99 protein-coding genes, 1 tRNA gene, 1 other RNA gene and 5 pseudogenes (2 of these 106 cut by a window edge) are annotated in these 115,343 nt (G+C 43.8%); 71 read left to right on the forward strand and 35 right to left on the reverse strand.

Annotated elements, in window-relative coordinates:
* The 4 genes from A4V03_RS03055 to A4V03_RS03070 form a co-directional block, all read right to left on the reverse strand.
* On the reverse strand, nt 1-5 hold the beginning of the coding sequence (locus A4V03_RS03055) for a FecR family protein (protein WP_065537914.1). It extends 1,156 nt beyond the left edge of the window; only the first 5 of its 1,161 coding nucleotides appear in the window; it begins with the start codon at nt 3-5; the stop codon falls past the left edge of the window.
* 67 nt (nt 6-72) lie between these two features.
* Nucleotides 73-627: an RNA polymerase sigma factor gene (locus tag A4V03_RS03060; protein WP_065537915.1), complete on the reverse strand. Its 555-nt coding sequence runs from the start codon at nt 625-627 to the stop codon at nt 73-75.
* A gap of 35 nt (nt 628-662) precedes the next feature.
* Nucleotides 663-1,364, reverse strand: coding sequence for a Crp/Fnr family transcriptional regulator (locus A4V03_RS03065; protein WP_024986308.1), 702 nt, complete (start codon nt 1,362-1,364; stop codon nt 663-665).
* A 116-nt stretch (nt 1,365-1,480) separates the two neighbouring features.
* Entirely contained in the window at nt 1,481-3,670 is a 2,190-nt protein-coding gene (locus tag A4V03_RS03070) for a glutamine synthetase III family protein (RefSeq protein ID WP_065537916.1), read from the reverse strand.
* A gap of 865 nt (nt 3,671-4,535) precedes the next feature.
* On the opposite strand from A4V03_RS03070, the gene A4V03_RS03075 reads away from it, so the two are divergent.
* Complete coding sequence (locus A4V03_RS03075; protein WP_201442226.1) at nt 4,536-6,647, forward strand: DUF5686 family protein; 2,112 nt, start codon at nt 4,536-4,538, stop codon at nt 6,645-6,647.
* Nucleotides 6,648-6,852: 205 nt separating this feature from the next.
* Nucleotides 6,853-7,983, forward strand: a complete 1,131-nt coding sequence (locus A4V03_RS03080) for a reverse transcriptase family protein (RefSeq protein WP_065537918.1) — start codon at nt 6,853-6,855, stop codon at nt 7,981-7,983.
* 36 nt (nt 7,984-8,019) lie between these two features.
* Here A4V03_RS03080 and A4V03_RS03085 read toward each other — a convergent pair whose 3' ends face one another.
* Nucleotides 8,020-14,052: a DUF3320 domain-containing protein gene (locus A4V03_RS03085; protein ID WP_065537919.1), complete on the reverse strand. Its 6,033-nt coding sequence runs from the start codon at nt 14,050-14,052 to the stop codon at nt 8,020-8,022.
* A 96-nt stretch (nt 14,053-14,148) separates the two neighbouring features.
* On the opposite strand from A4V03_RS03085, the gene rpsA reads away from it, so the two are divergent.
* The 6 genes from rpsA (at nt 14,149) to A4V03_RS03115 (ending at nt 20,249) form a co-directional block, all read left to right on the forward strand.
* Nucleotides 14,149-15,948 carry a 30S ribosomal protein S1 gene (gene rpsA, locus A4V03_RS03090; protein WP_065537920.1) on the forward strand — a complete coding sequence of 600 codons (1,800 nt, stop codon included), beginning with the start codon at nt 14,149-14,151 and terminating at the stop codon, nt 15,946-15,948.
* A 332-nt stretch (nt 15,949-16,280) separates the two neighbouring features.
* A complete protein-coding gene (locus A4V03_RS03095; RefSeq protein ID WP_065537921.1) occupies nt 16,281-17,219 on the forward strand; it encodes a ribonuclease Z in 939 nt (312 codons plus the stop codon).
* Nucleotides 17,209-18,753, forward strand: a complete 1,545-nt coding sequence (locus A4V03_RS03100) for a L,D-transpeptidase family protein (protein ID WP_236588675.1) — start codon at nt 17,209-17,211, stop codon at nt 18,751-18,753. The genes A4V03_RS03095 and A4V03_RS03100 overlap by 11 nt, the downstream gene beginning before the upstream one ends.
* A gap of 24 nt (nt 18,754-18,777) precedes the next feature.
* The gene (locus A4V03_RS03105; protein ID WP_065537923.1) at nt 18,778-19,329 is read left to right on the forward strand and encodes an RNA polymerase sigma factor; all 552 of its coding nucleotides are present in this window, start codon (nt 18,778-18,780) and stop codon (nt 19,327-19,329) included.
* 47 nt (nt 19,330-19,376) lie between these two features.
* Nucleotides 19,377-19,754, forward strand: a complete 378-nt coding sequence (locus A4V03_RS03110) for a hypothetical protein (protein ID WP_065537924.1) — start codon at nt 19,377-19,379, stop codon at nt 19,752-19,754.
* Between the two features lie 27 nt (nt 19,755-19,781).
* Nucleotides 19,782-20,249 carry a hypothetical protein gene (locus A4V03_RS03115; protein WP_065537925.1) on the forward strand — a complete coding sequence of 156 codons (468 nt, stop codon included), beginning with the start codon at nt 19,782-19,784 and terminating at the stop codon, nt 20,247-20,249.
* Nucleotides 20,250-20,354: 105 nt separating this feature from the next.
* Here A4V03_RS03115 and mazG read toward each other — a convergent pair whose 3' ends face one another.
* Nucleotides 20,355-21,143 carry a nucleoside triphosphate pyrophosphohydrolase gene (gene mazG, locus A4V03_RS03120; RefSeq protein ID WP_065537926.1) on the reverse strand — a complete coding sequence of 263 codons (789 nt, stop codon included), beginning with the start codon at nt 21,141-21,143 and terminating at the stop codon, nt 20,355-20,357.
* Nucleotides 21,144-21,171: 28 nt separating this feature from the next.
* On the reverse strand, nt 21,172-22,224 hold the full coding sequence (locus A4V03_RS03125) for a DUF3810 domain-containing protein (RefSeq protein ID WP_065537927.1): 1,053 nt from the start codon (nt 22,222-22,224) through the stop codon (nt 21,172-21,174).
* A gap of 140 nt (nt 22,225-22,364) precedes the next feature.
* On the opposite strand from A4V03_RS03125, the gene A4V03_RS03130 reads away from it, so the two are divergent.
* Both A4V03_RS03130 and A4V03_RS03135 read left to right on the forward strand, forming a co-directional pair.
* Nucleotides 22,365-23,003 carry a hypothetical protein gene (locus tag A4V03_RS03130; RefSeq protein ID WP_065537928.1) on the forward strand — a complete coding sequence of 213 codons (639 nt, stop codon included), beginning with the start codon at nt 22,365-22,367 and terminating at the stop codon, nt 23,001-23,003.
* 64 nt (nt 23,004-23,067) lie between these two features.
* Nucleotides 23,068-25,704, forward strand: coding sequence for a valine--tRNA ligase (locus A4V03_RS03135; protein ID WP_065537929.1), 2,637 nt, complete (start codon nt 23,068-23,070; stop codon nt 25,702-25,704).
* A gap of 94 nt (nt 25,705-25,798) precedes the next feature.
* Here A4V03_RS03135 and A4V03_RS03140 read toward each other — a convergent pair whose 3' ends face one another.
* The 5 genes from A4V03_RS03140 to lnb form a co-directional block, all read right to left on the reverse strand.
* Nucleotides 25,799-26,245 (reverse strand): hypothetical protein, encoded by a 447-nt coding sequence (locus A4V03_RS03140; protein ID WP_065537930.1) that lies wholly within the window; start codon nt 26,243-26,245, stop codon nt 25,799-25,801.
* 61 nt (nt 26,246-26,306) lie between these two features.
* Entirely contained in the window at nt 26,307-27,413 is a 1,107-nt protein-coding gene (locus A4V03_RS03145; protein WP_065537931.1) for a DUF6340 family protein, read from the reverse strand.
* Nucleotides 27,414-27,647: 234 nt separating this feature from the next.
* Nucleotides 27,648-30,965 (reverse strand): preprotein translocase subunit SecA, encoded by a 3,318-nt coding sequence (gene secA, locus A4V03_RS03150; RefSeq protein ID WP_065537932.1) that lies wholly within the window; start codon nt 30,963-30,965, stop codon nt 27,648-27,650.
* Nucleotides 30,966-31,162: 197 nt separating this feature from the next.
* Nucleotides 31,163-32,737, reverse strand: coding sequence for an alkaline phosphatase family protein (locus tag A4V03_RS03155; RefSeq protein ID WP_065537933.1), 1,575 nt, complete (start codon nt 32,735-32,737; stop codon nt 31,163-31,165).
* Nucleotides 32,737-33,924, reverse strand: coding sequence for a lipoprotein N-acyltransferase Lnb (gene lnb, locus A4V03_RS03160; protein ID WP_065537934.1), 1,188 nt, complete (start codon nt 33,922-33,924; stop codon nt 32,737-32,739). Before lnb ends, A4V03_RS03155 begins: the two co-directional genes overlap by 1 nt.
* A 593-nt stretch (nt 33,925-34,517) precedes the next feature.
* Here lnb and A4V03_RS03165 point away from each other — a divergent pair.
* The 15 genes from A4V03_RS03165 to A4V03_RS03235 all read left to right on the forward strand — a co-directional run bounded on the left by A4V03_RS03165 (nt 34,518) and on the right by A4V03_RS03235 (nt 50,604).
* The gene (locus A4V03_RS03165; protein WP_084081106.1) at nt 34,518-35,249 is read left to right on the forward strand and encodes a type III pantothenate kinase; all 732 of its coding nucleotides are present in this window, start codon (nt 34,518-34,520) and stop codon (nt 35,247-35,249) included.
* Nucleotides 35,236-36,513 carry an OmpP1/FadL family transporter gene (locus A4V03_RS03170; RefSeq protein WP_065537936.1) on the forward strand — a complete coding sequence of 426 codons (1,278 nt, stop codon included), beginning with the start codon at nt 35,236-35,238 and terminating at the stop codon, nt 36,511-36,513. Before A4V03_RS03165 ends, A4V03_RS03170 begins: the two co-directional genes overlap by 14 nt.
* Nucleotides 36,514-36,578: 65 nt before the next feature.
* Nucleotides 36,579-37,904: a hypothetical protein gene (locus A4V03_RS03175; protein WP_065537937.1), complete on the forward strand. Its 1,326-nt coding sequence runs from the start codon at nt 36,579-36,581 to the stop codon at nt 37,902-37,904.
* 43 nt (nt 37,905-37,947) lie between these two features.
* Entirely contained in the window at nt 37,948-38,565 is a 618-nt protein-coding gene (gene lptC / locus A4V03_RS03180) for an LPS export ABC transporter periplasmic protein LptC (protein ID WP_065537938.1), read from the forward strand.
* 53 nt (nt 38,566-38,618) lie between these two features.
* Nucleotides 38,619-39,875 (forward strand): hemolysin family protein, encoded by a 1,257-nt coding sequence (locus A4V03_RS03185; RefSeq protein ID WP_065537939.1) that lies wholly within the window; start codon nt 38,619-38,621, stop codon nt 39,873-39,875.
* A 119-nt stretch (nt 39,876-39,994) separates the two neighbouring features.
* Nucleotides 39,995-42,136 carry a peptidylprolyl isomerase gene (locus tag A4V03_RS03190; protein WP_065537940.1) on the forward strand — a complete coding sequence of 714 codons (2,142 nt, stop codon included), beginning with the start codon at nt 39,995-39,997 and terminating at the stop codon, nt 42,134-42,136.
* 250 nt (nt 42,137-42,386) lie between these two features.
* On the forward strand, nt 42,387-43,421 hold the full coding sequence (gene rlmN, locus A4V03_RS03195) for a 23S rRNA (adenine(2503)-C(2))-methyltransferase RlmN (RefSeq protein ID WP_065537941.1): 1,035 nt from the start codon (nt 42,387-42,389) through the stop codon (nt 43,419-43,421).
* An 18-nt stretch (nt 43,422-43,439) separates the two neighbouring features.
* The gene (locus tag A4V03_RS03200) at nt 43,440-44,483 is read left to right on the forward strand and encodes a DUF4837 family protein (protein ID WP_065537942.1); all 1,044 of its coding nucleotides are present in this window, start codon (nt 43,440-43,442) and stop codon (nt 44,481-44,483) included.
* Nucleotides 44,484-44,487: 4 nt separating this feature from the next.
* Complete coding sequence (gene pdxA / locus A4V03_RS03205) at nt 44,488-45,582, forward strand: 4-hydroxythreonine-4-phosphate dehydrogenase PdxA (RefSeq protein ID WP_065537943.1); 1,095 nt, start codon at nt 44,488-44,490, stop codon at nt 45,580-45,582.
* A 9-nt stretch (nt 45,583-45,591) separates the two neighbouring features.
* Entirely contained in the window at nt 45,592-46,833 is a 1,242-nt protein-coding gene (locus A4V03_RS03210; RefSeq protein WP_065537944.1) for a sigma-54 interaction domain-containing protein, read from the forward strand.
* Nucleotides 46,820-47,347, forward strand: a complete 528-nt coding sequence (gene lptE / locus A4V03_RS03215; protein WP_065537945.1) for an LPS assembly lipoprotein LptE — start codon at nt 46,820-46,822, stop codon at nt 47,345-47,347. The genes A4V03_RS03210 and lptE overlap by 14 nt, the downstream gene beginning before the upstream one ends.
* 5 nt (nt 47,348-47,352) lie before the next feature.
* Entirely contained in the window at nt 47,353-48,126 is a 774-nt protein-coding gene (locus A4V03_RS03220; RefSeq protein ID WP_065537946.1) for a hypothetical protein, read from the forward strand.
* A gap of 6 nt (nt 48,127-48,132) precedes the next feature.
* Entirely contained in the window at nt 48,133-48,480 is a 348-nt protein-coding gene (secG, locus tag A4V03_RS03225) for a preprotein translocase subunit SecG (RefSeq protein WP_065537947.1), read from the forward strand.
* Nucleotides 48,481-48,611: 131 nt separating this feature from the next.
* Nucleotides 48,612-50,228, forward strand: coding sequence for an MFS transporter (locus A4V03_RS03230; RefSeq protein WP_065537948.1), 1,617 nt, complete (start codon nt 48,612-48,614; stop codon nt 50,226-50,228).
* Nucleotides 50,229-50,253: 25 nt separating this feature from the next.
* The gene (locus tag A4V03_RS03235; protein WP_065537949.1) at nt 50,254-50,604 is read left to right on the forward strand and encodes a PqqD family protein; all 351 of its coding nucleotides are present in this window, start codon (nt 50,254-50,256) and stop codon (nt 50,602-50,604) included.
* Nucleotides 50,605-50,618: 14 nt separating this feature from the next.
* Here the strand turns inward: A4V03_RS03235 and A4V03_RS03240 are convergent, their stop codons facing one another.
* The 3 genes from A4V03_RS03240 to A4V03_RS03250 form a co-directional block, all read right to left on the reverse strand.
* Entirely contained in the window at nt 50,619-50,903 is a 285-nt protein-coding gene (locus A4V03_RS03240; RefSeq protein WP_065537950.1) for a hypothetical protein, read from the reverse strand.
* A gap of 36 nt (nt 50,904-50,939) precedes the next feature.
* Entirely contained in the window at nt 50,940-52,007 is a 1,068-nt protein-coding gene (locus A4V03_RS03245; RefSeq protein WP_065537951.1) for a DUF4831 family protein, read from the reverse strand.
* Between the two features lie 73 nt (nt 52,008-52,080).
* Nucleotides 52,081-53,592, reverse strand: a complete 1,512-nt coding sequence (locus A4V03_RS03250; RefSeq protein ID WP_065537952.1) for a bifunctional ADP-dependent NAD(P)H-hydrate dehydratase/NAD(P)H-hydrate epimerase — start codon at nt 53,590-53,592, stop codon at nt 52,081-52,083.
* Nucleotides 53,593-54,333: 741 nt separating this feature from the next.
* Here A4V03_RS03250 and hpt point away from each other — a divergent pair.
* The 7 genes and pseudogenes from hpt to ssrA all read left to right on the forward strand — a co-directional run bounded on the left by hpt (nt 54,334) and on the right by ssrA (nt 59,476).
* The gene (hpt, locus tag A4V03_RS03255) at nt 54,334-54,870 is read left to right on the forward strand and encodes a hypoxanthine phosphoribosyltransferase (protein ID WP_024986256.1); all 537 of its coding nucleotides are present in this window, start codon (nt 54,334-54,336) and stop codon (nt 54,868-54,870) included.
* Nucleotides 54,871-54,929: 59 nt separating this feature from the next.
* A complete protein-coding gene (locus tag A4V03_RS03260; protein ID WP_065537953.1) occupies nt 54,930-55,499 on the forward strand; it encodes an adenylate kinase in 570 nt (189 codons plus the stop codon).
* A gap of 88 nt (nt 55,500-55,587) precedes the next feature.
* A complete protein-coding gene (gene obgE / locus A4V03_RS03265) occupies nt 55,588-56,742 on the forward strand; it encodes a GTPase ObgE (protein WP_065537954.1) in 1,155 nt (384 codons plus the stop codon).
* Nucleotides 56,739-57,551, forward strand: a pseudogene (gene pgeF / locus A4V03_RS03270) (peptidoglycan editing factor PgeF). The gene obgE and the pseudogene pgeF overlap by 4 nt, the downstream one beginning before the upstream one ends.
* 50 nt (nt 57,552-57,601) lie before the next feature.
* Nucleotides 57,602-58,267, forward strand: a complete 666-nt coding sequence (locus A4V03_RS03275) for a B3/B4 domain-containing protein (RefSeq protein ID WP_065537955.1) — start codon at nt 57,602-57,604, stop codon at nt 58,265-58,267.
* Between the two features lie 28 nt (nt 58,268-58,295).
* A complete protein-coding gene (locus A4V03_RS03280) occupies nt 58,296-58,937 on the forward strand; it encodes a M23 family metallopeptidase (protein ID WP_065537956.1) in 642 nt (213 codons plus the stop codon).
* Nucleotides 58,938-59,079: 142 nt separating this feature from the next.
* Nucleotides 59,080-59,476, forward strand: a transfer-messenger RNA (tmRNA) gene (gene ssrA / locus A4V03_RS03285).
* A 21-nt stretch (nt 59,477-59,497) separates the two neighbouring features.
* On the opposite strand, the gene A4V03_RS03290 is transcribed toward ssrA, so the two are convergent.
* Both A4V03_RS03290 and A4V03_RS03295 read right to left on the reverse strand, forming a co-directional pair.
* Nucleotides 59,498-59,719: a hypothetical protein gene (locus A4V03_RS03290; protein ID WP_065537957.1), complete on the reverse strand. Its 222-nt coding sequence runs from the start codon at nt 59,717-59,719 to the stop codon at nt 59,498-59,500.
* A gap of 41 nt (nt 59,720-59,760) precedes the next feature.
* A pseudogene (locus A4V03_RS03295) lies at nt 59,761-60,087 on the reverse strand (DUF4419 domain-containing protein); the annotation flags it as partial.
* A gap of 216 nt (nt 60,088-60,303) precedes the next feature.
* On the opposite strand from A4V03_RS03295, the gene dinB reads away from it, so the two are divergent.
* From dinB to A4V03_RS03310, 3 genes are all read left to right on the forward strand, one after another.
* The gene (dinB, locus tag A4V03_RS03300) at nt 60,304-61,395 is read left to right on the forward strand and encodes a DNA polymerase IV (RefSeq protein ID WP_065537959.1); all 1,092 of its coding nucleotides are present in this window, start codon (nt 60,304-60,306) and stop codon (nt 61,393-61,395) included.
* Between the two features lie 139 nt (nt 61,396-61,534).
* Nucleotides 61,535-63,469, forward strand: coding sequence for a heparinase II/III domain-containing protein (locus A4V03_RS03305; protein WP_065540262.1), 1,935 nt, complete (start codon nt 61,535-61,537; stop codon nt 63,467-63,469).
* 59 nt (nt 63,470-63,528) lie between these two features.
* Nucleotides 63,529-64,230, forward strand: a complete 702-nt coding sequence (locus tag A4V03_RS03310; RefSeq protein ID WP_065537960.1) for a DUF4627 domain-containing protein — start codon at nt 63,529-63,531, stop codon at nt 64,228-64,230.
* Between the two features lie 159 nt (nt 64,231-64,389).
* Here the strand turns inward: A4V03_RS03310 and A4V03_RS03315 are convergent, their stop codons facing one another.
* Both A4V03_RS03315 and A4V03_RS20950 read right to left on the reverse strand, forming a co-directional pair.
* On the reverse strand, nt 64,390-65,568 hold the full coding sequence (locus A4V03_RS03315; protein WP_065537961.1) for a C1 family peptidase: 1,179 nt from the start codon (nt 65,566-65,568) through the stop codon (nt 64,390-64,392).
* A 93-nt stretch (nt 65,569-65,661) separates the two neighbouring features.
* Nucleotides 65,662-65,799: a hypothetical protein gene (locus tag A4V03_RS20950; RefSeq protein WP_167371336.1), complete on the reverse strand. Its 138-nt coding sequence runs from the start codon at nt 65,797-65,799 to the stop codon at nt 65,662-65,664.
* Nucleotides 65,800-66,125: 326 nt separating this feature from the next.
* Between A4V03_RS20950 and A4V03_RS03320 the strand changes: the two genes are divergently transcribed.
* Nucleotides 66,126-68,852 carry a transglutaminase-like domain-containing protein gene (locus A4V03_RS03320; protein ID WP_065540263.1) on the forward strand — a complete coding sequence of 909 codons (2,727 nt, stop codon included), beginning with the start codon at nt 66,126-66,128 and terminating at the stop codon, nt 68,850-68,852.
* Between the two features lie 102 nt (nt 68,853-68,954).
* Here A4V03_RS03320 and A4V03_RS03325 read toward each other — a convergent pair whose 3' ends face one another.
* The 4 genes from A4V03_RS03325 to A4V03_RS03340 form a co-directional block, all read right to left on the reverse strand.
* Nucleotides 68,955-69,710 carry a copper homeostasis protein CutC gene (locus A4V03_RS03325; protein ID WP_065537962.1) on the reverse strand — a complete coding sequence of 252 codons (756 nt, stop codon included), beginning with the start codon at nt 69,708-69,710 and terminating at the stop codon, nt 68,955-68,957.
* Nucleotides 69,711-69,777: 67 nt separating this feature from the next.
* Nucleotides 69,778-71,313, reverse strand: a complete 1,536-nt coding sequence (rny, locus tag A4V03_RS03330) for a ribonuclease Y (protein ID WP_065537963.1) — start codon at nt 71,311-71,313, stop codon at nt 69,778-69,780.
* Between the two features lie 124 nt (nt 71,314-71,437).
* On the reverse strand, nt 71,438-71,728 hold the full coding sequence (locus A4V03_RS03335) for a cell division protein ZapA (RefSeq protein WP_065537964.1): 291 nt from the start codon (nt 71,726-71,728) through the stop codon (nt 71,438-71,440).
* Nucleotides 71,729-71,739: 11 nt separating this feature from the next.
* Nucleotides 71,740-72,033, reverse strand: coding sequence for a hypothetical protein (locus A4V03_RS03340; protein ID WP_065537965.1), 294 nt, complete (start codon nt 72,031-72,033; stop codon nt 71,740-71,742).
* Between the two features lie 465 nt (nt 72,034-72,498).
* Here A4V03_RS03340 and A4V03_RS03350 point away from each other — a divergent pair, with 465 nt between their 5' ends.
* From A4V03_RS03350 to A4V03_RS03400, 11 genes are read left to right on the forward strand one after another with little or no spacing between them, the layout of a single operon-like run.
* Nucleotides 72,499-73,596, forward strand: coding sequence for an SMP-30/gluconolactonase/LRE family protein (locus A4V03_RS03350; protein WP_065537966.1), 1,098 nt, complete (start codon nt 72,499-72,501; stop codon nt 73,594-73,596).
* 1 nt (nt 73,597) lies between these two features.
* Complete coding sequence (locus A4V03_RS03355) at nt 73,598-73,969, forward strand: Lin0368 family putative glycerol transporter subunit (RefSeq protein ID WP_065537967.1); 372 nt, start codon at nt 73,598-73,600, stop codon at nt 73,967-73,969.
* Nucleotides 73,970-73,982: 13 nt separating this feature from the next.
* A complete protein-coding gene (locus A4V03_RS03360) occupies nt 73,983-74,462 on the forward strand; it encodes a Lin0368 family putative glycerol transporter subunit (RefSeq protein WP_065537968.1) in 480 nt (159 codons plus the stop codon).
* 31 nt (nt 74,463-74,493) lie between these two features.
* A complete protein-coding gene (gene xylB, locus A4V03_RS03365) occupies nt 74,494-76,020 on the forward strand; it encodes a xylulokinase (protein WP_065537969.1) in 1,527 nt (508 codons plus the stop codon).
* Nucleotides 76,021-76,034: 14 nt separating this feature from the next.
* Nucleotides 76,035-77,069, forward strand: a complete 1,035-nt coding sequence (locus A4V03_RS03370) for a zinc-dependent alcohol dehydrogenase (protein ID WP_065537970.1) — start codon at nt 76,035-76,037, stop codon at nt 77,067-77,069.
* A 42-nt stretch (nt 77,070-77,111) separates the two neighbouring features.
* Nucleotides 77,112-77,828, forward strand: coding sequence for a deoxyribose-phosphate aldolase (gene deoC, locus A4V03_RS03375; RefSeq protein WP_065537971.1), 717 nt, complete (start codon nt 77,112-77,114; stop codon nt 77,826-77,828).
* 45 nt (nt 77,829-77,873) lie between these two features.
* Entirely contained in the window at nt 77,874-80,387 is a 2,514-nt protein-coding gene (locus A4V03_RS03380) for an HzsA-related protein (RefSeq protein WP_089280696.1), read from the forward strand.
* A complete protein-coding gene (locus tag A4V03_RS03385; protein WP_065537972.1) occupies nt 80,384-82,186 on the forward strand; it encodes a c-type cytochrome in 1,803 nt (600 codons plus the stop codon). The genes A4V03_RS03380 and A4V03_RS03385 overlap by 4 nt, the downstream gene beginning before the upstream one ends.
* 58 nt (nt 82,187-82,244) lie before the next feature.
* Nucleotides 82,245-83,129 carry a beta-propeller domain-containing protein gene (locus A4V03_RS03390; protein WP_065537973.1) on the forward strand — a complete coding sequence of 295 codons (885 nt, stop codon included), beginning with the start codon at nt 82,245-82,247 and terminating at the stop codon, nt 83,127-83,129.
* Between the two features lie 41 nt (nt 83,130-83,170).
* Nucleotides 83,171-84,298, forward strand: a complete 1,128-nt coding sequence (locus A4V03_RS03395; protein WP_065537974.1) for a chorismate transformation enzyme, FkbO/Hyg5 family — start codon at nt 83,171-83,173, stop codon at nt 84,296-84,298.
* Between the two features lie 29 nt (nt 84,299-84,327).
* Nucleotides 84,328-86,808: a cytochrome c biogenesis protein CcsA gene (locus A4V03_RS03400; protein ID WP_065537975.1), complete on the forward strand. Its 2,481-nt coding sequence runs from the start codon at nt 84,328-84,330 to the stop codon at nt 86,806-86,808.
* 280 nt (nt 86,809-87,088) lie between these two features.
* Here A4V03_RS03400 and A4V03_RS03405 read toward each other — a convergent pair whose 3' ends face one another.
* Complete coding sequence (locus tag A4V03_RS03405) at nt 87,089-88,780, reverse strand: transposase (RefSeq protein ID WP_065537976.1); 1,692 nt, start codon at nt 88,778-88,780, stop codon at nt 87,089-87,091.
* A 345-nt stretch (nt 88,781-89,125) separates the two neighbouring features.
* Nucleotides 89,126-90,817: a transposase gene (locus tag A4V03_RS03410; protein WP_065537976.1), complete on the reverse strand. Its 1,692-nt coding sequence runs from the start codon at nt 90,815-90,817 to the stop codon at nt 89,126-89,128.
* A 716-nt stretch (nt 90,818-91,533) separates the two neighbouring features.
* On the opposite strand from A4V03_RS03410, the gene A4V03_RS03415 reads away from it, so the two are divergent.
* Nucleotides 91,534-92,100 (forward strand): 5'-methylthioadenosine/S-adenosylhomocysteine nucleosidase family protein, encoded by a 567-nt coding sequence (locus tag A4V03_RS03415; RefSeq protein WP_065537977.1) that lies wholly within the window; start codon nt 91,534-91,536, stop codon nt 92,098-92,100.
* Here the strand turns inward: A4V03_RS03415 and A4V03_RS03420 are convergent.
* A complete protein-coding gene (locus tag A4V03_RS03420) occupies nt 92,070-92,429 on the reverse strand; it encodes a YbaN family protein (RefSeq protein ID WP_065537978.1) in 360 nt (119 codons plus the stop codon). The two genes, A4V03_RS03415 and A4V03_RS03420, sit on opposite strands and share 31 nt — an antisense overlap.
* Nucleotides 92,430-92,558: 129 nt before the next feature.
* On the opposite strand from A4V03_RS03420, the gene A4V03_RS03425 reads away from it, so the two are divergent.
* From A4V03_RS03425 to A4V03_RS03445, 5 genes and pseudogenes are all read left to right on the forward strand, one after another.
* Nucleotides 92,559-92,909 (forward strand): 6-pyruvoyl trahydropterin synthase family protein, encoded by a 351-nt coding sequence (locus tag A4V03_RS03425; protein ID WP_065540265.1) that lies wholly within the window; start codon nt 92,559-92,561, stop codon nt 92,907-92,909.
* A gap of 27 nt (nt 92,910-92,936) precedes the next feature.
* Nucleotides 92,937-93,482: a 7-carboxy-7-deazaguanine synthase QueE gene (locus A4V03_RS03430; RefSeq protein WP_065537979.1), complete on the forward strand. Its 546-nt coding sequence runs from the start codon at nt 92,937-92,939 to the stop codon at nt 93,480-93,482.
* Nucleotides 93,483-93,533: 51 nt separating this feature from the next.
* Nucleotides 93,534-93,731 (forward strand): annotated as a pseudogene (locus tag A4V03_RS03435) (heterodisulfide reductase-related iron-sulfur binding cluster); the annotation flags it as partial.
* A gap of 61 nt (nt 93,732-93,792) precedes the next feature.
* Complete coding sequence (locus A4V03_RS03440; protein WP_065537981.1) at nt 93,793-95,568, forward strand: DUF4303 domain-containing protein; 1,776 nt, start codon at nt 93,793-93,795, stop codon at nt 95,566-95,568.
* A gap of 68 nt (nt 95,569-95,636) precedes the next feature.
* Nucleotides 95,637-96,509, forward strand: a complete 873-nt coding sequence (locus A4V03_RS03445; protein WP_065537982.1) for a pyridoxamine kinase — start codon at nt 95,637-95,639, stop codon at nt 96,507-96,509.
* 73 nt (nt 96,510-96,582) lie between these two features.
* Here the strand turns inward: A4V03_RS03445 and A4V03_RS03450 are convergent, their stop codons facing one another.
* Both A4V03_RS03450 and A4V03_RS03455 read right to left on the reverse strand, forming a co-directional pair.
* Nucleotides 96,583-97,863, reverse strand: a complete 1,281-nt coding sequence (locus A4V03_RS03450; RefSeq protein ID WP_065537983.1) for an energy transducer TonB family protein — start codon at nt 97,861-97,863, stop codon at nt 96,583-96,585.
* A complete protein-coding gene (locus A4V03_RS03455; protein WP_065537984.1) occupies nt 97,860-98,432 on the reverse strand; it encodes an RNA polymerase sigma factor in 573 nt (190 codons plus the stop codon). Before A4V03_RS03455 ends, A4V03_RS03450 begins: the two co-directional genes overlap by 4 nt.
* Before the next feature lie 150 nt (nt 98,433-98,582).
* Between A4V03_RS03455 and A4V03_RS03460 the strand changes: the two genes are divergently transcribed.
* Nucleotides 98,583-100,433 carry a vWA domain-containing protein gene (locus A4V03_RS03460; RefSeq protein ID WP_065537985.1) on the forward strand — a complete coding sequence of 617 codons (1,851 nt, stop codon included), beginning with the start codon at nt 98,583-98,585 and terminating at the stop codon, nt 100,431-100,433.
* A 339-nt stretch (nt 100,434-100,772) separates the two neighbouring features.
* On the opposite strand, the gene A4V03_RS03465 is transcribed toward A4V03_RS03460, so the two are convergent.
* The 5 genes from A4V03_RS03465 to A4V03_RS03490 all read right to left on the reverse strand — a co-directional run bounded on the left by A4V03_RS03465 (nt 100,773) and on the right by A4V03_RS03490 (nt 103,981).
* A tRNA-Trp gene (locus A4V03_RS03465) sits at nt 100,773-100,845 on the reverse strand.
* A gap of 65 nt (nt 100,846-100,910) precedes the next feature.
* Nucleotides 100,911-101,264, reverse strand: a complete 354-nt coding sequence (locus A4V03_RS03470; RefSeq protein WP_065537986.1) for an arsenate reductase family protein — start codon at nt 101,262-101,264, stop codon at nt 100,911-100,913.
* Nucleotides 101,265-101,332: 68 nt separating this feature from the next.
* Complete coding sequence (locus A4V03_RS03475; protein ID WP_065540266.1) at nt 101,333-101,911, reverse strand: uracil-DNA glycosylase family protein; 579 nt, start codon at nt 101,909-101,911, stop codon at nt 101,333-101,335.
* Between the two features lie 475 nt (nt 101,912-102,386).
* A complete protein-coding gene (locus tag A4V03_RS03480; protein ID WP_065537987.1) occupies nt 102,387-103,019 on the reverse strand; it encodes a hypothetical protein in 633 nt (210 codons plus the stop codon).
* Between the two features lie 314 nt (nt 103,020-103,333).
* On the reverse strand, nt 103,334-103,981 hold the full coding sequence (locus tag A4V03_RS03490; protein WP_065537989.1) for an AlbA family DNA-binding domain-containing protein: 648 nt from the start codon (nt 103,979-103,981) through the stop codon (nt 103,334-103,336).
* A 147-nt stretch (nt 103,982-104,128) separates the two neighbouring features.
* Between A4V03_RS03490 and A4V03_RS03495 the strand changes: the two genes are divergently transcribed.
* The 4 genes and pseudogenes from A4V03_RS03495 to A4V03_RS21250 all read left to right on the forward strand — a co-directional run.
* Nucleotides 104,129-104,305, forward strand: a complete 177-nt coding sequence (locus tag A4V03_RS03495) for a histone H1 (RefSeq protein ID WP_065537990.1) — start codon at nt 104,129-104,131, stop codon at nt 104,303-104,305.
* 123 nt (nt 104,306-104,428) lie between these two features.
* A complete protein-coding gene (locus A4V03_RS03500) occupies nt 104,429-105,691 on the forward strand; it encodes a putative DNA modification/repair radical SAM protein (protein ID WP_065537991.1) in 1,263 nt (420 codons plus the stop codon).
* A 33-nt stretch (nt 105,692-105,724) separates the two neighbouring features.
* Nucleotides 105,725-106,510 carry a TIGR03915 family putative DNA repair protein gene (locus A4V03_RS03505; RefSeq protein WP_065537992.1) on the forward strand — a complete coding sequence of 262 codons (786 nt, stop codon included), beginning with the start codon at nt 105,725-105,727 and terminating at the stop codon, nt 106,508-106,510.
* A gap of 4 nt (nt 106,511-106,514) precedes the next feature.
* Nucleotides 106,515-106,610 (forward strand): annotated as a pseudogene (locus tag A4V03_RS21250) (DUF2809 domain-containing protein); the annotation flags it as partial.
* 3 nt (nt 106,611-106,613) lie between these two features.
* Here A4V03_RS21250 and A4V03_RS03510 read toward each other — a convergent pair.
* Nucleotides 106,614-107,483: an ion transporter gene (locus A4V03_RS03510; protein ID WP_065537993.1), complete on the reverse strand. Its 870-nt coding sequence runs from the start codon at nt 107,481-107,483 to the stop codon at nt 106,614-106,616.
* A 15-nt stretch (nt 107,484-107,498) separates the two neighbouring features.
* Nucleotides 107,499-108,479 carry a lytic transglycosylase domain-containing protein gene (locus A4V03_RS03515; RefSeq protein ID WP_065537994.1) on the reverse strand — a complete coding sequence of 327 codons (981 nt, stop codon included), beginning with the start codon at nt 108,477-108,479 and terminating at the stop codon, nt 107,499-107,501.
* A gap of 132 nt (nt 108,480-108,611) precedes the next feature.
* On the opposite strand from A4V03_RS03515, the pseudogene A4V03_RS03520 reads away from it, so the two are divergent.
* The 13 genes and pseudogenes from A4V03_RS03520 to A4V03_RS03590 all read left to right on the forward strand — a co-directional run.
* A pseudogene (locus A4V03_RS03520) lies at nt 108,612-109,463 on the forward strand (DUF1731 domain-containing protein); the annotation flags it as partial.
* 55 nt (nt 109,464-109,518) lie between these two features.
* The gene (locus A4V03_RS03525) at nt 109,519-109,782 is read left to right on the forward strand and encodes a GNAT family N-acetyltransferase (protein WP_065537995.1); all 264 of its coding nucleotides are present in this window, start codon (nt 109,519-109,521) and stop codon (nt 109,780-109,782) included.
* 200 nt (nt 109,783-109,982) lie between these two features.
* Nucleotides 109,983-110,186, forward strand: coding sequence for a hypothetical protein (locus A4V03_RS03530; RefSeq protein WP_235827536.1), 204 nt, complete (start codon nt 109,983-109,985; stop codon nt 110,184-110,186).
* A 1,116-nt stretch (nt 110,187-111,302) separates the two neighbouring features.
* Nucleotides 111,303-111,518, forward strand: a complete 216-nt coding sequence (locus A4V03_RS03545) for a hypothetical protein (protein ID WP_065537997.1) — start codon at nt 111,303-111,305, stop codon at nt 111,516-111,518.
* Between the two features lie 11 nt (nt 111,519-111,529).
* On the forward strand, nt 111,530-111,751 hold the full coding sequence (locus A4V03_RS03550) for a hypothetical protein (RefSeq protein WP_008782570.1): 222 nt from the start codon (nt 111,530-111,532) through the stop codon (nt 111,749-111,751).
* Between the two features lie 12 nt (nt 111,752-111,763).
* Nucleotides 111,764-112,360: a hypothetical protein gene (locus A4V03_RS03555; protein WP_065537998.1), complete on the forward strand. Its 597-nt coding sequence runs from the start codon at nt 111,764-111,766 to the stop codon at nt 112,358-112,360.
* A 16-nt stretch (nt 112,361-112,376) separates the two neighbouring features.
* Entirely contained in the window at nt 112,377-112,787 is a 411-nt protein-coding gene (locus A4V03_RS03560; protein WP_065537999.1) for a PcfK-like family protein, read from the forward strand.
* A gap of 2 nt (nt 112,788-112,789) precedes the next feature.
* Complete coding sequence (locus A4V03_RS03565; protein WP_065538000.1) at nt 112,790-114,073, forward strand: PcfJ domain-containing protein; 1,284 nt, start codon at nt 112,790-112,792, stop codon at nt 114,071-114,073.
* Nucleotides 114,074-114,097: 24 nt separating this feature from the next.
* Complete coding sequence (locus tag A4V03_RS03570) at nt 114,098-114,355, forward strand: hypothetical protein (RefSeq protein ID WP_057098472.1); 258 nt, start codon at nt 114,098-114,100, stop codon at nt 114,353-114,355.
* A 20-nt stretch (nt 114,356-114,375) separates the two neighbouring features.
* Nucleotides 114,376-114,609: a DUF3873 domain-containing protein gene (locus A4V03_RS03575; protein ID WP_025069036.1), complete on the forward strand. Its 234-nt coding sequence runs from the start codon at nt 114,376-114,378 to the stop codon at nt 114,607-114,609.
* A complete protein-coding gene (locus tag A4V03_RS03580; protein ID WP_018667426.1) occupies nt 114,606-114,851 on the forward strand; it encodes a DUF6956 domain-containing protein in 246 nt (81 codons plus the stop codon). The genes A4V03_RS03575 and A4V03_RS03580 overlap by 4 nt, the downstream gene beginning before the upstream one ends.
* Before the next feature lie 53 nt (nt 114,852-114,904).
* Entirely contained in the window at nt 114,905-115,213 is a 309-nt protein-coding gene (locus tag A4V03_RS03585) for a hypothetical protein (RefSeq protein ID WP_018667425.1), read from the forward strand.
* 116 nt (nt 115,214-115,329) lie between these two features.
* A protein-coding gene (locus A4V03_RS03590; protein WP_018667424.1) for a DUF7688 family protein crosses the window boundary here: on the forward strand, nt 115,330-115,343 show its 5' end (the start). 208 nt of this gene lie beyond the right edge of the window; only the first 14 of its 222 coding nucleotides appear in the window; it begins with the start codon at nt 115,330-115,332; its stop codon lies beyond the right edge, outside the window.

Consider the following 115,343-nt stretch of genomic DNA (forward strand, 5'->3'; position numbering starts at 1 on the left):
TTCATCGTTTTTTCGATTTGTTATATGAGTAAAACAATCCAATCGAAAAAACGGGGTAATCAAAAAGTTACTTTATTTGCATAAAAATAGTAATAAGGTGTAATTTATGCCTTTGAGACTTTCGCGAAGTTTGCGGTAGGCGAATTTCTTTAACGTATGGACAGTGCCTTCTGAAATTTGCAATTTGTCAGCAATCTCATGGTTTTTTAACCCTTTCATGGAATATAAGATGATATTTCGCATTTGATTAGGCAATTCTTCTACCGCTTTGCGAACCATGTGGAATGTTTCCTGCTCGATAATGGCAGCTTCGAAGCCACTATCGAACTCTTCCTGTCCGGAAAAATTAGGAATATCTAATTGCTCATGTTTTAGGTGATTCAGACATTTATTTCGGGTGACGGTATAAAGGAAGCTTTTTACTTTCAAAATGTTGTCGAAATCTTCTTTCCGTTCCCAATAAGCTAACAATACATCTTGTGCGATGTCTTTGCAAACTTCTTTGTCTTCAATATAGTGAGATGCGAACACGCAAAGAATAGGATAGTAGTCATCAAATAGCTTTTTGAAAGCTTGTTTGTTACCACGTCTGATGTCTGCAATTATATTTTCTGTATGTATGTTCACTATTTAGGGGTGGAGCGACTGGTGCAGGAATTTTCTTATCCAATCTTACTTATTTTCTTTAGCTTTTCTTCTTCGATGATTTTGATCTTTCTTCCGTCGATTGTAATCAGGCGTTCCGTAGCAAACTGTGATAATGTGCGGATAGCATTCGAAGTAGTCATATTAGAGAGATTTGCTAAATCTTCGCGTGAAAGATAAATGCTCAAGGTAGATCCGTCTTCTTCCAAGCCGTAGCTTTCTTTCAGGAAGATGAGAGATTCGGCCAGGCGTCCGCGGATATGCTTTTGTGTCAGATTGACGGTGCGTTCGTCTGAGATGCCGAGATCAATAGACAGCTGGCGGATAAAAAACATGGCGAGGTCATTGTTTTGGGCAATTAAAGTTAAGATAGCATTCATGGGAATCAGGCAAACAACAGAGGGTTCGAAAGCTGCTGCGGCAGTTACAAAATCTTGTTTGGCAAAATAAGCACGATACGCAAAGTATTCGCGTGGTTTAATCATGCGGATAATCTGACTTCTACCTCCCACACCATCTTTGAAGATTTTTACTTTCCCACTGATAAGGCACATCAGATGAGAAGGTGTTTCTCCTTCGCAGTAGATGGTTTCATTTTTTTTGTAGGTCTGTATCGTATAGTTGTTCATCAGAAACTCCTTTTGTTCGTTATTTAAAGGAGCTAACATATCGGATAACGGCTCCGAAATATCGATGTCTGACATATTCATTTTTACCATGAGTGCTATAAAACTGTGTTATACAGCACAAAAGTAAAAAGAAAAAATGAGAAAATGAACGAATCTATAAAAAGATTGCACAAAAGTGGGAGCTTTCGTGCAATCTTGAAGACATTTTATTTGGTAAATAACAGTTCCCTGTATTTGGGTAACGGCCATATTTCGTCGTCCACTTCCATCTCCAGATGATCGATGTGGTCGCGGATTTGATCGAGGTATGGACGTACTTTTTCTTCGTATGCAAATGCTCTTTCCTTATAGTTCTCCAGATGGTTGGCAACTTTTCGTGCTTCGGTCATCTCGCGAACCAGTACTTTGATGGAAGTCACCCGGTGTGAAATCTCACGAATCAGTTCTTTGCGGTCGGCACTCAATACTTCGTATTCGTCAGCCGGGAATATTTCTTTCAGTCCGCGAAGATTTTCGAGCAACCGGTTCTGATAGGCAACGGCAGTCGGCACGATGTGGTTAATGGCGAGGTCGCCCAATACACGGCCTTCGATTTGCACCTTCATGGTATACTTTTCCAGTTCCACTTCCAGGCGGCTGTTCAACTCTGTCTCGTTGAAGATACGTTCACCGATAAGTACAGCTTTGGATTGGTTGTCAACGTAGTGCATCAGGGCTTCCGGTACGTGGCAGATGTTAGTCAGTCCGCGGCGTGCGGCTTCCTGTTTCCACTGTTCAGAATAACCGTCGCCTTCAAAGCGAATCGGTTCGGAGGCGATAATCGTTTCTTTCAGCAAGCGGAAGATGGCTTCGTCTTTGCCTACTCCTTCTTCCATCAGCTTTTCTACCGATGCGCGGAATTCGTTCAACTGGTTTGCCATGGCAGCATTGATTGCAATCATAGAAGCGGCACAGTTGGAAGAAGAACCGGCGGCACGGAATTCGAAACGGTTTCCGGTGAATGCGAAAGGAGAGGTGCGGTTACGGTCGGTAGTATCCAGCAGGATTTCGGGGATACGTCCGATACCTAACTTCAGGGTGGTTTTTGCTTCCGGTGTCATTTTCTCGTTACCTACCTGGCGGACAATTTCGTCGAGAGTGGACGAGAGTTGTGAGCCCAGGAAACAAGAAAGAATGGCGGGAGGAGCTTCGTTGGCTCCCAAACGGTAGCTGTTGCTGGCGCTCATGATGGAGGCACGCAGTAAATCCTGGTTTTTATAAACCATCATTAAGACGTTTACCAGGAAAGTAAGGAATAGCATATTTCCTTTCGGATTCTTTCCGGGCGCGAACAGGTTGATGCCGGTGTCGGTGCAGAGCGACCAGTTGTTGTGCTTGCCCGAACCGTTTACTCCGCTGTATGGTTTCTCGTGCAGGAGTACATTGAAGTGATGTTTCCTTGCGATACGTTTCATCAAATCCATGACAAGCTGGTTGTGGTCGTTCGCCAGGTTGCAGTTTTCGAAGATAGGGGCCAACTCAAATTGGTTGGGGGCTACTTCGTTATGACGGGTTTTGGCGGGAATCCCCAGTTTGTGACACTCAATTTCGAGTTCTTTCATAAATGCGGTGACACGTGGAGGGATGGAGCCGAAATAGTGGTCTTCCAATTGTTGGTCTTTGGCAGAAGAGTGTCCCATCAGTGTCCGTCCTGTCAGGCAGAGGTCGGGGCGTGCATTATATAAGGAAGAGTCGACTAGAAAATATTCCTGTTCCCATCCTAAATTGGTATATACGCGGGTGATGTTCTTGTCGAATAGTTGGCAGACTTCCGTTGCTGCTTTATCTACAGCGGCAAGTGCTTTCAATAAGGGAGTTTTGTAATCCAGCGCTTCACCCGTGTAAGAAATGAAGATAGTGGGGATACAAAGAGTAGTATCTACTACGAATGCCGGTGAAGAAACATCCCAGGCTGTATATCCTCGTGCTTCGAACGTGTTGCGGATACCGCCGTTAGGGAAAGAAGAGGCATCCGGCTCTTGCTGGATCAGCAGTTTTCCGGAGAAGCGTTCGATTACTCCGCCGTCTTCGCCGAATTCGATAAAACCGTCATGTTTCTCGGCTGTTCCGTCTGTCAGAGGCTGGAACCAGTGTGTGTAGTGAGTGACGTTGAGCGACTTGGCCCAACTTTTCATGCCGTTAGCAATCAAGTCTGCTATTTCGCGGCTGATAGGTGTCCCTTTTTCGATAGCATCGGTTACAGCTTTGTAGGCTTCTTTAGGAAGATACTCTTGCATCTTCTTGCGGTCGAACACGTGGCTACCATAATAATCAGAGAGTTTGTTGGAAGGAGCAGTTACTTCCAGAGGTTTCCGGTTGGAAAGCTCTTGTAAGGCATAAAAACGCATTTTTGACATAAATGGTCTAATTTTTATCGGTTGATGGCGCAAAATTATATGTTTTTTCTGAAAGTACTCCTATTTTGAAGGGGGTATTTTAAGAAATTGATGTATTTTTTTTGGAAGATACCCCCTCTGCTGATTCTCCAACTAACCCAGCTATCCCTTCATGTGTATTTTGGGATTTCCCCTCCGACTCCCCCGTTATTGGGGGAGAGTAACCTTCCAGAAGGAGGAGAAGCTATGCAGAGCACTTGCGAAACTTCAGTAACAAGAATAAAGAAACAACTAGTCAATCATTACCTGAGAAGTACAGGTTCTCTTTGTCCCATATATTGTGGGAAAGTATTCCCTGTTAATTGGGAAAAGATTCCCTATTAGTTGGGAATAAATTCCCATAATATGAGGGAATACTTTCCCACAATATGTGGGACAAAGAGAACTAGTTTATCTCTTTTTTACTTACTTTCATAAGAAAATATAGGCACTGACTAAATGAACTGAATGATCGGAGCGTGAGAGCAAACGTTTGCCCTCACTCTGCTATCATACTTGCCCTAACAGCGGAAAGCACCATGAATAAAGGGATTGAGAGGAAATATGAGGGCATGAGGGCAAAAATGAAAAAAAACTTTTATGGGAGAATTACAAAAGCTTCTCTAGTAGGGGCGGAATTCTCAACTGATGTATTCATGACTGAACCGTTCTTAGTTGAACGGTGAAATATAAATTTTAGTAGCTTAATCCCATTGCTTTTCGATATTCTTTTTTATATTTGCCTGCGTTAATGGAGGAGATACGATAATTGAGAGATAAAATATTGATAGGATGCATATTGTGTCTGTTCTCTTTTATTCCAAAGGGGGCAGCCAATAATTATATAATGAATCCTTATACTCGTCAGGAGATCTCCGTCGATTCCATCATTGAGCGTGTGATGACTTTTGCGCCTTTGTATGAAACAATAGTCAGTGACTATCGCGCGAACCTATATATAAAAGGTAGGATGGATATTCAGAAAAAGAATTTTATTCTCCGTTATGTGCCTTCTATGTTTCGTTTGCAAAAAGGAGTTCGCGAATATCTGCTTGAAACATACAGTGACCTCCATTATACGGCTCCCAATATTTATGACCAGAAAGTGAAAGCCTCCCAAGGAACAGTGAGGGGGAACAGGGGATTACCGGGTTTGCTCGAATACTTTAACGTAAATATCTACTCTTCTTCTTTGCTGAACGATGAACGCTTGTTGTCGCCGCTGGCTAAAAACGGACAGAAATATTATAAATACCGGATAGACAGCGTGATGGGAGATCCTAATAATCTGAATTATCGGGTCCGCTTTATTCCCCGTACCAAGAGCGATCAGTTGGTAGGTGGATATATGGTAGTTAGCAGCAATGTCTGGAGTGTGCGTGAGATTCGTTTTTCCGGAAGGTCGGAATTGATAACGTTTACCTGCCGGATAAAAATGGGAGATGTCGGCAAGAAAAACGAATTCTTGCCGGTACGTTATGACGTAGAGGCTCTTTTTAAATTTCTCGGAAATGAGGTGGATGGTAATTATACCGCGTCTTTAGACTATAAATCCATCGAGTTGAAAGAAATAAAGGTGCGTAAGAAAGAAAAGAGGAAATATAATCTTTCGGAATCTTTCTCCTTGCAGTGCGATACGAATGCCTATAAGACGGATGCCTCTACCTTTGCTATCTTGCGCCCGATTCCTTTGAATGAGAATGAGAAGAAACTATATTCCGACTATGCGCTTAGACGTGACACGGCTACCATACAAAAGCCATCCAAGAGTCAGACCTTTTGGGGAACAATCGGTGATTTGATGATGGAAGATTATAAATTCAATTTGTCTAATATCGGAAGCGTACGGTTCTCTCCCTTTATAAACCCGCTTTTATTCAGTTATAGCGGAAGTAACGGTTTGTCTTATCGGCAGGATTTCCGCTATAACCGTCTTTTCAGAGGGGATAAAGTGCTTCGTATTGTACCTAAGCTCGGATATAACTTTACACGTAAGGAGTTCTATTGGTCGTTGAATGCCGACTTTGAATACTGGCCGCAGAAACGGGGATTCTTCCGGTTGAATGTGGGGAATGGTAACCGCATTTATAGTAGTAAGGTGCTGGATGAACTGAAAGCTATGCCGGACAGCATCTTTGATTTCAATTTAATTCACCTTGATTATTTCAAGGACTTGTATTTTAATCTCCGCCATACAGTTGAGGTGGTTAACGGACTGGATGTCGGGCTGGGTTTCTCTGCCCATAGAAGAACCGCCGTAGAGCCTTCCCGTTTTGTGATAACCGGTGATTATCCGATGCCGCCTCCGGAATTTATGGATAAATTCAAGAACACTTATATCAGTTTCGCCCCCCGTATCCGAGTGGAATGGACGCCGGGACTCTATTATTATATGAATGGAAAGCGAAAGATTAACCTGCGTTCCATCTATCCAACCTTCTCGGTCGATTATGAACGGGGAATAAAAGGAGTATTTAAAAGTACGGGCGAATATGAAAGAATAGAGTTTGACCTTCAGCATCAAATCCGGATGGGATTGATGCGTAATATTTATTATCGTTTCGGATTCGGAGCATTCACTAACCAGGATGAGTTGTATTTTGTGGACTTTGCCAATTTCTCCCGTCATAATCTTCCCGTAGGCTGGAATGATGAAATTGGCGGAGTATTTCAGGTGCTTGACTCACGTTGGTATAACTCCTCCCGCCGTTATGTGCGGGGGCATTTCACCTACGAAGCTCCGTTCCTTATTCTCCGGCATCTGATGAAGTATACCCGTTATGTGCAAAATGAGCGTATATATGTCAGTGCGCTTTGTATGCCGCATCTTCAGCCTTATATGGAAGTCGGATATGGCATCGGTACGCATGTTTTCGATGTGGGAGTCTTTGTGAGCAGTGAGAACTGGAGGTTCGGAAAGATAGGGTGTAAGTTTACGTTTGAGTTGTTCAACCGATAGTTTTTCCCGTTCCAGTTGTTTTATCGAAAGATTATACATATCTTTGTGAAAGAGAGGATGAGGACCGAATTTAGCATCAAAGAGGTGTAGTCGCCTCGTAAGCACAGGTATTTTCCTAGAAAATAAATTCTAAGGTATAAATACCTAAATTTATTTTAGTAAATAACCCATCCTCTCTTCTCTTTATTTATATACATAATACAAAATGGACGGAATTCTAATAACAATACTTATTGTCACTGGTTTTCTGATTTACAAGATGATTTCCTCAAGCAGAAAACAAGAGGGGTATAAAAGATGGAAAGCGACAGACGGTCGTAAGGAAGAAAAGATTACTAAAGTAAAATGGGAGCATGGAGCCTGGCTTAGGCATGCTTGGGAAGCAATAATTCCAAGAGCACAGTATGATCAAAAGTATGATGAATCGGCTGTTGTCTGGTGTGCCAATCTGTTGGAAATGGAAGCGGGACAACTGAAGGAAATACTACAAAATGTTTCTGCGCATTACCGGGAGTTTTGGATGAGGAAAAGAAAAGGAGGGTATCGTATGATCTCTGCTCCTAACGAAAAATTACAGTCTATTCAAACTATTATTAATTTTCGTATATTATTACCTGTAACAATGATTCATCCGGCAGCGGTAGGTTTCCGGAGCGGTCATTCCGTAGTCGACAATGCCAATCCTCATTTAGGAAAGCGGTATGTGTTGAAAATGGATATCCATGATTTTTTCTTTTCTATACGGAGCCTGAGGGTGAAAAAGGTATTTGAGAAAATCGGCTATCCGGAAAATGTATCTAAAGTATTGGGGGCGTTATGTTGTTTGCACAGACACTTGCCGCAGGGAGCACCTACAAGTCCGTCGTTAAGTAATATCGTTAGTTATGAGATGGACAGAAAGTTGGCGGCATTGGCAGCGGAATACGGATTGACTTATACCCGGTATGCTGACGACCTGACTTTCTCTGGAGATGTATTTCCCAAAGAGCAGATTATTCCCCGTATTAAACAGATCATTCGTGATGAGAAATTCGAACCGAATCATAAAAAGACCCGTTTCATCAATGAGTATGGCAAAAAGATTATCACAGGCGTGTCCATTTCTTCCGGTGTAAAACTGACGATTCCCAAAGCCAGGAAGAGGGAAATCCGTAAGAATGTCTATTTCATCCTGACGAAAGGTTTGGCAGAACATCAGCGGCGGATTGGTTCAAGTGATCCTGTTTATCTGAAACGGCTGATTGGAGAGCTGTATTATTGGCGGTCAATAGAACCGGATAATAACTATGTATCCGATTCTATTGCTGCTCTGAAACGTTTGGAGAAAGGGTGTTAATTTAGTTTCGTCACCTGAATCTACCATTTAATCCGCTTAATCCGCAATCGTCACCCGTTCGTTTTCAATTTTGGCATAATTCCTTTTCACGGCTTCGCGAATACCTCTTTGCATGGCAGCGTCTATGTTCGATCCCATACGGACAAAGCCGAATTGTTGTGCACATGCTTTTATCAAATCTGTCGCAGGCAGGCTGATGGAGTCTGTCAACAGTTGTCGGATGGCATTGGCTATCTCTTCAGGAGCAATATCTGTCGCTTCCCGGTCGGAAACCGGACGATAAACAGAATAGGAGATACATTGCTCTCTGTTTTTCCAGCAGAAAACAATTCCTTCATGTTCGGTGCGATAGATATTCAGTGCATCTAATGCCGTCTCTATCTGTGTTTCTATCCGTGCGCCCAGACGACTGATTCCCCATTCAGACAGAATCTTCTTGCAAAGCAATGATTTGCTGACCGGAGCTTCGTTCTTTATAATTTTCCGTATTTGATACATGAGGACGGGATAGCTTTCGTTAAAGAAAAAAACTTCCGGCGAATAGTTGCCTGGAGTGATCTTTGCTGATTGGTACTTTTGCCGTATTCCGTCTTGTGCGGAAGCAGTTTGCTTTTCTGAGGTGGCAGGTGATGCTTTGAGTACAAATGAAATTTCATTGTTATCTCTCTCGGCAGTCGGTACTGCTTCTTCTATTGACTCTTCTTTTATAGGCTCTTCTTTTGTTATTTTTTCTTTGTCGGTCGACTCTTTGTTCACAGAATCTTTTTCTGCTGTTATTGGATCAGAGCCAATTCCGATGGTTGTCGTTGTTTTAGCATTAACCTTTGAACTCATTCTGCGTGCGATAGCCTCTTGGATGGCTGCTATTACTTCGTCCGGCTTTTCCCACCAGTCCATAGTCCATATCCGGTAAATATCCCAGCCGAGTGCTTTCAGTACATTGTTTTGTACAATTTCCCGATCGCGTGCGGTCTTGGTACGTTTGTAGTTTTTGCCATCGCAGATAATGCCTAATTGATAGTTGGATGGATGTTCGCTGTCAACGATACCTATATCTATTTTATAACCGGAACATCCGATATCTGTATGCACGGTGTATCCCAATGAACGCAGTTTATCGGCAATGATATTCTCGATGGAGGCTGCTGCTTCCGTTGATTGGGCTGTCACACTGCTGATTGTGTTTCTGGTTCCTTTCTCTGCATATTCGAGGAAACGTTTTAGTCCGGCTACTCCGATAGAGGAAGTCCGGTTCAAATCAATCATATCCGATCGTAAAGTGGAATAGATAATCATCTCATACCGGGCACGGGAAACGGCTACATTCAACCTTCTTTCACCGCCTATCCGGTTCAATGGACCGAAATTCATGCTGACACGTCCTTCCGCATCCGGACCGTAGCCCACAGAAAAGAGAATAACGTCGCGTTCATCTCCCTGCACATTCTCCAGGTTTTTGATAAACAACGGTTCGTTACATTCCAAAGCAAGGCTTTCCAGTTCGGGATGGAAGATAAAGAGGTCGGAAAGTAAGTCTTCTATTAAAGCTTGCTGAACGATGCTGAAAGTCACTACGCCGATACTTTTCTTTCTTAATTCCTCGCTTCTCAATCTTCTGGCTATTTCGTCTACCACCGCTTGAGCTTCCGCCCGGTTTTGGCGCGATTTGCCTTTATCATAATAACCGTTGATGTTGACTATCCTGACTTTCGATTCAATGTTGTCCGGAGAAGGGAAAGTCATCAGTTTGTTATCGTAATATTCGGAGTTGCTGAAAGCGATGAGGCTCTCGTGTTTGCTTCGATAGTGCCACAATAAATATTTGGAAGGGATAGACAAGGCGAGACAGTCATCAAGAATACTCTCCAAATCCTCCATTTCAATATTATCTTCATCAACGGTGCTGACCGAGAAGAAGCTGGTAGGAGGCATCTGTTTCGGGTCCCCCACGATAATCACGTTTTTGCCTCGGGCAATAGCGCCCACCGCTTCATAAGTAGGCATCTGTGACGCTTCATCAAAGACAATCAAATCGAATTTGTCGGCATCCGTATCAATGAATTGAGCGACGGAAAGCGGGCTCATCAGCATGCACGGACACATACGCGACAATAAAGTAGGAATCTGGTCGAACAGTTTGCGGATGGATGTACCGCGGGCGTTGTTGCGGATGTTCTTTTGAAGGATGCCCACTTCGGAACTTTGGATAGCTTCGCGAGTGAAAGACGGAATGTTGGAAGCCAGCCGCGCAAACAATTCTTTTTGGGTCGTTTCTTCGAATTTGGCGGATATTTGTTTGTATTTAGCAATCATATCGTTGAATATCTTGCCGTTGAATAATTCCAGCGTGGGTTCTTTGGCAATGATATACTGAATGGCTGTCTGGTAGAAACTCTTGCGGAAGATGTCTGTCAGTCGGTCGGTAGGGATATTCTTTTCCTTATATTCTGTCGCGACAAATCCGACTCCCAGTTTATTTAGAGTTTGGTATGCTTGTAACCACCGATACCAGTCTTTGAGTTTGTCGATGTTATCTTTCCAAGTTTGGGCTTTCGATAGCGCGATCGTTATCCAGTCGGTCGAAGAGGCATAAAGCTCTTCTGTTGATATACCCAACGTGCCGGACAATTTCTTTTCGATGACTGTAAGTGTATCCAGTAACTGATACAATTCATTGAGAGAGTGAGCGTGAATATCTCTGAATGTTTGAATTCCTTCTGCAAGTTGTACCGACAAATTCTGTTTGATTTGTGACACCTTGGCTATGTCCTTGGCATAATTCAGCAAATGCGAGTGAAGAGAAACCATGTCATTGATAATCTGCTCAATGGCAGTCCAGTCCTCATTCTTGCCGAATCGTCCGAACAAAGAGGGGAGTTGGCTGATGTATTTTTGAACAGCTTCCTCTTCTTCCTGATACCGGATAATCTGGTGGAGTAGCGGTTTGATCTCTTCTGTCTCAATCGTTTTTAAAGCATACATGTTGATGGTCTTTTTGATCTTTCGCTGTCCGAAATATCTGGGAAGAAACCATTGGTCGGATGCACGATTCCATTTGGCTAGCATCTGTTTTACATTAATGGACAGAATCTCTTTAGTAAATCCTGTCTCTATCTCTTTTCTTTGTTCATCACGTTTTTGTCCATGAACCAGCACTTCACGATATTCATTCAGCGTTTCATTCAATAATGGCAGAGTCAGCAATCCGGGAGTCAGTTCCGGAATATCGAGTATTTTTTGGATGATACTGGCGATCGTTTGGAAATCTTTGCGTGTAGGATGTATATCCGTATCTTTCAAAAGTACGGAAAATGCGTCCAACTTCTGCCGGATAGTATCCAATAAGTCGATGAAATCGGTAAGTAATTGGGAGGCTTCTTCTTTTCCGGCAGATGAATATTCGGAAATCGAGATGCCTGTTAATGGGTGCCGGTAAGGATGTCCGCACGCATTGGCGGTTCTGACTAGCGATTCGATAGCCTCTTCCCATTGCGCAAATGTATCTTTGTCTAATGTATCCAGATAAGGTTGTGGAATCTCAAAACAAGGTTCGACGTCCACAGACTGATAATGGATAATGGCATCGTATAGTGAAACTCCGAACGGGTATTCCTTATGTAGGGCTTCAATATACTGATTCAGTTCCGTCCGCAAATTCAGCAAACGTTCCGCTTCCTTTTTGAATTCTTCGGGAGGGGTCTGCCTGATAATTTCCGTTGTTTTTTTCAGTTGTGAGATAACGGTGGATTTCTTTGTTTTGTTGGAATGAATTTCCAAACAGAACGGAGCCAGACCGATAGCCGCTAGTCGGTTTTGAACAACGGAGAGGGCAGCCATCTTTTCCGCAACGAATAAGACACGTTTTCCTTTGTAAAGCGCGTTGGCGATGATATTGGTAATTGTTTGCGATTTACCCGTTCCCGGAGGGCCGTGCAGGATAAAAGTCTTATCGTGTACGGCTTCGTAGATAGCTTCCAATTGCGAAGAATCGGCGATGATAGGCAAAACGATATCCGTTGGCGACAGTTGTTTGTCCATATCCGTTGCGTCTATTTCTTCTGTTGCGGCTTCCCATTCTAGCTTTCCGTTGATGAGGCTTGAAACAATTTTGTTCTGAACCAGTTTGTCGGCATTGTTGTGAATGTCATTCCACATGATGAACTTATTGAAAGAGAAGATGCCTAGGATGGCTTGCTCTTCCACGTCCCATTTACGTTGGTTTTTGATGCTGTTGCGAATGATGGAATAGATCAGTTTGACGTTGACGCCTCTTTCATCGGTGGGCAATGGGGTTAATCCTGATATGGTAATTCCGAAGTTTTGGCGAAGCATTTCTAATAACGTAATATTCATCATTGTTTCCTCTTCCCGTGAACGGATCACATAGCCTTTAGCAGCCGATTTACGGATGATTTCAACCGGCATTAGCAGGATGGGAGCGTAGCGGGGACGTTCGCTGGAAGGAGTCTCGTACCATTTCAAAAGTCCGAGAGCCAGATAAAGAGTGTTGGCTCCGTTCTCTTCAATAGAGGTACGCGAGGAACGGTATAGGTGAGTCAGTGCTTTACCTAAATCGTTTTCGGGCAGATAAAAACGCAGTCTTTTCTGTGAAAGCTCCGAGTTGATGAAACCAACTACCGGATCAGACTCCGGTACGGAGGAATAAATGCCGAAATCTATCGCCGGGCTTTCCCAATCAGCCGGGCGGTGTAGGATGCGGAATTCTTCTCCGTCAGCCAATGCATCTTCCAGACAAGCCAGATTAGCTGGGATCAGTTGGAGCGTGTTTTTGGTAATCCGGATGTTCAGCAGGTTGTTGCGAAGGCTCAAGTCAAGCAGCCGCCTTTCCCACAACAATTGTTTGGTGATTACGGTTTGGGTTTCATTGCCCGATAAATCATACGGATTGATGCTTTGCGGAGTGGCATGAACGGCATTGTTCTGAATGTTGGTCTCTTTTTCGTCAATTTCCCATACCTGTCCGTGCAAAATACGTTGAGGGATGGGGCGTACACCCGAATATCTAGCTCTCTTGATGTCTATTGCAAGAAGGAAGTTATTCCTGTCCGTCAACTTTCCGTTTGCTTTCTTCACCGCATCGTCGAAATCGGACGAATGTCCCATGTTCATGCAGGTCGTTTCAACTAAAGTAATGTCGTAGATTCCTTCCGCTGTTCTTTTCGTTAATAGAGAAACATCATCAATCGTAGGATCCGGAAAGGTTTCCGGCACCAGCCAGGCTCCTGCGAAAGCGTGCCCTTGTGTGATGACGATTAAAGCATTCAGTCCGATTGCCTCCAGACAGGAAGCATAAAGCAAAGCCATATCCAGGCAGGTTCCCAATTTCTGTGCCATCACAGAATCGGCTAACCGGACACGCTGCCCATATTTTTCGAAACTGGCGGGAACGGTACTGTATATAATCTGTTGTTCCGCGATAGCCGTATAGATAGCAGCCATCTGTTTCCTCACCCTGTCCGGAGTGCGGCTTTGGTATTCATCGAGAGACGGATTGCCGGTCCATTGCCCCAGGATGGAAGCTGCTCTTTTGATAATCGGTACAACAGCCGTATGATTGGGAGTGGTGAAAGCAGCCAGCATTTCGGGCAATACATTGAGTCCGCCCCATTGGTCGTATGCCAGGATGTCGATAGGATATGTTTGGCAGAATATCGGTTCCGCTTCAGCAGTAATTTCAATTTTCAGGTTGCCGGATAAACGTTCGGTCAGTTGCGTGAAGTAGTTGGCGGACAAAGTGAGATTGAATGACGACAGACGGACCGAGCCGTTTGCCGGAATCTGTTCCACAGCTATCGGAGCGGCATTTCCGAAAGTCGGTTCTGTCGTGATTACTACCTGAATGTCCTTCAGTGGGGCAGATGTCGTGTTCTCAATAGAAAGCTGATGAATGACTGATGCTCCGTTTTGCTGTATCGCAAAATTAATAAGCGGTAAATAGTCGCATTGCACCTTGACTTTGTCCAATCTCTCGTCCATGGTAAAAACTGTATAAATTAAGAATTGCAATATTACAAAAAATACGGATATAAATCTCTTTTCTTCTGCCATTCTTTTGTCAATCAAGAAAATATTTCTACCTTTGCGCCCGATTTATAGATAATATAATGTCTTATTTAATTAAAGTATTAAACAATTTTATTATTAATGGAAAACTTAAAGAACGTAGCTCCTATTGAAGATTTCAACTGGGATGCTTATGAAAATGGCGAAACAGTAACCAACGTTAGCCACGATGAACTAGAAAAAGCTTACGACGGTACGCTTAACAAAGTAAACGACCGTGAGGTTGTTGACGGAACCGTAATCGCAATGAACAAGCGTGAAGTAGTTGTGAACATCGGTTACAAATCAGACGGTATCATCCCTTTGAATGAATTCCGTTACAATCCGGACCTGAAAGTAGGTGACACTGTAGAAGTATACATCGAAAACCAGGAAGACAAAAAAGGACAGCTCGTTCTGTCACACAGAAAAGCCCGCGCTACTCGTTCTTGGGATCGCGTTAACGCTGCTCTGGAAAATGAAGAAATTATCAAGGGTTACATTAAGTGCCGCACGAAGGGTGGTATGATCGTAGACGTATTCGGAATCGAAGCATTCTTGCCGGGTTCTCAAATCGACGTTAAACCGATCCGCGACTATGATGTATTCGTTGGCAAAACAATGGAATTCAAAGTGGTTAAAATCAACCAGGAATTCAAAAATGTTGTTGTATCTCACAAGGCTCTTATCGAAGCTGAACTGGAACAACAGAAGAAAGAAATCATCGGTAAACTCGAAAAAGGACAAGTTCTTGAAGGAACTGTTAAAAATATCACATCCTACGGTGTATTCATCGACCTTGGTGGCGTAGACGGTTTGATCCACATCACTGACCTTTCTTGGGGACGTGTTAGCGATCCGAAAGAAGTGGTTGAACTGGATCAGAAGCTCAACGTTGTTATCCTTGACTTCGATGACGAAAAGAAACGTATCGCTCTTGGCTTGAAACAACTGACTCCGCATCCATGGGATGCTCTTGATACTGACTTGAAGGTTGGTGACAAGGTGAAAGGTAAAGTGGTTGTTATGGCTGACTACGGTGCATTCATCGAAATCGCTGCCGGCGTAGAAGGTTTGATCCACGTTTCAGAAATGTCTTGGAGCCAACACCTGCGTTCTGCACAAGATTTCATGAAGGTAGGCGACGAAGTAGAAGCTGTTGTTCTTACACTTGACCGCGAAGAACGTAAGATGTCTTTGGGTATCAAACAACTGAAACAAGATCCATGGGAAACAATCGAAGAGAAGTATCCTGTAGGTTCTAAGCATACAGCAAAAGTACGTAACTTCACTAACTTCGGTGTATTCGTAGAAATCGAAGAAGGTGTAGACGGCTTGATCCACATCTCTGACCTTTCTTGGACTAAGAAAGTAAAACACCCGTCAGAATTTACTCAGATTGGTGCTGACATCGAAGTTCAGGTATTGGAAATCGACAAAGAAAACCGTCGTTTGAGCCTTGGACACAAACAACTCGAAGAAAATCCTTGGGATGTATTCGAAACTGTGTTCACTGTAGGTTCTGTACACGAAGGTACTATCATCGAAATGTTGGATAAGGGTGCTGTTGTAGCTCTTCCTTACGGTGTAGAAGGTTTTGCAACTCCGAAACACCTTGTAAAAGAAGACGGTTCACAAGCACAGTTGGATGAGAAACTTGAATTCAAAGTGATCGAGTTCAACAAAGACGCTAAGAGAATCATCTTGTCTCACAGCCGTATCTTCGAAGATGTAGCTAAAGCTGAAGAAAGAGCAGAAAAGAAAGCTGCTTCTGGCGCAAAGAAAGCATCTTCTAGTAAGAGAGAAGATTCTCCGATGATCCAAAACCAAGCTGCTTCAACTACGCTGGGCGACATTGACGCTCTGGCTGCATTGAAAGAACAGTTGGAAGGAAAGAAATAATCTGAACAGAATATTTTCTGATGAAGGCGCTCCTGGTTGGGGGCGCCTTTTTTTATTCACCACAGAGGACGCAGAGGACACAGAGGGTAGGGAGGACATAGAGAAGGTAAGAAGGGTAAGGAGGATATGGGGAATACAGAGGATGTGAAGGATTGATTTAACAAACTAACGATGGCGATATATTTATTTATATAAATCTACCCTCTTCTTCTCCTCCGCATCCTCTCCATATCCTCCTTACCCTCTGCATCCTCCGTATCCTTTGTGGTGAATAGAAAAAAAAGTTTCATCCTTTGCAAGATTGAATCTGAAATGCTTTATCTTTGCATACCATGGAAAAATTTGAGTTATATATATTGGGATGCGGTTCCGCTTTGCCTACCACGCGACATTTTGCGACCTCTCAAGTCGTAAACCTGCGTGAAAAATTATTTATGATTGATTGTGGCGAGGGAGCACAAATGCAGTTACGCCGTTCGCGACTGAAATTTTCCCGATTGAATCATATCTTCATCTCTCATCTACATGGTGACCATTGTTTCGGATTGTTGGGGCTGATCTCTACATTCGGATTATTAGGAAGAACAGCTGATTTGCATATTCATTCTCCACGAGGACTGGAAGAACTGTTTGCCCCGATGCTTGCTTTCTTTTGCAAGACTTTGACTTATAAGGTGCTCTTCCATGAATTCGAAACGAAAGAGCCGATGCTTGTCTACGATGACCGTTCGGTGACCGTAACTACGATTCCTTTGAAACACCGTATTCCTTGTTGCGGCTTCCTTTTTGAAGAAAAACAATGTCCCAATCATATTATCAGGGATATGGTAGACTTTTATAAAGTTCCTGTCTATGAGTTGAACCGTATCAAGAACGGAGCGGATTTTGTAACTCCCGAAGGAGAAGTAATACCCAATTTGCGTCTGACCCGCCCTTCGGCTCCAGCTCGTAAATATGCTTATTGCTCCGATACAATTTATCGCCCGTCGCTTGCCGAACAAATCAGCAATGTAGATTTGCTTTTCCATGAGGCTACCTTTGCGCAGACAGAGCAGGCACGTGCCAAGGAAACTTATCATACTACGGCTGCGCAAGCCGCACAACTTGCTTTGGACGCAAACGTGAAACAATTGGTGATCGGACACTTTTCAGCCCGTTACGAGGATGAATCTATTCTATTTGATGAAGCGTCCGCCATTTTCCCGCGAACTATTTTAGCGAAAGAGAATATGTGTATTGACATTGATGGAGGAACTGTATATGAGAAATAGACGCCTGCTTTGGGGAGCGGTAATCCTGTTCGTCGTTTGTTTGGCAGCTTGTAAGAAAGAGAAACCCCAATCTCTGATACCAGATTCGCTGGCTTTCCTGCAAGAGCTGTTCAACCCTGCTTATCAAATAGATGCCGACAGTATTCGTCTGATGATCCGTTCTTATTTGAATGAAAACCCCGTAACTCCTTGGGATTCGGCTTTGCTGGCTCATTATCGGGAAAAGGATGAATTTTTCTGGTTGAATGACTCGCTTGTGTCCGATAAACCTGCCACACAGGTGGCAGACTCTATGTTGTTCTGGTTGGGAGACATCTCCCGGCATGGTATTAACCCGAATCTTTATCCTGTCGATGGCATCCGTGAGAGATTGCAACAGATACGTTCTTTGAAGTTGCAGGAAGGAAAAACAATGAACCGTCTGTTGGCAGATGTGGAATATCAGTTGACAGCCGCATATCTTTCGTATGTGTGTCAGTTGAAGTTTGGTTTCTTGCCTTCGGGACGCAGATGGAATGATTCGATCAATCGTATTCCTTTAAAACATTGTGATGTTACTTTTGCAAATGCTGCTCTCGATTCATTGCGTGCAAATCCAATTGCTGCTTTTCACAGAGCACAACCTTCTTCTCCGCTTTATCGCAAGATGCAGGAAGAACTGGAACGTGTGAATGCTTGGGGGAAGACAGATACTACGGATTATTACCGCAACCGCCTATTGGTAAACATGGAACGCGCACGCTGGCAATATGCTTTGGAGAAAGGAAAGAAATATGTAGTAGCCAATGTAGCGGCATTTATGTTACAAGCTATCAATGAAGAGATGGATTCAATCTTGGAAATGCGTATCTGCGTGGGAAGCGTGAAGAATAAAACACCCTTGCTGTCGAGCAGAATCTACTATATGGAACTGAATCCATATTGGAATGTCCCTCAAAGTATTATCCGTAAAGAGATTATCCCTACCTATCGCAGAGATACGACCTATTTTACCCGCAACCGCATGAAGGTATATGATAATAAGACCGGTCTGCAAGTAGACCCTCATAGTATCAGGTGGGCTAAGTATGCAGGAAAAGGCGTACCTTATACAGTGAAGCAGGACAATAAAACGGGTAATTCGTTGGGACGCATCATCTTCCGTTTCCCTAATCCTCATTCCGTATATCTGCACGATACTCCTTCCCGGTGGGCTTTCACGTTGAAAAAACGTGCGGTGAGCCACGGTTGCGTCCGCCTTCAGAAAGCACTCGACTTTGCTTTCTTCCTGTTGAAAGAGCCGGATGAATTGTTGGAAGACCGTATTCGCATTGCAATGGATATCAAACCGGTGAGTGAAGAGGGGAAGAAGTTGTCTAACAGTGCGACCTACAGCGAACTGAAACATTATAGTTTAGAGAAATATATACCTTTATTTATAGATTATCAGACAGTTTATTTGTCTGCCGATAATAATTTAAGGTATTGTGAGGACATTTATAAATATGATTCGTCTTTACTAGAGGCAATGAACGACCTGAATTTGAAACCATAAATAAACATACAGATACAAGAGATTATGATTCCTTATAACGAACGCGAAGTTCTGAAACTCCTTCAAGAGGAGAGTACGCAGCGGAAAGGATTTGAAATGATTGTGGCGCAGTATAGCGAGCAATTGTATTGGCAAATCCGCCGGATGGTACTGTCGCATGAGGATGCGAACGATCTCCTGCAAAACACTTTTATCAAGGCATGGACAAATATCGATTATTTCCGTGCCGAGGCGAAGCTGTCTACCTGGCTCTATCGCATCGCGCTGAATGAATGTCTTACCTTTCTAAACAAACAACGTGCCATGACTACCGTAGCTATCAACGACCCGGAAGCAATGGTTGTGCAGAAACTGGAAAGTGACTCCTACTTTTCGGGAGACGAAATACAGTTGTGTTTGCAGAAAGCTCTATTGACTTTGCCGGAAAAACAGCGTATGGTGTTCAACCTGAAATATTATCAGGAAATGAAATACGAAGAGATGTCGGAAATCTTCGGCACAACGGTTGGTGCGCTCAAAGCGTCATATCATCATGCGGTGAAGAAAATAGAGAAGTTTTTAGAAGAAATAGATTAAACCTTTTAAATTGGACGTTGTCTAAGTAAAAGAGAGGAGAAAAACGTATGAAAGAAGAAGATATCTTATTGAAGAAGCTTGGTAAGGAAAATTCCTTCAAAGTGCCTGATGGTTACTTTGAAAACCTGACTTCGGAGGTAATAAATAAACTTCCTGAAAAAGAAAAAGTTGTTTTTGAGGAAGAATCTGTCAGCACATGGACAAGACTGAAACCATTGCTCTATCTCGCCGCTATGTTTGTAGGCGCGGCCCTGATTATCCGGGTAGCGTCGACAGAACACAAACCTGCTGCGGTCGATGAAGTGGCGGTGACGGAGGTAGATACTGAAGTTGTATCGGACGAAATGCTGGATGTGGCACTAGACCGTGCCATGCTGGATGATTATTCGTTATATGTTTATTTGAGTGACGCAAGTGTAGAATGATTTATTAAAATTGATTGAATACAGAAAATGAGAAAAGTAATCGCATTAGTCGTTTTGTTGTGTGGCTTTATGCCTGTTCTTTGGGCTGCTGACAGATGTGATCAGCATTTATCCCGGGAGGAGTTCAGGGCAAAACAAAAGGAATTCATTATCGAACAGGCTGGATTGAGTAACAAGGAGGCTGCTAAGTTTTTTCCCCTCTATTTTGAACTTCAGGATAAGAAGAAGAAGCTGAATGATGAATCGTGGGATTTGATGCGCAAAGGTAAAGATGATAAGACGACGGAAGCTCAATATGCCGAAATCAACGATAAGATAGCCGACAATCGTATTGCTGCCGACCAACTTGATAAGACTTATCTGGGTAAGTTCAAGAAGATTCTTTCAAGTAAGAAGATATTTCTCGTGCAGCGTGCAGAAATGCGCTTCCACCGAGAGATGATAAAAGGGATGAATCGTGGCAAGGATAAAGGAAACGATTCGAAGAAGAAATAAAGAAAAACAGAGCGTCTATTTATGAATCAGACGCTCTGTTTGATTTAATAAAGGCTCTACTCGCACAGAATAGAGCCTCCATTAAATCAATGTTACTCATAGGTCTTACAGTCCTTTTTTCTTTGCTTCATTCCAAATAGCATCCATCTCTTCGAGAGACATATCTTTCAGGCTTTTTCCTTCCTTGATAGTATGTTCCTCCAAATAATTGAAGCGACGGATAAACTTTTGATTGGTAAGTTCCAAAGCATTATCAGGATTGATCTTGTAGAGACGCGCTGCATTGATAAGACTAAACATGACGTCACCGAATTCAGCTTCCGCCTTGTCCTTATCCATATTGGCTACTTCATCCTGGAATTCTCCGATTTCTTCCTTCACTTTATCCCATACTTGTTCACGCTCTTCCCAGTCGAAGCCTACATTGCGGGCTTTGTCTTGAATACGATAAGCCTTGATGAGCGAGGGGAGGGCAGTAGGTACACCGCTCAAGACACTCTTATTGCCGTCTTTCTCCTTTAGCTTCAACTGTTCCCAATTCTCGGAAACTTGTCCTGCTGTCTCTGCTTTTACCTCTCCGAATACATGCGGGTGGCGGAAAATCAGTTTATCACACAGTTTGTCGCAAACATCTTTGATGTCAAAATCTCCTGTTTCCGAGCCTATCTTGGCATAGAAAGCAACGTGCAATAATACGTCGCCCAATTCCTTGCAGATTTCTTTCTTGTCATCCCTCATCAGGGCGTCGCAAAGTTCGTAAGTCTCTTCTATGGTGTTGGGACGCAGACTTTCATTGGTCTGTTTGCGGTCCCAGGGACATTTAACACGCAGTTCGTCGAGAATGTCCAGGAAGCGTCCGAAGGCTTCCATCTGTTCTTGTCTGGTATGTGACATAAATATATCTATTTTTTGTTCTTGATTTTTATTTCTTTTTCCACTCCTGATAGGAAATGAGCAGTCCCACAACTTCCGAATAGTTTTGTCGTCCGCTTTCTATCTTATTCCCTTTCAGATAAAGGTCATATATCCAATCCTGCACAGCACCGACCACAGGGCTATACTTGGCAGCCCAATACGCTTGATTATTCTTAGCCAATTCGATAATTTCCGGTCGGATGCGTTTAAACAGTCGGGTGTATTCTTCTTCCGGGAGTAATCTTTGCGCATTTCCCAATACATGTCCCAATATAGAGAAATATCCGGAAAAACGGATTCCCATCGCTTCTGAACGGGTGCAAACCTGATAAGCATAGAAATTAGCTTCCGCTTCACTGGTGATACCTAATAAATGGGCTAGTTCGTGAGCATAAGTGGTCGGATAATTAACGGGAAGCAAATCTCCGTTAAGTGTAAACTCGCAGAAGAAAGGCCCCATGCTACCCGTTACCCCTACCATCGAAATGAAGGGAGTGAATAACATTGTTTTCACCCTCGGATGCTCGTGTGGAGGGCGATGTACGCCCAGACTATCACTTAACTGATGATAGATTCGCACAGTTTCCTCTCGTATCAAATCTTGATTGATACTATTGACAGGAGTATACGAGCGGTTCAGTTGAGTAATATAATCATCTACGAATTCTTGGAAAATCTCGGGAGTATAGGCGGTATACGGGATTTCTGTTCGTTGATAGAAATTTTTCTGCGAGTAGTTCAGGCCCCATGCCAGATAGAACCATACATAAATCCATAATAAGTATTCTCCGTCGCGCAATAAGATTTTCTTCCAAGGCAACTTCTTGCGGAGACGGGCATAAAAGGGATAAACAATCACGCCTGTGATGCTAAGGAAAATAAATAAATCCCCTATGGCAAAAGGAAATAAACCGGAAAAAAACGACAGGACGTAGGAGATAAGGGGATAGATTGTTTGAGAATAGATCGTTGCCAGAGCAGGAATCCATTGCGTTAGCCACACCAGGATTAATAATGCTCCTAAGGCTAAATATCTTACATTTGGCTTATTTTTCATCATTTGTATAAAATCAGTCAACAAAAATATGCATTTAATAAACGTCGCGCGAAAAAATACCTCTATATTTGCAAAAAATCTGTTAACAGTGACTTTGTGTACCTGCGTAATCAGAGAAAGTTATTCAACATAAACCGGATAAGATGGCTACATCAGAAGAAATAGAAAAGTATTGCAGGAATTGCGTGTCACGTGATTTTGTGAACGGAAAAGGACTCGTTTGTAAACGTACCGGAGAACTTCCCGCTTTTGAAGAAGAATGTGATAGTTTTGAGCAAGATAAGGAACTGGAAAGATTAACGCCTCCCAAGCCGGAAGACTTTCCGGTATCCATGACAGAAGAGGAAATGCTTGCCGAAGAGAACCTGCCCAAAGGAGTATTGTGGGCAGTTGTCGCATGCATCGTTGGTGCGGTGGCATGGGGCTTGATCTCCGTTTCTACAGGTCGTCAGATAGGATTTATGCCCATTGCTATCGGATTCATGGTAGGTTTTGCGATGCAGCAGGGCAAGGGAATACGTCCCATTTTTGGAATTATCGGTGCGGCATTATCTCTGGTTAGTTGCATCTTAGGTGATTTCTTGTCTATTATCGGATATATCTCCCAAGATTATGAAATGGGTTATTTTCAAGTCCTGGCAGGTGTAGACTATGGAGAGATATTCTCTATTCTGTTGAAAAATGTAATGTCGATGACTGCCCTATTCTACGGATTCGCTCTTTATGAGGGATATAAATTCTCTTTCCGTGCACAGAAACACCCCGAGGGTGGTAAGATTTGAATTTAAATTATTAATTTTGCACCCGTTATTTTTAGAATATACATTATCATATACATAAAACAATATGGAATTAGCAAGTAAGTACAATCCCGCTGACGTGGAGGGAAAGTGGTACCAGTATTGGCTGGACCACAAATTATTCAGTTCAAAACCCGATGGCCGTGAACCTTACACCATCGTCATCCCGCCCCCGAACGTCACCGGTGTGTTACACATGGGACACATGCTTAATAATACCATCCAGGATATTTTAGTTCGTCGTGCCCGTATGGAAGGCAAGAATGCTTGCTGGGTGCCGGGAACTGACCATGCTTCTATTGCTACCGAAGCTAAAGTTGTAAACAAACTCGCTTCTCAAGGTATCAAGAAAACCGATCTGACTCGTGACGAATTCCTGAAACATGCTTGGGAATGGACAGACGAGCACGGTGGTATTATCCTGAAACAACTCCGTAAACTCGGCGCATCTTGCGACTGGGATCGTACTGCTTTCACTATGGATAAGAAACGTAGTGAAAGTGTAATCAAAGTATTTGTCGATCTGTTCGATAAAGGATTGATTTATCGTGGCGTCCGCATGGTAAACTGGGACCCGAAAGCCTTGACTGCCCTTTCTGACGAAGAGGTAATCTACAAGGAAGAACACGGAAAACTGTATTATCTCCGCTACAAAGTAGAAGGTGACGCGGAAGGTCGCTACGCGGTTGTTGCAACCACCCGTCCTGAAACAATTATGGGTGATACGGCTATGTGTATCAATCCGAACGACCCGAAGAACGCGTGGCTGAAAGGAAAGAAAGTAATCGTTCCGCTGGTAAACCGTGTCATTCCTGTGATTGAGGATGATTATGTAGACATCGAATTCGGTACGGGTTGTCTGAAAGTAACCCCGGCCCATGATGTAAACGACTATATGCTGGGTGAAAAATACAACTTGCCTAGTATCGATATCTTCAATGACAATGGTACATTGAGCGAAGCTGCCGGTATGTATATCGGTATGGATCGTTTCGATGTTCGTAAACAGATAGAGAAAGACCTTGAAGCTGCCGGATTGCTCGAAAAGACGGAAGCCTATACCAATAAGGTAGGATATTCGGAACGTACCAACGTGGTGATTGAGCCGAAACTCTCTATGCAGTGGTTCCTTAAGATGCAGCATTTGGCGGATATGGCATTGCCGCCTGTAATGAACGACGACCTGAAGTTCTATCCGGCAAAATATAAGAACACCTACCGTCACTGGATGGAGAACATCAAAGACTGGTGTATCAGCCGCCAGTTGTGGTGGGGACACCGTATTCCCGCTTACTTCCTGCCGGAAGGTGGTTATGTAGTAGCCGCTACTCCCGAAGAAGCATTGGCAAAAGCCAAAGAAAAGACAGGCAACGCAGCCCTGACAATCGAAGAACTCCGTCAGGATGAAGACTGTCTGGACACTTGGTTCTCTTCTTGGTTGTGGCCTATCTCTTTGTTCGATGGCATCAACAATCCGGGCAACGAAGAAATCAAATACTACTATCCGACAAGCGACCTTGTGACAGGACCGGACATTATCTTCTTCTGGGTAGCTCGTATGATTATGGCAGGCTACGAATACGAGGGACAGATGCCGTTTAAAAACGTATACTTTACAGGAATCGTTCGTGATAAACAGGGACGTAAGATGTCTAAATCGCTTGGTAACTCTCCCGATCCATTGGAACTGATCGAAAAGTATGGTGCCGACGGTGTGCGTATGGGTATGATGCTTTCGGCTCCTGCCGGCAACGACATTCTTTTCGATGATGCCCTTTGCGAGCAGGGACGTAACTTCTGCAATAAGATATGGAATGCTTTCCGTCTGATTAAAGGATGGACCAATGCCGGAGATACGATTGAAATTCCGGTCGAGGCTCATCTGGCTGTTCAATGGTTCGACCAAAGACTGGATGCAGCTGCGGTTGAAGTTGCCGATTTGTTCTCTAAATATCGTTTGAGCGAAGCATTGATGCTGGTTTACAAACTGTTTTGGGATGAGTTCTCTTCTTGGTTGCTGGAAATTGTGAAACCTGCTTATGGACAGCCCGTTAATGGCTTTATTTATAGTATGGTGCTTAGTTCTTTCGAACGTCTGCTTGAGTTGCTGCATCCTTTCATGCCGTTTATCACAGAAGAACTGTGGCAGCAACTGCGTGAGCGCGAACCGGGTGCAAGTTTGATGGTTACTCGAATGAAGGCGCCTCATGAAGTAAACGAGAACTTCCTGAAAGAATTTGAATTGGCTAAGGAAATTATCAGTAATGTTCGCAGCATTCGTTTGCAGAAGAATATTGCTTTGAAGGAACAACTCGAATTGCAGGTTGTGGGTAGTCATCCGGTAGAAAAAATGAATCCGGTGATTATCAAGATGTGTAATCTTTCTGCTGTAACAGTGGTGGAAAGCAAATCGGAAGGTGCTGCTTCTTTCATGATGGGAACAACAGAATTTGCTGTTCCATTGGGTAATATGATTGACGTGGAAGCGGAAATTGCCCGTATGGAAGCAGAACTGAAGCACAAAGAAGGATTCTTGCAAGGTGTAATGAAGAAACTTAGCAATGAAAAATTCGTCAATAATGCTCCGGCTGCTGTTATCGAACTAGAACGTAAGAAACAGGCCGATGCTGAAAGTATTATTAATTCTTTGAAAGAAAGCATTGCTGCTTTGAAGAAAGCGTAACTCCTTGATAGCTAAATTTCAATAATATAAGAGGATGCCCTTTTGGACATCCTCTTTTTTGCTATTCTCGTTATATCCCTCCAAATACCATATATTATTTTTCCAACAACTCTTTTAAGAACTCGTCCAATTCCTTATCCAACCCTTTCAGCAATTCATCGTTCACCAGGATTGTATCGTCGTCCACCAGTAACAATTCCGCTATAGTTTCTTTCTCTTCATCTATCAGAACGAAAGAATAAGGTTTCAGGATAGTCACTTTGTCGAAGTCTCCGGCATCTTTCATTCTGCAAAGGATATTTTGCAAGGAAGATTCTACATTTTCGAGAAGATCATCCCCCTCATACGTAGCCCATTCTTCGACCATGATGTTCGCCAGTTCTTCATCATCATCATTGTAAATAGTAAGTTGTCCCGATGTCTGGTCCGGTTGGAGATGTATATCGGTTACAACTGTTTGTTCACAGTTACATGTATATTTAGCGACTGCCTTTTGGATAGCCGATTCGATAATGGATAGTGATTGTTGGCTCAGTTTCATGGGTTCTTTGTTTTTATAAGTTCAAAGGTATAAAAAAAATAAGATTTGATACACAATTTCCTTAAAAATCATCATTAAATCGGCTCATCTGTAATTTTAACTTAGGTAATTGAACGTTTCTCTCCTTCAATTCGGCTAAATACAAGGACGTAAGATAATAATTCGGCACATCGTCAATGCTGGTTTGAGCGCTATCTGTGATATTCTTTTTATCAATCTTCTTGGCTAGTTGCTGTGCTTTTTCCGCCCATTCCTCCGCTTTGGCCAGACTATCTTTCATTTCATAATAAACAGCTATGTTGAGAGCTGCCCGCATCTTCTTCTTTTGGTTCTTGGTACCTTCGAAAGCCTGGTTCCAAAGTTCGTATGCGTCGTCCCATGAATTTTCGCGTACATAGATAGCAGCATCACGCATGGGAACCGAGCCTCCGGTATACAGATACCGTGTTCCTTTTTTCCACATGGGAACGAAATATTTCACCGGAACTGTCCCGGCAAATACCGCCGCTTCCTCCAGCATTTGTTTGTCGGGAATCATACGGCTGGCAGCTTCTATGGCAGTACCTCCAAACTCTTCCCAAAAGATGCTATCGTTAGGATGGAGCGTAGCCATCGGCCGGTTACGTTCGGGAAGATACACTTTCACTGTGGGATATACTTTTACGTCTACTGCTCCCTGAAAACAGTTGAACTCATTCAGAAAACGGACAGATTTAGTTGCTTTGAGTTGCAGATTTTCCAGTGCAATGATAAAATCCACTCCTAAATCAGAGGCTAATTGACGGACTTCCTCCTGGCTTAATGTACTTTCGCGCGCCAGTTTATCGTTTGCCCGTAAAGCAGAATCACAGATGACTACTTCTTCAAAGTAATTCTGATGTGCGATTTCTTCAGCCAGTGATTCGGTGGCAATCTTGGGATCTCCGTTGGCGTATGCCGTGGAACGGCTTACCAGCGGTGTACCTTCTTTGATTTTTTCAGTCGCTGCTATTAGTTTATTATTCGGGGCGTTGCTGATGTTATTCACGATAGCTACTTTCCGGAGTTGCGGAGGAAAGCTTAAGTTGGCAGGTTGCAGGTAATCAATGGAAATTTGTTCCAAACTCTGACAACTGCCCAGTGTCAGCAGGAAGATAGTGACGAAAGCCAGTGAATAAGATTTTGCCATAGTTTTGTTCTATTTAGTAATTTGAACAAAAGTACAATTTTGGAGGAATAAAAGAAAGTCTCAAACAGTTTTTAACCGTTTGAGACTTTCTTTTGTGTATTGAAACTTGAGATTATACCTTAATGTTAAAAATTAGATAAGGCTTTTGAGCGAAGCTGATTCAAAAATGAGCGCAAAGAAATAGAAATTCCTACTTACCCAACTTTTAACTCTCAACTCTCTCTTCTCAACTTCTTAAAGGTTTTTACCGTGACAGTTCTTATATTTCTTGCCGCTTCCGCATGGACAAGGATCGTTACGTCCTACAGTCTTTTCTGCACGGATGGGTTCACGTCTCTGCTGTTCACGAGTATCCTGGCTGGCAGCAGCCTGTTGGTTAGGATCACTCAAGTCCTGCTTGTTTTCGCGATACTTGCTCATATCCTGACGTTGTTCAGGAGCAGCCTGACGTACTTCCACACGACGGGCAGCCTGTTCGTCCGGAGCTTCCTGTACAGGAATTTGTCCGCGCATCAAGATAGATATAGTCTGGTTGTTGATCTTGTTCACCATGTTGTCGAACAAATTCACAGATTCCAGTTTGTAAATCAACAGCGGGTCTTTCTGTTCGTAGCTTGCGTTCTGTACGGAATGTTTCAGTTCGTCCAGTTCGCGGAGGTTTTCTTTCCATGCTTCGTCGATAACGTGGAGCAGGATTGATTTCTCGAACGATTTCACCACTTCTTTAGATTCCGATTCGTAAGCTGCTTTCAGGTTACAAGAGATATTATACATTCGTTTACCGTCTGTAATAGGAATCAGGATGTTTTCATACATGTGTCCCTGATTTTCATACACCTGTTTGATAACCGGATTAGCGATCTGTGCCAGACGTTCAGTTTTGCGTTTGAAGTTATCCATCGCAATGTTGAAAGTCTTTTCCGCCAACTTTTCTTTCTTCTCGTTACGGAATTCTTCTTCAGTGAACGGAGTTTCCATTGCCAATGTCTGAAGCAGTTCCATTTGGCAGCCTTCATAATCATTGTTTTCGATAGCATTGGCACAACGGTCCCAAATCATGTTCACGATATCCATACCGATACGTTCACCCATCAAAGCGTGGCGGCGTTTGGTGTAAACCACTGTACGCTGCTTGTTCATCACGTCGTCATATTCCAACAGACGTTTACGAATACCGAAGTTGTTTTCTTCCACCTTCTTCTGGGCACGTTCGATAGAATTGGAAATCATCTTATGCTCAATCATTTCGCCTTCCTGGAAACCGAGTTTGTCCATTACGCTAGCGATACGGTCGGATGAGAACAGACGCATCAAATCGTCTTCCAGTGACACAAAGAATACAGAAGAACCTGGGTCACCCTGGCGTCCTGCACGACCACGCAACTGACGGTCTACACGACGGGATTCGTGACGCTCCGTACCGATGATTGCCAAACCGCCCGCAGCCTTCACTTCCGGACTTAACTTGATGTCGGTACCACGACCAGCCATGTTGGTAGCAATGGTTACTGTTCCGCTTAAGCCGGCAGTAGCAACGATGTCTGCTTCTTTTTGATGCAACTTCGCATTCAATACCTTGTGCTCGATATGGCGCATGGCAAGCATCTTGCTCAGCATTTCGGAGATTTCTACCGAAGTAGTACCCACCAATACCGGACGTCCTGCCTGAACCAATTTTTCGATTTCCTCGATAACAGCTTTATACTTTTCGCGTTTCGTCTTGTAAACGCGGTCGTTCATATCCTTTCTTGCAATCGGACGGTTGGTCGGGATCACGACTACGTCCAATTTGTAGATGTCCCAAAGTTCGCCTGCTTCCGTTTCAGCAGTACCGGTCATACCGGACAGTTTGTGATACATACGGAAGTAGTTCTGCAAAGTAATTGTTGCGAAGGTCTGCGTAGCAGCTTCCACTTTCACGCGTTCCTTGGCTTCGATAGCCTGGTGCAATCCGTCAGAGTAGCGGCGACCTTCCATGATACGACCTGTCTGTTCGTCTACAATCTTCACCTGTCCGTCGATCACTACATATTCATCATCTTTCTCGAACATGGTGTAAGCCTTCAACAATTGGTTGATGGTGTGTACACGTTCCGATTTGATGGCATAGTTTGTCAGAAGTTCATCTTTCTTTTCAAGCAGTTGCTCGTTGGTCAGATGTTGGTTTTCCAGTTCCGAAAGTTGTCCGGCGATGTCCGGAAGAACGAACAATGTCGGGTCTTCAGAGTTACCGGTAATCAGGTCTACACCCTTATCTGTCAGGTCTACACTATTCAGTTTCTCGTCGATCACGAAATACAGCGGATCAGTAACTTCATGCATACGCTTGTTGTTCTGTTCCATGTAGATTTCTTCCGTCTTGAGCATACCCGCCTTGATACCCTGTTCACTAAGGAACTTAATCAAAGCCTTGTTTTTCGGCAATGCCTTGTGGCTGCGATATAAAGCGAGGAATCCTTCTTCCACCTCTTTCTTATCGTTGGATGCGATCAGTTTCTTAGCTTCGGAGAGATATTTGGTAGCCAATACTTTCTGTGCTTCTACCAGACGTTCTACTAACGGACGGAGTTGCTCGAACAATTGGTCGTCGCCTTTCGGTACAGGACCGGAGATAATCAACGGAGTACGGGCGTCGTCAATCAATACCGAGTCGACCTCATCGACGATGGCATAGTTGTGCTGACGTTGTACAAGGTCTTTCGGGCTGATAGCCATGTTGTCGCGCAGGTAGTCGAAACCAAATTCGTTGTTCGTACCGAATGTGATGTCTGCCAGATATGCCTGACGGCGTGCGTCGGAGTTCGGTTGATGGCGGTCGATACAATCCACGCTCAATCCGTGGAACATATAAAGAGGTCCCATCCATTCGGAGTCACGTTTGGCGAGGTAATCATTCACGGTAACCACGTGCACACCGTTTCCGGTCAGAGCGTTGAGGAATACCGGGAGAGTAGCCACCAATGTTTTACCTTCACCGGTTGCCATTTCCGCAATCTTACCTTTATGCAGAACGACACCACCAAAGAGCTGTACATCGTAGTGAACCATGTTCCATACCGTGTCGTTACCGCCGGCTATCCAGTGGTTCTGATAGATGGCCTTGTCGCCTTCGATACGTACAAAGTCTTTCGTTGCAGCCAGTTGGCGGTCAAAATCCGTAGCGGTAACAACGATTTCTTCATTTTCTGTGAAACGTTTGGCAGTGGCTTTCACGATAGAAAAAGCAACGGGCAGTACTTCGTCCAGTGCTTTTTCATATTTCTCCAGAATTTCTTTTTCTATCTTATCGATTTGTGCGAAGACTTCTTCGCGGTCTTCCAGTTCCAGTGTCTCGATGCTTGCCTTCAACTCTGCCACTTTCGCACGTTCGGCAGTAGCCGATTCATGGATATATTTTTTGAGTTCTTCCGTTTTGGCACGGAGGGCATCGTTGTCCAGTTTCTCAACCTCCGGGTAGGCAGCTTTGACCTTTTCCACCCAGGGCTTGATTTCTTTCATGTCTCGTGTGGATTTGTTTCCGAAAATCGAGCTTAAAAATTCATTAAATCCCATGTTATATCATTTAGTTTATTATTTATCTTTTTCTGCACCACAGATTTCACGGATTTACACAGATTTTTTCATATAGAACACAGATATTTCTTTTTAATCTGTGTGAATCTGTGGGATTTGTGGCGAATAATCTCCGCAAAGTTACATTAAAATGCTGATTTATTTATGTTTTGCTCCCTGTTTTTGTGAGTAATTTTTTACCGTAGGTCGGTAATTGGAGCAGAAGTACAGGCATTGGGAGCCCGGATGCGCATGAAATGTGCCAGTGTGGGCGCAATATGTTCAATGGTTACAGGTGTCTGGATAATGGCCGGTTTTACGGAATGTCCCATGAAAATCAGCGGTGAAGGGATATAAGAATGACGTACCACTTTGTTTTCGCCGCTGTTCTCGTTGACGATGGTCCATCCGGGAAGGACGTCGATGATGAGGTCGCCCGAACGTTTGCGGTGGTAGCCGTTGCGTATTTTATGAATTTCCGGCGTCCATGAACCCAGCAACAGTCGGTTGGCTGAATATGCTTCGTTCACTCCGCTGAACTGCATCAAGAATTCTGCTGACTTTTGTTGGATCTCTGCCAGATTCAGTTCCTTCTTTTCCAGCAATTTATGATTCAGGTAAATCTGCAGGTTGTGGTGAGCTTCCACATACTTTCCTTCGCCATACGTAGCCATCAGGTACATATTCAATAAGGCTGCACAACGGTTGAGATAAAACTCTCCACCGGGAATCTTGTACAATCCCGAGTCAGCCGATTCGCTGTCCGTATATCCGGTGGAAGTGACGAAAATAAGCACGTTTTGTAGTCCTACTTTCTTGTCGAGCGCTTCGAGCAGGTTTTCGATACTGCGGTCGAGACGCACGTAGGTGTCTTGTATTTCCATGGCACATTCCTGTACGGATTTATGTGCGTAGTTTCCTGCATAATAAGTGAGTGCCAATAAGTCAGTAATGTCATCCATACCGATGGAGCTTTTGTTCAATGCCTCTTCGGCAAGTGCGTTCACTTCATCATTCACAAAAGGGCTGGCGATGAAGCGTTTGTACTTATTGTTACGGTCGTCGTCAAATTTATATTTGAAGAGTATATCCCGCCAATCTGGCAGAAAAGTGTACATGCTACGGGGGAATACCGGTTCCCATGTCATACCCGCAATACGGAAATCAATCGCCTGCCGGTCATTGTATTGGCTTGCCCACCACGGAAACTCTCCATAATAGGTCGTTCCGCTCCATTTTCCGGTGTTGGGATTGAGCCAGAAAGCACCGTTTCCGGCATGTCCGGCTGCGAAAAGCGCGGCATCGCAATCGGGGGCGATGGCATATACGAGTCCTTTGCCTTGGGTAGCTATTTTAAGCTCGTCGGCAATGGTGGAAGTCAGTAATTTGGTGGGTGCGGCGGTTTGGTCGGTGTAATATCCCATGAATTCGGTATCGTCCGTACTGTTGACGGGGCGAAGGGTAGAGGCGTCCATCCATCGTTGGGAGATGATTCCGTTCACGGAAGGCGTCGTACCGCTGTAAATGGCTGCGATGGCAGAAGCACGGTCTACGCCGCAGAAGGTATATTCGGCATTATGGAACACTCTTCCCTCTTTCCAAAGACGTTTGAAGCCTTTCTCGCCGTAAAGTGACGAAAATGCTTCCAGATAGTCCGTACGTAATTGGTCAATGGTCAACCCTACCACTAATTTAGGGGCGGAAGGCAGTGACTGGGCTTGTAGCCCGGTGAAAGTCAGTACGGTGATGAGGGAAGTTAGTAGTCCTTTCATTATTTCTTTTTAGATGTCACAATCGGATTGCTTGCTGAACGTATCAGCAAAATGAGTGCCAAAGGTACAACAGCAAAGTCAAATCTTTGCGGAATTACAGGAAAAAGCACTATAAAAAGTGTTAAAACAACTAGATTCAAGGTCAAGTACCAGCATTTCTTCCCTTTTCGGACACAATATACAATGTAGGGAAGGAAAAGAAGTTGCCCCGGATGGAAGACCAATAACAGGAAATTGGAACTGACTGCCGGGTGTTGGGAGAAGAGGGCGAGGAAGGCGAGGATGCATCCCGCGATACCTGCCATGCCAAAAAGAACAAGGTCGATCCCCCATAATCCGGTTCTCCGGCGGATGCCATAGATCGTGGCGGCGGCTGTCAGTATAAATAAAAGTAACGAGCATTGGAGCGGAGTAGGCGTCCAGTCGCTTTCATCCGGTTCGGGAGTGACGTCGATTATCTTCTCTTTGGTCTTGACAAGTGGACGGAAATAGGTATCTGTGAAAATATATGTGCCGTCGAAAGCATCCATCAGATAGAAAGGAGCAAACATCATTTGCCGTTGTGTGATGGGTTGGTCGGCTTCTCTTCCGATGCAGAGGTCGATGCCGAAACGCGCCCACGGATGTCCTTTGCAATATTGATGTACGATGTCGCGGAAAGTGCGCGAACCATCCAGCGGTGCTATCGGATAAACCACCTTTCCTGCAATGCTTTCTTCTATCTTGTTCCGAGGACGGGTGGCGCAATTGTCGTAAAAGAAATTATAACGATACACCCGGTTTTCCGGGCGATAATTTTCTTGTAATAACTGGATTAGTTTTGCTTTTTCTTCGTTAGTCAGATTCAGTGTCTGCTGCCATACGCTGCGCCCGTAGAATGTGTATTCAGCCACAAATCGCTCATAGTCAGTTACTCCCAACTGATAATCAGTTTCTCCGAGCGAGAAGCGGAAGATGAAATTAGGAGTGTTGAAACTGAATAATCCGTAATTGAACACAACGTCAATCCCTTGTGAAGGATTTTCATAGCGGATGGCAGTGTGTCCGAACAAGGAATATATTTCTTCTCCGGGAGCGCAAGTCAACAAGCTCAAGCGGATGGAGTCGTTACTGTTGGCAGATGCTTGTCCGGCGGACGGAAGCAACAGGAAGAAGGAGAGGAGCGTATATAAGAAAAACCGTTTCATTAGCAGGTTCGTTTTATTTTGGTGACAAATTTAAATATAAATCTCGGTTTATATGCCAGTTGAATAAAGAAAAGTTTTTTTCTTTAGAGGAGAGATTTGAAAAATAGATGGATTCTCCTGTTCTTTTAGTCTGTTTTGAGACAGAATTGGAGAGAGGAAAAAGGAAGGCGAAACTCGTTGGAAACGGATTGGTTACGTGTTGGTTAATCATTGGGTAATGATTACCTAAGTGTTAAACAAAGTGTTAAAGGGACGCGTAACTATCTGATTAATAAATGAAATATACGCTATACACGCGCGCGCAAACAGAAAAGAACAGAAAAGAATCTATCGTCGTCGATAAGATAAAGTCGGATTTGTGAGGCCGGACCAGCGTGTTCTCAAGGCGGCACTTGACCGCTCTTCAAGCGTGGGCTGAAAGAAGCTCACCCCAGGGACCATTTACGTTTATCCTATAGCTGACAGTGGTTTATCCCCGGGCTTGAATGACACCCTTTGTGAGGGAGATGAGAAAAATAAGATAATTCCTGCTATATGTGCTTCCATTTTACTTTTTTTACCTTACCTTTGCGCTCGCTAAAGACGAAAATGCATTGAATTTAATTATCGACATAGGAAATACAATGGCAAAGGTTGCTCTCTTCAACGTTGGAGAGATGGTGGAGGTGTTGACCGAATCCAATCAGTCGCTGGGTTGCCTGAAAGCTCTTTGTTCCAAATATCCGATTGAACAGGGGATTGTGGCTACTGTCATTGATTTAAACGAAAAGGTTTTAGCTGATTTGGCTGCTTTGCCGTTTCCTTTGCTGTGGCTCAATCATCAGACTCCGCTTCCGGTTGTCAACCTGTACGAAACTCCCGAAACATTGGGATATGATCGTATGGCTGCCGTAGTGGGTGCTAATGAGCAGTTTCCTCACCGGGATATATTGGTGGTTGATGCGGGAACTTGTATTACTTACGAGTTTATTGACTCAAAAGGCCAGTATCATGGTGGTAATATTTCTCCCGGTATGCAGATGCGTTTTAAAGCACTTCATCAGTTTACAGGACGTTTGCCTTTGGTTGGCACCGACGGGCGCAAGCTCCCGATGGGACGGGACACCGAAACGGCTATACGCGCCGGGGTGATGAAAGGGATGGAATACGAAATTTCAGGTTATATTGAGTCTATGAAGCATAAATATCCTGAACTTTTGGTTTTTTTAACGGGCGGAGATGAATTTTCTTTTGATAGCAGCGTAAAAAGTATCATCTTTGCAGATAGATTTTTAGTGTTGAAAGGATTAAATAGAATTTTAAACTATAATAATGGTAGGATTTAAACACACACTTTGTGCGCTTTTGCTCATGATGGTTACTGGAATGGCAATCGCTCAAAATAATACAAACTCTCCTTATACACGATATGGCTATGGCGACTTGTCCGATCAGAGTTTCGGTAATAGCAAGGCGATGGGGGGGATTGCTTTTGGACTTCGGGATGGAGCACAGATCAATCCGCTGAATCCTGCTTCGTATACAGCCATTGACTCGTTGACGTTTATTTTTGAAGGAGGAGTTAGTCTGCAAAATATGAATGTTAGTGGCGGCGGTGTGAAACTGAACGCTAAAAACTCTAGCTTCGACTATCTGGCTATGCAATTTCGTTTGCATCCGAGAGTGGCGATGGGTATCGGGTTGTTGCCGTTCTCTAATATAGGATACAACGTGTCGGAAAGCAATGAATCTACAAGTGTTTCTCCGTATAGTACGAAAAGCCTTGTTGGTGAAGGCGGTTTGCATCAGTTGTACGTTGGTGCCGGAGTGAAAATCCTGAAAAACCTGTCTGTGGGTGTGAACGCTTCTTATTTTTGGGGAGACATGACCCGCTCTTTAACAATGCTTTATCCGAGCACAGCTTCTGCTAATTCGTATATAAGCCAAACTTCCGTATCGGTTTCAGACTATAAGTTGGATTTTGGAGCGCAATACACACAAGAGTTGAATAAAAAACATTCAGTGACAATCGGAGCGGTTTTTTCTCCGAAACATAAACTGAATAATGATTATACTGTAACGACACAGGTTAGTTCGACTAACAGCAACAATTTGGATGCCACACTGGAGCTTCCGAATGTGTTTGGAGCCGGATTCACATATAACTATGACAAACGCTTGACTATCGGTGCAGATTATAGTTTGCAGCAGTGGTCGAAAGCTGAGTTTGGCGTAAATACATCGGATGATGCTATGCGTGATGATTTCAATGAAACATACGCGTATTGTGACCGTCATAAAATATCAGTGGGTGCGGAATATATTCCCAATTTGATCGGGCGTTCCTATTTATCCCATATAAAATATCGTTTGGGAGCTTATTATACGACTCCGTATTATAAGATCGACGGTAAAAAGGCTACTCGCGAATATGGCGTAACTGCCGGCTTCGGTCTGCCTGTGCCTCGTTCCCGTTCCATTCTGAGCGTCAGCGGACAGTTTGTTCGTATCAGTGGACAGGAATCGACTTTTGTAAACGAAAATATCTTCCGCGTTAGCATCGGATTGACGTTCAACGAACGTTGGTTCTTCAAGCGCAGAGTAGAGTAATGGAGATGAATGTTAAAAGAGAAAGAATAGACGGATATAATAATAACAACTAAAATTTAGATACAATGAAAATTAAAACGCTTGTGGCTATGTTGTTCCTTTCGGCTGGGGCAACCACTGTGGTAGCACAGGATGCGACTAACTGTAACTCGAACAGTAGTATCTCGCATGAAGCTGTGCGTGCAGGTAATTTTAAAGATGCGTATACTCCTTGGAAAGCTGTGTTGGAAAACTGCCCGACGCTTCGTTTCTATACTTTTACTGACGGATATAAAATTCTGAAAGGCTTGATGGGACAAATCAAGGATCGGAATAATCCGGAATATCAGAAATATTTTGATGAGTTGATGAATACGCATGACTTGCGTATCAAATATACAGATGAGTTCTTGGCTAAAGGCACAAAAGTGTCTTCTGCTGACGAAGCTCTGGGTATCAAAGCGGTAGATTACATCGCTTTCGCTCCGAAAATTGATGTTAATCAGGCTTATCAATGGTTGAGCCAGTCGGTAAATGCAGTAAAAGCAGAATCTGCTGCTGCTACTATCTTCTATTTCCTGCAAATGTCTTTGGATAAACTGAAAACAGATCCTGCCCATAAAGAACAATTCATTCAGGATTATTTGGCTGCTTCTGAATATGCTGATGCTGCTATTGCCACTGAAACGAACGAAGCAAAGAAGAAAAACTTGCTAGGTATCAAAGATAATCTGGTTGCTTTGTTTGTAAATAGCGGAACAGCTGATTGTGAATCGCTGCAAAACATCTATGGACCGAAGGTAGAAGCTAACCAGACTGACTTGGCTTACCTGAAAAAAGTAATCGACATCATGAAAATGATGAAATGTACTGAAAGCGATGCTTACCAACAGGCTGCTTTCTACGTTTACAAGATAGAACCTAGTGCGGAAGCTGCTACAGGATGTGCTTATCAGGCATTCAAGAAAGGTGATATCGACAGCGCAGTGAAATTCTTCGACGAAGCAGTGAACCTCGAAACTGACAATTTGAAGAAGGCTGAAAAAGCATACGCTGCTGCGGCAGTATTGGCTTCTGCCAAAAAACTGTCTCAAGCAAGAGCGTATTGCCAAAAAGCTATTAGCCTTAACGAAAACTACGGTGCTCCATACATCCTGATTGCCAATCTTTATGCAATGAGCCCTAACTGGAGCGACGAATCTGCTTTGAACAAATGTACTTATTTTGCAGTGATCGACAAACTGCAACGTGCAAAACAAGTAGATCCGAGCGTAGCTGAAGAAGCTAACAAATTGATCGGTAGATATTCTGGCCATACTCCGCAAGCTAAAGACCTGTTTATGTTAGGTTACAAGCAAGGCGACCGCATCACTGTCGGCGGTTGGATAGGAGAGACTACAACGATTAGATAACCGTATGTTGCGAAAACGAAGAAACCGTTTATTGCATAAAAGCATGAGCATAACAATCACCTTCGGGGTGGTTGTTATGCTTCTTTTATTATCTTCCTGTGGCGGCAAGCAGAAAGCTATGGGAGAGGCTATCACAGAACGTGATTCTCTTCCGATGATGACCACATTAGGAGTCACTACCCTTATTTCCGATTCCGGAGTGACACGTTATAGGGTGAATACGGAAGAGTGGATGATGTACGACCGTAAAAAGCCTTCGTATTGGGCGTTTGAAAAAGGTGTGTACATGGAACAGTTCGACTCTATCTTTAATATAGAAGCCAGTATTAAAGCAGATACTGCCTATTATTATGACAAAGAAAGGCTTTGGAAGCTGATAGGGAATGTGGATATACAGAACCGCAAAGGAGAGCGTTTTAATACAGAACTGCTCTATTGGAATGAGGCCACTCAAAAAGTGTATTCCGACAAGTTTATACGTATCCAGCAACCGGACAAAATTATCACAGGACACGGCTTCGACTCGAACCAGCAAATGACCATATATACCATTCATAATATTGAAGGTATTTTCTATGTAGACGAGGAAGTGGGTGGCGGTCCGCCCCAACCGGAAACCAAAGCACTGCCGGATTCAGCGAATAAAGATGCTGCGAAATAGGCGAAACCATATCAATCGCACCTAGCAAATCGTCTGATCGTAAATCAAAACTTATGAATATTTATATCTCTCTAATTATCACTATGATATTCTCCGCCTTCTTTTCAGGGATGGAGATCGCCTTTGTGTCGGTAGACAAACTGCGTTTTGAGATGGAACGTAAGGGGGGAATTACGTCCCGTATCCTTTCTGTCTTTTTTAAGAATCCCAATGAATTTATCTCTACTATGCTAGTGGGGAATAATATCGCATTGGTAATCTATGGTATCCTGATGGCACAGATTATCGGCGACAATCTACTGGCAGGATTCATCGACAACCATTTCTTGATGGTATTGGCTCAAACCGTTATTTCTACCTTGATTATCCTGGTGACTGGAGAGTTCTTACCGAAAACAATCTTCAAAATCAATCCCAATCTGGTTTTGAATATTTTTGCTATTCCGCTTATTGTTTGTTATGTCGTTCTCTATCCTGTTTCCAAACTGTCTTCCGGTTTATCTTACCTATTCCTCCGTATTTTTGGAATGAAGGTCAACAAGGATGCGTCCGACAGAGCGTTTGGAAAAGTCGACTTGGATTACTTCGTACAAAGCAGTATTGATAATGCCGAAAATGAAGAAGAACTGGATACGGAAGTGAAAATCTTCCAGAACGCCCTCGACTTCTCGAACATCAAAATCCGCGACTGCATCGTTCCGCGTACCGAAGTGGTGGCTGTCGATCTGACCACCTCGCTGGACGAGCTGAAAAGCCGCTTCATAGAATCCGGAATCTCCAAGATAATCGTGTATGACGGGAATATCGACAACGTAGTCGGTTATATCCATTCGTCGGAAATGTTCCGTGCTCCGAAAAACTGGCATGAGAATGTGAAACAAGTGCCGATTGTGCCCGAAACCATGTCTGCCCATAAACTGATGAAACTTTTCATGCAGCAAAAGAAAACGATTGCCGTTGTGGTGGATGAATTTGGCGGTACGTCCGGCATCGTATCCTTGGAAGACCTCGTTGAAGAAATCTTTGGAGATATAGAAGACGAACACGATAATACTTCCTATATCAGCAAGCAGATCGACGAACGCGAGTATGTATTGTCCGCCCGCCTGGAAATAGAAAAAGTCAATGAAACGTACGGGCTCGACTTGCCCGAGTCGGATGATTATCTGACAGTAGGAGGGTTGATCCTGAACCAATATCAGAGCTTCCCGAAGTTGCATGAAGTGGTCCGGGTAGGACGTTATCAATTCAAGATAATTAAGGTCACAGCGACAAAAATAGAACTCGTGCGATTAAAAGTCTTGGAATAATGACGATAATCAAGAAATTTTTAGCCAATAAATAGATGCATATTAGCATTTTTTGTATCTTCGTGCGCTAAAATGACAAAAGAAAGAAATAATAATAAACATAAATCGTATTAATCAAAATGGCAACGTTACAAAACATTAGGTCGAAAGGACCTCTATTGGTGATTGTTATCGGCTTGGCGCTGTTTGCTTTCATTGCGGGTGACGCATGGAAGGTGATGCAGCCGCATCAGGCACATGACGTAGGTGAGGTGAACGGAGACGCTCTTTCCGCTCAAGAGTATCAGAATTTGGTAGAAGAATATACCGAAGTGGTGAAACTCATGCGTGGGGTGACCGCTTTGAATGACGAACAAACCAATCAGGTGCGCGATGAAGTATGGCGTTCCTACGTAAACAATAAACTGATCGAAAAAGAAGCAAAAGCACTGGGACTGACTGTTTCTGCTGCTGAAATCCAGGACATCCTGAAAGCAGGTGTTCATCCTTTGTTGAGACAAACTCCTTTCCAGAATCCGCAAACAGGAAACTTCGACAAGGATATGTTGAACAAGTTTCTCGTGGAATATGCCAAGATGAGCGAAGCACAAATGCCGGCACAGTATGCTGAACAATACAATAACATGTATAAATACTGGTCTTTCATTCAGAAAACACTGATCGAGAGCCGTTTGGCAGAAAAGTATCAGGCATTGGTATCTAAAGCTCTTCTTTCCAATCCGGTGGAAGCACAGGACGCTTTCGATGCAAGAGTGAACCAATACAACGTGTTGATGGCTGGTATTCCTTACTCTTCTGTAGTGGATTCTACAATCGTAGTGAAAGAATCGGAACTGAAAGACTTGTATAACAAGAAGAAAGAACAATTCAAGCAGTATCAGGAAACTCGTGACATCAAGTACATTGATGTACAAGTGACTGCAAGTGCTGAAGACAGAGCTGCTATCCAGAAAGAAGTGGACGAAGCAACTGCACAGTTGGCTACTACAACGGAAGATTATACTTCTTTCATCCGCTCGACTGGCTCGGACGCTCCTTATGTAGATTTGTTCTATAACAAAACAGCTTTCCCGTCAGATGTAGTTGCCCGTTTGGACTCTGCTTCTGTAGGTACTATTTATGGTCCTTACTATAATGGTACCGACAATACAATCAACTCTTTCAAAATTGTAGCTAAAGCTGCTGCTGCCGACTCTGTTGAATTCCGTCAGATTCAGGTATACGCAGAAGATGCTGTGAAGACAAAGACATTGGCTGACAGTATCTACAACGCTATCAAGAGTGGTGCTAACTTTGCTGATCTGGCAAAGAAATATGGTCAGACCGGTGATGCAAACTGGCTAACTTCTGCACAGTATGAAGGTGCGCAGATAGACGGTGATAACCTGAAATTCATCTCTACTATCAACAATGCAGGTGTAAACGAACTGGTGAACTTGCCGATGGGACAAGCAAACATAATTCTTCAGGTAACAAACAAGAAATCTGTAAAAGACAAATATAAAATAGCTGTCATCAAGCGTGAAGTAGAGTTCAGCAAAGAAACTTACAACCGTGCTTATAATGATTTCAGCCAGTTTATCGCAGCTAATCCTACTGTAGAGAAGATGGTAGCTAACGCTGAAGAAGCCGGTTACAGATTGCTCGACAGAATGGATTTGAGCAGCTCTGAACACAATATCGGTGGTGTAAGAGGTACAAAAGAAGCCTTGAGATGGGCGTTTGATAAAGCTAAACCGGGTGATGTTTCCGGCTTGTACGAATGTGGCGAAAGCGATCACATGATGGTAGTAGGTCTGGTAGGCATTAAGCCGGAAGGATATCGTCCGTTGAAAGCAGTACAAGATTTGTTGAGAGCTGAAATCGTAAAAGAGAAGAAAGCTGAAAAGATTATGGCTGACATGAAAGCTGCCAATGCAACTTCATTCAACCAATACAAAGAGATGACTAATGCAGTCAGCGACTCTTTGAAGATGGTTACTTTTGCAGCTCCTGCATACGTATCAGCATTGCGCAGCAGCGAACCGCTGGTAGGTGCTTATGCTTCTGCAGTTGAAGTGAACCAGTTGAGCGCTCCTATCAAAGGTAATGCCGGAGTATTTGTATTGCAGGTATACGGTAAGGACAAGCAGAACGAAACATTCGACGCAAAAGCAGAAGAAGCTACGCTGACTAACATGCACGCACGCTTTGCCAGCCGTTTGATGAACGATTTGTATCTGAAAGCAAACGTAAAGGATACACGCTTCTTGTTCTTCTAAGAAATAGTTCACCACAGATTATCTGGATTGCCACAGAAATATCTTGAAGGTGGCAGGTAATAATAACGTGGTGCATCATATAGACGCGAATCGCTCGGATTTTTGATGAATAAATCCGGATGATTCGCGTCTTCCGCATTTAAAAACTTCTCTATTAATCGTCTTAATCTGTGAAAATCTGTGTTAATCTGTGGTGAAACCAACTTTATTTCCTTACATTTGCAGATATAAACTATCAACAGAAAGAAGAATGTCTAAATATCCCCTTTTAGGAATGACTCTTGTAGAGCTTCAATCATTGACAAAAAGACTGGGTATGCCCGGCTTTGCTGCCAAGCAGATTGCATCCTGGCTTTACGAAAAGAAGGTAACTTCGATCGATGATATGACTAATTTGTCATTGAAACACCGGGAGTTGCTCAAGCAGAACTATGAGGTAGGAGCGGAAGCCCCGGTAGATGAAATGCGCTCTGTAGATGGTACGGTGAAGTATCTTTATAAAGTAGGTGAGAACCATTTTGTAGAATCGGTTTATATACCGGATGATGACCGGGCAACGTTGTGCGTGTCGTCACAAGTAGGTTGTAAGATGAACTGTAAGTTCTGTATGACCGGCAAACAGGGGTATACCGCTAACCTGACCGCCAGCCAGATTATGAACCAGATTCATTCGTTGCCGGAACGGGACAAACTGACCAATGTCGTAATGATGGGAATGGGTGAGCCGCTCGATAACCTGGATGAGGTATTGAAAGCATTGGAACTACTGACCGCTACCTACGGTTACGCATGGAGCCCGAAGCGTATCACGCTTTCTACTGTCGGGCTACGGAAAGGATTGCAGCGTTTTATCGAAGAAAATGACTGCCACCTTGCCATCAGCCTTCACTCTCCGCTGACCGTTCAGCGTGCTGAATTAATGCCGGCGGAAAAGGCGTTTTCAATCACCGAAATGGTGGAACTGTTAAAAAACTATGATTTTAGTAAACAACGTCGACTTTCGTTTGAATATATTGTTTTTAAAGGGCTCAATGATTCGCAGGTCTATGCCAAAGAGTTGCTGAAACTTCTTCGCGGGCTGGATTGCAGGGTGAATCTGATTCGTTTTCATGCCATTCCCGGGGTAGACCTCGAGGGGGCGGATATGGATACGATGACCCGTTTTCGTGATTATCTGACATCACACGGAATTTTCACCACTATCCGTTCATCCAGGGGCGAAGATATTTTTGCCGCTTGCGGTATGCTGTCGACAGCGAAACAAGAGAAAAATAATGAAAGTTAATATATAAAACCGAACATCATGAAAAAGTACTCTTTTATTTTATGCATCGCTTTGGTAGCCTTTGTCGTTGCATCTTGTGGTCTGAAAGGAAATCACACCTCTAGTGGTCGTGCTTATGAGCTTTTGGTTGTAGTAGATCACGGTGTTTGGGATCGTGCTGCCGGAAGGGCTTTACATGATGCGCTCGATGCTGATATGCCCGGTTTGCCGCAGTCGGAACCTTCTTTCCGGATTATGTATACTTCGCCGAAAGATTATGATTCTACACTGAAGTTGATACGTAACATTATTATTGTAGATATACAGGATATATATACGAAAGCCTCGTTCAAATATGCGAAGGACGTGTATGCCAATCCGCAGATGATATTGACTATCCAGGCTCCGAACGAAGAAGAGTTTGAGAAGTTTGTGGAAGAAAACAAAAAGGTGATTGTCGACTTCTTTACCCGTGCGGAAATGAACCGTCAGATTATGCTTCTTGAAGGGAAACACAGTAATTTCGTTTCGCAGAAAGTGGACAGTTTGTTCGGATGCGACATTTGGGTGGATGCCGAACTGGTCAGTTCAAAGACCAGGGATGATTTCTTCTGGGCTTCTACCAACACGGGTAGTGCCGACCGTAACTTTGTGATGTACTCTTATCCCTATACTGACAAGGATACGTTTACCAAAGAATATTTTGTGCACAAACGTGACTCCGTGATGAAAGCCAATATCCCCGGATTCAAGGAGGGCGTTTATATGTCGACCGATAGTTTGCTGACCGATGTCCGTCCGATCAATGTAAAGAACAGCTACACAATGGAAGCACGTGGCCTGTGGCGTATGAAGGGTGACTTTATGGGTGGTCCGTATGTATCTCATACTCGTCTGGACGAGAAAAACCAACGAATTATTACAGCAGAAATATTTGTTTATTCACCTGATAAAATGAAACGCAACCTGGTACGCCAGATGGAAGCATCTCTGTATACACTGAAACTTCCGAATGAAATTCAGCAGAGTCAGATTCCATTGGGAGGAGAAGTATCTAAGGAAGCGGAACAAACTAATAAATAAAAACATGGAAGATAACAAGATAAGGATAGGTATCACCCAGGGAGATATTAACGGGGTGGGCTATGAGGTGATTCTTAAGACATTTTCTGACCCTATGATGTTGGAACTATGTACTCCGATCATTTACGGCTCACCGAAAGTAGCGGCTTATCATCGCAAAGCGTTGGATATACAGACCAATTTCAGCATTATCAACTCTGCTACCGAAGCGGTATGCAACCGTTTGAGCGTGGTGAACTGCACGGATGATGAGGTGAAAGTGGAATTTTCCAAACTTGACCCCGAAGCCGGTAAAGCTGCGCTGGGGGCTTTGGAACGTGCCATCGAAGAATATCGCGAAGGGTTGATAGACGTTATCGTAACAGCTCCGATCAACAAACATACCATTCAGTCGGAAGAGTTTTCATTCCCCGGACATACGGAATATATCGAAGAACGTCTGGGCAATGGTGGTAAGTCATTGATGATTTTGATGAAGAATGACTTCCGGGTGGCTTTGGTGACGACACATATCCCTGTCAGAGAGATCGCGACTACGATTACCAAAGAATTGATTCAGGAGAAACTGATGATATTCCATCGTTGTCTGAAACAGGATTTCGGTATCGGTGCTCCGCGTATTGCGGTGCTCTCTCTCAATCCTCATGCCGGAGACGGTGGTTTGTTGGGAATGGAAGAGCAGGAGGTGATTATCCCTGCCATGAAAGAAATGGAAGAGAAAGGAATCCTTTGCTACGGTCCTTATGCTGCCGACGGCTTTATGGGTTCAGGCAATTATACTCATTTTGACGGTATCCTGGCGATGTATCACGATCAGGGGTTGGCTCCGTTCAAGGCCTTGGCTATGGAAGACGGGGTGAACTATACGGCAGGACTGCCGGTGGTACGTACTTCTCCGGCTCATGGAACGGCATACGATATTGCAGGCAAGGGAGTGGCTTGTGAAGATTCTTTCCGTCAGGCAATCTATGTTGCCATCGACGTGTTCCGTAATCGTCAGCGTGAAAAAGTGGCTCGTGCCAATCCGTTGCGTAAACAGTATTACGAGAAACGTGACGATAGTGATAAACTGAAGCTGGATACAGTAGACGAAGATTAAAAACGAGTGATGATGAAAGCAGAGATACAACAAGTGAAACAGCGTTTCGGTATTATTGGAAATACTGAAGCATTGTTGCGCGCTATAGATGTTGCCATTCAGGTAGCTCCTACCGATTTGTCTGTGCTGATTACCGGAGAAAGTGGAGTTGGAAAAGAAAGTTTTCCGCAGATTATTCATCAATATAGCCGGAGGAAGCACGGACAGTATATTGCTGTCAACTGTGGCGCTATTCCGGAGGGTACGATTGATTCCGAACTGTTCGGACATGAGAAAGGTGCGTTTACCGGTGCGATTGGCGAACGGAAAGGGTACTTTGGCGAAGCCGATGGTGGTACTATTTTTCTTGATGAAGTAGGGGAGTTGCCGATGTCTACCCAGGCACGTTTGCTTCGTGTACTGGAGAGTGGCGAGTTTATGAAAGTAGGTTCGTCCAAAGTACAAAAAACGGATGTGCGTGTAGTGGCAGCTACCAATGTCAATCTGACACAAGCGATTGCAGACGGACGTTTCCGTGAAGATTTATATTACCGGTTGAATACGGTGCCTATCCAGATACCACCTTTGCGTGAACGTGGTGACGATGTACTCCTGTTGTTCCGTAAGTTTTCCGCAGACTTTGCGGAGAAATACCGGATGCCTGCTATTCAGTTGACGGAGGATGCGAAGAAAGAGTTATTGGCTTACTCGTGGCCCGGAAACGTTCGTCAGTTGAAGAACATCACCGAACAAATATCTATCATTGAAACCAACAGGGAGATCTCTGCTGCTATCTTGCAGAATTATCTTCCTGTACAAAATACGCAACGTCTTCCCGCGCTGATGGGAACGCGTGAAAGTAAAGGCTTTGAGAGCGAACGGGAGATTCTTTATTCTGTTTTGTTCGATATGCGTCAGGAAGTGGCGGAGCTGAAGAAGATGGTGCACAACCTGATGGCGGAACGTGCCGGACAGGTAGGGCAGGTAGGACAAATGGGAACGGTGGTTACTACTCCGGTAGTGACGGCGCATCAACCTTCGGTACCTGCTATCATTCACACCATGCAGCCTACGGTTTGCAAGGATGATGATGACATACAAGACACGGAAGAATATGTAGAAGAATCTCCGTTGTCACTGGACGAAGTGGAGAAAGAAATGATACGCAAAGCACTTGAGAGGCATCATGGAAAGCGGAAGAGTGCTGCCAAGGACTTGAATATTTCCGAGCGTACACTTTATAGAAAAATAAAAGAATATGGATTGGATTAAGAAAATAATACGCCCTTTGTTACTGTTCGGCTTGCCGTTGGTAGTCATTGCGTGCACTGTTTCCTATAAGTTTAACGGATCGTCTATCAATTACGATAAGGTAAAGACCATTTCGATAGCCGACTTCCCGATCAAGTCGGAGTATGTGTATGCTCCGTTGGCAACCAAGTTCAATGAGGACCTGAAAGATATTTTCATCCGGCAGACCCGTCTGCAACTGCTCAAGCCGAATCAGAATGCCGACTTGCAGATTGACGGAGAAATCACGGGTTACAATCAGTACAACCAGGCAGTATCTGCCGATGGTTACTCTTCGGAGACGAAGTTGACTATCACCGTTAATGTACGTTTTGTCAACAACACCAATCATGCCGAAGACTTTGAACAACAGTTTTCTGCGTTCCGTACCTACGACTCTAGCCAGTTGCTGACTGCCGTACAGGACGGATTGATTGCTGAAATGTCTAAAGAGATCACTGACCAAATTTTTAATGCAACTGTAGCAAACTGGTAATATAAATGACTTCTGTTAACTTTCAACAATGGATTCAGCATCCCGAGACGCTGAATAGGGATACTCTGTACGAACTGCGCAATCTTCTTGCGAGGTATCCGTATTTTCAATCACTTCGTCTGCTGTATCTGAAGAACCTGTATATTCTCCATGATATTAGTTTCGGTGGAGAACTGCGGAAAGCAGTTCTTTACATTGCAGACAGACGGCAGTTGTTCCGGTTGATTGAAGGTGACCGCTATGATGTGCAGGCACGGAAAAAGGGAGTACCTCTCACGGAGGTGCTGAAAGACGAACCGTCTGTAGACCGCACATTAGCATTGATCGACGCTTTCTTGTCCACAGCCCCCGAAGAAGTGACTGCCCGGACCAGCTTCGACTATTCGATGGATTACACCTCTTATCTTTTGGAGGAGACTCCGGCTGCGGAACAGCCGGTCGAAGAAACGCCCAAACTCAAAGGCTACGAACTGATTGACGACTTTATAGAAAAGAGCGAGAGCGATTCTCCCTTCTGCAAGAAACCTTTAAGAGAAGAAATGCCATCTTCGCCAACCTCTTCGAACGAGCCAACCGAAGAAGAAACAATGAAGGAAGAAGAGGAAGATGACAGCTGTTTTACGGAAACTTTGGCAAAAATCTATGTTAAACAGCAACGATATTCAAAAGCTCTTGAAATAATTAAAAAATTAAGCTTGAAATATCCAAAAAAAAATGCTTACTTTGCAGACCAAATCAGATTTTTGGAGAAATTGATTATTAACGCTAATTCAAAATAACTAAAAATGTACTTATTATTCGTTATCTTAATGGTTATTGCAGCCTTGTTGATGTGTTTCATCGTGCTGATTCAGAACTCAAAAGGAGGCGGGCTTGCTTCTGGTTTCTCTTCATCTAACGCCATCATGGGTGTGCGCAAGACTACAGATTTTCTGGAAAAAGCAACATGGGGTTTAGCTATCTTCATGGTGGTAATGAGCATTGCTACTGCTTATGTAATTCCTAGTTCTGATGTTGCTAAAGACGCAGTGTTGGAACAGGCACAGAAAGAACAACAGACTAACCCGTATAACTTACCCGCAGGTACGGCTGCACCGCAAACAAACGCAGTTCAGCAGGATTCTGTTAACTAAGTTTTGTTACGAGTCTAAAAAAATATTGTGGTTAAATCCGTTCAAAAGAGATGTGGGTATTGCTTGCATCTCTTTTTTATTAACATAAAACAAAAAAAACTGTGAAAACAACATTAAGAGATTCGGCAGCGATGCGATGGACCGTATTGCTGTTTCTGGCGTTTGCCATGTTCTGTTCATACATATTTATGGACATACTTTCTCCCATTAAAGATTTGATGCAATCCACACGTGGTTGGGACTCTACCGCCTTCGGTACGATGCAGGGTTCGGAAACTTTCTTGAACGTATTTGTATTCTTCCTTATTTTTGCGGGAATCATTCTCGACAAGATGGGCGTGCGTTTTACGGCTGTTTTATCGGGTGTGGTGATGCTGGTCGGAGCGGTTATCAACTGGTATGCCGTGACTACCGCCTTTGCCGGAAGCGATCTGGAGACTTGGTTTAATAACAATCTCAATTATATTCCGGTGTTCGATGAACTCGGTATTTCTCCTTTCTACAGGGGGATGCCTGCATCGGCAAAACTGTCTGCTGTGGGCTTCATGATATTCGGTTGTGGAGTTGAGATGGCAGGAATAACCGTTTCACGCGGTATTGTGAAGTGGTTTAAAGGTCGCGAGATGGCGTTAGCTATGGGGTCGGAGATGGCACTGGCACGCTTGGGAGTGGCTACATGTATGATTTTCTCACCGGTGTTTGCCAAGTTAGGTGGTGTCATTGATGTATCCCGTTCGGTAGCTTTCGGAGTTGTATTGTTGATGATAGCACTAATCATGTTCATTGTTTACTTCTTTATGGACAAAAAACTGGATGCACAAACCGGTGAAGCGGAAGAGAAAGACGATCCGTTTAAGATTAGTGATTTGGGTACGATTCTTAAAAGTAGCGGTTTTTGGTTGGTGGCGTTATTGTGCGTGCTTTACTATTCAGCCATTCTCCCGTTCCAAAAGTATGCCGTTAATATGTTGCAGTGTAATCTGACGTTTACCGAAGTGTCGCCCGATTCTTTTTGGGCTACCAATACGGTGACTATTATTCAGTATTGCATCATGTTGGTGGTGGCTGCTGCTGCGTTTGCCAGCAACTTCTCGAAGAGTAAGAATTTGAAATCGGGGCTGTTGATGTTGGCGGTGGTAGCTTTGGTGGTGTTCTGTTATATGGGGTATATGCGTCAGAGTGCAGAGACGGTATTTGCCGTATTCCCTCTTTTGGCTGTTGGCATTACGCCGATTTTGGGTAACTATGTAGATCACAAAGGAAAAGCGGCGTCCATGCTGGTCATGGGATCTGTGCTGCTTATCCTCTGTCATCTTACTTTTGCATTCGTGTTGCCTGGTTTCAAAGGCAATCCGGTGGGTGGAATCATCGTTGCTTACCTCACTATCCTGGTGTTGGGAGCCAGTTTCTCGTTGGTTCCGGCTTCTTTGTGGCCGAGTGTGCCGAAATTGGTGGATGCAAAGATTATCGGTAGCGCGTATGCATTGATATTCTGGATACAGAACATCGGGTTGTGGCTTTTCCCGTTGCTTATCGGTAAGGTGCTCGACCGTACGAATCCGCAACTTGTCAGCGATTTGAAGAATGGTGTGATTACTCCCGAAGAGGCGGCTACTGCATATGACTATACGGCACCGTTGGTGATGTTGGCATGTCTTGGAGGGGCGGCACTGATTCTTGGTTTCGTGCTTAAGATAGTCGACAAGAAGAAGGGTTACGGACTGGAAGAACCCAATATAAAAGAATGATGTTATATGTAATAAAGAAAAACTGATGGCTGCTAAAGAGAAGATCAACCTGTTAGAGGTCATTCCCTGTCGCAGTGAACATATTACAGCAAAAAGGGAAGGGGAGACAATGGTGCTCTCCTTTCCTCGTTTTAAATATCCGTGGATGCAACGCTTCCTTGTGCCGAAAGGAATGTCGAAAGAACTTCATGTACAATTGGAAGAACACGGTACGGCTGTATGGGAACTGATAGATGGAAAACGCAATGTTCGTGAGATTATAGAAAAACTCGCAGACCACTTTCAAAATGAAGAGGGCTACGAGTCGCGTGTATCGGCTTATCTTTCTCAAATGCAGAAAGATGGATTTATAAAACTGGTGATACCAGTCGCATAAATAGGAATTATCATTTATTTGATAAATACAGCCCAAAGTATGACGGCAATTGCTATCAGGACCCCCATGATAATAAGCGTTCCCCAAACAAAATAATTGCTGTCTTTCTCTTTCTTTTTCTCCGAGTCGTGGATGATACGTTCCATTTCTTCGGGAGTGGTGTTGGGTAATGGATAAGGTTCGTTGGTGCGGTTTAGATGCTTCAACTTATCGTTAGCACGTTCACGACGTAGGCGGGAAGCTTCCCGTCCTTCACTAAGCCGACGTATCATGTCGAGCATATATCCTTCACCACCCATATTCTTTGTTTTTTAGAAGTTTAGTTCCTCGTTTTTCTATTTCCCTTCTTCTCTGTCCACTTTGAGCAATCCTCCCGTATTCGGATCAAAATAAACTTTGATGGTAGAATTCTTGTTGAACAAAACCGGAGCCAGATATTCTATCACACCGAATTGAGTAATAGGAAGCTCACCTTCGTAAAGTTTCTTTTTACCATCGGTCAGTGTAACCAGAGCTTGTCCGGGCACGTTGTAGGCGATTCCATCCAAATCTTTCTTCTTCTTACCGTCTTCCTGTGGTATCTTGACCGATTTCAGGTCTTTCAGACTGATATAAAACGGAGTTCCTGCCAAATCATGGTTGGCAACTACACCTAACTTCTTCGAGAAGCGGAAGGCAACTTCATTGTTGAATTCCTTGTCAGGAGTAAGGCGGACGGTGAATGTTCTCTCTTCTTTGTTGCAGGTGCCGGAGAACATTTGTGTCATGGCTTCTTCCTGTGCATTCAGGTTGTCGAGCATAATTTTAAGCTGTGCTCCGTCTGAAGGCATATTGTCAGCCTGTCCGCGCAATAAGGCATTTTTGCTTTCGCGGATGTTATAGATCTCTTTAGCCACCAGCTCGGCCATCTTAGCGGTAGAGCTGGCCATTAGAATCTCTTCGGTCAGGAATTCGCGAGGATTTGCTTTCTTTTGGAGGACTGCGGGAGCGGGAGCAGTTTTTTTGCCTGCACTGCTGTTGCTGTAAGGAACATTGATCGTTTTCACAATGCCATCCTCTGTCAGTTCCATGAGCGGTGCTACTGTCTTATCCTTCAATTTTACGAAATACGTAGTTTCGCTGTTGGGCACACCTACGGATTTCACTTTTACGCTAGCCAGTTCCCAATACTCTTCAGAGTTGGCGGAGACGTTAGTCAGTCGCAGGTAACGATCAGCATATTTGCTGAATTCTCCGGGAGTATAGTTGACTTTGTTAGCTTTTATTTCAAGTTCTATTAGGGTTTTGGGAAGACTGTAAACCACTCCATAGTCTTTTCCCTGGGTAACTCCCGTCAGTACTTCGGTTTGCGCATAGGCGGACGTTGTCATAAGTAGTCCTGCTGCTATAATCAACTTTTTCATATTCGGTTCTTTTTTAACTGGTTTTGAAAACAAAGTTAATGAAGTTATTGAAAAAAGGGGAAGTTCTTAACTTTTATTCGCTTACAAGTCGCCAGGCTGTCGGCAGACAGGTGATAATATCGCTGGCTATCAGTCCAATCATTCCTTGTTTCTTTTGAGCGACATCGCCCGCCAATCCGTGAATGTACGTGCCGATTTTAGCGGCTTCTTCGGTGGGATAACCTTGGGCGAGCAGCGCCAAGATTACTCCGGTCAGTACGTCACCGCTACCTCCGGTTGCCATTCCCGGATTTCCGGTCGGGTTGAAGAAACATTTACCTTCGGGAGTGATGATGGCGGAGTAGGCTCCTTTTAAGATAATGTGGACATGGGCGGTACGCGCCAGTTCGCAAGCCTTCATCAGACGTTCGTAAGAGTCTTGGCATTTGCCGGTCAGACGTTCCAGTTCTTTCGGATGCGGGGTGAGGATGGAACCCTTCGGCAGGTGGGTAAGGGCATGGCGGTGGTTGGCGAGGATATTAAGAGCGTCGGCATCCACTACAACAGGAGTCTGGCAATGTTCCAGTTGCTCCAACAAGGCAGCTTCCGTTTCCTCGTTTCGTCCCAGTCCCGGACCGATGCCGACTGCTTGATAGTCGTCCGTGTCGGTCGGTACGGCAAAACAGGTTTCGTTGATGTCGGTTTCTACGATTGCTTCGGGTATGGAGGTCTGCAAGATGTCGTTGTTGCACATGGGTGCATGAACAGTCAGCAACCCTACTCCCGAACGGAGGCAGGCGCGGGCAGCGAGAACAGAGGCTCCTGCCATTCCTTTTGAACCGGCAATCAATAGTGCATGGCCGAAGTTTCCTTTGTGGGCAAACTGTTTGCGTGGCTTGATGAGTGAACGGATTTCCTCTATTTCCAACATTTCGTAGTTCGTTTCCATCTCTTCAATGCCGTCTTCGCTCAATTGGATGTCCAGCACTTCCCATTCTCCGACAAATTCCGTGTTCTCTGCGAAAAGAAAGGCGAGCTTCGGCAGTTGCAGACTGAAAGTCACATCGGCACGGATAATATTAGCTTTTACGTTGAATGTATTTTCTTCTCCCATCAGTCCGGAAGGGATGTCGATGGCTACTACCATGGCAGGAGAGGAATTGATGTATTTCACTACGGCAGCGAATCCTCCGCTCAACGGTTTGTTCAGACCTGAACCGAATAATCCGTCGATTACCAGATGGTCGGGCGTCAGGGCGGGAGGTACGAATTGAGTGCTGATTTCGTGGAATTTTATTTCTTCCATCATTTCTACCAGTTCTTTATTGGTCTGGCAGTCGGGTGAAAGTTCTCCTTTCGTGTTGAAGAGAAATACTTCGATTTTATATCCTTTTTCAGCCATCATGCGGGCTACGGCGAGTGCGTCTCCGCCATTATTCCCCGGTCCGGCAAAGATAGTGACCGGCGTTTCCGTATTCCATCTGTCTGTGATGGCTTTTGTTAATGCGGTTGCTGCACGTTCCATCAGATCGATTGATGCAATAGGTTCGTTCTCAATGGTATAAGCGTCCAATTTCTTGATACTGCTGCTTGGAAATATTTTCATTGCGATGTTCTTTTAGTTTTCGGATTACAAATGTACATGATTCTTCTGACTTTTCCCGTTTGTTGTGGGAAGAAAACCATCTTTACAGGCATTTATTTCTCAGGCTTTCCTGCGAAAGATTTCTTCATTGCATTTCTCATATTCTCATAGTTTTTAGATAAATGGAAGATAATCAAATAGATATCTTATGAGAAACACTTTTCCAAAACGGTGTTTCTCATAAGTTTTCTCCTATTTTAGCTCAAAATCCACCTTATTCTCATAGTGTTTCAGGGTATTTCTCATAGTCAAATTGGATAAAATAACGGCTTCTTGCTTGAAGATGCTCCTTAGTTCCGATTGTCCCATATATTGTGGGAAAGTATTCCCGCGTATTAAGAGAAAACTTTCCCACAAAATGAGGGAATATTTTCCCAAGCACTAGGGAATACTTTCCCAAGTAGTAGGGAATCTTTTCCCATAATATGTGGGACTAAGCCACTGTGTATGGAAGCAAGCAAAAGGAATGCATGATTCTATTTATTCAATGCCCGCTTCCGGCACACTACACTATGAGAAATGAAAATGAAAAAACAATGTAGTGGATCATCAGGATTTATGCTGTTTGATAAGAACTTTCTTTTTTTGGGGAAGCATCTAATCTACTTTTTCTGTACCTTCTCTCAAAGAAATTACAGAAGATGATGCACGAGGTAGAATAAAAAATCGTATTTTTGCAAGGTTATTTTTAAATTACCGGTTATGGATACCATTCAGATAAAAGACAAATTGTTTACCGTTTCTATTAAGGAACAAGATATTCAGAAAGAAGTGATTCGCGTAGCGAACGAAATTAACCGCGATTTGGCAGGTAAGAATCCGCTTTTTCTTAGTGTGTTGAACGGTTCGTTCATGTTTACTGCTGATTTACTGAAGCACATCACCATCCCTTGTGAAATCTCATTTGTGAAGTTGGCGTCTTATCAGGGCATCACTTCCACCGGAGTGATTAAAGAGGTAATCGGCCTGAATGAAGACATTGCCGGACGTACCATTGTAATCGTAGAAGATATCGTAGACACAGGACTGACGATGCAGCGACTGCTCGAAACATTAGGTACACGCAATCCCGAAGCTATCCATATCGCTTCTCTGTTGGTGAAACCTGAAAAGCTCAAGGTAAACCTCAACATTGAATATGTCGCGATGGAAATCCCGAACGACTTTATCGTAGGTTACGGACTGGATTATGATGGTTTCGGACGTAATTACCCCGATATTTATACAGTAGTAGATTAATGTTAAATAGGTACCAGTTTAAATGGTAAATAGTAAATCGTTAAATTGTAAATAACAAAATGTTGAACATCGTAATTTTCGGTGCTCCGGGTTCAGGAAAAGGAACACAGAGCGAACGTATCGTAGAAAAGTATGGAATCAATCACATCTCGACAGGAGATGTATTGCGTGCTGAAATCAAGAATGGCACAGAACTGGGTAAAACAGCTAAAGGTTACATCGACCAAGGCCAATTGATTCCTGATGAATTAATGATTGATATTCTGGCAAGCGTATTCGACAGCTTCAAAGATAGCAAAGGGGTAATTTTCGACGGTTTCCCAAGAACAATTGCACAGGCAGAAGCATTAAAGAAAATGTTGGCAGAGAGAGGACAGGACGTTTCTATAATGCTTGACTTGGAAGTTCCCGAAGAAGAACTGATGGTACGTCTTATTAAACGTGGCAAGGATTCCGGTCGTGCTGATGATAACGAAGAAACAATCAAAAAACGTCTGCACGTATATCATTCGCAGACTGCTCCACTGATCGACTGGTACAAGAACGAAAAGAAATACCAACACATCAACGGCTTGGGTACTATGGAAGGTATCTTCGCTGAAATCTGCGAAGCAGTAGATAAATTGTAATAATACAATATTATAAATAAATAAGTCAGTAGCCGGAGTGTGCTAATTAACAGCTCTGACTACTGACTACTTTAACTCTTAAAAAAATATGGCTGAATCGAATTTTGTTGATTACGTAAAGATATACTGTCGCTCGGGTAAGGGCGGAAGAGGCTCTACGCACATGAGGCGCGAGAAATATTGTCCTAACGGAGGTCCCGACGGGGGCGATGGTGGCAGAGGAGGTCATATCATCTTGCGCGGTAACCGTAATTACTGGACATTGCTGCACTTGAAGTATGACCGTCACGCAATGGCCGGTCATGGTGAATCGGGGAGCAAAGGACGTAGTTTCGGAAAAGACGGTGCGGATAAAATAATAGAAGTACCCTGCGGAACAGTAGTTTATAATGCCGAGACAGGGGAGTATCTTTGTGACGTAACAGAAGACGGACAGGAAGTGATTTTACTCAAAGGCGGTCGCGGCGGTCTGGGTAACTGGCATTTCAAGACGGCAACCCGCCAGGCTCCGCGTTTTGCGCAGCCGGGAGAGCCGATGCAGGAAATGACCGTTATCATGGAGCTGAAACTGCTTGCCGATGTCGGTCTGGTAGGTTTCCCGAATGCGGGAAAGTCAACTCTGCTTTCTTCCATTTCGGCTGCCAAACCGAAAATTGCCGATTACCCGTTTACTACGCTCGAACCCAACTTGGGCATCGTTTCCTATCACGATGGAAAATCCTTTGTGATGGCGGACATACCGGGTATTATCGAAGGAGCCAGTCAGGGAAAAGGTTTGGGACTGCGTTTCTTGCGTCATATCGAACGTAATTCATTACTGCTGTTTATGGTTCCGGCAGACAGCGACGACATTCGTAAAGAATACGAAGTCTTGCTGAACGAACTGCGTACCTTCAATCCTGAAATGTTGGACAAGCAACGTGTGTTGGCCATCACCAAGAGCGATATGCTCGACCAGGAATTGATGGACGAGATTGAACCTACACTGCCCGAAGGCATACCACACGTATTCATATCTTCTGTTTCCGGTTTGGGCATCTCGGTATTGAAAGACATCCTTTGGGAAGAGCTGAACAAGGAAAGCAATAAGATAGAAGCTATCGTTCACCGTCCGAAAGACGTGACCCGCCTACAACAGGAACTCAAAGACATGGGCGAAGATGAAGACATCGTTTATGAATATGAGGAAGATGGTGACGATGATATCGATTATGAATACGAAGAAGATTGGGAAGAAGAATGATTTCTCTTACAAAACATAACGAGTTGAAGGGATATAAGTCATTAGATGCATATCCCGAAGTAGCTCATTTCGTAACTACACGTCACGGAGGTATAAGCACCGGAGCTTACGGCTCTTTCAACTGTTCGCCTTATACCAACGACTCATGTGTGAACGTCAATCGCAATCAGGACTGGTTGTTTCAGTGCATGAATCATCAGATAAAGGAATTATTTATTCCTGAACAGAGTCATGGTTGCGCCAGTCTGATTATCAATGAATCATTTTTTAAAGAATCATTGGAAAGGAGACGGCTACTTCTGCGAGGAATGGATGCTTTGATAACGAATGTGCCGGGATATTGCGTTTGTGTCACGACAGCGGATTGTGTTCCTGTATTGCTGTACGACAAAAAACAACACGTTGTGGCTGCCGTTCATGCCGGATGGAAGGGAACGGTGAAGCATATTGTCAGTCATGTGATGGACCACATGACTCAAAAGTTCGGGACGTAAGGCGAAAATGTAATAGCTTGCATCGGGCCGAGCATTTCGCTCGAATCATTTGAAGTAGGCGATGAAGTGTATGATGCTTTTGAAGAAAGCGGCTTCGATATGTCTCTTATTTCTATGAAGAAGAAGGAGACAGGCAAATATCATATTGATTTGTGGGAAGCCAACCGGATTGAATTACTGAATCGCGGAGTGCCTGCAGAGCAGATAGAAGTGGCTGGAATCTGTACCTATATTCATCATGATGAATTCTTCTCCGCACGTAGACTGGGAATAGATTCCGGTCGTATATTGTCGGGAATAATGATTAGAAAGTAATAATTAGTGTCCGTAATCGCAGGACGCTGATGATTGGTTTATGATAAGTTATGTTTGAAATAAAAGTATCTAAAGAAATAAAAGACGCATGCCCGGTTTTTGCCGGAGCCGCCGTGTATGCTGCGGTGAAGAATACTGCTTACAACGAAGGGCTTTGGCAGGAAATCAACGCTTTTGCCGGGCAACTGACTTCCACTACACAGATGGAAGACATCAAACATCAACCTGTTATCTTTGCTACCCGTGAGGCTTATAAGCGTTGTGGCAAAGATCCCGGACGTTATCGCCCGTCAGCCGAAGCTCTACGCCGCCGCCTGATGCGTGGAATCCCGTTATATCAGATTGATACGTTGGTAGACCTTATCAACCTTGTGTCTCTTCGCACGGGACATTCGATCGGTGGTTTTGACGCGGACAAAATACAAGGTACGCATCTTGAACTCGGTATCGGCAAAGCAGGAGAACCGTTTGAAGGTATCGGACGCGGTGTATTGAATATTGAAGGATTACCTGTATATCGTGATTCTTTTGGCGGAATTGGAACCCCGACAAGCGATCATGAACGTACGAAAATGGATCTCGGAACCACTCATATCCTAGCCATAGTCAACGGTTATAACGGAAAAGAAGGTTTGCAAGAAGCGGCTGAAATGATACAAACCTTATTAAGAAACTATACAGAATCGGATGGAGGCGAAATCGTATGCTTCGAATAATTAGAATGAGTGCTCTAAGAAAAAAGACATGAAAAACATACTTATCTTACTGACAGTTTTATTATTATTGCCACTGACTGCCGACGGGCAGGATAAATCCTCCTTCTCTGCCCGCGAAATGGCTGATGTACGGGTAGCTACTCCCGGATTATTTGCTAAAGGCAATCATATCTATCTGCATTTGGATTCTCTGAAAGATCACGAATATGCTTTCCCATTACCCGGAGGAAAAGTAATCTCTGCCTATGGAACTCGCGGAGGACATTCGGGAACAGACATTAAGACCTGTGCAAAAGATACGATTCGTGCTGCTTTTGATGGAGTGGTGCGTATGTCGAAACCCTATTATGCCTATGGAAATATCGTTGTAATCCGCCACGCCAACGGATTGGAAACGCTTTATAGCCACAATTTCAAGAATCTGGTTAAAGCTGGTGATGTCGTAAAAGCCGGACAAGCTATCGGGCTGACAGGACGTACTGGTCGTGCCACTACCGAACATGTACACTTCGAAACCCGTATTAACGGGCAACATTTTAATCCGAATCTCATTTTTGACTTTAAAGAGAGAACATTGCGGAAAGAATGTATCAAGTGTACCAAGAACGGGAGTAAAATCGTTGTGAGAACGCATACTCCTGATAGCTGGGTTGCTCAGAGTAAGAAGTAATTAAATATAAAATAGCTTCGTAAAGATAACGCTTTGATATAATATTTGCTAACGTTTTCTCGTTAATTAGAAAATATTTCCTATCTTTGCACTCTTGGAAAAGAGTTCTAAAACAATCGCTATTCTGTACGAATAAAAATTTGGGCTTGACTGGATTTGACAGCGGGCAGAAATGGTAGGTAAGCATGCAGTGGGTCGGTAATTTCCACTTAAATCTCAGTTATCAAAATTTTATCTGGCGAAACTAATTACGCTCTTGCTGCTTAATCGAAGTATAGTAGATTAGCTTAATCCAGGCACTAGGTGCCAGGACGAGACATCACTCGGAAGCTGTTGCTCCGAAGCATTCCGGTTCAGTGGTGCAGTTACATCGGGGATAGTCAAAGGTGGCCTCGCGCTTTTGATGAAACTTTAGAGGATAAGGTAGGAATTGATGGCTTTGGTTCTGTTCCTGCACGAAAAATTAGGCAAAGATAAGCATGTAGAAAGCTTATGATTTCCTCGTTTGGACGAGGGTTCGATTCCCTCCAGGTCCACAATAAATGCTGATTTTTAGTGTTTTATGAGATTTGCACCCCGCTTTGCATTCTAATAATGTAAAGCGGGGTGTTGACTTTTCCGCCCCAACCTAATCTTTTTTGGTGGTATCGAATGAAGTTCCCCAATTTCCAATAGTGGAACAGCATTTGTGCATTGGCTGCAACAATCAATTGCACTTGTGCATGTTTTATCTCAAAGCCTATTGCATGAATGAGGGCTTCAAAGTCTTTTCTTTCTCTCATCAGGGAGACAATTCCTACCTTCCAGCTTTTTTCTTCTCTTACAATTCCGGGGACAATACAAATGGTCTGTGATCCGCATAAGCTTGATATATACCATTGAAAAAAGAATTAGGGCCAAAAGAAACGAGACTGTCGGGAGATTCGCTCTTTGCAATGATATGATAAGGAACCTTGATATTCTTCTCTTTTATCTCATAAGGCTCTATATCCATATCTGATAATATAAGACTTTCGTAAATTTCATTCGGGGAGTGTAGATGAAGTAATTCTTCAGGCTTTGAAAGCTTTTCAACCTTAAAAGTGATTCCATTTTGAGCGAATGTGGAAACACTGCAAAAGATAAATAAGCAAAATAATGTGTTTTTCATAATCTTAAAGAGTTGTATGGTGGCACAAACTAATTAACTACCTCTATATTTTGAATAGACGATATGCAAATATAGTATTATTAAGAACTATCTTTGATAAGATATTGAATGTTTTTTGACTTATATCTATAAAAATCATAAGCATATTATTTCTTGAACCGATAAGTAGGATTTATTCGGGAATTTATAGTAAGTTTGCTCTGCTAATTCTAAACAATGACGCAGAGAAAAATTATACATATCGACATGGATGCCTTCTATGCCTCTGTAGAACAGCGTGATAATCCTGAACTTCGTGGCAAACCTTTGGCGGTAGGTCATGCTGAAGAGAGGGGAGTTGTGGCTGCTGCCAGCTATGAAGCCCGGCGTTACGGTGTTCGTTCTGCCATGGCTTCGCAAAAGGCGAAACGTCTTTGTCCCCAACTCATTTTTGTACCTGGCAGGATGGATGTTTATAAATCCGTTTCCTGTCAGATACATGAGATTTTCCACGAATATACGGATATCATCGAACCTCTGTCTCTGGATGAAGCTTTTCTGGATGTCACAGAAAATAAAAAAAATATTTCCCTGGCTGTGGATATAGCAAAGGAAATAAAGCAGAAGATTCGGGAACAGCTCAACCTTGTTGCATCTGCCGGAGTTTCTTATAATAAGTTTCTGGCTAAAATAGCTTCGGACTATCGTAAACCGGATGGCTTATGTACCATTCATCCGGAACAAGCCCTTGATTTTATAGCCCGTCTTCCTATCGAATCTTTTTGGGGAGTAGGTCCGGTGACTGCAAAGAAGATGCATCTGCTTGGCATTCACAATGGACTTCAACTACGAAAATGTTCTCTTGAAATGCTGACAGCACATTTCGGAAAAGCCGGCGCACTGTATTATGAGTGTTCACGAGGAATTGACGAACGCCCTGTCGAAGCAATTCGTATCCGTAAATCCATTGGCTGCGAACGTACATTGGAACGTGATATTTCAGCCCGTTCATCGGTCATTATCGAACTATACCATGTAGCAGTAGAGCTGATTGAACGTCTTCAGCGAAAAGACTTCAAAGGCAACACGCTTACTCTGAAAATCAAGTTTCATGATTTTAGCCAGATAACCCGAAGCCTTACTCAATCGCAGGAACTCACCACCTTAGACCGGGTACTTCCACTAGCAAAAGAATTGCTTAAAAGTGTCGAATTTGAGCAACATCCAATCCGGCTCATCGGTCTTTCCGTCTCTAATCCAAAAGAGGAAGCCGATGAACAACACGGTGTTTGGGAACAGTTGAGTTTTGAATTTAGTGATTGGGATTGAAGGCGAAGGGGAAGAAATATAACATTAAGAGTACTATTTTTGAAGTATGTACTTTTTTGTCATCAGGTTCGTATGATTTACTCACCTCATTTTTTATCAGATACGTTATCTTTGCAATACTTAAATGAATGAAAATACCATGAATCGAATGAAACATTTATTTTGTGTTCTTTTACTAGCAGCTTTGGGAAGTTTTTCTTTCAAGGCAAACGCTTACACCGAACGCAATATGCTGCAAAAAGCGGCAGACGAAACTACGTTGAAAAACGTGTTGGTAATGAAACAAGCATGGGTGCCTTATCCTGCTTATACAGATCGTGCCGCCTGGGATTCTTTGATGGGTCCCAATAAGCAACGCCTCATCGAAGCCGGCGAAAAACTCCTCGACTATAAATGGCAACTGATACCTGCCACTGCTTATCTGGAATACGAACGTAGCGGTAACCGTAAAATAATGGAAGTTCCTTATGACGCCAACCGCCAGGCACTTAACGCCTTGATGCTCGCCGAACTGGCCGAAGGGAAAGGGCGTTTTATCGACCAATTACTGAACGGAGCATATATGAGCTGTGAAATGAATTCATGGGTTCTATCCGCACACTTGCCCCGCCAGAGTAGCAAACGTTCACTTCCCGACTTCCGCGAACAGATTATCGACCTCGGTTCAGGCGGATACGGAGCTTTAATGGCCTGGGTACACTATTTCTTCCGCAAACCATTCGACAAAATCAATCCTGTGGTATCCTTGCAAATGCGTAAAGCAATCAAAGAACGTATTCTCGATCCGTATATGAACGACGATGAAATGTGGTGGATGGCTTTTAACTGGAAACCGGGAGAAATCATCAACAACTGGAATCCCTGGTGTAACTCTAATGCCCTGCAATGTTTCTTACTGATGGAGAATAATAAGGATAAGTTGGCGAAAGCTGTTTATCGCTCCATGCAGTCAGTCGATAAGTTTATCAACTTCGTGAAATCCGATGGTGCCTGTGAGGAGGGAACCTCTTACTGGGGACATGCCGCCGGAAAGCTCTATGACTATTTGCAGATACTCTCTGATGGCACAGGCGGTAAACTGTCTCTGTTCAATGAACCGATGATTCGCCGGATGGGAGAATATATGTCCCGCTCATACGTAGGCAATGGCTGGGTGGTGAATTTTGCTGATGCATCGGCACAAGGCGGGGGCGATCCTTTGTTAATCTATCGCTTCGGTAAAGCTGTAAACAGCGATGAAATGATGCATTTTGCCGCATACCTGTTGAAAGGAAGAAAACCGTATGCTACCATGGGCAACGATGCTTTTCGTTCGCTTCAATCTCTACTTTGCTGTAATGAGCTGGCAAAAGCAACTCCGAAACATGATATGCCGGATGTAACCTGGTATCCCGAGACGGAATTCTGCTATATGAAGAATAAGAACGGTATGTTCGTTGCCGCTAAAGGCGGATTTAATAACGAAAGCCATAACCACAACGATGTAGGAACTTTCTCTTTATATGTAAATACAATTCCTGTGATAATTGATGCCGGTGTAGGTACATATACCAAACAGACGTTCGGTAAAGACCGCTATACCATTTGGACGATGCAGAGCAACTATCACAACTTGCCGATGATTAACGGAGTACCGCAGAAATTCGGGCAGGAGTATAAAGCTACCAATACCGTTTGCAATGAGAAGAAACGAATGTTCTCTACGGATATAGCTACTGCTTATCCGGCAGAAGCGAAAGTGAAAAGCTGGGTTCGCTCTTATGCTCTTGATGATAAAAAACTCATTATTGGTGATATTTATACGTTGGATGAGGCTATTGCTTCTAATCAAATGAATTTTTTAACTTGGGGCAATGTGACTTTCCCGTCAGCCGGAAAAATCCGTATCGAGGTAAAGGGACAAAAGGTGGAAATGAACTATCCGTCGCAGTTTAAAGCCGAACTGGAAACAATCAAACTGGATGATCCGCGCCTGTCTAACGTATGGGGCAAAGAGATTTACCGCATCACACTAAAGACTGAAGAAAAGAAAGTGACTGGTAAATATGGATTTGTTATTCAACAAGTGAAGTAGGATGAAATAGATTTTTAAAGCTAGAAAAAATAAAGTATAAACAATTAAATCACAGTAAGATGAAAAAAGTATTATTTGCCGGCCTTTTGGTTCTAGCAGGAGTAAGCGTAAGTGCGCAGAACCTGATAAAAAACGAAAAATTTGCCACTGAAGTAAAGACTAAAGTGACTAATGCCAACAAAGCTACCGCAGGAGAGTGGTTTATCATGAATAATGAAGCCGACGGAGTAACTACTATTGCCTGGGAAGAAACAGGAGATGCCAAATATCCGAATGCAATGAAATTGGATAACTCCGGTGCTGAAAAGAATATATCTTGGTATAAAGCTTTCGTGGGACAACGTATTACCGATGGTTTGGAGAAAGGTATCTATGTTCTTACTTTCTATGCAAAAGCTAAAGAAGCAGGAACTCCGGTCAGTGTATACATCAAGCAAACCAATGAAGAAAAGAACGATAATGGTAAGTACAATACTACTTTCTTCATGCGTAGAGATTATGACGCGGATGCTCAACCAAATGCTTCGGGCGCACAATACAATTTTAAAATTAAAGATGTCGGTAAATGGACTAAAGTAGTGGTTTATTATGATATGGGGCAAGTGGTAAATGCTATTAGCAGCAAGAAAGCAAATGCTAACTTGGAAGTGTCTGATACAGAAGATGATGCTGCTATTCTGAAAGATTGTTATGTGGCTATTCTTTCCCAGAATAAAGGCGGCGTTGTAGAAATCAGCGACGTGACATTGAAAAAGAAATAAAGAGCAAAGGATTTAATATAGTAGGTTAACAAAAAATAGGGCAGTGAAGTAGTGATACTTCGTTGCCCTATTTCTTTTGTTATATGAATATAATGGAGAGTTCCAAATAAATAAATGTATGAAACAGTCAATCTCCCTTCGAAACTGATTTCATGCGATTTATTGAATACCGAGTTTCTTCTTCAGTTCCTTCGGCAGAGAATCTTTGTGTACCATCACGCAGATTGTTTTAGCGCGTACATAGCTTTCAGACATATTCAGATAACCTCCGGATTTGTTGCTTTCCGCTCCCCAGGAATTCTTGGTGATATAATATTTAGTACCATTCTGATCTTTCACAATACCGGTGATGTGCATCAGGTGGTCGTCAGTTGTCACAAACTTCTCGTAACCATCCTGACGGATTTCCGGTGTTACGTTGATTTCCGGATAAGGATGCTCAAACTTGAACACTTCGTCCATACGTTCGTATTTAGGCATTTTCTCAAAACGCGCCCGGTCGGTAGTCGAGTAATCTTTCACATCCTCCACTTGCGGATTGATGGCGATTCCGTTCTTGAAAGAGAAACCCTGTTCGCTTACGTCACCGTCCCAACATACAGTATATCCTTTGTTCAGTGCATAGTCGATAGCTCCGATCAGTTCGTCCAACGGAAGATTATACATCGGCTGGTTTTCCCAATTGTCGGGAACTTCAGGTGAGAATGTCTCATAATAAGGCTTGTGAGTGAAACTAGTCAACTCAACGTAATCATCCATATTCAATCCCAGACTTTCTGTGAAAGATTGAGGAGTATATTCTTTTCCTTTATAAGTGAATTTTTCGGGAAGTTTGCCCAGATAAATATCGAACAGATTATTAATAAGCGCATCAAATTGCGGAGTACGCTTTTTAGATTCAATATTTGCGTCTACCAATGCTTTGAGGTAGCGTGACAATGCACCGTGATTGTGGTCTTTGTTATCACCCGGCAATCCGGTGTACACTTCTTCCGGAACGATTCCCGCTTTCTTATAAGCGTTTTTGAAAGTGTGTGCCAAACTTCCTTCACCGATACTTCCTTTACCACGACGGAGATAATTGTCCTCCATCTGATTCATGTACTTTTGGCGAACGATAAACATTTCCGAGAGATCATATTCTCCTTTTCCCATCCGGAGCAGTTCCGACTCCATGAAAGAAGCAGTAGCAAAGCACCAGCAGGTTCCTGTAGAACCCTGATCTTTGACAGGCGTTGCTTGGTGAGATACAACGGTTGTGAACTCATAACCGGGTGTTTGTGCAAAAGAGGTTACGACCAATAAGAGGAGCGCAACCGACATAAATAGCTTTTTCATAATGTGTTTTATAATCTTTCTTCTGCAAATGTATAAAAAAAGCGAAGATACTCGAAAGTTCCTCGCTCTATTTATTATAATTAGTGTGTTTATTTACATGGTAACCTGCTGTGATAGCAGTTTTTGAAGTTTACCGTTTAATGTTTGGCACATTGCACCATTTCCCATTGCTTGATAGCGTTTAATACGGTACTGTAACATCATAATTTTTTCATTTGCATTCTTTTTCATAATTTGTTTCCTCTTTTTTTGCCCTCCACGTTTTGAAGAGCGGTTTTACATTTTTGTTTTCTCTAATAACACTGCAAAGATACAAATTGTTTTCGAATTATATGCTGTAAAACATAGAAATCTTCTTTTTCTTTTGAGTTTTCTTTTTATGAGAGTTCGAACACGGTCTATATTACGAACCTGTTACAAAATTTCCGGAGTTTTCCGTCAATGACAATATTATTCTTATCTATCACATTTTTATGTATTTATTTAGGTATTCAGAAAATATTCTTCTATTTTTGTCTGTCAGCAACCTTATTAATAAGAATAAATCAGACATTTATATGAAAACATTTACCCATCTTTTGTGCGTCCTGATTTTGTCGATTGTGTTGTTTGCTTGTAACAATGCTCACTTCCTCAAAGAAGAATCCTACCGGAATCAAGTAGCTCAAGACTTTGAGCAGAAAAAACAGGCACTTCCTCATGGAGATTTATTTGCGATCTTTGCCGATTCTATTTTGTCAGTCTACGAGCGCGAAGCATTGATGTTTCTCTACGCTTATATGCCGATAGGCGATGTGACGGACTATCCGGGAGATTATTACTTGGAGAATGTCCGGCTGTCGAAGCAGACCCGTGACGAGATGCCTTGGGGCACAGAGATTCCCGATGAAGTGTTCCGTCATTTTGTTCTGCCAATTCGGGTGAATAATGAGAATTTGGATGATTCCCGTCGTGTGTTTTATGATGAACTAAAAGACAGGGTGAAGGGACTGCCGATGAAAGACGCGATATTAGAGGTGAACCATTGGTGTCATGAGAAAGTAGTCTATCGTCCGAGTGACGCGCGTACCAGCTCACCATTGGCATCTGTCAAAACAGCGTATGGGCGTTGTGGTGAAGAGTCTACCTTTACGGTGGCTGCGCTCCGGGCGGTCGGTATTCCGGCACGGCAAGTGTATACGCCCCGTTGGGCACATACGGATGATAATCATGCCTGGGTGGAAGCATGGGCGGATGGACATTGGTACTTCTTCGGCGCTTGTGAACCGGAACCGGTTTTGAACCTAGGATGGTTTAATTCCCCTGCTAGTCGGGGAATGTTGATGCATACCAAGGTTTTCGGACGATACAATGGTCCGGAAGAGATTATGCTTGAAACACCCAATTACACAGAAATCAATGTGATTGATAATTATGCCCTTACTGCCAAAGCTATCGTAACGGTGACGGATGCCGACGGTCAACCGGTAGCAGATGCCAAAGTCGAATTTAAGATATATAATTATGCGGAATTTTATACAGTAGCCACAAAATATACAGATGCAGAGGGGAAAGCCAGCCTGACTGCCGGTAAAGGAGATATGTTGGTTTGGGCATCTCGTGACGGACAATTTGGTTATGCCAAAATCTCATTTGGAAAAGATGATGTATTGCAACTCTCTTTAAATAGGAAAGAAGGTGAAGCCTATTCCTTGCCAATGGATCTTGTACCTCCGGTGGAAGGAGCGAATATTCCCGAAGTCACTCCCGAACAACGGGCGGAAAATGATCGGCGCATGGCGCAGGAAGATTCAATCCGCAATGCGTATGTAGCAACAATGATGACGGAAAAACAGGCCAAAGAGTGGATAGATAAACTATATGGAAATACCTTACAACCGGAAAAGAAAGAAAAACTGGTAAACTTCCTGGTTGCTTCGCGAGGAAACCACCAAACCTTGAAAGACTTCCTTTCAGCCATCCGAAAAGAGAAAGACGCTGTTTCATGGGAGGAAATACGGGCTATATGGATATTAGAGAGTCTTTCGGCTAAAGATCTCCGTGATGTAACTCTGGATGTATTGAATGATCATCTGCTGACTAATATCTCGGATTGGGAGAAGATAGAGACTGATTTATTTAAAAGAATGTACCTTAACCCTCCTCGTATAGCCAATGAAATGTTGACTCCTTATAAAAAGGTACTTCGTGAAGCCATTGAAAAAACAGTGTACCAGTCTGTGCCCGATAGCATGAAACGTGATCCCAGAGTATTAATAGAATGGTGCAGAAAAGAGATTAAAATCAATAATGAACTGAATTCCCAACAGATTCCTATCTCTCCGATGGGAGTATGGAAAGCACGGGTGGCTGATGAAAAGTCGCGTGATATATTCTTTGTGGCAGCTTACCGGAGCATGGGATGGGCGTCCGCTGCCTGGATTGATGAAGTGACCGGAAAGGTGCAGATTCTAAATGAAGAATTAGCAAAGGAAGATGTCAACTTCGATACGGCAGAAGCAGCACAGTCCCGAAAGGGAATGTTGCAAGCTACTTACACACCTATCCGCTCTGTGGAAGATCCTAAATATTATTCGCATTTCACTCTTTCCAAGTTTAAAAACGGCACATTCCAGTTGCTTAATTATGACGAAGGAGAGACGGATATGGGGGATGGAACTACCTGGCGTAATTTATTAAAATATGGGAGAGAGCTTGATGAAGGCTATTATATGATGGTGACCGGAACTCGGTTGGCAAGTGGCGCGGTGCTTTCCAACAGTACATTTTTTACTATAGAATCCGGTAAGATAACCACCGTTGACCTTGTGATGCGTGAAAGCAAAGATCAGGTGCAAGTGATCGGCAATTTTAATTCGGAAGCGACCTATCGTCCGGTTGACAGCACTGAACAGCGGAGTATCCTGCAAACCTGCGGACGTGGCTATTTTGTAGTAGCTGTTCTTGGGGTAGGGCAGGAACCTACCAACCATGCACTAAGAGATATAGCCGCTTTGGGCAATGACTTCGAACAATGGGGGCGTAAGATGGTCTTTCTTTTCCCTTCGGAAGAACAATACAAAAAATTTAATGCCGACGAATTCAGAGGACTACCGTCTACCATCACTTACGGTATTGATGTAGATGACAGCATCCGCAAAGAGATTGTGCAGGCTATGAATTTAAACAATTCTATTCTGCCGGTGTTTATCATTGCAGATACATTTAATAGGGTAGTCTTTGTTTCTCAAGGATATACAATCGGTTTGGGTGAGCAATTGATGAAAGTTGTACATGGGTTATAGACAAGAGCAGGTATACAATAATCGTTAATTCTTATTCTTAATGCGTTTTTTTGGAAAAGAATGATTATCATTTCTTATTAAATAGTGGAGATAAGCAGTTACCTATATTCTTTTGTGTAGACTTTCAATCGTCTCTTTTACTCTTCGTACGGAAGTTACATTCCGTGCGTACTCATTGATGTGTACTGTTCCTCCCATGGAGACAGCTTCGTTTCTGAATTTCATCTCACTTTGAATGTTTTCACGTGCCGAGAAATGAAACTCATAGATTCCGGTTTCTGCGGCAATGCGTGCAATATTATTTTCATTTACTCCGCATCCGGCGAGTAATATTATTCTTCCGGTGGCTTGTTTCTGTAACTCTTCTAAAAGAGGGATTCCCAGTTCTGCTGTAGGTTGCTGGCCGGAAGTCAGAATACGGTTGCACCCCAGTTTGATGATTTGTTCTAATGCTTTCTGTGGGTTACGGCATACATCAAATGCCCGGTGAAAAGTCACAGATAGCCCTTGAGCTGCTTCCATTAATTTTTGCATTGCTGGCAAGTCTACTTCACCCTCTGCTGTCAGACAACCGAATACTACTCCGTCTGCCCCTAATTTTCGTGCAATTTCAATATCTTTCAGCATTGTCCGGATTTCGATATCCGAATAAAGGAAATCTCCTCCACGAGGACGGATAATAACATGCAGGCGAGTGTGAGTCAATACTTCTCTTGCGATGGCAATCTCACCATAGGAGGGCGTTGTTCCACCTTCCGGTATGCCGGCGCATAACTCCACACGGTCTGCGCCACCTTCTTGTGCAGCCAGGCAACTTTCCACTGAATTGGTACAAATCTCAAATTGATACTTTCCCATAGTCGTGATATTAAAAAAGGGCGAATTTCTTCGCCCTTATATGAATCTTCTTTTTTGAATCATTACGTTATTTAGCGAAACTTACCGCACGTGTTTCACGGATTACGGTAATCTTCACTTGTCCCGGGTAAGTCATTTCATCTTGGATCTTCTTGGCAATTTCACCTGACAGGCTTTCTGTCTGCTTGTCGTCAATCTTATCTGCACCAACGATAACACGGAGTTCGCGTCCTGCTTGGATAGCATACGTCTTTGTTACACCCGGATAAGACATTGCCAGTTGTTCGAGATCGTTCAAACGCTTGATATAAGCCTCTACGATTTCGCGTCGTGCGCCCGGACGTGCACCGGAGATGGCGTCACAAACCTGTACGATAGGAGCCAGCAGACTAGTCATCTCCGTTTCGTCGTGGTGAGCACCGATAGCGTTGCAGATATCCGGTTTTTCTTTGTATTTCTCGGCAAGTTTCATACCCAGCAATGCGTGCGGCAATTCCGGTTCTTCGTCGGGCACTTTACCTATATCATGCAGCAAACCTGCACGTTTTGCTTTCTTCGGGTTCAGTCCCAGTTCCGATGCCATCACAGCACAAAGGTTAGCTGTTTCGCGTGCATGCTGCAACAAGTTCTGACCGTATGATGAACGATATTTCATCTTACCGATGATACGGATCAATTCAGGATGCAGACCGTGGATACCCAAGTCGATGGTAGTACGTTTACCCGTTTCGATAATTTCTTCTTCCACTTGTTTGCGTACTTTAGCTACCACCTCTTCGATACGGGCCGGATGGATACGTCCGTCAGTCACAAGCTGATGCAGCGCCAGACGGGCAATTTCACGGCGAACCGGGTCGAAGGCAGAAAGAACGATTGCTTCCGGAGTATCGTCTACAACGATTTCAACGCCGGTAGCAGCTTCCAAAGCGCGGATGTTACGTCCTTCACGTCCGATAATACGTCCCTTGATTTCATCCGATTCGATATGGAATACTGTGACAGAGTTTTCAATGGCAGTTTCTGTAGCCACCCGTTGGATAGACTGGATAACGATACGTTTAGCTTCTTTGCTGGCAGTTAATTTAGCATCATCCATAATGTCATTGATGAATGATTGTGCCTGCGTTTTAGCTTCTTCCTTCAGTGATTCTACCAGGCGTTCTTTGGCTTCTTCGGCAGACAGTCCGGAGATTGCTTCCAGTTTATCAATTTCCTGCTGTTGCAGTTTATCGAGTTCTTCTTTTTTCTTGTCAACAATCACAAGTTGCGCTTCCAGGTTCTCTTTTACCGCTTCGGCTTCCATTTTTTTACGTTGGATTTCTTCCTGACGCTGGTTAAGCACCATTTCACGTTGCTTCAACTTGTTTTCCGCTTGCTGAATCTTCTGATTCCGCAATGCTACCTCCTTTTCAAGGTCTGCTTTCTTATTCAGGAATTTCTCCTTCACTTCCAGCAGCTTGTTTTTCTTAATTACTTCTGCTTCCGTCTCCGCTTCTTTCAGGATATTGTCGTATTTGGATTTCAGTACATACCGGAATAGTATATATGAAAGGAATCCTCCTACGATGAAGCAAGCAATTGCTGTTGCTATTATTGCTATCATTCTACATTTAATTTAAGTATATAAATAAAAACGCACCACCAAATATCAAAGCAATTATTTTTGCTTGGATATTGTGCAGTGCGTGGTTGTTTTATCTCTTATCAGCGAATAGCCGGTCCTGGATTTATTCTTCCTTAAAATAATCCTCCAACAGTTCTGTCAGTTCTTTTACCTTCTCCACATAGGGGCTGGTATCATTCCGTTGCATCAATTGCAGTTTCTCTAACGAGAACTGATAGGCTACCATGGCAATAATTTTTTCGGGTTCCAGGTTTTTATAGACTTCCCGATACTTATTAAGCCTGATATTTACCTGTTTGGCAGCTTCCCGTACCACTTGTTCTTCCTCACGGTTGATGGTTAATGGGTAGTTTGAGTCTGCTATCTGCAGGTTTATCTTTATTTTATCGTTCATACATCTTCTTCTTATTCATTCAACAAAGCGATGCATTTATCGACTTCACGCACTAATTTTGACAATCGCAGCTTCGTCTCTTTTACGTCGCTGCCGTTAAGGCTGATTGCCGTAGCTGTTTTTAGGTTTGTATAGCTGACTTCCAATTCATCGTATTGCGCCTGTACCTTCTCATTTTTTAATTTTTCAATATCGAGAAGCTTCTTCAACTTGGCATTTTCACGCTTTAACTCATCGTGCAAATAGATCAAATGCCGTAGCTGCGTCTCAAAGGAATTCAATAACTTTTTTTCTTCTTCTGTCATCACTACACCAAAATTGTACACAAAAATACGATTAACTCTGATATTACAAAAACTTTTCGGGAGAAAATGTTCTTTTTCGTCTAAATTAGCTATGAATGGAGGGGAAAGTAGAGTATTGCATAGGAAGCAAATAGATACTGCTTGTAATATAAGGTATATATCATAGTAAACTAATTATGATGACATACTTATAAATGCATCTCGTATATGTTATTTTACAAAGGATTGTTTTTTTATTCTCTCCGTATTCTATTTTCATTTTCTCCATATCTTGCTTCCTATTCTTCCATATTCTGATCCTTATCTCTCTATTCATCGCCTAAATTTTCAATTTCTGCATCATTTTGAACGAATTTTGTCCTTTATTGATTTGTCATTTTCCTTCTTTGCTGATAAATACTAGTATGTTTGCGTACCGAACTAACGGACTCAAATTATAAATATAAACATTTGTATTATCTAATCATGAAAAAGTATTATTTACTATCTCTTGTGACCGCTTCTTTGATAGGAGCAACCTGTATTCAATGTACTTCTCCGAAACAAAAGAGTGGGGAAAATTCTCTTCCACAGAAGAGTGAATTGTTTGCAACTCTACCGGACTGTTGTCCGACACCGGACGGAATGGCTGTTGCTCCTAATGGAGATTTGATTTTGGCTTGTCCGAATTTTGCAGATATTACACAACCCGCTTGCTTGATGCGTATCACTAAAGATGGCAAGATAACAAAGTGGCTCGATGTTCCTGTATTGGAAGAAACCGGTTGGGCTTCTCCGATGGGAATCGCTTTTAATGAAGAAGGCGACTTGTTTATTTGCGATAATCAAGGTTGGAGCGGAGCCGAGAAAGCGAAGAATAAAGGACGCGTTCTTTGCTTGAAGTTTGATAACGGTCAATTGAAAGAAACAATCACTGTAGCATCCGGTATGGAACACCCAAACGGTCTTCGTATCCGCAACGGGAAATTGTATGTCACTCAAAGTTCATTATCACAAATCAAAGATCCTTCGGGATTGCTTGTCAGCGGGGTATATTGTTTTGATATGAATGACCGTGATGTGGTAGTTACGAATACATCCGAAGATAAAAATCTCATTACCACTGTTATCACGAAGAATCCTGAAGTGCAATACGGATTGGATGGAATCGTATTCAATGAAGCGGGCGACCTCTTTGTAGGAAACTTCGGTGATGGTGCCGTTCATCGCATTAAAATGGATGCGGAAGGTAAAGTGGTAAGTAATGATGTATGGGCACAAGATACCACCCAGTTACGCACCACGGATGGAATGTGCATAGATGATAAAGGAAATATCTGGGTAGCGGACTTCTCCGCAAATGCGGTTGCACGTATTGATAAAGACGGAAAGATTCAGCGTATTGCTCAAAGTCCAGATTGTGACGGTAGCGACGGAGGTTTGGATCAGCCTGGTGAACCTATCGTGTGGAACGGACAAGTAATTGTATCTTGTTTCGATTTGGTGACCGGACCGGACAAGGTTAATACTAAACATGATAAGCCTTTTACACTGGCTAAACTGTCATTGGAAGAAAAAGAATAAAATGAAAAAATATCTATCAACCTTTGCCGGCTCCGCTATCTGTGGTGGATTTGCGTTTGGCATTTGGCCGGAACTTTGGAAGACATACGGGCTGATGGGCGGTTGGCTGGCGGCAACGCTGATTATCGGCATTATGTGGTATATGAATCATTATCATGGAGCCATTCTCAATCCTTCCGGAAAAATATGGCTTGATCAGGGTTGGTGCATCGGTTCTGCCGGAATCGCTTGGGGAATTGTCCGCTTTCAGGGAGATATCACCAACTTCTTTTATGCAGTGCCCACCTTAATCTGTTGTCTGATAGGAGGTGCTTTGGCAGGAATACTAGTATGGAAAATCCGTTCGTGCGATTGTGCCCGGAAGATAAATTAAGGAGGAAAGAACAATGAGCGAATGGTTACAGACTTATAATGAATTTTTCGGTATGTATCATGCCGGAATCATCACATCTATTTTCGGAGCTTTTGCCGTCACCTTTACAGTGCTGATGAGCTGGCCTAAATTAGTAAAAGACTTTGGTCCGATAGGTGGATTTATGGCAGCCGCCCTTATTATCGGTACTTTCTGGGTAGTCAATCATAAATTGCCCGGATTCGGTTTTTCTACCGGACTGTTGAATGACGCTGAAGGTTTTCCGATGCAATTCAGCCTGATTCATCAGGGAAATCGCGGCAGTGCTCCCTGGGTAGATATGGGATGGGCGATTGCAATGGGATTTATCTTGTCCGATGTACTTTGCGCACCGAAAGGAACACGCGGAGAACTGTTGAAAGAAGCATTTCCCCGTTGGCTGGTGATTATTCTGGGTGGTATTGTCGGCGGTATTTTCGTAGGACTTACCGGATATACAAATGCGGCACTCTAACTCTATTAACTGAAAAGAAGAAAAATCATATATGTATATATTAGCACATGACTTGGGTACCAGCGGTAATAAAGCAACCTTATTCGACGAATCGGGATTGCTGATTGCTTCGCGCACAGCTGCTTACCCAACAAATTACGCTTCCGGCAACCGGGCGGAACAGAATCCGCATGATTGGTGGAAAGCCATTGTAGACACTACACAAGCACTTCTCGAACTGGTATCCCCCGCTGATATTGCCGGTGTGGCACTTAGCGGACAAATGATGGGATGCCTTTGTGTGGATAAGGACGGTCGCCCGCTTCGTCCTCACATGCTTTATTGCGACCAGCGTTCGCAGGAAGAAGAGATGATTCTCTCTGAAAAGATAGATCCGCTTCATTTCTATGAAATCACAGGACATCGGATCAGTGCTTCCTATTCCATAGAGAAACTGATGTGGGTAAAGAAACACGAGCCGGAAGTCTTTTCGCAGACAGCCAAGATGCTGAACGCAAAGGATTATATCAACTATCGCTTGTGTGGTACTCTTGCTACAGACCCTTCCGATGCTTCGGGTACTAACGCATACGATTTGAATCGTTGGCAGTGGAGTGAAGAAATCATAGAAGCGGCCGGACTTGATCTTTCTTTATTCCCGGACGTTCGTTCATCTATCGACGTTATCGGCGAAGTGACAAACGAAGCAGCCCGTGAAACAGGTCTACTGGCGGGAACCCCCGTTATTTGTGGCGGTGGCGATGGCAGCTGTGCCGGAGTAGGGGTAGGCTGTGTAGCTCCGGGTAGTGCATACAACTATCTGGGTTCTTCCTCCTGGGTAGCATTGACAGTGGAAAAGCCGATTGTAGACGAACAACGCCGCACCATGAACTGGGCGCATGTAGTGCCGGGTATGCTGCATCCGTCGGGAACGATGCAGGCGGCAGGTTCCTCTTACAACTGGATGATAAACCAACTCTGCCAGCATGAGCAGGCCTTAGCGGCTCAATCGGGCCGTAGTGTGTTCGAACTGATTGACGAACAGATACTTTCTTCTCCGATAGGAGCCAACAAACTCCTGTTCCTGCCTTATATGCTTGGTGAACGTACTCCCCGTTGGAATGTAGATGCGAAAGGAACATTCATTGGTCTGACACTGGGGCATCAACATGGAGATATGTTGCGTGCCGTTATGGAAGGTATCACGCTTAATTTGGGATTTATTGTCAATATCTTCCGCCAACATGTTCCTATCGACCAAGTGACCGTTATCGGCGGATGTGCGCAGAATCCTGTTTGGCGTCAGATGATGGCGGATATTTATCAGGCGGAAATTCGTGTACCTAATTATTTGGAGGAAGCTACTTCAATGGGAGCAGCTATCTTGGCAGGTATCGGTGCGGGGGTCTTTAAAGATTTTTCTGTAATAGACCGTTTTGTCCGTATCGAACAGACCGTGCTGCCGATTCCTGAAAACCGGGCGAAATATGAAGCGTGGATGTCTGTTTTTGATAAAGCCTATCATGCTTTATATGATATGTATACTGAGATTGCAAAAACTGAATTAGATTCTATATAAAACCAAAGAACAATATGAAAACAGTCATTGTGCCGGCTCCCGGCAAAATAGAAATACGGCAGGTGGAAACTCCTGTCATTAATGCTTATCAGGCATTGGTGAAAACAGAAATGGTGGCTTTGTGTAATGCGACCGACAGTAAGCTGGTAGCCGGAAAGTTCCCCGGTGTAGATACGTACCCATTGGCTTTGGGACATGAGAATGCCGGAATTGTAGTAGCTGTAGGCGAGAAAGTGCGTAACTTCAAGATGGGCGACCGTGTGATTGGCGGTCTTATTTCCGATTTTGGCGCACAGGGTATCAATAGCGGCTGGGGCGGTTTCAGCGAATATGTAGTAGTGAACGATTTTGAAGTATTGAAAGAAGAAGGGTTGGCCACACCTGAACAAGGGTGTTGGGATAGTTTTGAAATTCAGAACGCGGTTCCTTCGCACGTGCAACCGGAAGAAGCGGTGATTTCCTGTACCTGGCGTGAGGTACTGGGAGCTTTCAAAGATTTCAATCTGACTCCGGGTAAAAAGGTGATTGTAGTAGGCTCCGGTCCTGTTGGATTGAGCTTTGTGAAGTTGGGCAAGTTGTTCGGCTTGGGACAGATTGACATTGTAGATATGCTTCCTGCCAAGTTGGAAGTAGCCCGCCGGATGGGAGCGGATCATGGATATACTCCTGCTGAAATCAGCACTCCGGAATTTATTGCTGCTGCCAATCGTTCTTACGATGCGGTTATCGATGCAGTGGGACTGGATGCGGTTGTCAATTCTGTATTGCCATTGGTAAAGATGGGCGGAGATGTCTGCGTATACGGTGTTATGACAAAGAATCCGACGTTCGATTTATCAAAAGCTCCTTATAACTTCGACCTGCACATGCATCAATGGCCTACCCGTTCGGAAGAAAAAGCGGCGATGGCTACATTGGCGCAATGGATTGAAGAAGGTAGACTTTCTGCGTCTGACTTTATCACGCATCGTTTTGCGATAGAAGAAATAGAAGAAGCCTTTGCTGCCGTTAAACGGGGTGAAGTATTGAAATGCGTATTAACTTTTTAAGAAACAATAGATTTATAACAACTTATTAAACGACTCAGAATAATGGAAAAGAAGAATATAAACGAAGTGATTGCAGAATTATCAGTAGAACAGTTGGCAGGAATGATCGATCATACCTATCTGAAACCTTTCGGTGATGCATCTCCTATTGAAAAACTTTGTGCGGAAGCCCGTCATTATCAGTTTGCGATGGTAGCCATCAATCCGGCAGAAGTGGAAACTTGTGTAAAGTTGCTCGAAGGTTCGGGCGTACGTGTAGGCGCGGCTATCGGTTTTCCGTTGGGACAGAATACGGTAGAGTGTAAAGCGTTTGAAACCCGTGATGCTATCGCTAAAGGGGCAACTGAAATAGATACAGTCATCAATGTTCGTGCTTTGCAGAAAGGACAGACTGAAATCGTGAAAAAAGAAATAGAAGATATGGTTTCTATCTGTAAGCCTGCGGGAGTGATCTGTAAAGTCATTCTTGAAACTTGCTATCTGACGGATGAAGAGAAAGAAACGGTGTGCCGTATAGCCAAAGAGGCAGGAGTGGATTTTGTGAAAACGTCTACCGGATTCGGTACGGCAGGAGCAACGGTACATGATGTAGCGTTGATGCGTCGTGTGGTGGGTCCTACTATCGGAGTGAAGGCGGCAGGCGGTATTCGTGATCTCGATTCTGCGTTGGCATTGATTCAGGCAGGCGCTACCCGTATCGGTACATCAAGTGGTATTCAGATTGTAGAATCCTATAAGGAGCTGAAGAAAGGTTTGTAATCGTTCTTTTTTCAAGAAGATAATTTAGGTAAATAAGAAGATAAAATGATAAGATCGAAATTAATGAAGCTGTTGAAGTGTGGAATGGCATGTTGTGTGTTCCTCTCCATCGTAGCATGGCAGACGAAAGACACTTCCCTTCAGCCTACCGATACAGGAGGTTTTATCGTCGAGATTCAGAAGAAATATGCGGAAGTTCAGGCGATAAGAAAGAAAGGAAATCAGGAAGAGATAGAAAACAAGATCAAAGCTGTGCACCGGAGATTGACACGTACTTATCCAATCTATTATGATTGGTGGTTACAGGATGGCACAACGGGTGATGTAGACTGGTTTAGTAAGAGTTTTAATCAGGAACTTTCCATGCGCTTGCAGAAACTGAACATCAAAGCTTCCGCAACTAACACACCGGAAAATATCGAGACGGCTTTCCAGGCTTATTTGAAAGCGTGTGAACAAAGACGTATCAAGCGTTTGGCTGCCTTTACAACCGATAAACCGGAGATTGTTTTTACAAAGTACAGAACGTTACGTCCTTCTTTCTTTGCTTATACCGAGGGCGTTTCGGATGCCCGTGCCGAATGTAATTACATTGCGGGCGGCGCGTTGGCGAAGTTGAAGATGAATGGTATCTGGGCGGAGGTAGAAACGCTGTTGACAGATGAAGAAGGAGTGGTTCGTGATCCGGATCTCCACTTCGACGGCCAGCACTTGCTTTTCTCCTGGAAGAAATCCTCCAAAGAGGACGACTTTCATCTGTATGAAATGAATTTGAAGACACGTGAAATCAAACAGTTGACTTTCGGAAAAGGACATGCCGACATTGAAGGTATTTACTTACCGGATGACAATATCCTTTTCAACTCTACCCGTTGCGGAAGCACGGTAGATTGTTGGTTTACGGAAGTCAGCAATATGTATCTCTGCGACAGGGAAGGACGTTATATGCGTCAGGTCGGTTTCGACCAGGTGCACACTGTTACTCCGACTCTGTTGGATGACGGTCGTGTGGTTTATACTCGTTGGGACTACAATGACCGCGGGCAGGTTTGGACGCAACCTTTGTTCCAGATGAATCCCGATGGAACGGGGCAGTCGGAATATTACGGAATGAACAGCTGGTTCCCGACAACGGTGGCACATATTCGCCAAATCCCCGGTACTCGTAAGTTGATGGGAGTTTTTATGGGTCATCATACTCCTCAACATGGTAAATTGGGTATTATAGATCCCGAAGCCGGACGTGATGAGAATGAAGGTGTTATGTTTGTAGCTCCGGTCCACAAACCGAAACCTGAACGTATTGACGACTATGGGAAGTTTACCGATCAGTTTCAGCACCCTTTCCCGTTAAGTGAGACGGAATTTTTAATTTCTTATACTCCGTTGGGATATTACGTCGGACATCCGATGGAATTCGGTGTGTATTGGATGAATGCGGATGGAGAACGTGAGTTGTTGGTTTCTGATGCGCGTATATCCTGCAACCAACCAGTATTGGTTGCTCCTCGCAAACGTCCGTTCCGCCGTTCGTCTTCGGTAGATTATACGAAGAATGAAGGTGTATATTATATGCAGAATATCTACGAAGGTAACGGATTGAAAGGGGTAAAACCGGGTACAATCAAACAGTTACGTGTAGTAGAAATCCAGTTCCGTGCAGCGGGTGTAGGCGAAGTGGGTGGTAATGATAAAGGTGGAGGAGCTCTTATGAGCTCTCCTGTAGGAGTAGGTAATGCAGCTTGGGACGTGAAGAGAGTGTTGGGAGTGACGGAAGTGTATCCCGATGGTTCTGCTTTCTTTAAAGTGCCTGCACGCAAACCTCTATATTTTCAGGCATTGGATGAAAATGGACGTGTCGTGCAGACGATGCGTAGCTGGTCTACTTTGCAACCGAACGAAGTGCAGAGTTGCGTAGGATGTCACGAACATAAGAATACGGTTCCTGTAGCAGGGCATCCGGTATCTATGGCCATGAATAAAGGTATCAAGGCATTGGAGCCGGAAGATGAGATGGGCGAACGCAATTTCAGTTACCTGAAAGAAATCCAGCCTATCTGGGACAGACATTGTATCTCTTGTCACGATGGAGTGAAGCAGCCAATGAGTCTGAAAGGTGAATTGAAAGTAATGGATAAACCAAGCAAAAGAAAATATACGGATTCGTATTTGAGTTTGACCCATGCTACTCAGGATCAAGGCGGAGGAGCATGGCGAGGTAATGCATACCATCCGGAAGTAAACTGGATCAGTGCTTTATCCCAACCTACATTGTTACCGCCTTATTTTGCAGGTTCTAACACGAGTAATCTGATAAAACGTCTGGAAAGCGGACATGGAGGTACTAAGTTGACTCCGCAGGAAATACGAAAAGTGGCTCTTTGGATTGACTTGCTTGTTCCTTTTATCGGAGACTATCGCGAAGCGAATAACTGGTCGCAAAAAGATCTCGACTTCTACAATTATTATGATAAGAAGCGGGAAGCAGCCCGTGCGGAAGATCAGGAGAATATTCGTCAATACATTCAATCCCTTCAAACTAAACAAGAGAAAAAATGAAAAAGAAGATATTGATACCTGTTGGTATGGCTGCTCTGTTTCTTTGTGCGTCTTGGCAAGCAGCGGAAACTACGGTTTCGCCGGACCGTTTGTTTTTGGCAGACAACGGTAAATCCTTGTTTGTAACAAACAGGGCAGGCTGTGAACTCATCAAGATGTCGTCCGACGGGCAGAAAATGGAAAAGAAAGTCTCTTTCCCGTCTCCTGTCAATGCGATGACGCAGGATGCGAATGGTAAACTTTGGGTGGTATGCGACGGAAACTGCGGTACGATGTACGAATTGGATGGCAAAAAACTTTCGGTACAATCCAAAACAAAAAGCGGAGCTACGCCTTCGGACATTCTGTATAATCCGTTGTCAAAGTCTCTTTGGGTGACGCAACGGTTCAACAACGAACTTTGGGAGATTGATCCGGTAACCCGTAAGGTGAAAACTAAAATCGCTGTCGGCCGTGAACCTGTGTCGATGGCTGCCTTTGCGAGTGATTCTTGCCTATTGATTGCGAATAATCTGCCGGAAATGCCTTCTACGGCTTATCCGATTGCGGTACAGCTCGACATGGTCGATGTACTTTCGAAAAAGGTTTCGGGACGTATCATGCTTCCGAACGGTTCTACAGACGTAAAGTCAGTAGCGGTGGATAAGAATCATACTTTTGCGTATGTCACTCACTTAATCTCCCGTTATCAGTTGCCTACCAATCAATTGGATAGAGGATGGATGGCTACCAATACATTGTCTATCATTGACTTGAAGGCAAAGAAGTGGCTGACTTCCGTCATCTTGGATACTCCGCAGAAAGGAGCGGCTAATCCGTGGTCGGTCATTGTGACTCCGGATGATAAACAAATCATTGTAGCGGCTGCCGGCAGTCAGGAATTGGTGCGCATCGATCGTATGGCTTTGCACGAACGTCTTACCAAGGCAAAGCAAGGAGAAATGGTCACTCCTTCCATGAAAGCATGGGGGAATATACCCAATGATGCAGGATTCTTGTATGGCATCCGTGACTTCATTCCTACACAGGGAAAAGGTCCGCGTTCGGTGGTTGCCACAGGAAGTAAAATTTATACAGCCAATTATTATACATCGGAACTGGTGTCTATGGATTTGAACGGCAAGAATGTGCAGAAGCAGGTTTTGGGTGCTCCGTTAGCTTTCACTAAAGTAGGTAAAGGCGATATGTATTTCCATGATGCGACCATTTGTTTCCAAAATTGGCAAAGTTGTGCAACCTGCCATCCGAATGATGCACGTATGGACGGGCTTAACTGGGATTTGCTGAATGATGGCATGGGTAATCCGAAGAATACAAAAACTCTTTTGTTTTCGCATCAGACTCCGCCTTGTATGGCAACTGGTATTCGTAAGAATGCCGAAGTTGCGGTACGTTCGGGAGTGAAATATATCCTGTTTATGGAAGGAGAGGAGGAAATCAGTGAATCTATCGACGAATATCTAAAGTCTCTGAAACCTCTTCCCAGTCCTTATCTTCAAAATGGTAAACTTTCTGCGAAAGCGAAAAGAGGAAAGAAGATTTTTAAAGAAAACTGTGCAAGTTGTCACTCCGGAGAATATTATACCGACCTGAAACAGTATAAGGTAGATTGGACTACCGGACCCGATAAAGGTTTGTCAATGGACGTTCCAGCTTTGAATGAGTGTTGGCGTACAGCTCCTTATTTGTATGACGGGCGTAGTTATTTGATGAAAGATATGCTTAAGGTACACGGACCTCGCAAACCGGTTTCCGAAAAAGAACTGGAAGAGCTGGAGGAATATGTATTGTCTCTGTAGTGAGTTTCGTCCGTGCCTGAAAAAACTTTTATATAAAACTAATTTTGAATTTATATTTATGACAAGAATATATATGGCGATTCTGGCTTTTCTGTTTCCGGCATTTTTGTCTGCACAGACAAAAACGTTTGCAGGAACGGATTATTCGCAAGGAATTGTCTTCGTGATGGAAAATAATCAAATCGTGTGGCAACACAAAGCCCCCGATTCCAATGATTTATGGGTATTGCCTAATGGCAATATCCTTTTCACCACCGGACATGGAGTGCTTGAAATGACTCGTCAGAACGATACCATCTTTCATTATGAATCTAAAAGCCCGGTTTTTGCCTGCCAACGATTGAAGAATGGAAATACGTTTGTGGGCGAATGTAGCACAGGCCGTATGTTGGAAATCTCTCCCAAAGGTAAGATTGTGAAAGAAGTGTGCATTCTGCCGGAAGGAGTGAAAGAGGAAGGATTTGCTTTCATGCGTAATGCACGGTGTTTGGATAATGGTCATTTTCTGGTGGCGCATTATGGTCCGCAGTGTGTGACGGAGTATGATACGAACGGAAAAGTGGTGTGGAACCTGGAGGTTCCCGGCGGACCACATTCATTGACCCGCCTGCCTAACGGACACACGCTGATTGCCGTGGCGGATAAAGATCAGAATCCTCGGCTTATTGAAGTAACGAAAGAAGGAAAAATAGTTTGGGAATTATCGAATACGGATATTCCCGGCAAACCGTTGAAGTTTTTGGGAGGCTTTCAGTATTTCTCCGACGGGCGTTTTCTGATTACAAACTGGACAGGACATGTGAATCCGAAAGAGAAAGTACACATGTTGTTGGTCAACCGACAAAAGAAGATACTTTATTCTTTGGAAAATACTCCGGGCTTGAAAACCATGTCGTCCGTCTATAGCATGGATATTCCGGCAGGCGTTACCTCTTATCATTAATAAAGTATAGATCATAAGAAAAAGACATTGAAATTTGCACTATGAAGTATCATCGAATAAAATGTAATTTGTATAAAGCGGAAGGAGGCAGTTGGGAACAAATGGCGGAAGAATTACTTTCATCCGCTGTTCGGGAAGAGCGAGTGGTCCGTCTTATACTCTTTACACGCTGTACGGATAATCAGGAATACAAGTTTCAACGTTCCTTTCTGGAACAATGGGTGGAATGGCATTTCGTTTCTCCCCGTCCGGTCGTTTCGCTTGTGGCTCAAAAACCGTTGGTGGCGAACTTGGTGCTGGAGGTACATTCATTGGTGGAGGCTGCGGATGAGGCGCTCACAATAGAAGAACAGTTCACGTCTTCTGTCCGCTACCTCCGGATTGCGACTCCTCACTACCGGGAAATAATAGCAGGAGGACTTTGTGCGGATGATTTGAATCTTCCTGTTCGCGAACAATCGGAACAAGCATTCAGAAAGGCTGAAGAGATATTGAAAGCGGAACAGATGAACTTCGGTGACATTGTCCGTCAGTGGAATTATTTGGAACGTATCACCGATATTGCACATGGCAATCAGTGTTATCAGGATTTTAATGATGTGCGCACTCTGTTTTATGCTTCTTCGGCATGGGAATCAGGCTATCCGGCAGCAACAGGAATCGGCACACAATATGGCGGCATACTGATTGATTTCAATGCTGTCAGCGGAGAAGTGGATATTGTTCCTTTGGATAATGATTGGCAACGGGCTGCTCATGTTTATTCGGATGAGGTACTGATTAGTCATCGGGCGGATACGGAGAAAGGAACTCCGAAGTTCGAAAGAGGAAAGTCTGTGTCCGACCGTCGGCAGGAAGTGATTTATATTTCCGGCACGGCTGCCATTCGTGGTGAGGAAAGTGTAACGACCGGAGATGTACTTTCGCAAACGGAAATCACTCTTGAAAATATCCAGCATTTGATCGGACTGGAGGAGGGAAGAGAAAATTGGCTGGAACATTCCGGTAAGTTAGGACTCCTTCGTGTATATCTGAAGAATGAGGAAGATGCGCCGGCTGTGAAAGCAGACTTGGATAAACTTTGTCCGGATCTTCCTATTGCTTATCTTTATGCGGATGTATGCAGAGAGGAATTATTGATAGAAATTGAAGGGATTGCTTATTTGTAAAAGCATTGTTTATTATAAAAGAAAAACAGATGAAACGGATTCGACTGATAGCTTCACCGGTATTGATGTATATCTTGGCGGGACTTTATGCCTTGATATTGGCAGTAGCCACTTTTGTGGAAAACTCTTATGGCGCTGCCATTGCCCGCGAGTATTTTTATTATGCTCCCTGGTTTATTCTGTTACAGTTATTGCAGGCAGTTAATCTATCGGCTATGTTCCTTCGGGGAAGCTATTTCAAGAGAATCAGTAAAGGCAGTCTGATTTTTCATGGAGCTTTTCTTTTTATTTGGTTGGGAGCTGCTGTCACTCACTATGTCGGAGTGACGGGCATCATGCATATCCGTGAGGGGGAAACGGCAAACAGCATGATGAGAGATGAGGGAGCAGGGATAGAAAAGACTTCCCTGCCTTTCTCTGTCACGCTGGATGATTTCAGGTTGGAACGTTATCCTGGTTCTCACAGTCCGATGTCTTATGAAAGTGATTTGGTAATTAAGAGAGGGCATGAATCTCCTTTGCTGGCAACCATTCGAATGAATAAAGTGATTGATGTGGATGGCTATCGTCTGTTTCAATCTTCGTTCGATCCCGATGAACAGGGCACTGTGTTGTCTGTGAGCTACGACCGTCCCGGTATGCAACTTACGTATACCGGATATTTTCTGTTGCTTGTTGGTTTTGTATGGACGTTGTTCAGTAAGAAATCCCGTTTCGGACGGTTGCGTAAAGAGTTGGGAGAAATGAAAAATAATGCTCCTTTCTGTTTGTTGTTCTTCCTGATTTTATCCGGAATATCAAGTATGCAGGCATTGAGTGCACAACAAAAATCGGTTTCTTTGCAACAATCACCCATAGCAGCGCAACACCCTCTTAAGGTTTCTCAACTACCTTGTGTTTCTTCTTTACATGCCGAAAAGTTCGGCAGCTTGGTAGTGCTTAATCCAAATGGGCGTCTCGAACCCGTCAACAGTTATACATCTGCCATCTTACGCAAATTGTATGGAGCCGATCAACTGAACGGTATGGATTCGGATCAATTCTTTCTGAATCTGCTTTCTTTTCCCGATGAGTGGGGTGCCTTTCCTTTTATCAAAGTCGATAATAAAGAACTCCTTCAACGTTTCGGCAGGGATGGCAAATACATTGCCTGGCAAGATGTGTTTGATGCAGACGGCAACTATATCCTGGCAAATGAAATGAACACGATTTACGCCAAACCGGCTTCGGAACGAAAACGGCTGGAATCGGATTTATTGAAACTGGATGAATCGGTAAATATCGTCTATCGTATCATGCAACACCAGTTGTTGCCGCTTTTCCCGGATGGAAATGATTCGCAGGGGAAATGGTATTCATCGGGTGATGATTTAAGTGCTTTTCATGGGAAAGACTCTTTGTTTGTAACTAAAATCATAGATTGGTATATCTATGAATTAGGAAATGGAGTTCGTTCCAACAACTGGAAAGAAGCCGATAAAATCATCGAAATGATGAATATCTTCCAACAGGCAAAGGCTAAAGTTCCCTCTATTGACAACCGGAAAGTGAAAGCCGAACTTCTTTATAATCAGCTGAATCTATTTTTCTGGTGTCGTCTGGCTTACCTGATTTTGGGCGGCATCCTACTTTTCATTGCTTGTGGAGAGATTATTGCAGATTTCAAATGGGGGAGAAAACTAAGTGGCATCCTGATTGCTCTCCTGACAATCGCTTTCCTTGCGCATACGGCAGGTGTCTTGCTACGTTGGTATATTTGCGGGCACGCGCCTTGGGCGAATGCTTATGAGTCGATGGTATGTACTTCCTGGATGCTGGTAGGTAGCGGACTTCTGTTTGCCCGCCGATTTCGTATTCTTCCGGCATTAGCGGGATTATTGGGTGGAATCATGCTTTTTGTAGCAGGACTAAACCACCTGAATCCGGAAATCACTCCTTTGGTTCCGGTACTCCAGTCTTATTGGCTAATGTCTCATGTTGCTGTTATCATGATCGGTTACGTATTCTTTGCGCTTTGCGCACTGACAGGATTATTTAACCTTGTACTGATGAATTTGCTTTCCGCCACCAACTGGGTGAAGCTCCAGTTCCGTATCCGTGAACTGACATTACTGAATGAAATGGCAATGATCCTCGGCCTGTTCTTTATGACCGCAGGCACATTTCTTGGAGCCATCTGGGCAAACGTCTCTTGGGGTAGGTATTGGGGCTGGGACCCTAAAGAAACCTGGGCATTGATCTCAATTGTTGTGTATGCATTGGTGCTTCATATTCGTTTCATTCCTCTTCTGAAAGGAAAGACCGACTGGTGTTTTAATCTGCTTTCGGTCGTAGCCATTCTTTCCGTTATCATGACTTGGTTCGGAGTGAATTACTATTTAAGCGGCTTGCATTCTTATGGAAAAACCGAAGGGGGAGATTTCTTGTTGTGGATATGGGGATTGGGAGTCTGTCTTGTGTTTGTGTTGGCATGGTTTGCGCGTTGCAGAGAAAAAACTGATTCCTTATAAGAAGGCATACTCTTTTGTTGCAATGTAACATGATTGAATGTGATGCTTGTTACAGTCAAATTCTCCTTCATCCCCCCCCCCAGACCGTCCGAGAACTCTGATTTTCGCTGTAGGATGGCATTCTTGCAGCGGATTTGAGGTCGTAGAGACTATCTGGTGGAATTTGTTTTTCAATTGAAAGAATAAATTCTCTCATGATAATCGGTTTTAGAAGCTTAAAATGCACTTTAAAATGTGGTTATTACCTATATTCGTAAGGATGTGCACCTCGGCAAGTCTTTTATCGGAGTGCGGCAAGCAGTGCGGGTACACCTTTGAGACTTATAGCACGACGTAGGTTATAGGATAGACAGAGCAATCCCATCTCTGCACCTACTTTTGCAAAACCTTTTAGTAAAAAATAGTAGTATCCGAGCGTTCTTTTAATTGTCCCGAACGGATGTTCCGACAAACATTTGCGATTATCCATTTTCTTTTGGTCAAGATGTAGCACATAGCGTACCACCTTTTTCATAACGGTTATTCTTGTTGGTTTCAGATTCGCATTGCCGTCATTTGCTGCATCTTGTTTCCTTCGGGTATCAGCAACCTTTATTAGATCATCCTTACTAAAGTCCGCTTCCTTGAACTTGGATATGGTACACTTGCATTTGCATTTCTTGCAGGCCAACTTGTTGCAGTAACGTATATTGCCGTTTCGTTTAATGGATTTCTGTCTAAGAATCTCACCTTGCGGACAATAGACAAGGTTACGTTCGGCATCCCTAACGAAGAAGCCTTCAAGAGCTTTGGCACGCATTTGTTCGGAAGTCATGTCCAGCACTGCTGAATCGGATGTCGGCAATGTACGCTTTTTTACCTCAACAATTTCCATATCAGTTAAGATTCCGTTGTAGACATCGGGAATTACTCCGGCTTGAAGACATGCCTTCAAGTCCTCGGGGTTGGTACTAACTTTCTGTTCATCGGTTATGGTGTTTCCAATGTACTCAAACTCAACCTGCTCGGTGCAGCCACCGTCACGCCGGATGACATTGGGTACAATGCCCGATGCAAGTGCGTCGGTATGGTCTTCGGGGCATTCATAGCCCTTGTCTGCTGTAGTCTCAAGGATGTCAATCCCATAGTCTTTTTTCACATCTGTAGCTACGTTTGTTATTTGGCCATGGTCAGTAGGACTGTTAGTGACCCGGAAGCCGGCAATCATGTGGCTGTCCGCGTCAACAGCCGTCTGCATGTTATAGCCTACGCAGAAACCTTCATTCGCTTTCATCAGTCTTGCATCCGGGTCAGTAAGCGATATCTGTTTTTCATTAGACTCCTCTAATGTAGTGCGGTATGCTTCGTAACGGGCTTTGCGTTCTTTACAGACATTCAGTTTGTGCTCAAGTTCTTCTCTGGAAAGTTTGCGACCTTCTTCCCGATCGCATGAGTCAAGCTCTTCCATGTATAAAGTGATATGTTCATCCAAACGTTTGATACGGTCGTCAAGTTTGTTGAGCGTAAAATTGTTATCCTTGGCATTTACAGCCTTGAACTTGCTTCCGTCAATAGATATGTATGACTTGGAGAAGAGCTTCAACCCCATGCAGAACTTATTGAACTCCTTGAATACTTTAGTTATGCTATCCTTATTATCCTTGCGAAAATCGGAAATGGTGCGAAAATCAGGATATAATTTGCCCAGTAGCCACATCACCTCCACGTTGCATTTGCACTCACGGGCCAACTTGCGCGATGAACGCACTTGGTAAAAGTAACCATAAATATACAGTTTTAACAGGTCACGAGGGTCGTACCCGGGACTTCCCGTGGCTTTGGGAATGTTCCGTATAAACTCTAACTTGCCCATATCCAAACTATCAACGAATGCATCAAACAAACGAACCGGAGCATCCTCCTCAACATAGTCGTCTATGCAATCGGGGAAAAGTACTTTCTGTTGTCGTTCTTCACCTTTCTTATATGCCATAACTCTGTTTCTTAGCTTAGGTAAAGATAAGAAAAATGAATGAGAAGCATGAATATCTAATGTTAAACCATGCTACAAACAGGGGCTATTGCGGAGGGACAACGACAAACCTCTGTTTAAAGAGGAGTTCTCGGACAGTCTCCCCCAGACCGTCCGAGAACTCTGATTTTCGCTGTAGGATGGCATTCTTGCAGCGGATTTGAGGTCGTAGAGACTATCTGGTGGAATTTGTTTTTCAATTGAAAGAATAAATTCTCTCATGATAATCGGTTTTAGAAGCTTAAAATGCACTTTAAAATGTGGTTATTACCTATATTCGTAAGGATGTGCACCTCGGCAAGTCTTTTATCGGAGTGCGGCAAGCAGTGCGGGTACACCTTTGAGACTTATAGCACGACGTAGGTTATAGGATAGACAGAGCAATCCCATCTCTGCACCTACTTTTGCAAAACCTTTTAGTAAAAAATAGTAGTATCCGAGCGTTCTTTTAATTGTCCCGAACGGATGTTCCGACAAACATTTGCGATTATCCATTTTCTTTTGGTCAAGATGTAGCACATAGCGTACCACCTTTTTCATAACGGTTATTCTTGTTGGTTTCAGATTCGCATTGCCGTCATTTGCTGCATCTTGTTTCCTTCGGGTATCAGCAACCTTTATTAGATCATCCTTACTAAAGTCCGCTTCCTTGAACTTGGATATGGTACACTTGCATTTGCATTTCTTGCAGGCCAACTTGTTGCAGTAACGTATATTGCCGTTTCGTTTAATGGATTTCTGTCTAAGAATCTCACCTTGCGGACAATAGACAAGGTTACGTTCGGCATCCCTAACGAAGAAGCCTTCAAGAGCTTTGGCACGCATTTGTTCGGAAGTCATGTCCAGCACTGCTGAATCGGATGTCGGCAATGTACGCTTTTTTACCTCAACAATTTCCATATCAGTTAAGATTCCGTTGTAGACATCGGGAATTACTCCGGCTTGAAGACATGCCTTCAAGTCCTCGGGGTTGGTACTAACTTTCTGTTCATCGGTTATGGTGTTTCCAATGTACTCAAACTCAACCTGCTCGGTGCAGCCACCGTCACGCCGGATGACATTGGGTACAATGCCCGATGCAAGTGCGTCGGTATGGTCTTCGGGGCATTCATAGCCCTTGTCTGCTGTAGTCTCAAGGATGTCAATCCCATAGTCTTTTTTCACATCTGTAGCTACGTTTGTTATTTGGCCATGGTCAGTAGGACTGTTAGTGACCCGGAAGCCGGCAATCATGTGGCTGTCCGCGTCAACAGCCGTCTGCATGTTATAGCCTACGCAGAAACCTTCATTCGCTTTCATCAGTCTTGCATCCGGGTCAGTAAGCGATATCTGTTTTTCATTAGACTCCTCTAATGTAGTGCGGTATGCTTCGTAACGGGCTTTGCGTTCTTTACAGACATTCAGTTTGTGCTCAAGTTCTTCTCTGGAAAGTTTGCGACCTTCTTCCCGATCGCATGAGTCAAGCTCTTCCATGTATAAAGTGATATGTTCATCCAAACGTTTGATACGGTCGTCAAGTTTGTTGAGCGTAAAATTGTTATCCTTGGCATTTACAGCCTTGAACTTGCTTCCGTCAATAGATATGTATGACTTGGAGAAGAGCTTCAACCCCATGCAGAACTTATTGAACTCCTTGAATACTTTAGTTATGCTATCCTTATTATCCTTGCGAAAATCGGAAATGGTGCGAAAATCAGGATATAATTTGCCCAGTAGCCACATCACCTCCACGTTGCATTTGCACTCACGGGCCAACTTGCGCGATGAACGCACTTGGTAAAAGTAACCATAAATATACAGTTTTAACAGGTCACGAGGGTCGTACCCGGGACTTCCCGTGGCTTTGGGAATGTTCCGTATAAACTCTAACTTGCCCATATCCAAACTATCAACGAATGCATCAAACAAACGAACCGGAGCATCCTCCTCAACATAGTCGTCTATGCAATCGGGGAAAAGTACTTTCTGTTGTCGTTCTTCACCTTTCTTATATGCCATAACTCTGTTTCTTAGCTTAGGTAAAGATAAGAAAAATGAATGAGAAGCATGAATATCTAATGTTAAACCATGCTACAAACAGGGGCTATTGCGGAGGGACAACGACAAACCTCTGTTTAAAGAGGAGTTCTCGGACAGTCTCCCCCCTTCACAATCCCCACAGTTTGCTACTTTCACAGCCCGTAACCTTTGCATCGGCATTGTCAATCTTTGCAAATGAGAGTAGCCCCCCTGTGGGTATGTTAAATCTAGACTGTTTACTGATAAACTACCGTCTTCTCGTATGTTTTATTTCTATTTATCAATCGCCGACTGAGGTTGTCCACCTGGCTGACTATAGTCGGCTAAGCAGACAACTACAGTCGGCTAGATGGACAACTCTAGTCGGCTGCTTAGGTGCAAGCTGTTCAATTGGATAAGATAGACAATGCCTATGCGAAGGTTACGAACTGTGAAAGTGACAAACTGTGGGGATTGTGAAGGGGGGGTGAAGGAGAAAAAATATACTTTATTGCAAAGCTATATACTTACCCCCTCCCTATGTTTGCCCGATGGGTTAAATCTATAAATGTGGGTTCGTAATTAGCGCATGATATTATGATTCATCCGTTAGCCGGACAGTAAAAAGTAATCTCTTTTGATTGCATTTTATAGATAACTCCGGTTAAATAGTTATTTTTGCAGAAATAACTGATTTTTACGAAATAAAGGAATCCATGTTGAAAATATTAGTAACCTACGCCGTACAAGGCGAATTTGTAGAGATTAAATGGCCGGATATAGAACCTTACTACGTTCGTACAGGCATTGGTAAAGTGAAATCAGCCTTTCATTTGGCAGAAGCAATCCGCCAGGTACAGCCGGACTTGGTGCTCAATATCGGAAGTGCCGGAACAGTCGACCATCAGGTAGGAGACATTTTTGTATGCCGCAAGTTCGTAGACCGTGATATGCAGAAAATGAAAGAGTTCGGATTGGAGGGTGAGATTGATTCATCGGCTCTGCTCGAAGAAAAAGGCTATTGCATGCATTGGACGGAAGATGGGATCTGTAATACGGGAGATGGCTTCCTCACCGAGTTGACTCATGTCACCGGAGACGTTGTAGATATGGAAGCATACGCACAGGCATTTGTCTGCCGTTCAAAAGAAATCCCGTTTATTTCCGTGAAATATGTGACTGACATAATTGGCCAGAACTCCGTGAAACATTGGGAAGATAAACTTGCCGATGCACGGCAGGGACTATCACACTATTTCAATGTCTTGAAAGAAAGAATATGATAAGTGACTCCTGCGGCTATCAATCCCAAAAGAATCTTTACCCATATAAAAGGAATCAGGAAGAAAATGCAATAAAGCATCGTTCCCCACATTAATACGAGAGAAATTATTTTGGCGCGGAGAGGAATCGTCTTGTTTTCGCGGAAATTGCGAATATAAGGACCGAAGTGCCGATGATTGAGCAGCCAGTTATATAATCGGGGAGACCCTTTGAAATAAAGGGCGGCGGTGAGCAATAGAAAAGGGGTAGTGGGCAGTAGCGGCAGAAAGATGCCGAGAATGCCGAGCGCAAGAGAAATACTACCTAAAACAATATATAAAGTTTTCATGCGGCAAAGATAGTGCAAAAAAAGGGAAAAAATAACACTCTTTGCTGGATGAAAACTCTATTTTATATTACCTTTGCCGTTGCATCGAGGTGACATTAGATGCGTGTAACTATTAAAATACATATACTCATGTTTACAGTAATCAAACGTATGGAGATCTCGGCTTCTCATAAGCTGGTACTCCCGTATCGCAGTAAATGCGCCAGTCTACACGGTCACAACTGGATTATCACCGTCTATTGCCGTTCCGAACGGCTCAATTCCGAAGGAATGGTGGTCGATTTCACCCGCATCAAAGAAGTGGTCACGGAGAAACTCGACCATCAAAATCTGAACGAAGTACTCCCGTTTAATCCCACAGCGGAGAATATCGCCCGGTGGGTATGCAAGCAGATTCCTCAATGCTATAAAGTAGAAGTGCAGGAATCGGAAGGAAACATTGTCATCTACGAGAAAGATCCCGTCGGCGCAGAAGGATAAGAATAGCAAACCAAACAAATTTTGATGATGAGAAAGATTAATGAAATCTTTTACAGCTTGCAGGGCGAAGGCTACCATACCGGAACTCCTGCCATCTTTGTACGTTTTTCCGGCTGCAACCTGAAATGTGACTTTTGCGACACACAACACGAAGAAGGAAAAATGATGACCGACGATGAAATTATCGCCGAGGTGAAAAAATATCCTGCCGTCACCGTTGTCCTTACGGGCGGCGAACCTTCCTTGTGGATAGACGATGAATTGATCGACCGTTTGCACCAGGCAGGTAAGTATGTGACCATCGAAACCAACGGTACACGCCCCCTGCCGGCAGCTATCGACTGGGTGACCTGCTCTCCCAAACAAGGGGCGAAGCTTGCCATCGACCGGATGGATGAAGTGAAAGTGGTCTATGAAGGACAAGATATAAGCATTTTTGAACAACTTCCCGCCGAACATTTTTTCCTTCAGCCTTGTTCTTGTAATAACACTGCTTCAACAGTGGACTGTGTAATGCGACATCCCAAATGGAGACTCAGCTTGCAAACACACAAATTAATCGACATCCGTTGAGCAAAATAGACGGGTGATACGGAAGAAGCTTAAATTATTACAGAACATAATATGAAAGTAGGTTTGTTTATTCCTTGTTATATCAATGCTATTTACCCCAATGTGGGAGTGGCATCGTATTGACTATTGAAAAGCTTGGGAGTAGACGTTGATTATCCGTTGGATCAGACTTGTTGTGGACAACCGATGGCAAATGCCGGTTTTGAAGATGAATCGATGAAATTGGCACTCCGTTTTGACGATCTGTTTTTTCAGCGATTGACTTTCAGATTTTTAGATGAAGAGGATAAATTAGAAGAGGAGGAAAGAGATGAACGGTAAATACAGTCTGCCGGTGGTGAAGGCAGTAGATTTAATTTGGACTAGTTTCGACAAGGAAGAGATACACCGTGGATACGCGATGCTTATGCAGGCGGCACAGCAAGGCGATGCAGACGCATTATGCTTCATCGCACGTTGTTTCATGGGAGAGGAGTATGTATGGAGCGGAGCCGGTTTTGCCACTGACGATGCCAGTGCTTCGAAACTGATGCAGAAGAGCGCGCTTATGGGGAGCGCTACAGGTGTGCTTTGTGCCGCACGAAGCGGTAACTTTACTCCGGCGGTTCAGCGGGGAATGCCTTTCGAGTCGTTCAAGGAGGCTTTCGAGGAGATTCTCGAACAGGCTGAGCGTGGCAATGCGTTCTGTTGCTATATGATAGGAAATGTTTATTATTGGGGCGACTATCTGCTTGTTGAGCCTGAGTTTGCCAAACAATTCAAAACCGAGGACAATTACAATGCTTGGGCCTATCCGATAGCGAAAGAATGGTTCGAGCGCAGCTTTAACGGGCGTATCTGTGCCGGTTGGGGCAATTATTGCAATATCCGTAAGTCAGGGCTCTGCGATATCAGGCAGGAGGTGTTTGAAGTTTATTTTCAAGCGCTTGCTGAGATTTCTCCGGTGATTTGCGGCAACTACGGATATTACCTCGGACATGAGAAAAATAACCCGGAGGCAGCGCTCGCTTATTACATCAAGGCGGCACATCGCTACGATATACAGTCGACATTCAACGCCGGCTGTTGCTATGACGAGGGATTCGGTGTGGAAAGGGATGTCGACATGGCTTTCAATTTCTATGAGATAGCCGCTATTGGAGGTCATCCTAATGCTCAGTGGCAGGCGGGATACTACTATTTCGACGGCTGGGGCAGCGTCGAACAGGATTATGCCAAAGCTGCCGAATGGTTTGAGAAAGCCTATCAGAATCCCCAAAGTGACGATAGAAACAGGGTGCGCTCAGCCGCCTATCTTGGTATCTGCTATCAGGACGGTCTTGGTGTAATACAGGACGATGACTTGGCCTTGGAGTATCTTCAGGAGGCGGAGGAAAATATTGACATGTTGTGGAATCCAATCAATGCCATGGTGCTGAATGCGCTGGGCGTAGCCTATTATTTCGGGCGTGGCACGGAGGAAGATGAAGAATTGGGATATGAGTATTTTGAGGATGCGGCGAAGCTTGGTCTGGAAGTGGCGAAAGAGCATCTCCAACAGATAAACCAACCCGGGATGTCAGAGCATGAATCCCACAAGCCGGGTAAGGAAATAGCGCCTTTTTATCAGGGATTGGCGGAAAGAATCAGAGAGGCAGTGGAGAAAGACCTCCGTGAGGTCCTTGATCAAGTGGGCGAAGAGCAGATTTATACGGCGGCTTTGGTTTCCGACAGGGATTGTGTCACTCTGTTTCTCGCAGTGAATACCGTTGAATATTTGAATGAAAATGATGGACCCGACAGCGAGAGCAAATGGATTCCCGATGAATGGGGCTATTCGGACGGTCACCATAGTGCGTTGGTAAAGCTCAGCCGGTTGCTGTGGGAGCATCATGATGAGTTGCCGAGCGAATCTTATTTCTTTAATGCGGTAATATCGGCCATGAAACAACTCAAAGATGCGAAAGCGTTCGGAGACTGTTCGGAGGAAATCACTTGCTTCGTTTCCATTTCCGATGACGAAGAAGCCGGGCACATGGAAGATTTATCGGCTAAGCAATTGAATAGTGCGGAACTGGTAGCTGCGTTTTTGAAACGCGATAGATGAAATGGATAGATGAAATGAAAACACATAGCATAGGATAAGAGTTGTAAAACGTTTAATTATAAATATATATGTATACCAATAAAGTAAAGAAAATAGCAGCCGTTCATGACCTTTCGGGGATGGGGCGCGTGTCTCTGACTGTTGTCATTCCTATTCTTTCGTCTATGGGTTTTCAGGTTTGTCCGCTGCCTACAGCCGTCTTGTCCAATCATACGCAATATCCCGATTTCTCCTTCCTCGACCTGACGGACGAAATGCCCAAGATTATTGCCCAATGGAAGAAACAAGGGGTAGAGTTCGATGCTATCTATACTGGATACTTGGGTTCTCCGAGACAAGTTCAGATTGTTTCTGAGTTTATCAGAGACTTTCGCCGGGCGGATAGTCTGATAGTTGCCGATCCGGTGTTGGGAGACAACGGACGTTTGTACGCCAACTTTGACGGAGGGATGATAAAGGAGATGCGTCATCTGATTACCAAAGCAGATGTGATTACCCCCAATCTGACGGAACTGTTTTATTTATTGGACAAACCCTATAAAGTGGATAACACGGATGAGGAATTGAAAGAATATCTCCGTCTTTTATCCGATAAAGGTCCGCAAGTCGTTATCATTACCAGTGTTCCTGTACATGATGAGCCTCATAAAACGTCTGTCTATGCTTATAACCGTCAGGGAAACCGCTATTGGAAAGTGACTTGTCCTTATCTGCCTGCGCATTATCCCGGCACGGGCGATACTTTCACCAGTGTCATCACCGGTTCTTTGATGCAGGGAGACAGTCTGCCGATGGCATTGGACCGTGCCACACAGTTTATCCTGCAAGGTATTCGTGCCACTTTCGGATATGAATATGATAACCGCGAGGGTATCCTGCTGGAGAAAGTGCTTCATAATTTGGATATGCCGATACAGATGGCTAGTTACGAACTGATTTAAGATAGGCTTTGTGTTGTTATTACTATGCCGATAGGTTGGCACAAATGTGACTTCTTATTGGTATTTATTAAGTTCAGAATCGTACTGTTACTCTTGCCGGTAGTTTCCCACTTGTCCACTTAGGTCCTTCTTTAACAAGCCGGATGGCTTCTTTATCAGCGAATTCACATATTCCATGAATAACAGTGATATCTTGCGGCTTTCCTTCTTCATCAACAAAGAAAGAAAGGACTACCTCCCCTTTAATATCTTTACACTTTTCATCCGTCGGATGAACGAGATTCTCTTTCAGGTATTTCTGATAGCTACGTTTACCGATGACAGGTTGCGGAGTAATCTCTTTCTTTGCCTGTTCCTTAACCGTCACAACATTTCCGGCAGTGGTTGACTTCTTATTTTCCTTAGTTCCGTATCCTACTACCACCACTTCATTGAGTGCCTGTTTATTTTCGTTCATGGCAATGAGTATCGTCCGACTGGTATCTATCCGGATTTCTACCGGATCATATCCGATATACTCCGCTGTTAATCGTTTCTTATCATCCTTTTTGACTAACGAAAATTCTCCATTTATATTTGTGATGGTTCCGGTATTCGTTCCTTTATATGCCACACTGGCTCCGATAAGCGGTTCTCCTTTTTCGTCGGTCACTCTCCCTTTAATCATGTTATTTGGAGGAAGGACAGCCGCTACCTTAGCCAATTTCATTTTCTTATCAGATTCAGATTCGAAAGTATCCATCGTTGCTACTACTTCTTGCAATGCAGCAGTCTCTTCCGAGATTTCCTCCATCACTGGCACAGTTGCCGCAGGTGTACCTTGTTGTGGTTGGGAAGTCACTTGGATTTTGGCAATCGTATCTTTCTTATCCGCTTGTCTCGCAGTAATTTCGGAAACAGGCGTGGAATCTTCGGAAACAGGTGTGGAATCCGTTTTTACCTTTGCAGTAGCCAATGTGATTTCCTTTTGTGGAGTTGCCGGAACTGTTGGAGTTGCAGAAATGGCCGGAGTGGGCGGAACTGCGGGTTCAGCCAACTTGGAGGAAACACTCTCTTTGGCAATGAACACTTCGTCCGTCATACTCTTTTTCAGGAACAGGAAATAACTGCTGATACCGAATCCGATAGCCAGACAGGCAGCGATGCTCCAGATAATAGCGCGGGTGTTCTTTTTCTTTGTCGAATAAGTAGAAACCTGCATTCGCAGTTTCTTGATCCGTTGTTCGTGATTTCCCTCCACTTGGCTGTAACCATCCATCGCATCTGCCAGAAAAGGATCCTGCATCGACTCTCGTTCCAGTCGGTGTGCCTCTTTTCCTTTACGGAGTCCTTGTATGTAGTCCAATAGTTTCATAGGGCTTGTTTCTTGATACAAATTTTTAAATTTCGCTTTCCGTTCTGGATATAGCTTTTCACATTGTTCAGCGTAAATCCGGTCTGCTCGGCAATGTCTGCATAGGACATCTCTTCCAGGAAGAAACGCGTAATGCTGAGCCGTTGTTCTTCGGGCAACTTTTCTAGGCAGTGATGCAATGCCTTCAGTTGTTCCTCCGTACTTTCCTCTTCACTTAATAGATGCAGAAATTCGTCAGATTCCATAATATTGACTGTATAATCTAACGGAATTTCTTTATTTTCTTTCCGTAAAAGTTGCAGGCAATGATTCTTCGCCACCCGGTAGAGCCATGGCTTGAAAACTTTTATCTCATAATTTCCCAGTTTGGGCAATAAATCTTCAAACAACTGCATGACTGCTTCCTGTGCCCGGTCTTCATCATGCAAGTATTTCAGGCAAAGTCCGTACAGTAACGGGATATATCGGTTATATAGTTCACCGAAATATTCCGTATCACCGGACTTCGTATAGTGTATCAGTAATTCTTCGTCCGATAGTTTCGATATGTTTCTTTTGAAAAATAACATCTATTTGTTGCCAAAGATAGGGATTGAAGGGAGAAATAACAACAATGGGAAGAAAAATAAAAAAAGTTTGAGTGGTTTATGGAATCTTTATGAAATCTGCATCTCTATAGTAAAAGCGAACTAATTGTCATATTTTTAAATAAGGAAGTTATGAAAACAAATCAATTCAGAGCGGTGATGCTCGTACTGCTGATGGCAGTTGTTTCTTTAGGTACAGTGAGTGCGCAAGCAATTACCGTGACGGGTACTGTGACGGATGCAAAGGATGGAACTCCGCTTGTTGGCTGTTCGGTACAGATAAAGGGTACTACGAAGGGTACAGTAACGAATATGAATGGCCGGTACACGATACAGGCTAAGAAAGGGGAAACGTTGCTGTTTCAGTATATCGGGTATAAGCAAGAGAGAAGGGTGGTAAAATCGGCCACGCTGGATGTGAAGATGAAAGCTGACGAACTGGTATTGGAAGAATGTGTGGTGGTAGGATACGGCCATGAGACAAGAGCTGCAAAAGTAATGTCTACTGCTTACAGGGCAGTATGTCCGACTTCGGGAATCATGTATGATGCTGCAAATGCGGAAGAATACGGGCAGATTCAGGAGAACGGCTTCAAGAATGTATCGGATGCCGCACTTTCAACTTTCTCCATTGATGTGGATGCCGCTTCTTACAGTAGTATGCGCCGTTTTATCAATAAAGGCGAACTGCCGCCTGCTGACGCCGTCCGCACGGAAGAACTTGTGAATTACTTCTCATACGATTATCCGAAACCGACAGGCAGTGACCCTGTGAAGATTACCATGGAATCCGGAGAATGTCCTTGGAACTCTGCTCACCGTCTTGTTCGTATCGGGTTGAAGGCAAAAGAAATTCCTACGGATAATCTGCCTGCATCCAATTTAGTTTTTCTAATTGATGTCTCCGGTTCTATGTGGGGAGCCAATCGCTTGGAATTGGTGAAGTCATCTCTCAAATTACTGGTCAATAACTTACGTGATAAAGATAAAGTAGCTATCGTGACTTATGCAGGCAGTGCAGGCGTGAAACTGGAAGCAACTCCGGGTAGCGACAAACAGAAGATTCGTGAAGCGATAGACGAACTGACGGCAGGCGGATCTACCGCAGGTGGAGCTGGTATCTTGTTGGCATACAAAATAGCGAAGAAGAATTTTATCCCTAATGGCAATAACCGTATTATTCTCTGCTCCGACGGCGATTTTAATGTAGGCGTTTCTTCGGCGGAAGGACTGGAACAACTAATAGAGAAAGAACGGAAGAATGGAGTATTTCTTACCGTATTGGGTTATGGAATGGGAAATTATAAGGATAAAAAGATGCAGGTTTTGGCAGAAAAGGGAAATGGAAACTATGCTTATATAGATAATCTACAGGAAGCTAACCGCGTCTTGGTCGGTGAATTTGGTGCTACTCTCCATACGGTTGCGAAAGATGTAAAATTGCAGGTGGAGTTTAATCCTTCACAAGTACAGGCATACCGTTTGATTGGTTATGAAAGTCGTCTGCTGAAAAATGAAGATTTCAATAACGATGCCAAAGATGCCGGAGACATGGGGGCAGGACATACAGTGACCGCTTTCTATGAAGTAATTCCTACAGGCGTGAAGAATGACTATGTAGGCAAGGTAGATGATTTGAAATATCAGAAGAAAGAAAAAGTGAGCGTGAAACCGACAGGTTCCAATGAACTCCTGACTGTGAAACTGCGTTATAAAGCCCCGGATAAAGATGTTAGCAAGAAAATGGAACTTCCTTTCGTTGATAATAAAGGAAATAATGTATCTTCCGATTTCCACTTTGCTTCTGCAGTGGCTATGTTCGGACAGTTGCTTCGGGAGTCTGACTTCAAAGGAAATGCCAGTTACGATAAAGTGATTGATTTGGCCAAACAGGGACTGAACAACGATGGTAAAGGATATAGAAGAGAATTCATTCGTTTGGTTGAGGCTGCTAAAGGATTGGACAGAACAAATAAGAATTAGGAAATCAGATAAGAGTCTTTGGAAATGTACATTATATGGAGCAGTCTGAAAAAAACTGTGGGTAAGTTATGTTAATATGCGAAAGTGAACTTCTTTGTGGTTAGATTTAAAAAAACAACAATCCAGTGAATTCTAATCGCTCCCTCTACGTAAGATATACCATTCTTTATTTTTAGATTATGCAAACTAACAGTGTAGATTTAACATACCCACAGGGTTTTCGGACTGACCCAATATTCCTTATTGTATCCGACAAAGATAATTGATTTCGTCCGACATTTGTCCGACCCTTAAACGAGAAATAGCCATAAACTTATCGTTTACAGCTATTTGACTCAGCACGGGAGGAGAGGCTCGAACTCCCGACACCCGGTTTTGGAGACCGGTGCTCTACCAACTGAGCTACTCCCGTGTTTGCGGCTGCAAAGGTAGTAGAAACTTCTGAATCTCCAAACATTTGGGTAAATAAGTTTTGAATTATTTTAATTTTTCCCACTCATCGGGCTTGAAACCGACCAAAACGAAGCTGTCTGTCACTACCAATGGGCGTTTCACCAATTTACCATTCGTTGCTAATAATGCTATCTGTTCTTCCTCACTCATAGCAGGCAGCTTCTCGCTTAGTTTCAGCTCTTTATATACTAATCCGCTCGTGTTGAAGAATTTCTTTATAGGCAGACCGCTGCGTGGAATCCATGCTTTTAATTCTTCAACCGTAGGATTTTCTTCTACAATTAATCGGTTGGTAAACTCAATGCTATTTTCTGTTAACCATTTCTTGGCTTTCTGGCATGTGCTACATGCCGGGTACTGCAAAAATAATGTTGCCATATTCGTTTATAATTTAATTCATGCTATTTATTACCTAACACTTGATACTAAATACCTAATACTTAACCTCACCTCAATATCTGCAAATCTTGAAACATAATCCGGTAAGCAGCTGCTTTCTTATCCAACGCCAATGGATATGCTCTTGATGATGATGGCATCCGGTAAAGCCGCATGGCACGTCCTTCAAAAACGAATTCGGAGTAATCGCCTACTTTCGGCTCTTCTATTTCGAATTGCTGTCGGAGAGTGTCCGTTGCTTTTTGTCCTGTAGTGACGATGACTTTACATTCGGGAAGTTGTTGCAGCAATGTTGCTACATCGGTAGCTTCCACTACTTCGAGAAACTTATCCGATGCATTATCTTGCAACCGGCGGATGGATGAAGCGGTATCAAACAGGGCAATTCTCTTTTCGTTCAAAAAGTCTATGATTTGCTCACGGCAAAACGATTTTAGTGTTGAATTCAGAAAGTGATTCTTATCATTAAAGAATAAGATTCCATATATACGCCACATGTCATTGTTTAGGTTTGGATAATAAAAGTCCATAGACCATCTTTTTTTCTGTGGCGGGAAACTGCCTAGCATAAGCAATTTTGATTTCGCAGGAAGAAATGGTTCTAGCGGATGTGTTTCGATTTCCATGTTATCGTTCATTTTAATTTCGTACAAAAATAGTGATAATGTTTATTTCCTTCAAAATCAATGAGAAAAAATGCTAGCTCCGGAAGCAATTCGAAGTATCTTTTCTTCAGGGATCACCACCGGAGGCCTAACTGCAATTATTGCAAATATAGTAATACGTGTAAAAGAATGATGAATAAGTATTAGGTATTATAATTTAAAAAAATCCGCAAATATTCTCAACTATACTTATCCCTATGAGAATATACCTTTGTTTGAATAGGCTGAAACAGTTCATTTCCGTGCAGATATGAATAAATTATTGTGATATAGACCGCCCTGAAGCACATTATCCAGACTTTCAAACTGTCCCCCGATTTTTTTAGACTGATCCGAAAAAAGTATATAAAGATAACAATAACAAAAAAGCGGAAGTACAAAACCCCCGCTTTCTTTATCGTATTAATCTTTATGCTTTTCTAATATTGAACGCGACTTATTTTTTCGTATCCGTGTCGTCATTCTTCCGTTTCGTTTCCTTTTTAGCAAGGAGAACAATATTATACACATAATCCGTCATCCACTGTTCCGAGTACCCCAGACGCTCTTTGTATTGGCGGACAGCCGCAGCTGTCTTGTGCACGTCATCCGCTTTCCATACCATTTTGGTGCAAACATCATGTACTGTCTTCTGCGTCATGCCATACAAAGCCTTTTTAAAGATCGATGGCATACGAAACTTCCACTGCATCAGATTTCCCATCAACATCATCAGATCATTAGAAAATCCCTGATACATGAATAAATAAGATTGGATATCATTTTGAGTGCGGCAGTTACGTCTCACGGAAGCGTCGATTTCTTTGAAGAAATTCTCATTCAACCCATAATCCTGCATCAGCATTTTGCGTGCGGCAGACTTTTCTGCCAATCCCAGTTTACCGTTTTGCGTAGGCACTTTAAACAAACGTTTGAAGTTAGCTACGTCCGGCAGGAATCGGATATTGGTGATACCAAGGTTTGTGGCGATCACTGATTGGAAATACACCCGGGTCAGTGAAATGAAATCTTCTACATTGCCGACTTTCGTTTCATCGGATTTTTTCTTGAATAAACCAAATAAGCCCATTGTTATATTTACTATTTTACAATTTACTATTTACTATTTGAGTGTGTGGAAGGTATATAATATAACTACCACTTGTCAATTTCCGTGCAAAGGTACAAAAACAGTTGGTTTTCACCAACATTCCAAGTTCTTTTCGATGTTTGGCATAGACTCTTTCTTAAAACAGGACTTTGGATGCTGGCTTTCTTTTGCGCCCGGTCATCATTTAACAGGCGGATTGTATTATCCTGTAATCATGAAGCATTCATTTCCGGTGAGTGATAAAGCGGATATTATCTTCCTATCAGGTATTAAGCATGAATTTCGGTCCGTGGTCATTCATCTTTGATTCGGAAGTAGAATTTATGATTTTCGAATACGGATTCCACAATATCATAACGAACAAATTTGGCGAGGAGATGTTCGGCCGCACGGCGTGAAAGTCCGGTTTGGCGGCAGTAGCGGTTGAGTGAGAGTAAAGTGCCATGCTCCAATTGTTCGAGCAGGAGCTGTTCACGTTCGGTATAACGGATCAGTTCACCACGAGGGCTGTCACTTTGTTGCCATACGCGGAGATGTATGGGGGTTGCCAGAATATTTTCATCCTTGATACGGAGATAGGCTAGAGGTTTTCCGGTTTCGTCTTTGGCGTAAACAGGTTTGTGGGGAGTTTCTTCGATGGTCGCTACTAACACTTGTCGTCCCTCCACTATATATGTCTGCAAGGTGTATTCCACTTCCGGCACGCAATACAGTTGTGCGGCAGCTTCAATCATATATTTTTCTTCTTCGGAGCGTACTCCTGCGATTTTTCCATTGTCTTTTACACCAATAAGTAATCTTCCTCCGTCCGTATTGGCAAAAGCCGAGAGTGTTTTGGCTATTTTGCGTGCGTCGGAAATTTCGAATTTAAAATCCTGTTGCTGATGCTCTCCTTCAGCAATCAATGCATGTATATAATCGGTATCTGTAAGCAGTTTCATGGCTACAAAGGTAGGTAAAAATGATGAAAAGCCTTTTTTTTAGATATTTTTCGAAGAATATTTCAAAAAAAAATATTGATTTTATGCTTTTATTTCGGGAAACAGTGTATTTTTGCGGCACATTATTAACGAAAAAACAAAAGGATTATGAAAGAATTGGTAGAAAAGGTAGCAGCTCTGTATGCTGACTTCTCAAAAGATGCTAACGCGCAGATCGAAAACGGTAACAAAGCAGCAGGAACTCGTGCTCGTAAGACTTCTTTGGAAATCGAAAAAGCAATGAAAGAATTCCGTAAAGCATCTTTGGAAGCTTCTAAGAAATAATTTGGAAGACTACTTAAAGATATCGAGAAAGAGGATATGTTGTGAAGCAATATGTCCTCTTTCTATTTTAATGCGCAATGTCTTTAAATCGTATATTTGCGAAAAGAATCAAGATTGTGAATTATGAACGAAAACGTCCTGGCTAAACTGAAGATACTTGCGGAATCTGCCAAGTACGACGTTTCCTGTTCTTCCAGTGGTACGGTGCGCTCCAATAAGCCGGGCACGCTGGGAAACACTGTCGGAGGATGGGGGATTTGCCATAGCTTTGCCGAAGACGGGCGGTGTATATCGCTATTGAAAATCATGCTTACCAATTATTGTATCTACGACTGTGCCTACTGTATCAACCGGCGTAGCAACGATCTTCCCCGCGCTACATTTTCTGTTTCGGAATTGGTGGAACTGACCATGGAATTCTATCGCCGTAACTACATTGAAGGGTTGTTTCTTAGTTCCGGAGTGGTCCGCAATCCGGACTATACGATGGAGAGACTGGTGCGTGTAGCCAAAGATTTGCGGCAGGTGCATCGGTTTAACGGTTATATTCATCTCAAGAGTATTCCCGGTGCCAGTCGTGAATTGGTGAATGAGGCGGGGCTGTATGCCGACCGTTTGAGTGTCAACGTTGAAATTCCTAAAGAAGAAAACCTGAAACTCCTTGCACCGGAGAAAGATCATCAAAGTGTATTCGCTCCGATGAAATACATTCAGCAAGGTGTGTTGGAAAGTAAGGAAGAACGGCAGAAGTTTCGCCATGCACCCCGTTTCGCTCCTGCGGGACAAAGTACCCAAGTGATTGTGGGCGCTACCTCCGAGTCGGACAAAGATATTCTTTTCCTTTCGTCAGCTCTTTACGGACGACCGACCATGAAACGCGTCTACTATTCGGGCTACGTTTCTGTGAATACGTACGATAAACGTCTTCCGGCATTGAAGCAACCGCCTTTGGTACGTGAAAACCGGCTCTATCAGGCTGACTGGTTATTGCGTTTTTACCAATTCAAGGTGGACGAAATTGTGGATGATGCCTATCCGGATCTCGACCTCGAGATAGATCCGAAACTATCGTGGGCTTTGCGCCATCCCGAGCAGTTTCCTGTCGACATCAACAAAGCGGACTACGAAATGTTGCTCCGTGTGCCGGGAGTGGGAGTGAAGTCGGCTAAGCTGATTGTCGCCTCCCGCCGTTTTTCGCGACTGGGTTTTTATGAACTGAAGAAGATAGGAGTGGTGATGAAGAAGGCGCAATATTTCATTACCTGCAAAGAACTACCTCTTCAAATGCAGACTGTGAACGAACTTTCTCCGCAACGGGTACGTAGCTTATTGCTCCCGAAGCCGAAAAAGAAAGTGGATAAACGCCAATTACGATTTGATTTCTGATTTCTAATCAGACGAATTACTAAGTATACCCTCATGAACATTTTTGTTTACGATAAAAGCTTTGATGGTCTGCTGACTGCCGTGTTCGACGCCTATTTTCGTAAGACCTTTCCCGATGATTTATTGTCGGAAGGAGATGCTTTGCCCTTATTTTATGATGAGTTGCATACCGTAGTCACCGATGAAGAAAAGGCAGGGCGTGTGTGGCGGGGATTGCAGAAGAAAGTCTCGGTTTCTGCTTTGGGGTGCCTTACGCAAAGTTGGCTGTCGGAGCTTCCGGAGGTAGGGATGCTCATTTTCCGTTATATCCGTAAAGCGATTGATTCACCTCGTTCCATCGAAACCAATTTTGGAGATCCGGACGTTTTGCGATTGGCGCAAATATGGAAGAAAGTGGATGGCGAACGTGTGCACCTGATGCAGTTTGTCCGTTTTCAGAAAGCTGCGGATGGTACATTCTTTGCAGCTTTCGAACCGCAGTATAATGCGCTTCCTCTTACCGTCCACCATTTCAAAGACCGTTTTGCCGATCAGAAGTGGATTATCTACGACATGAAACGCCGTTATGGTTTTTATTATGACTTGCAGGAGGTGACGACCATCTCGTTTGATGATGACAGCCGTGAATCCCATCTGATTACGGGGATGCTGGATGAAAGTCTGATGGACAAGGATGAGAAACTTTTCCAACAACTTTGGAAAACTTATTTCAAGGCCATTTGTATCAAAGAACGTATGAATCCGAGAAAGCACAGGCAGGATATGCCTGTACGTTATTGGAAGTATCTGACGGAAAAGTTTAATCCTGTGATTGAGTGAGTAATTAGGCTCTACGTTCGATTGGGCAGATATAGCTTGTTATGCGGTGGGATGTGTGTTTATTGTTTTATTCGAGCGTTTCTTTCAGCATAAGTCATAACATTTATTTCTTTTCCACATCTATTTCGGACGGATTCAGATGATGTCCGCAATATTTGCAAAACTCGGCATTGTCTTCGTGTCCGGAGCGATGGCAGTTGGGACATTCTTTGTCTCTTTTGCGTTTATAGTCTTTCATCATGGAGGCAGATACGATCCCTGTCGGTACGGCAATGATTGTGTAACCAATTAGCATGACACAGGCGGAAAGGAACTTCCCGAAACCGGTGATAGGGGTGATGTCTCCATAGCCTACGGTAGTCATGGTGACGATAGCCCAGTAAATGCTGTTCGGGATGTTGTTGAACTGGGAGTTGGGCTCTGTTCCTTCAATCATATACATCAGTGTGCCGATGGAAGTCACCAGGATAACCACAAACAAGAAAAATACCGCAATCTTCTTGCTGCTTTCGCGTAAGGCGGTGAGCAGTCGTTCGCCCTCATTTAGAAAGTTGAAAAGCTTGAAGACGCGGAATACCCGTATCAGGCGGAAAGCACGGATGATGAGCAAATAGCGTGCACCGGGGAAGAGCAGGCCGATGTAGAGCGGAAGGGTGGCGAGCAAGTCTACGATTCCGAAGAAGCTGAATATGTATTTCCGGGGACGGGGCGAGCAGTAGATTCTCGTCAGGTACTCGAAAGTGAAGAAAGCGGTGAAAAGATATTCCATAACGACGAACGGAGTCGTCAGAAAGCTGGGAAGCCCTTTTAGGCTTTCGATGATGACAAGCAGTACGCTGGCCAGAATACAGCCGATAAGAATCACGTCGAACAGTTTCCCGGTGGGAGTATCCGATTCGAAAATGATGACGTACAACTTTCGCTTCAGTTTTTCGTCATGTAAAAAATGATGGATTCTTTCTTTTAGTTTCATGCTAACAGTTCAGACTCAGTCGATGACCCATTGTTTATTGTAAGCTTCTGTTTTTTTCGGATCATAATACATACCTTCTTGTGTGGGAATATAGAGGGTGTATGTCTTTCCGGTCTTGTTCTTTAATGAGATGTCGCGCAACCAGGGATTGGCATCACGGAGTTGTGCGTATGTGATACCTTGTGATTTGGCATAATTACTCAAATTATCGATGGAAGTGGCGACAGTCATCTTTTTGTAAGGAATAGGCGGATACAGATGTTCCCGCTTCAGCAGAAATCCGTAACGTTGCGGGTTGTTGAATATCTCTTTGGCTGCCAATATGCGGAACATATAGCGGGAAGTTTCTTCTACCAGCCATAAGTCCATGGCATGACTTGCCAGTTGCTTGTCAAGTTGGGAGGAGATACGTCCCTGTCCGGCATTATAGGCGGCGCAGACAGCCATCCAGTCTCCATATTTGGCATACGCTTGTTTGAAATATTTGCAGGCGGCTACGGTTGCTTTTTCAATGTGGTAGCGTTCGTCTACGTTATCGTTCACTTCCAGTCCGAATTCCCGTCCGGTGGCGGGCATAAACTGCCACAGCCCTGCTGCTCCTGCCGGAGAGCGGGCAATGTTGTTCAGGTTACTTTCGATTACCATCAGGTATTTGAAGTCGTCGGGGATGCCGTTGGCTTTCAGTATCGGTTCTATGATGGGGAAGTACCGGTTGGCACGTTTTATCAGTAGCATGGTGGTGGAGTGCATATAGGTGAAAGCCATCATTTCACGATCCATCCGTTCGCGACGGTCATAGCGGCGGAGGTCAATGGTTTTTCCGTCAAAAGTAACCTGGGTGGGAACGGTGGGCGGGGTGACGCAATAAGGAACTTCCGATTTGGCGGAATGTTGTTCGGTCACCTGGCTGCTGCCTGTCAACACAGGAATGGATGCGCCGATGCAAAATACTGATATAAGTGTAAGAATATAGTTGATTTTCATTCGTCTTTTCATTTTATAACCTTTTTGGATGCTTTAAAGTTTAAGTCTGCTTTGCAAAGATAGCCCCATTTTGTTTTTTTTCAAAGAACTTTTCTTGCATTTTATACGTTTTTCTAATAGAGTTAAAATAAATAATGAATCAAAATGAATATAGCAATGACCGGAGCTACCGGATATATAGGTAAACATCTTTCCAACTATCTCACAGAAAAGGGCGGACACCGGATTATTCCCTTGGGAAGATCGATGTTCCGCGAAGGTATGTCCGGACATTTGATTCAGACATTGACGCATTGCGACGTAATCATCAATTTGGCTGGCGCACCCATCAATAAGCGTTGGACACCGGAGTATAAACAAGAATTGTTCAACAGCCGCATTGTGGTGACGCATCGTATTATCTGTGCGTTAAATGCTGTCAAGAAAAAACCGAAACTGATGATTTCAGCTTCCGCTGTGGGCTATTATCCTCCGGAAGTGGAGGCGGACGAGTATACACGTACACGCGGCGACGGTTTTCTTTCCGACCTTTGCTATGCATGGGAGAAAGAAGCCAAACGCTGTCCCCAACCTACCCGGTTCGTCATTACACGCTTTGGCGTAGTGCTTTCTCCGGATGGGGGAGCAATGCAGCAGATGCTTCGTCCTTTGCAGGCCACGAAGGTAGCTACCGCTATCCGTATATTTTACGGTGAAGCGGCCTCTTTCCTGACAGCCGGTCAGAAAATTCGCCCGACACGTCTGACAGAAGCCGGATTCCTTTTTTCCATCCCTACTGTCGAATGTCTTTTTAAAGGTACGGACCACACTACGGTCCCCTCTCTCGACCTGAACCGATATATGGGACTTTGGTACGAAATAGCCCGCTACGAGAATCGTTTTGAACACGGATTGGTAGATGTCACGGCCACTTACATGCTTCGTCCCGATGGTACGATTCGTGTAGAGAACCGTGGGTGCAAGCGCAGTTCCCCTTATGATATCTGCAAGACTGCCCTTTTGCAAAAGTAGATAACGAACGATATAAATCAATTTTAAAACAACATAGATTATGGATTACGAAATTATTCATCAGCCCGAACAGCATTTATTTAAGACAGAAGTAGACGGTCGTACTGCCTTTGTGCAATATCGCCTCTTAGGTGATTCTTTCGACATCACTCATACCATTGTACCCCGCCCGATAGAAGGTCGCGGAATAGCCGCTGCATTGGTGAAAGCTGCTTATGCCTATGCTGCAGCCAACGGAATGAAACCGAAAGCCACTTGTTCTTACGCAGTGAGATGGTTGGAACGCCACCCGGAACTGATATGATAATAGCTTTTATCATTATTGATTTCCTTACACTTTGGATTGACAAGGATAGTGAAGATTATGCAGAATCACAGGCGTATTTTGCTAAAATGCATCTTTCTGGTGGGTATTTTCTTTTCTGATGGTAAATCATGAACAGGCTTTTTGAAACATCTTCTGAAGAGCTTGTAGGTGATGGAAACAATCTGTATCTTTGCGGCATGAAAAAGTTATTGTGTCCGCAATGCAAGATTGCAGCTATGTATGTGAAGAATGAACTGGGTGAAAGGCTACTGGTTTATGTGCTCGAAAATGGTGAAGTCGTTCCCAAATATCCGGAAGAGTCGATGGAAGGGTTCGACCTGACAGAGGTTTTCTGCCTGGGTTGTTCGTGGCATGGTTCACCTAAACGAATTGTTAAGTGATTAACTGTTTAGTGTTTAATCACTATTTCTTGATTTATGTCAACTAAAAGAGGGACTAGAAACAAGGATTAATTCGTTGAATTTTATGTATCTTTGCGCCGGATAGTCAAAAAAACTGTATCTAATTGTGTGTCAGAATAGAATAAGAGAGTTTCAATTTTATGGTAACGATTTAGCGACAATGCAAATTCACTGGTATGCTGTGCTTTGCTACATCTAACAACTCTATTGCAAAGGTACACTTTTTTATCCAAACGCCCCAATGATTTACTTTTTTTCGGTGTTTCGAGTGTGATTTTTTGATATACTCGTATTCATATCTTCCGTAAAAGCGGTTTTGTCCGTCGGCACACCATCGCCCAAAGAGATTTTGGACGAACGTATGCCGACTACCGCATAAGCGGAGAAAAGGGCTTTGCCTCACGCCTAAACAGAAGTTTAGACTGATGATGCAAGGCCCATTTCTTTTGCGCTTATGCCAGAAAGGTGCTTTTACGGGTTTCCGACGATTTTTCTTTTTTGCTGTTCCTTTGAGCCGTAAGCGGAAAGCCGCGCATGACCGCCCGATCCGTAAATGGAACAAGCCGTCATACACGGCAGGCAAACCGGGAAGAATGATTTTATCCGTCAGACCGGACACGCTCGGCCAGACATATAAAATCATACTTCCTTGCCGGTGGTTTGCCCGGTTTCACGTCTCCGGCAGTGTCCCTTTCCCTTTTGACGTTTTCCCTTTTTCACGGATTTCTCTTTTGAAGTTTTCCTGTCTAATCTGCCTCCACTTCCGTTTACCTCCATTTTCGCGTCTTTCAGTGAGCCGCATCAGGCAGTCATTTCCGTTCTGGGCGCAAAGGTAATTCCGGGATTGGACGGGAATGCAAGGTCAAGCCTCCTGTTTTCTGCGGAAATCTCCAGCCCTGCGGGTAGTATTTCCGCGAAAAACCTTGCATCCCCTAATCCCTGCCTTTTTAAGCACCCGAAACGAAAACGACCGATGCGACAGAAAGACGCATAAAAAAAATGTCGGATAAACGAGAGGCAGATAAGATAGTTTGAAACTCAACTCCCTCAGCTCTTGAATCCGCATTAAAACAAAAAAATCAAAACAGCGAAGATATGACGGCAACGGCAGATTTCAGACAAATGGCACAGTACATAGGGCTTGCGATATGCGGCTTAATGGTGCGCACCGCCTTCGGGGTGTTCGGCATCCTTTGGGGTATCATCAGAGAAATTGTAAACGGAGTGTTCCGAGTAACGATAGGCGTAATCATGGCTATCCTTTCCACAATCGCCTTCTTCGGCTTCATCCTTTGGTTATTCACCCTTTAACCCCTACCGACATGGCAAAGAGAAGCAGCAAAACGGCAGCGCAGCAGTGCAGATACTACGAGGTGGACAACATCTTCGTGTACATGGTGGAAACGTACACCAACGGCAACATATCCGTGTTCCGTGAACTCTACCGAGAACTGAACAAGGACGCACGGAGGGACTTTACAGACTTCCTTTTGAGCGAGGTGGAGCCGACCTATTGGAGAGAGATACTGAAACAGACCATCTAAAACGACAGCGATATGAGAACGATAACAAGGACATACGACCTTTTCCAATTAGCCGAACTCTCCGTAGCAGCGAGAGAAACCGCATACAGCGAATGGCTGCACACCTTTGAATACGGATGGGACAGTGACAACCGTAACACGCTGGAAGCATTTGAAAGTGTGTTCAAGGTCAAAGTTAACGATTGGAGTTATGACACGTGCCGTTATTCCTACCGCTTCACCTCACGTTACAGCGGAGAGGAAGAGGAACTCAGCGGCATACGGCTTCTGAAATACATCGTCAATAATTATTGGCACACCCTATTCAAGCCGAGAACCTACTACCTCAAAGGCAATTACAAAAAAAGACGCAAAAGCCGTGTATTCACGGATAATTGCTGCGTACTGACAGGCTATTGCGCAGACGAGGACATTCTTCGACCCATCTACGACTTTCTGAAAGCACCCGACACCCGAATCACTCTGTACGACCTCATGGACAAGTGCCTTGACAGCTTCTTCAAGTCGTGCCGTGACGATATGGAATACCAGTGCAGCGAGGAGAGTTTCGAGGAGAGTTGCGCAGCCAACGACTACGAGTTTTTGGGAAACGGAAAAATGTATAACTGATAAAAACGACAGCGATATGAAAGGAACAGAACATTTCAAAAGAACGATACAGATGTACTTGGAACAGCGGGCAGCGGAAGATGCGCTCTTTGCCAAGAACTACCGCAACCCAGCCAAGAACATAGACGATTGCGTGACCTATATTCTGAACTATGTGCAGAAAAGTGGTTGCAACGGCTTCACGGACGGAGAGATATACGGACAAGCCGTCCACTACTATGACGAGAACGAGATAGAGGTGGGCGAACCTATCCAATGCAAGGTAGCCGTGAACCATGTGGTGGAACTCACAGCGGAGGAAAAGGCGGAAGCACGGCAGAACGCTATCCGACAATACCAAGACGAGGAACTCCGCAAGTTGCAGAACCGCAACAAGCCGACAGCGAAGAAAGAAACCAAAGTTGAACCATCACTATTTGACTTCTGATTATGAAACCGAAAACACGCATACAACAGGAAGTCGCACGTTTGAGCAAGCGACTACCGGGATTGACCGAAGAACAAAGGGCATACGCTTTCCGCCACTGCTTCAAGCATTACGCAGTCAAAAGGGCAGACGGCACGAACATCTGCACCGAATGCGGACATTCGTGGAAAAGCGACCACGACCTTGCGGATACCGTTTGCGGATGCACCTGCTCCCATTGCGGTATGGAGTTGGAAGCATTGCGCACCCGAAAGAGTGTTTTCAGAGATATGGAGTATTTCTCCATCGTCACCACCTGCAAGCGATACCAAGTGATACGCTTCTTTTCCGTCAAGTCACGATACAAGGCAGGGCAGCCAGCCGAATATTCCATCTTTGAAGTGGTGCAGAGGTGGATTGCCCCCGACGGCAAGACAACGACCGTTGCCCGATTGCGTGGCATGTCCTTGTTCTATTACGACCTATGGAATGAATACAGCGACATGGAAGTACGCAAGAACGGAGAATTTCGGGCATACGACATAAATCCGGTATGCACCTACCCCCGACAGCGTTTCATACCCGAAGTGAAACGCAACGGCTTCAAGGGTGATTATCACAACATCCTGCCTTACGACCTTTTCAAAGCCATACTTTCCGACTGCCGAGCCGAAACGCTGTTGAAGGCAGGGCAATATCCCATGTTGCGTTACTATATATACCACTCTTTCAATATCGTAGAGTATTGGGCATCCTTGAAGATATGTATCCGAAATGGCTACACCATTGCCAACGGCTCTATGTGGCGTGACACGATAGACCTCCTGCGTCATTTCGGCAAGGACACGAACAGCCCGAAGTACGTTTGCCCTGCCGACCTCAAAGCCGAACACGACAAGTTGGTGGCGAAGCGTAACCGACAAAGGGAACGTGAGCGGACGGAACAGCAACGGCAAAAGGCGATTGAGGACGAGAAGAACTATCTAAAAGCCAAAGGTATCTTCTTCGGACTTGTGTTCTCCGACAACCTTATCCGTATCAAGGTCATAGAGAGCGTGGAGGAAATGATAGAGGAAGGACGTATGATGCACCATTGCGTGGGTGGCTACCACAATCGGGAAAATTCTCTTATCCTTTCAGCGACCATTGACGGCAGACGCATAGAAACGATAGAGGTATCACTGAAAACTTTGGAGGTGGTGCAGTGCCGTGGCTTATGCAACGAGAACACCGAATACCACGACCGCATTGTAAACCTTGTGAACAGCAACGTGAACCTTATCCGCCAACGAATGGAAGCGGCATAGTATAAACCTATAATACCCAATAGTATGGAAGTAAGAATTGAAAGCATGATTTGTCTGTGGGACGATAAAATCCCCACAATGTTCCTTGAATTTGTAAACCTCCTCACTCTGGCAACGAGTGAGGAGCAGTTAAGGGCAAGCGTCAAGGACTTTGCCGAGAAGCACGAACTTGACAGGTTTTTCCTTTACGGCTTCGGCTCCCACCATTTCTACCTGCACCAACGCTATACGAGTGACCCCGAAATGGTGATGCGCAACAGAGTTTTGTCAGTACATTTTTAACCACTCTAAAATCAACGATTATGGCAACACGAATGACCATCAACGGAATAAGCACCTGCACCGAAGCAGGTACGGAGAAATACGAGCGTTTCCAATTAGGTATCGGCAGACGCAAGCGGACACTTGTGCAGTACGACTACCGCCATCCCACAAACGGAGAGTTGTTCTCTTGTGTCAAACCCACGTTGGACGAGTGCCGAGCCGCACGGGACAAGTGGCTCACGGCAAAGGGAGGAAAGGAGGACAGACGATGAACGCAGCCTACCAAACGCTGATAGTGAAGTTCAGCGAGCCTATCAAAGTATTGGACGGCATCTTTGACGATGCCGAAGCGTGGGGAGTTGATACCCTAAAAAAGTGGATAGATGACTATGAAAGTAGCAGGTTTACCGCCATTGACAGCCATACGGCAGTCATCACAAGCGAGTACAATATGGAGTGCCTGATGGAATGGTTGAAACGAAACACACCCATTGCCGAGATAACAGAATGTTGAACAAGTTGGCGGTGTCCGCACCGCCAACATATAAACCCTAAAAGACAGCGTATATGATAGCGAAGACAATTTTGGAGCAGATAGGCGGCAGACGCTTTGCCGCCATGACTGGAAGCAAGGACTTCATAGACATGGGCAACGGCTTGCGCATGAGCCTTGCGAGGAACAAGACAAGTGCCAACCGCCTTGACATCATCTATGACGGAGGGGCAGACCTCTACAATATGCGTTTCTACCGCAGGACGTTCAGCAAAAAGACATTCGAGTGCAAGACGAAGGACATCGAAACGCACAAGGGGATATATTGCGATATGCTGGAAGAAATGTTCACGATGGTAACGGGGCTTTACACCCGATTTTGAGGGGTGGGCGGCAAAAGCCGCCCTACTTTCTTTCGGTGAGCATGATGGCGGACAAAGAAAGTAGCAAAGAAACCTTGTCTAATCTTCGATAATATTTACAAAAACAAGTTTTAATCATGGAAGCAATCAG

This window comes from Bacteroides caecimuris (assembly GCF_001688725.2).
GTDB classification, from domain to species: domain Bacteria; phylum Bacteroidota; class Bacteroidia; order Bacteroidales; family Bacteroidaceae; genus Bacteroides; species Bacteroides caecimuris.

Bases quoted from the DNA above. Each gene is read 5' to 3' on its own strand.
- A4V03_RS03065 (WP_024986308.1), bottom strand. From the start codon at position 1,364: ATGGTAAAAATGAATATGTCAGACATCGATATTTCGGAGCCGTTATCC.
- A4V03_RS03070 (WP_065537916.1), bottom strand. From the start codon at position 3,670: ATGTCAAAAATGCGTTTTTATGCCTTACAAGAGCTTTCCAACCGGAAA.
- A4V03_RS03075 (WP_201442226.1), top strand. From the start codon at position 4,536: ATGAATCCTTATACTCGTCAGGAGATCTCCGTCGATTCCATCATTGAG.
- A4V03_RS03080 (WP_065537918.1), top strand. From the start codon at position 6,853: ATGGACGGAATTCTAATAACAATACTTATTGTCACTGGTTTTCTGATT.
- A4V03_RS03085 (WP_065537919.1), bottom strand. From the start codon at position 14,052: ATGGCAGAAGAAAAGAGATTTATATCCGTATTTTTTGTAATATTGCAA.
- rpsA (WP_065537920.1), top strand. From the start codon at position 14,149: ATGGAAAACTTAAAGAACGTAGCTCCTATTGAAGATTTCAACTGGGAT.
- A4V03_RS03095 (WP_065537921.1), top strand. From the start codon at position 16,281: ATGGAAAAATTTGAGTTATATATATTGGGATGCGGTTCCGCTTTGCCT.
- A4V03_RS03100 (WP_236588675.1), top strand. From the start codon at position 17,209: ATGAGAAATAGACGCCTGCTTTGGGGAGCGGTAATCCTGTTCGTCGTT.
- A4V03_RS03105 (WP_065537923.1), top strand. From the start codon at position 18,778: ATGATTCCTTATAACGAACGCGAAGTTCTGAAACTCCTTCAAGAGGAG.
- A4V03_RS03110 (WP_065537924.1), top strand. From the start codon at position 19,377: ATGAAAGAAGAAGATATCTTATTGAAGAAGCTTGGTAAGGAAAATTCC.
- A4V03_RS03115 (WP_065537925.1), top strand. From the start codon at position 19,782: ATGAGAAAAGTAATCGCATTAGTCGTTTTGTTGTGTGGCTTTATGCCT.
- mazG (WP_065537926.1), bottom strand. From the start codon at position 21,143: ATGTCACATACCAGACAAGAACAGATGGAAGCCTTCGGACGCTTCCTG.
- A4V03_RS03125 (WP_065537927.1), bottom strand. From the start codon at position 22,224: ATGATGAAAAATAAGCCAAATGTAAGATATTTAGCCTTAGGAGCATTA.
- A4V03_RS03130 (WP_065537928.1), top strand. From the start codon at position 22,365: ATGGCTACATCAGAAGAAATAGAAAAGTATTGCAGGAATTGCGTGTCA.
- A4V03_RS03135 (WP_065537929.1), top strand. From the start codon at position 23,068: ATGGAATTAGCAAGTAAGTACAATCCCGCTGACGTGGAGGGAAAGTGG.
- A4V03_RS03140 (WP_065537930.1), bottom strand. From the start codon at position 26,245: ATGAAACTGAGCCAACAATCACTATCCATTATCGAATCGGCTATCCAA.
- A4V03_RS03145 (WP_065537931.1), bottom strand. From the start codon at position 27,413: ATGGCAAAATCTTATTCACTGGCTTTCGTCACTATCTTCCTGCTGACA.
- secA (WP_065537932.1), bottom strand. From the start codon at position 30,965: ATGGGATTTAATGAATTTTTAAGCTCGATTTTCGGAAACAAATCCACA.
- A4V03_RS03155 (WP_065537933.1), bottom strand. From the start codon at position 32,737: ATGAAAGGACTACTAACTTCCCTCATCACCGTACTGACTTTCACCGGG.
- lnb (WP_065537934.1), bottom strand. From the start codon at position 33,924: ATGAAACGGTTTTTCTTATATACGCTCCTCTCCTTCTTCCTGTTGCTT.
- A4V03_RS03170 (WP_065537936.1), top strand. From the start codon at position 35,236: ATGGTAGGATTTAAACACACACTTTGTGCGCTTTTGCTCATGATGGTT.
- A4V03_RS03175 (WP_065537937.1), top strand. From the start codon at position 36,579: ATGAAAATTAAAACGCTTGTGGCTATGTTGTTCCTTTCGGCTGGGGCA.
- lptC (WP_065537938.1), top strand. From the start codon at position 37,948: ATGAGCATAACAATCACCTTCGGGGTGGTTGTTATGCTTCTTTTATTA.
- A4V03_RS03185 (WP_065537939.1), top strand. From the start codon at position 38,619: ATGAATATTTATATCTCTCTAATTATCACTATGATATTCTCCGCCTTC.
- A4V03_RS03190 (WP_065537940.1), top strand. From the start codon at position 39,995: ATGGCAACGTTACAAAACATTAGGTCGAAAGGACCTCTATTGGTGATT.
- rlmN (WP_065537941.1), top strand. From the start codon at position 42,387: ATGTCTAAATATCCCCTTTTAGGAATGACTCTTGTAGAGCTTCAATCA.
- A4V03_RS03200 (WP_065537942.1), top strand. From the start codon at position 43,440: ATGAAAAAGTACTCTTTTATTTTATGCATCGCTTTGGTAGCCTTTGTC.
- pdxA (WP_065537943.1), top strand. From the start codon at position 44,488: ATGGAAGATAACAAGATAAGGATAGGTATCACCCAGGGAGATATTAAC.
- A4V03_RS03210 (WP_065537944.1), top strand. From the start codon at position 45,592: ATGATGAAAGCAGAGATACAACAAGTGAAACAGCGTTTCGGTATTATT.
- lptE (WP_065537945.1), top strand. From the start codon at position 46,820: ATGGATTGGATTAAGAAAATAATACGCCCTTTGTTACTGTTCGGCTTG.
- A4V03_RS03220 (WP_065537946.1), top strand. From the start codon at position 47,353: ATGACTTCTGTTAACTTTCAACAATGGATTCAGCATCCCGAGACGCTG.
- secG (WP_065537947.1), top strand. From the start codon at position 48,133: ATGTACTTATTATTCGTTATCTTAATGGTTATTGCAGCCTTGTTGATG.
- A4V03_RS03230 (WP_065537948.1), top strand. From the start codon at position 48,612: ATGCGATGGACCGTATTGCTGTTTCTGGCGTTTGCCATGTTCTGTTCA.
- A4V03_RS03235 (WP_065537949.1), top strand. From the start codon at position 50,254: ATGGCTGCTAAAGAGAAGATCAACCTGTTAGAGGTCATTCCCTGTCGC.
- A4V03_RS03240 (WP_065537950.1), bottom strand. From the start codon at position 50,903: ATGGGTGGTGAAGGATATATGCTCGACATGATACGTCGGCTTAGTGAA.
- A4V03_RS03245 (WP_065537951.1), bottom strand. From the start codon at position 52,007: ATGAAAAAGTTGATTATAGCAGCAGGACTACTTATGACAACGTCCGCC.
- A4V03_RS03250 (WP_065537952.1), bottom strand. From the start codon at position 53,592: ATGAAAATATTTCCAAGCAGCAGTATCAAGAAATTGGACGCTTATACC.
- hpt (WP_024986256.1), top strand. From the start codon at position 54,334: ATGGATACCATTCAGATAAAAGACAAATTGTTTACCGTTTCTATTAAG.
- A4V03_RS03260 (WP_065537953.1), top strand. From the start codon at position 54,930: ATGTTGAACATCGTAATTTTCGGTGCTCCGGGTTCAGGAAAAGGAACA.
- obgE (WP_065537954.1), top strand. From the start codon at position 55,588: ATGGCTGAATCGAATTTTGTTGATTACGTAAAGATATACTGTCGCTCG.
- A4V03_RS03275 (WP_065537955.1), top strand. From the start codon at position 57,602: ATGTTTGAAATAAAAGTATCTAAAGAAATAAAAGACGCATGCCCGGTT.
- A4V03_RS03280 (WP_065537956.1), top strand. From the start codon at position 58,296: ATGAAAAACATACTTATCTTACTGACAGTTTTATTATTATTGCCACTG.
- A4V03_RS03290 (WP_065537957.1), bottom strand. From the start codon at position 59,719: ATGAGAGAAAGAAAAGACTTTGAAGCCCTCATTCATGCAATAGGCTTT.
- dinB (WP_065537959.1), top strand. From the start codon at position 60,304: ATGACGCAGAGAAAAATTATACATATCGACATGGATGCCTTCTATGCC.
- A4V03_RS03305 (WP_065540262.1), top strand. From the start codon at position 61,535: ATGAATCGAATGAAACATTTATTTTGTGTTCTTTTACTAGCAGCTTTG.
- A4V03_RS03310 (WP_065537960.1), top strand. From the start codon at position 63,529: ATGAAAAAAGTATTATTTGCCGGCCTTTTGGTTCTAGCAGGAGTAAGC.
- A4V03_RS03315 (WP_065537961.1), bottom strand. From the start codon at position 65,568: ATGAAAAAGCTATTTATGTCGGTTGCGCTCCTCTTATTGGTCGTAACC.
- A4V03_RS20950 (WP_167371336.1), bottom strand. From the start codon at position 65,799: ATGAAAAAGAATGCAAATGAAAAAATTATGATGTTACAGTACCGTATT.
- A4V03_RS03320 (WP_065540263.1), top strand. From the start codon at position 66,126: ATGAAAACATTTACCCATCTTTTGTGCGTCCTGATTTTGTCGATTGTG.
- A4V03_RS03325 (WP_065537962.1), bottom strand. From the start codon at position 69,710: ATGGGAAAGTATCAATTTGAGATTTGTACCAATTCAGTGGAAAGTTGC.
- rny (WP_065537963.1), bottom strand. From the start codon at position 71,313: ATGATAGCAATAATAGCAACAGCAATTGCTTGCTTCATCGTAGGAGGA.
- A4V03_RS03335 (WP_065537964.1), bottom strand. From the start codon at position 71,728: ATGAACGATAAAATAAAGATAAACCTGCAGATAGCAGACTCAAACTAC.
- A4V03_RS03340 (WP_065537965.1), bottom strand. From the start codon at position 72,033: ATGACAGAAGAAGAAAAAAAGTTATTGAATTCCTTTGAGACGCAGCTA.
- A4V03_RS03350 (WP_065537966.1), top strand. From the start codon at position 72,499: ATGAAAAAGTATTATTTACTATCTCTTGTGACCGCTTCTTTGATAGGA.
- A4V03_RS03355 (WP_065537967.1), top strand. From the start codon at position 73,598: ATGAAAAAATATCTATCAACCTTTGCCGGCTCCGCTATCTGTGGTGGA.
- A4V03_RS03360 (WP_065537968.1), top strand. From the start codon at position 73,983: ATGAGCGAATGGTTACAGACTTATAATGAATTTTTCGGTATGTATCAT.
- xylB (WP_065537969.1), top strand. From the start codon at position 74,494: ATGTATATATTAGCACATGACTTGGGTACCAGCGGTAATAAAGCAACC.
- A4V03_RS03370 (WP_065537970.1), top strand. From the start codon at position 76,035: ATGAAAACAGTCATTGTGCCGGCTCCCGGCAAAATAGAAATACGGCAG.
- deoC (WP_065537971.1), top strand. From the start codon at position 77,112: ATGGAAAAGAAGAATATAAACGAAGTGATTGCAGAATTATCAGTAGAA.
- A4V03_RS03380 (WP_089280696.1), top strand. From the start codon at position 77,874: ATGATAAGATCGAAATTAATGAAGCTGTTGAAGTGTGGAATGGCATGT.
- A4V03_RS03385 (WP_065537972.1), top strand. From the start codon at position 80,384: ATGAAAAAGAAGATATTGATACCTGTTGGTATGGCTGCTCTGTTTCTT.
- A4V03_RS03390 (WP_065537973.1), top strand. From the start codon at position 82,245: ATGACAAGAATATATATGGCGATTCTGGCTTTTCTGTTTCCGGCATTT.
- A4V03_RS03395 (WP_065537974.1), top strand. From the start codon at position 83,171: ATGAAGTATCATCGAATAAAATGTAATTTGTATAAAGCGGAAGGAGGC.
- A4V03_RS03400 (WP_065537975.1), top strand. From the start codon at position 84,328: ATGAAACGGATTCGACTGATAGCTTCACCGGTATTGATGTATATCTTG.
- A4V03_RS03405 (WP_065537976.1), bottom strand. From the start codon at position 88,780: ATGGCATATAAGAAAGGTGAAGAACGACAACAGAAAGTACTTTTCCCC.
- A4V03_RS03410 (WP_065537976.1), bottom strand. From the start codon at position 90,817: ATGGCATATAAGAAAGGTGAAGAACGACAACAGAAAGTACTTTTCCCC.
- A4V03_RS03415 (WP_065537977.1), top strand. From the start codon at position 91,534: ATGTTGAAAATATTAGTAACCTACGCCGTACAAGGCGAATTTGTAGAG.
- A4V03_RS03420 (WP_065537978.1), bottom strand. From the start codon at position 92,429: ATGAAAACTTTATATATTGTTTTAGGTAGTATTTCTCTTGCGCTCGGC.
- A4V03_RS03425 (WP_065540265.1), top strand. From the start codon at position 92,559: ATGTTTACAGTAATCAAACGTATGGAGATCTCGGCTTCTCATAAGCTG.
- A4V03_RS03430 (WP_065537979.1), top strand. From the start codon at position 92,937: ATGAGAAAGATTAATGAAATCTTTTACAGCTTGCAGGGCGAAGGCTAC.
- A4V03_RS03440 (WP_065537981.1), top strand. From the start codon at position 93,793: ATGAACGGTAAATACAGTCTGCCGGTGGTGAAGGCAGTAGATTTAATT.
- A4V03_RS03445 (WP_065537982.1), top strand. From the start codon at position 95,637: ATGTATACCAATAAAGTAAAGAAAATAGCAGCCGTTCATGACCTTTCG.
- A4V03_RS03450 (WP_065537983.1), bottom strand. From the start codon at position 97,863: ATGAAACTATTGGACTACATACAAGGACTCCGTAAAGGAAAAGAGGCA.
- A4V03_RS03455 (WP_065537984.1), bottom strand. From the start codon at position 98,432: ATGTTATTTTTCAAAAGAAACATATCGAAACTATCGGACGAAGAATTA.
- A4V03_RS03460 (WP_065537985.1), top strand. From the start codon at position 98,583: ATGAAAACAAATCAATTCAGAGCGGTGATGCTCGTACTGCTGATGGCA.
- A4V03_RS03470 (WP_065537986.1), bottom strand. From the start codon at position 101,264: ATGGCAACATTATTTTTGCAGTACCCGGCATGTAGCACATGCCAGAAA.
- A4V03_RS03475 (WP_065540266.1), bottom strand. From the start codon at position 101,911: ATGGAAATCGAAACACATCCGCTAGAACCATTTCTTCCTGCGAAATCA.
- A4V03_RS03480 (WP_065537987.1), bottom strand. From the start codon at position 103,019: ATGGGCTTATTTGGTTTATTCAAGAAAAAATCCGATGAAACGAAAGTC.
- A4V03_RS03490 (WP_065537989.1), bottom strand. From the start codon at position 103,981: ATGAAACTGCTTACAGATACCGATTATATACATGCATTGATTGCTGAA.
- A4V03_RS03495 (WP_065537990.1), top strand. From the start codon at position 104,129: ATGAAAGAATTGGTAGAAAAGGTAGCAGCTCTGTATGCTGACTTCTCA.
- A4V03_RS03500 (WP_065537991.1), top strand. From the start codon at position 104,429: ATGAACGAAAACGTCCTGGCTAAACTGAAGATACTTGCGGAATCTGCC.
- A4V03_RS03505 (WP_065537992.1), top strand. From the start codon at position 105,725: ATGAACATTTTTGTTTACGATAAAAGCTTTGATGGTCTGCTGACTGCC.
- A4V03_RS03510 (WP_065537993.1), bottom strand. From the start codon at position 107,483: ATGAAACTAAAAGAAAGAATCCATCATTTTTTACATGACGAAAAACTG.
- A4V03_RS03515 (WP_065537994.1), bottom strand. From the start codon at position 108,479: ATGAAAAGACGAATGAAAATCAACTATATTCTTACACTTATATCAGTA.
- A4V03_RS03525 (WP_065537995.1), top strand. From the start codon at position 109,519: ATGGATTACGAAATTATTCATCAGCCCGAACAGCATTTATTTAAGACA.
- A4V03_RS03530 (WP_235827536.1), top strand. From the start codon at position 109,983: ATGAAAAAGTTATTGTGTCCGCAATGCAAGATTGCAGCTATGTATGTG.
- A4V03_RS03545 (WP_065537997.1), top strand. From the start codon at position 111,303: ATGACGGCAACGGCAGATTTCAGACAAATGGCACAGTACATAGGGCTT.
- A4V03_RS03550 (WP_008782570.1), top strand. From the start codon at position 111,530: ATGGCAAAGAGAAGCAGCAAAACGGCAGCGCAGCAGTGCAGATACTAC.
- A4V03_RS03555 (WP_065537998.1), top strand. From the start codon at position 111,764: ATGAGAACGATAACAAGGACATACGACCTTTTCCAATTAGCCGAACTC.
- A4V03_RS03560 (WP_065537999.1), top strand. From the start codon at position 112,377: ATGAAAGGAACAGAACATTTCAAAAGAACGATACAGATGTACTTGGAA.
- A4V03_RS03565 (WP_065538000.1), top strand. From the start codon at position 112,790: ATGAAACCGAAAACACGCATACAACAGGAAGTCGCACGTTTGAGCAAG.
- A4V03_RS03570 (WP_057098472.1), top strand. From the start codon at position 114,098: ATGGAAGTAAGAATTGAAAGCATGATTTGTCTGTGGGACGATAAAATC.
- A4V03_RS03575 (WP_025069036.1), top strand. From the start codon at position 114,376: ATGGCAACACGAATGACCATCAACGGAATAAGCACCTGCACCGAAGCA.
- A4V03_RS03580 (WP_018667426.1), top strand. From the start codon at position 114,606: ATGAACGCAGCCTACCAAACGCTGATAGTGAAGTTCAGCGAGCCTATC.
- A4V03_RS03585 (WP_018667425.1), top strand. From the start codon at position 114,905: ATGATAGCGAAGACAATTTTGGAGCAGATAGGCGGCAGACGCTTTGCC.